Annotated in this window: 126 protein-coding genes, 1 tRNA gene and 2 riboswitches (2 of these 129 cut by a window edge); of the genes, 57 read left to right on the top strand and 70 right to left on the bottom strand. The window is 55.6% G+C overall.

Translation table 11 applies throughout. The features are described 5' to 3' along the window. Positions 1-527: the 5' portion of a protein-methionine-sulfoxide reductase catalytic subunit MsrP gene (msrP, locus tag L1065_RS06595; protein WP_237094675.1), read on the bottom strand. It extends 379 nt beyond the left edge of the window; the window shows 527 of its 906 coding nt (coding positions 1-527); its start codon is at positions 525-527; its stop codon lies off the left edge, out of view. A 98-nt stretch (positions 528-625) separates the two neighbouring features. Continuing rightward, positions 626-2,101, bottom strand: a complete 1,476-nt coding sequence (locus tag L1065_RS06600) for an FMN-binding glutamate synthase family protein (protein WP_237095173.1) — start codon at positions 2,099-2,101, stop codon at positions 626-628. Between the two features lie 244 nt (positions 2,102-2,345). Here L1065_RS06600 and L1065_RS06605 point away from each other — a divergent pair, with 244 nt between their 5' ends. After that, positions 2,346-2,831 (top strand): fasciclin domain-containing protein, encoded by a 486-nt coding sequence (locus L1065_RS06605; RefSeq protein ID WP_237094676.1) that lies wholly within the window; start codon positions 2,346-2,348, stop codon positions 2,829-2,831. Between the two features lie 203 nt (positions 2,832-3,034). On the opposite strand, the gene clpB is transcribed toward L1065_RS06605, so the two are convergent. Next, positions 3,035-5,650, bottom strand: a complete 2,616-nt coding sequence (gene clpB / locus L1065_RS06610; RefSeq protein ID WP_237094677.1) for an ATP-dependent chaperone ClpB — start codon at positions 5,648-5,650, stop codon at positions 3,035-3,037. Between the two features lie 210 nt (positions 5,651-5,860). Here clpB and L1065_RS06615 point away from each other — a divergent pair, with 210 nt between their 5' ends. Beyond that, positions 5,861-6,181 carry a hypothetical protein gene (locus L1065_RS06615; protein WP_237094678.1) on the top strand — a complete coding sequence of 107 codons (321 nt, stop codon included), beginning with the start codon at positions 5,861-5,863 and terminating at the stop codon, positions 6,179-6,181. 27 nt (positions 6,182-6,208) lie between these two features. Here L1065_RS06615 and L1065_RS06620 read toward each other — a convergent pair whose 3' ends face one another. After that, positions 6,209-6,427 (bottom strand): hypothetical protein, encoded by a 219-nt coding sequence (locus tag L1065_RS06620; protein ID WP_237094679.1) that lies wholly within the window; start codon positions 6,425-6,427, stop codon positions 6,209-6,211. Continuing rightward, positions 6,420-6,722, bottom strand: a complete 303-nt coding sequence (locus L1065_RS06625) for a hypothetical protein (protein ID WP_237094680.1) — start codon at positions 6,720-6,722, stop codon at positions 6,420-6,422. The genes L1065_RS06620 and L1065_RS06625 overlap by 8 nt, the downstream gene beginning before the upstream one ends. Positions 6,723-6,847: 125 nt before the next feature. Between L1065_RS06625 and pyrF the strand changes: the two genes are divergently transcribed. Next, entirely contained in the window at positions 6,848-7,537 is a 690-nt protein-coding gene (gene pyrF, locus L1065_RS06630; protein WP_237094681.1) for an orotidine-5'-phosphate decarboxylase, read from the top strand. A gap of 5 nt (positions 7,538-7,542) precedes the next feature. On the opposite strand, the gene L1065_RS06635 is transcribed toward pyrF, so the two are convergent. Genes L1065_RS06635 through L1065_RS06645 form a run of 3 tightly spaced genes read right to left on the bottom strand, consistent with a single transcriptional unit; the run spans position 7,543 to position 9,991 of the window. Continuing rightward, positions 7,543-7,812 (bottom strand): NfeD family protein, encoded by a 270-nt coding sequence (locus L1065_RS06635; protein ID WP_237094682.1) that lies wholly within the window; start codon positions 7,810-7,812, stop codon positions 7,543-7,545. Then, entirely contained in the window at positions 7,812-8,705 is an 894-nt protein-coding gene (locus L1065_RS06640; RefSeq protein WP_237094683.1) for an SPFH domain-containing protein, read from the bottom strand. Before L1065_RS06640 ends, L1065_RS06635 begins: the two co-directional genes overlap by 1 nt. A gap of 44 nt (positions 8,706-8,749) precedes the next feature. Further along, on the bottom strand, positions 8,750-9,991 hold the full coding sequence (locus tag L1065_RS06645; protein WP_237094684.1) for a D-amino acid dehydrogenase: 1,242 nt from the start codon (positions 9,989-9,991) through the stop codon (positions 8,750-8,752). A 39-nt stretch (positions 9,992-10,030) separates the two neighbouring features. Continuing rightward, positions 10,031-10,135, bottom strand: a riboswitch (glycine riboswitch). A 209-nt stretch (positions 10,136-10,344) separates the two neighbouring features. On the opposite strand from L1065_RS06645, the gene L1065_RS06650 reads away from it, so the two are divergent. Then, the gene (locus tag L1065_RS06650) at positions 10,345-11,601 is read left to right on the top strand and encodes a DNA polymerase IV (protein WP_237094685.1); all 1,257 of its coding nucleotides are present in this window, start codon (positions 10,345-10,347) and stop codon (positions 11,599-11,601) included. Positions 11,602-11,660: 59 nt separating this feature from the next. Here L1065_RS06650 and L1065_RS06655 read toward each other — a convergent pair whose 3' ends face one another. Continuing rightward, positions 11,661-12,971 carry an ammonium transporter gene (locus tag L1065_RS06655; RefSeq protein WP_237094686.1) on the bottom strand — a complete coding sequence of 437 codons (1,311 nt, stop codon included), beginning with the start codon at positions 12,969-12,971 and terminating at the stop codon, positions 11,661-11,663. A 28-nt stretch (positions 12,972-12,999) separates the two neighbouring features. Next, complete coding sequence (locus L1065_RS06660) at positions 13,000-13,338, bottom strand: P-II family nitrogen regulator (protein WP_237094687.1); 339 nt, start codon at positions 13,336-13,338, stop codon at positions 13,000-13,002. A 262-nt stretch (positions 13,339-13,600) separates the two neighbouring features. On the opposite strand from L1065_RS06660, the gene L1065_RS06665 reads away from it, so the two are divergent. Next, a complete protein-coding gene (locus L1065_RS06665) occupies positions 13,601-15,763 on the top strand; it encodes a transglycosylase domain-containing protein (RefSeq protein ID WP_237094688.1) in 2,163 nt (720 codons plus the stop codon). Here L1065_RS06665 and L1065_RS06670 read toward each other — a convergent pair whose 3' ends face one another. Together L1065_RS06670 and L1065_RS06675 are read right to left on the bottom strand one after the other, a co-directional pair. Next, entirely contained in the window at positions 15,764-16,357 is a 594-nt protein-coding gene (locus L1065_RS06670; protein ID WP_237094689.1) for a phospholipid-binding protein MlaC, read from the bottom strand. Continuing rightward, complete coding sequence (locus tag L1065_RS06675) at positions 16,341-17,033, bottom strand: MlaA family lipoprotein (RefSeq protein ID WP_237094690.1); 693 nt, start codon at positions 17,031-17,033, stop codon at positions 16,341-16,343. Before L1065_RS06675 ends, L1065_RS06670 begins: the two co-directional genes overlap by 17 nt. Before the next feature lie 174 nt (positions 17,034-17,207). Between L1065_RS06675 and L1065_RS06680 the strand changes: the two genes are divergently transcribed. From L1065_RS06680 to L1065_RS06705, 6 genes are read left to right on the top strand one after another with little or no spacing between them, the layout of a single operon-like run. Beyond that, the gene (locus L1065_RS06680; RefSeq protein WP_237094691.1) at positions 17,208-18,944 is read left to right on the top strand and encodes a type I secretion system permease/ATPase; all 1,737 of its coding nucleotides are present in this window, start codon (positions 17,208-17,210) and stop codon (positions 18,942-18,944) included. Continuing rightward, positions 18,941-20,242 (top strand): HlyD family type I secretion periplasmic adaptor subunit, encoded by a 1,302-nt coding sequence (locus L1065_RS06685; protein WP_237094692.1) that lies wholly within the window; start codon positions 18,941-18,943, stop codon positions 20,240-20,242. Before L1065_RS06680 ends, L1065_RS06685 begins: the two co-directional genes overlap by 4 nt. 57 nt (positions 20,243-20,299) lie before the next feature. Beyond that, a complete protein-coding gene (locus tag L1065_RS06690) occupies positions 20,300-20,761 on the top strand; it encodes a RidA family protein (protein WP_237094693.1) in 462 nt (153 codons plus the stop codon). A 26-nt stretch (positions 20,762-20,787) separates the two neighbouring features. Then, on the top strand, positions 20,788-21,513 hold the full coding sequence (locus L1065_RS06695; protein ID WP_237094694.1) for a glycerophosphodiester phosphodiesterase family protein: 726 nt from the start codon (positions 20,788-20,790) through the stop codon (positions 21,511-21,513). Between the two features lie 30 nt (positions 21,514-21,543). Further along, positions 21,544-22,746, top strand: coding sequence for a GNAT family N-acetyltransferase (locus tag L1065_RS06700; protein WP_237094695.1), 1,203 nt, complete (start codon positions 21,544-21,546; stop codon positions 22,744-22,746). Beyond that, on the top strand, positions 22,743-23,021 hold the full coding sequence (locus L1065_RS06705; RefSeq protein WP_237094696.1) for a 4a-hydroxytetrahydrobiopterin dehydratase: 279 nt from the start codon (positions 22,743-22,745) through the stop codon (positions 23,019-23,021). The genes L1065_RS06700 and L1065_RS06705 overlap by 4 nt, the downstream gene beginning before the upstream one ends. On the opposite strand, the gene L1065_RS06710 is transcribed toward L1065_RS06705, so the two are convergent. Beyond that, positions 23,018-23,506, bottom strand: coding sequence for a peroxiredoxin (locus tag L1065_RS06710; protein WP_237094697.1), 489 nt, complete (start codon positions 23,504-23,506; stop codon positions 23,018-23,020). The genes L1065_RS06705 and L1065_RS06710 overlap by 4 nt on opposite strands. A gap of 86 nt (positions 23,507-23,592) precedes the next feature. On the opposite strand from L1065_RS06710, the gene L1065_RS06715 reads away from it, so the two are divergent. Further along, entirely contained in the window at positions 23,593-24,798 is a 1,206-nt protein-coding gene (locus L1065_RS06715) for an NAD(P)/FAD-dependent oxidoreductase (protein ID WP_237094698.1), read from the top strand. After that, entirely contained in the window at positions 24,795-25,340 is a 546-nt protein-coding gene (gene rsmD, locus L1065_RS06720) for a 16S rRNA (guanine(966)-N(2))-methyltransferase RsmD (RefSeq protein ID WP_237094699.1), read from the top strand. The genes L1065_RS06715 and rsmD overlap by 4 nt, the downstream gene beginning before the upstream one ends. A 91-nt stretch (positions 25,341-25,431) precedes the next feature. Here rsmD and L1065_RS06725 read toward each other — a convergent pair whose 3' ends face one another. The 3 genes from L1065_RS06725 to sfsA all read right to left on the bottom strand — a co-directional run bounded on the left by L1065_RS06725 (position 25,432) and on the right by sfsA (position 28,159). Next, positions 25,432-26,478 (bottom strand): TRAP transporter substrate-binding protein, encoded by a 1,047-nt coding sequence (locus tag L1065_RS06725; RefSeq protein WP_237094700.1) that lies wholly within the window; start codon positions 26,476-26,478, stop codon positions 25,432-25,434. Positions 26,479-26,601: 123 nt separating this feature from the next. Next, positions 26,602-27,414, bottom strand: a complete 813-nt coding sequence (gene map, locus L1065_RS06730; RefSeq protein WP_237095174.1) for a type I methionyl aminopeptidase — start codon at positions 27,412-27,414, stop codon at positions 26,602-26,604. 37 nt (positions 27,415-27,451) lie between these two features. Further along, positions 27,452-28,159: a DNA/RNA nuclease SfsA gene (gene sfsA / locus L1065_RS06735; protein ID WP_237094701.1), complete on the bottom strand. Its 708-nt coding sequence runs from the start codon at positions 28,157-28,159 to the stop codon at positions 27,452-27,454. Positions 28,160-28,208: 49 nt separating this feature from the next. Between sfsA and L1065_RS06740 the strand changes: the two genes are divergently transcribed. Genes L1065_RS06740 through L1065_RS06755 form a run of 4 tightly spaced genes read left to right on the top strand, consistent with a single transcriptional unit; the run spans position 28,209 to position 31,113 of the window. Continuing rightward, positions 28,209-28,931, top strand: a complete 723-nt coding sequence (locus L1065_RS06740; protein ID WP_237094702.1) for a molybdopterin-binding protein — start codon at positions 28,209-28,211, stop codon at positions 28,929-28,931. Beyond that, positions 28,928-29,611, top strand: coding sequence for an N-acetyltransferase (locus L1065_RS06745; protein ID WP_237094703.1), 684 nt, complete (start codon positions 28,928-28,930; stop codon positions 29,609-29,611). Before L1065_RS06740 ends, L1065_RS06745 begins: the two co-directional genes overlap by 4 nt. Continuing rightward, the gene (locus tag L1065_RS06750) at positions 29,608-30,174 is read left to right on the top strand and encodes a peroxidase-related enzyme (protein ID WP_237094704.1); all 567 of its coding nucleotides are present in this window, start codon (positions 29,608-29,610) and stop codon (positions 30,172-30,174) included. The genes L1065_RS06745 and L1065_RS06750 overlap by 4 nt, the downstream gene beginning before the upstream one ends. 15 nt (positions 30,175-30,189) lie before the next feature. Next, positions 30,190-31,113, top strand: coding sequence for an OmpA family protein (locus L1065_RS06755; protein WP_237094705.1), 924 nt, complete (start codon positions 30,190-30,192; stop codon positions 31,111-31,113). Positions 31,114-31,167: 54 nt separating this feature from the next. On the opposite strand, the gene L1065_RS06760 is transcribed toward L1065_RS06755, so the two are convergent. The 6 genes from L1065_RS06760 to ilvD all read right to left on the bottom strand — a co-directional run bounded on the left by L1065_RS06760 (position 31,168) and on the right by ilvD (position 37,964). Further along, a complete protein-coding gene (locus L1065_RS06760; RefSeq protein ID WP_237094706.1) occupies positions 31,168-32,073 on the bottom strand; it encodes a LysR family transcriptional regulator in 906 nt (301 codons plus the stop codon). Between the two features lie 171 nt (positions 32,074-32,244). Further along, positions 32,245-34,269, bottom strand: a complete 2,025-nt coding sequence (locus L1065_RS06765; RefSeq protein ID WP_237094707.1) for an FAD-dependent oxidoreductase — start codon at positions 34,267-34,269, stop codon at positions 32,245-32,247. A 104-nt stretch (positions 34,270-34,373) separates the two neighbouring features. Then, positions 34,374-34,742: a hypothetical protein gene (locus L1065_RS06770; protein WP_237094708.1), complete on the bottom strand. Its 369-nt coding sequence runs from the start codon at positions 34,740-34,742 to the stop codon at positions 34,374-34,376. Positions 34,743-34,764: 22 nt separating this feature from the next. Continuing rightward, positions 34,765-35,538 carry a DUF6478 family protein gene (locus tag L1065_RS06775; RefSeq protein WP_237094709.1) on the bottom strand — a complete coding sequence of 258 codons (774 nt, stop codon included), beginning with the start codon at positions 35,536-35,538 and terminating at the stop codon, positions 34,765-34,767. Positions 35,539-35,593: 55 nt separating this feature from the next. After that, positions 35,594-36,256 carry a hypothetical protein gene (locus L1065_RS06780; RefSeq protein ID WP_237094710.1) on the bottom strand — a complete coding sequence of 221 codons (663 nt, stop codon included), beginning with the start codon at positions 36,254-36,256 and terminating at the stop codon, positions 35,594-35,596. Further along, entirely contained in the window at positions 36,237-37,964 is a 1,728-nt protein-coding gene (gene ilvD / locus L1065_RS06785) for a dihydroxy-acid dehydratase (RefSeq protein ID WP_237094711.1), read from the bottom strand. The genes L1065_RS06780 and ilvD overlap by 20 nt, the downstream gene beginning before the upstream one ends. Positions 37,965-38,074: 110 nt before the next feature. On the opposite strand from ilvD, the gene L1065_RS06790 reads away from it, so the two are divergent. The 5 genes from L1065_RS06790 (at position 38,075) to L1065_RS06810 (ending at position 42,759) form a co-directional block, all read left to right on the top strand. Next, positions 38,075-38,950 carry a CPBP family intramembrane glutamic endopeptidase gene (locus L1065_RS06790; protein ID WP_237094712.1) on the top strand — a complete coding sequence of 292 codons (876 nt, stop codon included), beginning with the start codon at positions 38,075-38,077 and terminating at the stop codon, positions 38,948-38,950. Positions 38,951-39,004: 54 nt separating this feature from the next. Then, the gene (gene accD, locus L1065_RS06795; RefSeq protein WP_237094713.1) at positions 39,005-39,916 is read left to right on the top strand and encodes an acetyl-CoA carboxylase, carboxyltransferase subunit beta; all 912 of its coding nucleotides are present in this window, start codon (positions 39,005-39,007) and stop codon (positions 39,914-39,916) included. A gap of 35 nt (positions 39,917-39,951) precedes the next feature. Continuing rightward, positions 39,952-41,187 carry a folylpolyglutamate synthase/dihydrofolate synthase family protein gene (locus L1065_RS06800; RefSeq protein WP_237094714.1) on the top strand — a complete coding sequence of 412 codons (1,236 nt, stop codon included), beginning with the start codon at positions 39,952-39,954 and terminating at the stop codon, positions 41,185-41,187. A gap of 154 nt (positions 41,188-41,341) precedes the next feature. Continuing rightward, positions 41,342-41,956: a rhodanese-like domain-containing protein gene (locus tag L1065_RS06805; RefSeq protein WP_237094715.1), complete on the top strand. Its 615-nt coding sequence runs from the start codon at positions 41,342-41,344 to the stop codon at positions 41,954-41,956. Beyond that, positions 41,953-42,759, top strand: a complete 807-nt coding sequence (locus L1065_RS06810; protein ID WP_237094716.1) for a LysM peptidoglycan-binding domain-containing protein — start codon at positions 41,953-41,955, stop codon at positions 42,757-42,759. Before L1065_RS06805 ends, L1065_RS06810 begins: the two co-directional genes overlap by 4 nt. A 55-nt stretch (positions 42,760-42,814) precedes the next feature. On the opposite strand, the gene zapE is transcribed toward L1065_RS06810, so the two are convergent. Continuing rightward, the gene (zapE, locus tag L1065_RS06815; protein WP_237094717.1) at positions 42,815-43,870 is read right to left on the bottom strand and encodes a cell division protein ZapE; all 1,056 of its coding nucleotides are present in this window, start codon (positions 43,868-43,870) and stop codon (positions 42,815-42,817) included. Between the two features lie 57 nt (positions 43,871-43,927). On the opposite strand from zapE, the gene L1065_RS06820 reads away from it, so the two are divergent. The 3 genes from L1065_RS06820 to L1065_RS06830 all read left to right on the top strand — a co-directional run bounded on the left by L1065_RS06820 (position 43,928) and on the right by L1065_RS06830 (position 46,129). Then, complete coding sequence (locus L1065_RS06820) at positions 43,928-44,182, top strand: DUF5665 domain-containing protein (protein WP_237094718.1); 255 nt, start codon at positions 43,928-43,930, stop codon at positions 44,180-44,182. Positions 44,183-44,250: 68 nt separating this feature from the next. After that, positions 44,251-45,495 carry an MFS transporter gene (locus tag L1065_RS06825; protein ID WP_237094719.1) on the top strand — a complete coding sequence of 415 codons (1,245 nt, stop codon included), beginning with the start codon at positions 44,251-44,253 and terminating at the stop codon, positions 45,493-45,495. 4 nt (positions 45,496-45,499) lie between these two features. Further along, on the top strand, positions 45,500-46,129 hold the full coding sequence (locus L1065_RS06830; RefSeq protein ID WP_237094720.1) for a hypothetical protein: 630 nt from the start codon (positions 45,500-45,502) through the stop codon (positions 46,127-46,129). Here L1065_RS06830 and L1065_RS06835 read toward each other — a convergent pair. The 6 genes from L1065_RS06835 to L1065_RS06860 are packed head-to-tail and all read right to left on the bottom strand — an operon-like array spanning position 46,084 to position 50,776. Further along, positions 46,084-47,043, bottom strand: a complete 960-nt coding sequence (locus tag L1065_RS06835) for an alpha/beta fold hydrolase (RefSeq protein ID WP_237094721.1) — start codon at positions 47,041-47,043, stop codon at positions 46,084-46,086. The two genes, L1065_RS06830 and L1065_RS06835, sit on opposite strands and share 46 nt — an antisense overlap. A 3-nt stretch (positions 47,044-47,046) precedes the next feature. Then, the gene (locus tag L1065_RS06840) at positions 47,047-47,940 is read right to left on the bottom strand and encodes an ornithine cyclodeaminase family protein (RefSeq protein ID WP_237094722.1); all 894 of its coding nucleotides are present in this window, start codon (positions 47,938-47,940) and stop codon (positions 47,047-47,049) included. A gap of 1 nt (position 47,941) precedes the next feature. Further along, entirely contained in the window at positions 47,942-48,562 is a 621-nt protein-coding gene (locus tag L1065_RS06845; RefSeq protein ID WP_237094723.1) for an HAD family phosphatase, read from the bottom strand. After that, on the bottom strand, positions 48,559-49,011 hold the full coding sequence (locus L1065_RS06850; RefSeq protein WP_237094724.1) for a YaiI/YqxD family protein: 453 nt from the start codon (positions 49,009-49,011) through the stop codon (positions 48,559-48,561). Before L1065_RS06850 ends, L1065_RS06845 begins: the two co-directional genes overlap by 4 nt. Beyond that, positions 49,008-49,829: an S-formylglutathione hydrolase gene (gene fghA, locus L1065_RS06855; protein WP_237094725.1), complete on the bottom strand. Its 822-nt coding sequence runs from the start codon at positions 49,827-49,829 to the stop codon at positions 49,008-49,010. Before fghA ends, L1065_RS06850 begins: the two co-directional genes overlap by 4 nt. Then, on the bottom strand, positions 49,829-50,776 hold the full coding sequence (locus L1065_RS06860; protein ID WP_237094726.1) for an AEC family transporter: 948 nt from the start codon (positions 50,774-50,776) through the stop codon (positions 49,829-49,831). The genes fghA and L1065_RS06860 overlap by 1 nt, the downstream gene beginning before the upstream one ends. A gap of 172 nt (positions 50,777-50,948) precedes the next feature. Between L1065_RS06860 and L1065_RS06865 the strand changes: the two genes are divergently transcribed. Both L1065_RS06865 and L1065_RS06870 read left to right on the top strand, forming a co-directional pair. After that, positions 50,949-51,224, top strand: coding sequence for a hypothetical protein (locus tag L1065_RS06865; RefSeq protein ID WP_237094727.1), 276 nt, complete (start codon positions 50,949-50,951; stop codon positions 51,222-51,224). A gap of 103 nt (positions 51,225-51,327) precedes the next feature. Beyond that, complete coding sequence (locus tag L1065_RS06870; protein ID WP_237094728.1) at positions 51,328-51,945, top strand: TetR/AcrR family transcriptional regulator; 618 nt, start codon at positions 51,328-51,330, stop codon at positions 51,943-51,945. Here L1065_RS06870 and L1065_RS06875 read toward each other — a convergent pair. Further along, on the bottom strand, positions 51,942-53,054 hold the full coding sequence (locus L1065_RS06875) for an S-(hydroxymethyl)glutathione dehydrogenase/class III alcohol dehydrogenase (RefSeq protein WP_237094729.1): 1,113 nt from the start codon (positions 53,052-53,054) through the stop codon (positions 51,942-51,944). The two genes, L1065_RS06870 and L1065_RS06875, sit on opposite strands and share 4 nt — an antisense overlap. A 70-nt stretch (positions 53,055-53,124) precedes the next feature. Here L1065_RS06875 and L1065_RS06880 point away from each other — a divergent pair, with 70 nt between their 5' ends. From L1065_RS06880 to L1065_RS06885, 3 genes are all read left to right on the top strand, one after another. Next, complete coding sequence (locus L1065_RS06880) at positions 53,125-53,433, top strand: I78 family peptidase inhibitor (protein ID WP_237094730.1); 309 nt, start codon at positions 53,125-53,127, stop codon at positions 53,431-53,433. Positions 53,434-53,673: 240 nt separating this feature from the next. Next, positions 53,674-53,808: an I78 family peptidase inhibitor gene (locus L1065_RS15820; RefSeq protein ID WP_255766188.1), complete on the top strand. Its 135-nt coding sequence runs from the start codon at positions 53,674-53,676 to the stop codon at positions 53,806-53,808. 188 nt (positions 53,809-53,996) lie between these two features. Continuing rightward, the gene (locus L1065_RS06885; RefSeq protein ID WP_237094731.1) at positions 53,997-54,332 is read left to right on the top strand and encodes a DUF2794 domain-containing protein; all 336 of its coding nucleotides are present in this window, start codon (positions 53,997-53,999) and stop codon (positions 54,330-54,332) included. Here the strand turns inward: L1065_RS06885 and L1065_RS06890 are convergent. From L1065_RS06890 to L1065_RS06900, 3 genes are all read right to left on the bottom strand, one after another. After that, the gene (locus tag L1065_RS06890; protein ID WP_237094732.1) at positions 54,329-55,114 is read right to left on the bottom strand and encodes a C40 family peptidase; all 786 of its coding nucleotides are present in this window, start codon (positions 55,112-55,114) and stop codon (positions 54,329-54,331) included. The genes L1065_RS06885 and L1065_RS06890 overlap by 4 nt on opposite strands. After that, positions 55,111-56,493, bottom strand: coding sequence for a M17 family metallopeptidase (locus L1065_RS06895; RefSeq protein ID WP_237094733.1), 1,383 nt, complete (start codon positions 56,491-56,493; stop codon positions 55,111-55,113). The genes L1065_RS06890 and L1065_RS06895 overlap by 4 nt, the downstream gene beginning before the upstream one ends. A gap of 68 nt (positions 56,494-56,561) precedes the next feature. Then, entirely contained in the window at positions 56,562-56,900 is a 339-nt protein-coding gene (locus tag L1065_RS06900; protein ID WP_237094734.1) for a hypothetical protein, read from the bottom strand. 195 nt (positions 56,901-57,095) lie between these two features. On the opposite strand from L1065_RS06900, the gene L1065_RS06905 reads away from it, so the two are divergent. The 4 genes from L1065_RS06905 to L1065_RS06920 are packed head-to-tail and all read left to right on the top strand — an operon-like array spanning position 57,096 to position 59,276. Further along, positions 57,096-57,764, top strand: coding sequence for a carbonic anhydrase (locus L1065_RS06905; protein ID WP_237094735.1), 669 nt, complete (start codon positions 57,096-57,098; stop codon positions 57,762-57,764). Between the two features lie 49 nt (positions 57,765-57,813). Then, entirely contained in the window at positions 57,814-58,791 is a 978-nt protein-coding gene (locus tag L1065_RS06910; protein WP_237094736.1) for a sodium-dependent bicarbonate transport family permease, read from the top strand. Positions 58,792-58,795: 4 nt separating this feature from the next. Further along, the gene (locus L1065_RS06915; protein WP_237094737.1) at positions 58,796-59,104 is read left to right on the top strand and encodes a transcriptional regulator; all 309 of its coding nucleotides are present in this window, start codon (positions 58,796-58,798) and stop codon (positions 59,102-59,104) included. A gap of 4 nt (positions 59,105-59,108) precedes the next feature. Then, positions 59,109-59,276, top strand: a complete 168-nt coding sequence (locus L1065_RS06920; RefSeq protein ID WP_237094738.1) for a hypothetical protein — start codon at positions 59,109-59,111, stop codon at positions 59,274-59,276. A 53-nt stretch (positions 59,277-59,329) separates the two neighbouring features. On the opposite strand, the gene L1065_RS06925 is transcribed toward L1065_RS06920, so the two are convergent. Both L1065_RS06925 and L1065_RS15825 read right to left on the bottom strand, forming a co-directional pair. Next, positions 59,330-60,352, bottom strand: coding sequence for an aspartate-semialdehyde dehydrogenase (locus L1065_RS06925; protein WP_237094739.1), 1,023 nt, complete (start codon positions 60,350-60,352; stop codon positions 59,330-59,332). Between the two features lie 212 nt (positions 60,353-60,564). Beyond that, the gene (locus tag L1065_RS15825; RefSeq protein ID WP_255766194.1) at positions 60,565-60,696 is read right to left on the bottom strand and encodes a hypothetical protein; all 132 of its coding nucleotides are present in this window, start codon (positions 60,694-60,696) and stop codon (positions 60,565-60,567) included. Between the two features lie 3 nt (positions 60,697-60,699). Here L1065_RS15825 and L1065_RS06930 point away from each other — a divergent pair, with 3 nt between their 5' ends. Then, positions 60,700-61,992 carry a DEAD/DEAH box helicase gene (locus L1065_RS06930; RefSeq protein WP_237094740.1) on the top strand — a complete coding sequence of 431 codons (1,293 nt, stop codon included), beginning with the start codon at positions 60,700-60,702 and terminating at the stop codon, positions 61,990-61,992. Between the two features lie 267 nt (positions 61,993-62,259). On the opposite strand, the gene L1065_RS06935 is transcribed toward L1065_RS06930, so the two are convergent. The 3 genes from L1065_RS06935 to L1065_RS06945 are packed head-to-tail and all read right to left on the bottom strand — an operon-like array spanning position 62,260 to position 65,040. Beyond that, positions 62,260-62,676 carry a hypothetical protein gene (locus tag L1065_RS06935; protein WP_237094741.1) on the bottom strand — a complete coding sequence of 139 codons (417 nt, stop codon included), beginning with the start codon at positions 62,674-62,676 and terminating at the stop codon, positions 62,260-62,262. Between the two features lie 6 nt (positions 62,677-62,682). Continuing rightward, positions 62,683-63,534 (bottom strand): universal stress protein, encoded by an 852-nt coding sequence (locus tag L1065_RS06940; RefSeq protein WP_237094742.1) that lies wholly within the window; start codon positions 63,532-63,534, stop codon positions 62,683-62,685. 3 nt (positions 63,535-63,537) lie between these two features. Then, a complete protein-coding gene (locus tag L1065_RS06945) occupies positions 63,538-65,040 on the bottom strand; it encodes a SulP family inorganic anion transporter (protein ID WP_237094743.1) in 1,503 nt (500 codons plus the stop codon). A 117-nt stretch (positions 65,041-65,157) separates the two neighbouring features. On the opposite strand from L1065_RS06945, the gene L1065_RS06950 reads away from it, so the two are divergent. Further along, positions 65,158-65,874 (top strand): hypothetical protein, encoded by a 717-nt coding sequence (locus L1065_RS06950; RefSeq protein WP_237094744.1) that lies wholly within the window; start codon positions 65,158-65,160, stop codon positions 65,872-65,874. 3 nt (positions 65,875-65,877) lie between these two features. Next, positions 65,878-66,096 (top strand): hypothetical protein, encoded by a 219-nt coding sequence (locus L1065_RS06955; protein WP_237094745.1) that lies wholly within the window; start codon positions 65,878-65,880, stop codon positions 66,094-66,096. Here L1065_RS06955 and L1065_RS06960 read toward each other — a convergent pair. Continuing rightward, positions 66,074-67,237, bottom strand: coding sequence for an MFS transporter (locus tag L1065_RS06960; protein WP_237094746.1), 1,164 nt, complete (start codon positions 67,235-67,237; stop codon positions 66,074-66,076). The two genes, L1065_RS06955 and L1065_RS06960, sit on opposite strands and share 23 nt — an antisense overlap. Before the next feature lie 101 nt (positions 67,238-67,338). Here L1065_RS06960 and L1065_RS06965 point away from each other — a divergent pair, with 101 nt between their 5' ends. Next, the gene (locus tag L1065_RS06965; RefSeq protein ID WP_237094747.1) at positions 67,339-68,556 is read left to right on the top strand and encodes a Coenzyme F420 hydrogenase/dehydrogenase, beta subunit C-terminal domain; all 1,218 of its coding nucleotides are present in this window, start codon (positions 67,339-67,341) and stop codon (positions 68,554-68,556) included. Here the strand turns inward: L1065_RS06965 and L1065_RS06970 are convergent. The 9 genes from L1065_RS06970 to L1065_RS07010 form a co-directional block, all read right to left on the bottom strand. Further along, positions 68,544-69,410 (bottom strand): amidohydrolase, encoded by an 867-nt coding sequence (locus tag L1065_RS06970; protein ID WP_237094748.1) that lies wholly within the window; start codon positions 69,408-69,410, stop codon positions 68,544-68,546. The genes L1065_RS06965 and L1065_RS06970 overlap by 13 nt on opposite strands. A gap of 34 nt (positions 69,411-69,444) precedes the next feature. Beyond that, a complete protein-coding gene (locus tag L1065_RS06975; RefSeq protein WP_237094749.1) occupies positions 69,445-70,437 on the bottom strand; it encodes a DMT family transporter in 993 nt (330 codons plus the stop codon). A 95-nt stretch (positions 70,438-70,532) separates the two neighbouring features. Further along, a complete protein-coding gene (gene leuB / locus L1065_RS06980) occupies positions 70,533-71,639 on the bottom strand; it encodes a 3-isopropylmalate dehydrogenase (protein ID WP_237094750.1) in 1,107 nt (368 codons plus the stop codon). A gap of 137 nt (positions 71,640-71,776) precedes the next feature. Beyond that, entirely contained in the window at positions 71,777-72,769 is a 993-nt protein-coding gene (locus L1065_RS06985; protein WP_237094751.1) for an endonuclease/exonuclease/phosphatase family protein, read from the bottom strand. Positions 72,770-72,780: 11 nt separating this feature from the next. Next, positions 72,781-73,629, bottom strand: a complete 849-nt coding sequence (locus tag L1065_RS06990; RefSeq protein WP_237094752.1) for a hypothetical protein — start codon at positions 73,627-73,629, stop codon at positions 72,781-72,783. Positions 73,630-74,062: 433 nt separating this feature from the next. Further along, complete coding sequence (gene leuD / locus L1065_RS06995) at positions 74,063-74,668, bottom strand: 3-isopropylmalate dehydratase small subunit (RefSeq protein ID WP_237094753.1); 606 nt, start codon at positions 74,666-74,668, stop codon at positions 74,063-74,065. Continuing rightward, positions 74,668-75,147 carry a hypothetical protein gene (locus L1065_RS07000; protein ID WP_237094754.1) on the bottom strand — a complete coding sequence of 160 codons (480 nt, stop codon included), beginning with the start codon at positions 75,145-75,147 and terminating at the stop codon, positions 74,668-74,670. The genes leuD and L1065_RS07000 overlap by 1 nt, the downstream gene beginning before the upstream one ends. Continuing rightward, entirely contained in the window at positions 75,147-76,550 is a 1,404-nt protein-coding gene (gene leuC, locus L1065_RS07005) for a 3-isopropylmalate dehydratase large subunit (RefSeq protein ID WP_237094755.1), read from the bottom strand. Before leuC ends, L1065_RS07000 begins: the two co-directional genes overlap by 1 nt. A 56-nt stretch (positions 76,551-76,606) precedes the next feature. After that, positions 76,607-76,696 carry an isopropylmalate isomerase gene (locus L1065_RS07010; RefSeq protein ID WP_237094756.1) on the bottom strand — a complete coding sequence of 30 codons (90 nt, stop codon included), beginning with the start codon at positions 76,694-76,696 and terminating at the stop codon, positions 76,607-76,609. A gap of 199 nt (positions 76,697-76,895) precedes the next feature. Here L1065_RS07010 and L1065_RS07015 point away from each other — a divergent pair, with 199 nt between their 5' ends. Continuing rightward, positions 76,896-78,203 (top strand): mechanosensitive ion channel family protein, encoded by a 1,308-nt coding sequence (locus tag L1065_RS07015; RefSeq protein ID WP_237095175.1) that lies wholly within the window; start codon positions 76,896-76,898, stop codon positions 78,201-78,203. A gap of 3 nt (positions 78,204-78,206) precedes the next feature. On the opposite strand, the gene L1065_RS07020 is transcribed toward L1065_RS07015, so the two are convergent. Continuing rightward, entirely contained in the window at positions 78,207-78,407 is a 201-nt protein-coding gene (locus L1065_RS07020) for a helix-turn-helix transcriptional regulator (RefSeq protein ID WP_237094757.1), read from the bottom strand. After that, the gene (locus L1065_RS07025) at positions 78,407-78,934 is read right to left on the bottom strand and encodes a hypothetical protein (RefSeq protein WP_237094758.1); all 528 of its coding nucleotides are present in this window, start codon (positions 78,932-78,934) and stop codon (positions 78,407-78,409) included. The genes L1065_RS07020 and L1065_RS07025 overlap by 1 nt, the downstream gene beginning before the upstream one ends. A 76-nt stretch (positions 78,935-79,010) precedes the next feature. Between L1065_RS07025 and L1065_RS07030 the strand changes: the two genes are divergently transcribed. The 4 genes from L1065_RS07030 (at position 79,011) to L1065_RS07045 (ending at position 81,074) form a co-directional block, all read left to right on the top strand. After that, positions 79,011-79,580 carry a hypothetical protein gene (locus tag L1065_RS07030; RefSeq protein ID WP_237094759.1) on the top strand — a complete coding sequence of 190 codons (570 nt, stop codon included), beginning with the start codon at positions 79,011-79,013 and terminating at the stop codon, positions 79,578-79,580. A gap of 70 nt (positions 79,581-79,650) precedes the next feature. Further along, positions 79,651-80,118, top strand: a complete 468-nt coding sequence (rsfS, locus tag L1065_RS07035; RefSeq protein WP_237094760.1) for a ribosome silencing factor — start codon at positions 79,651-79,653, stop codon at positions 80,116-80,118. A 7-nt stretch (positions 80,119-80,125) separates the two neighbouring features. Continuing rightward, positions 80,126-80,593, top strand: coding sequence for a 23S rRNA (pseudouridine(1915)-N(3))-methyltransferase RlmH (gene rlmH, locus L1065_RS07040; RefSeq protein ID WP_237095176.1), 468 nt, complete (start codon positions 80,126-80,128; stop codon positions 80,591-80,593). 202 nt (positions 80,594-80,795) lie between these two features. Next, entirely contained in the window at positions 80,796-81,074 is a 279-nt protein-coding gene (locus L1065_RS07045) for a helix-turn-helix transcriptional regulator (protein WP_237094761.1), read from the top strand. Between the two features lie 19 nt (positions 81,075-81,093). On the opposite strand, the gene L1065_RS07050 is transcribed toward L1065_RS07045, so the two are convergent. Continuing rightward, positions 81,094-82,449 carry a DUF6161 domain-containing protein gene (locus L1065_RS07050; RefSeq protein WP_237094762.1) on the bottom strand — a complete coding sequence of 452 codons (1,356 nt, stop codon included), beginning with the start codon at positions 82,447-82,449 and terminating at the stop codon, positions 81,094-81,096. Between the two features lie 69 nt (positions 82,450-82,518). Then, positions 82,519-83,505, bottom strand: a complete 987-nt coding sequence (locus L1065_RS07055) for an asparaginase (protein ID WP_239029998.1) — start codon at positions 83,503-83,505, stop codon at positions 82,519-82,521. Between the two features lie 178 nt (positions 83,506-83,683). Between L1065_RS07055 and L1065_RS07060 the strand changes: the two genes are divergently transcribed. Beyond that, a complete protein-coding gene (locus L1065_RS07060) occupies positions 83,684-84,208 on the top strand; it encodes a hypothetical protein (RefSeq protein WP_237094763.1) in 525 nt (174 codons plus the stop codon). Between the two features lie 58 nt (positions 84,209-84,266). Here the strand turns inward: L1065_RS07060 and L1065_RS07065 are convergent, their stop codons facing one another. After that, positions 84,267-85,184, bottom strand: a complete 918-nt coding sequence (locus L1065_RS07065) for an NAD(P)-dependent oxidoreductase (RefSeq protein WP_237094764.1) — start codon at positions 85,182-85,184, stop codon at positions 84,267-84,269. Between the two features lie 69 nt (positions 85,185-85,253). On the opposite strand from L1065_RS07065, the gene rlmN reads away from it, so the two are divergent. Then, positions 85,254-86,426 carry a 23S rRNA (adenine(2503)-C(2))-methyltransferase RlmN gene (gene rlmN, locus L1065_RS07070; RefSeq protein WP_237094765.1) on the top strand — a complete coding sequence of 391 codons (1,173 nt, stop codon included), beginning with the start codon at positions 85,254-85,256 and terminating at the stop codon, positions 86,424-86,426. A 57-nt stretch (positions 86,427-86,483) separates the two neighbouring features. After that, positions 86,484-86,726, top strand: a complete 243-nt coding sequence (locus L1065_RS07075; protein ID WP_237094766.1) for a hypothetical protein — start codon at positions 86,484-86,486, stop codon at positions 86,724-86,726. On the opposite strand, the gene L1065_RS07080 is transcribed toward L1065_RS07075, so the two are convergent. From L1065_RS07080 to L1065_RS07095, 4 genes are all read right to left on the bottom strand, one after another. After that, positions 86,727-87,791, bottom strand: a complete 1,065-nt coding sequence (locus tag L1065_RS07080) for a nucleoside 2-deoxyribosyltransferase (RefSeq protein WP_237094767.1) — start codon at positions 87,789-87,791, stop codon at positions 86,727-86,729. Continuing rightward, a complete protein-coding gene (locus L1065_RS07085) occupies positions 87,788-88,192 on the bottom strand; it encodes a hypothetical protein (RefSeq protein WP_237094768.1) in 405 nt (134 codons plus the stop codon). The genes L1065_RS07080 and L1065_RS07085 overlap by 4 nt, the downstream gene beginning before the upstream one ends. Continuing rightward, positions 88,182-88,673, bottom strand: coding sequence for a hypothetical protein (locus L1065_RS07090; RefSeq protein WP_237094769.1), 492 nt, complete (start codon positions 88,671-88,673; stop codon positions 88,182-88,184). Before L1065_RS07090 ends, L1065_RS07085 begins: the two co-directional genes overlap by 11 nt. Positions 88,674-88,714: 41 nt before the next feature. Beyond that, positions 88,715-88,790: transfer RNA gene (locus L1065_RS07095), tRNA-Lys, on the bottom strand. Positions 88,791-88,887: 97 nt separating this feature from the next. Here L1065_RS07095 and dapF point away from each other — a divergent pair. From dapF to L1065_RS07130, 7 genes are all read left to right on the top strand, one after another. Beyond that, on the top strand, positions 88,888-89,709 hold the full coding sequence (dapF, locus tag L1065_RS07100; RefSeq protein WP_237094770.1) for a diaminopimelate epimerase: 822 nt from the start codon (positions 88,888-88,890) through the stop codon (positions 89,707-89,709). After that, positions 89,706-90,959, top strand: a complete 1,254-nt coding sequence (gene mtaB / locus L1065_RS07105) for a tRNA (N(6)-L-threonylcarbamoyladenosine(37)-C(2))-methylthiotransferase MtaB (RefSeq protein WP_237094771.1) — start codon at positions 89,706-89,708, stop codon at positions 90,957-90,959. Before dapF ends, mtaB begins: the two co-directional genes overlap by 4 nt. Beyond that, positions 90,956-91,579: a glutathione S-transferase gene (locus tag L1065_RS07110; RefSeq protein ID WP_237094772.1), complete on the top strand. Its 624-nt coding sequence runs from the start codon at positions 90,956-90,958 to the stop codon at positions 91,577-91,579. The genes mtaB and L1065_RS07110 overlap by 4 nt, the downstream gene beginning before the upstream one ends. Before the next feature lie 41 nt (positions 91,580-91,620). After that, positions 91,621-92,226: a glutathione S-transferase gene (locus tag L1065_RS07115; protein WP_237094773.1), complete on the top strand. Its 606-nt coding sequence runs from the start codon at positions 91,621-91,623 to the stop codon at positions 92,224-92,226. Positions 92,227-92,426: 200 nt separating this feature from the next. Beyond that, entirely contained in the window at positions 92,427-92,990 is a 564-nt protein-coding gene (gene petA / locus L1065_RS07120; RefSeq protein ID WP_237094774.1) for a ubiquinol-cytochrome c reductase iron-sulfur subunit, read from the top strand. A gap of 12 nt (positions 92,991-93,002) precedes the next feature. Beyond that, positions 93,003-94,343 carry a cytochrome b N-terminal domain-containing protein gene (locus L1065_RS07125; RefSeq protein WP_237094775.1) on the top strand — a complete coding sequence of 447 codons (1,341 nt, stop codon included), beginning with the start codon at positions 93,003-93,005 and terminating at the stop codon, positions 94,341-94,343. A gap of 14 nt (positions 94,344-94,357) precedes the next feature. Then, entirely contained in the window at positions 94,358-95,149 is a 792-nt protein-coding gene (locus L1065_RS07130; protein ID WP_237094776.1) for a cytochrome c1, read from the top strand. Between the two features lie 54 nt (positions 95,150-95,203). Here L1065_RS07130 and L1065_RS07135 read toward each other — a convergent pair whose 3' ends face one another. The 3 genes from L1065_RS07135 to L1065_RS07145 are packed head-to-tail and all read right to left on the bottom strand — an operon-like array spanning position 95,204 to position 98,401. After that, positions 95,204-95,896, bottom strand: coding sequence for an ATP-binding cassette domain-containing protein (locus L1065_RS07135; protein WP_237094777.1), 693 nt, complete (start codon positions 95,894-95,896; stop codon positions 95,204-95,206). Continuing rightward, a complete protein-coding gene (locus tag L1065_RS07140; protein WP_370641148.1) occupies positions 95,889-97,421 on the bottom strand; it encodes a thiamine/thiamine pyrophosphate ABC transporter permease ThiP in 1,533 nt (510 codons plus the stop codon). The genes L1065_RS07135 and L1065_RS07140 overlap by 8 nt, the downstream gene beginning before the upstream one ends. Then, positions 97,421-98,401: a thiamine ABC transporter substrate binding subunit gene (locus L1065_RS07145; protein ID WP_237094779.1), complete on the bottom strand. Its 981-nt coding sequence runs from the start codon at positions 98,399-98,401 to the stop codon at positions 97,421-97,423. The genes L1065_RS07140 and L1065_RS07145 overlap by 1 nt, the downstream gene beginning before the upstream one ends. Before the next feature lie 43 nt (positions 98,402-98,444). Further along, positions 98,445-98,546: riboswitch (TPP riboswitch) on the bottom strand. A gap of 90 nt (positions 98,547-98,636) precedes the next feature. Between L1065_RS07145 and aroC the strand changes: the two genes are divergently transcribed. Next, positions 98,637-99,740, top strand: coding sequence for a chorismate synthase (gene aroC, locus L1065_RS07150; RefSeq protein WP_237094780.1), 1,104 nt, complete (start codon positions 98,637-98,639; stop codon positions 99,738-99,740). Positions 99,741-99,748: 8 nt separating this feature from the next. Here the strand turns inward: aroC and L1065_RS07155 are convergent, their stop codons facing one another. From L1065_RS07155 to L1065_RS07170, 4 genes are all read right to left on the bottom strand, one after another. Then, positions 99,749-100,150 carry a thioredoxin family protein gene (locus L1065_RS07155; protein WP_237094781.1) on the bottom strand — a complete coding sequence of 134 codons (402 nt, stop codon included), beginning with the start codon at positions 100,148-100,150 and terminating at the stop codon, positions 99,749-99,751. A gap of 32 nt (positions 100,151-100,182) precedes the next feature. Further along, the gene (locus L1065_RS07160) at positions 100,183-101,064 is read right to left on the bottom strand and encodes a DMT family transporter (protein WP_237095178.1); all 882 of its coding nucleotides are present in this window, start codon (positions 101,062-101,064) and stop codon (positions 100,183-100,185) included. Positions 101,065-101,127: 63 nt separating this feature from the next. After that, a complete protein-coding gene (locus L1065_RS07165) occupies positions 101,128-101,415 on the bottom strand; it encodes an HU family DNA-binding protein (RefSeq protein ID WP_237094782.1) in 288 nt (95 codons plus the stop codon). A 124-nt stretch (positions 101,416-101,539) separates the two neighbouring features. Next, positions 101,540-103,024 (bottom strand): AMP nucleosidase, encoded by a 1,485-nt coding sequence (locus L1065_RS07170; protein WP_237094783.1) that lies wholly within the window; start codon positions 103,022-103,024, stop codon positions 101,540-101,542. A 150-nt stretch (positions 103,025-103,174) separates the two neighbouring features. On the opposite strand from L1065_RS07170, the gene L1065_RS07175 reads away from it, so the two are divergent. Next, the gene (locus L1065_RS07175) at positions 103,175-103,930 is read left to right on the top strand and encodes a class II aldolase and adducin N-terminal domain-containing protein (protein WP_237094784.1); all 756 of its coding nucleotides are present in this window, start codon (positions 103,175-103,177) and stop codon (positions 103,928-103,930) included. Between the two features lie 40 nt (positions 103,931-103,970). Then, positions 103,971-104,825, top strand: a complete 855-nt coding sequence (locus L1065_RS07180; RefSeq protein ID WP_237095179.1) for an SDR family oxidoreductase — start codon at positions 103,971-103,973, stop codon at positions 104,823-104,825. Here the strand turns inward: L1065_RS07180 and L1065_RS07185 are convergent. Then, positions 104,791-105,450, bottom strand: coding sequence for an androgen-induced gene 1 family protein (locus L1065_RS07185; protein ID WP_237094785.1), 660 nt, complete (start codon positions 105,448-105,450; stop codon positions 104,791-104,793). The genes L1065_RS07180 and L1065_RS07185 overlap by 35 nt on opposite strands. A 91-nt stretch (positions 105,451-105,541) precedes the next feature. Between L1065_RS07185 and L1065_RS07190 the strand changes: the two genes are divergently transcribed. Beyond that, complete coding sequence (locus L1065_RS07190) at positions 105,542-106,306, top strand: ion transporter (protein ID WP_237094786.1); 765 nt, start codon at positions 105,542-105,544, stop codon at positions 106,304-106,306. Here the strand turns inward: L1065_RS07190 and dxs are convergent. The 5 genes in view from dxs to L1065_RS07215 are tightly spaced (at most 22 nt apart) and all read right to left on the bottom strand, a layout consistent with a single transcriptional unit that may run on beyond the window. Then, a complete protein-coding gene (gene dxs, locus L1065_RS07195) occupies positions 106,303-108,231 on the bottom strand; it encodes a 1-deoxy-D-xylulose-5-phosphate synthase (protein WP_237094787.1) in 1,929 nt (642 codons plus the stop codon). The genes L1065_RS07190 and dxs overlap by 4 nt on opposite strands. Positions 108,232-108,245: 14 nt before the next feature. Then, positions 108,246-109,109 (bottom strand): polyprenyl synthetase family protein, encoded by an 864-nt coding sequence (locus L1065_RS07200; RefSeq protein ID WP_237094788.1) that lies wholly within the window; start codon positions 109,107-109,109, stop codon positions 108,246-108,248. Positions 109,110-109,111: 2 nt separating this feature from the next. Continuing rightward, positions 109,112-109,354, bottom strand: a complete 243-nt coding sequence (locus tag L1065_RS07205; protein WP_237094789.1) for an exodeoxyribonuclease VII small subunit — start codon at positions 109,352-109,354, stop codon at positions 109,112-109,114. After that, positions 109,351-110,277 carry a histone deacetylase family protein gene (locus L1065_RS07210; protein WP_237094790.1) on the bottom strand — a complete coding sequence of 309 codons (927 nt, stop codon included), beginning with the start codon at positions 110,275-110,277 and terminating at the stop codon, positions 109,351-109,353. The genes L1065_RS07205 and L1065_RS07210 overlap by 4 nt, the downstream gene beginning before the upstream one ends. A 22-nt stretch (positions 110,278-110,299) precedes the next feature. Next, positions 110,300-110,650, bottom strand: the final stretch of a protein-coding gene (locus L1065_RS07215; RefSeq protein WP_237095180.1) for a response regulator. Its footprint extends 363 nt past the window's final position; 351 of the gene's 714 nt are visible here — the last part of the coding sequence; its start codon lies off the right edge, out of view; it ends in the stop codon at positions 110,300-110,302.

Below are 110,650 nucleotides of genomic sequence, written 5' to 3' on the forward strand. Positions count from 1 at the left end.
CCCTCTCGATAGGGCCATGCGAGCGTCGGGCGTCGCTGGCCGCGCATTTCCTCTGGGCGCACCAGTGTTTCAAACGCTACATATTTGGCCTCTGGCTTAACGCCAACCTTTTGCAAAAGATCAGCAAGCTCGAAACCGTTCCATGGGATATTCATGGCCCATGCCTCTACACAGCGGAAACGGTAAAGACGGTCCTCGATTGTCATACCGTCCAGCACCTCCTCAAAAGAGTAATCGCCGGGATTGTCCACGAGCCCATCAATTTTGATAGACCACGGTTGCGTGGTCAGTTCGTGGGCATATTTTTTTGGATCATCCTTGGCCGTGCCAAACTCATAAAAGTTGTTGTAGCTGGTGATGTCTTCAAAGCTGTTGGGAACCAGCGTTTCATCCATGGCCCGCGCACTGCCCGCAAAACCCGCAGATGCCAAACCCGCAACACCCGCCATCAACTGACGCCGATTTAGAAAAGCCGCCTTGGGCGTTGCATCCGCTTGGGTAAGATCATTGGTCCAACGATGAGCCATGTGGCACTCCTTATATACACATTAATCTTTACCTACGTATCGCGGCCTCGCAGGCATAGCCCCCTCACGTGATGGTTATCGGTTGCAACACAGATCCGCTATTCGACGGGATAAAGCTCATTAAGGGCTTGGCTTCGTCCGTCGGGCCGGACGATCCGCACATGGCGTCTGCGCATCAGGCGGGGTTCGGCCACACCCACCGAATGGGCAATCGTCTCCAATTCCTTGATGATGCTCCGCGCATATTTAGCCACCTTCTTATACTTGTCTTCCACCACCAGCCCTTTTTGAAAGCGTGGGTCATGGGTCGTGATCCCGGTGGGGCAGGTATTCTTGTTGCACTTGAGCGACTGGATACAACCAAGCGCAAACATGAACCCCCGCGCTGACGTCACAAAGTCAGCACCCGCCGCCATGGCCCAGGCAATATCCCCAGGGTTTACCAGTTTGCCGCTGGCGATAATGCGGATGCGATCTTTCAGGCCAGCTTTGTCGCGCATGGCCGATAGTTGGGGAAGCGCCTCGCGCACGGGCATGCCCACCAAATCCATCAAGGGCATTGGCGCGGCACCTGTTCCGCCTTCACCGCCATCAATGGTGATGAAGTCAGGTGCGGTGTCTTTGCCCCTCTTCTTTATACAGTCGAAAAAATCGCCGATTTCACCTGTCCCGCCCATAACGGTCTTTATGCCTACGGGTTTGCCCGTGACCTCGCGAATGTGGTTGATCATATCCAGCAACTGGTTCCAGTCGTTCACCTCGGCGTGACGGTTTGGGCTGATGCTGTCCGTGCCTTCTTCGATGCCGCGAATTTTTGCAATCTCGGCATTGATCTTGGCCGCAGGAAGGATCCCACCCTTCCCAGGCTTTGCGCCTTGTGCCAGCTTGATCTCAAACATCCGAACGGTTTCATGGCTGGCGACCTCGCGCAGCTTTTCATCTGACAGCGCGCCGTCTTTCGTGCGCACACCGTATTTTGCGGTTCCAATTTGGAAAACAATATCAGCCCCGCCTTCGATATGTTGGGGGGCAAGCCCCCCTTCTCCTGTGTTCATCCAAATGCCCGCTTCTTTTGCACCTTTGGACAAGGCCAGAACCGCAGGTTTGGAAATCGCTCCGTAACTCATGCCAGAGATATTGAAGATCGAGGTCGCGACAAACGGAACACGCGCCTGCGCCCCAATCACCATCGGCTCGCTGCTGGCAAATTGATCATCCACAGGTGGAAAAGCGGCATTTGCGAAAATCGGTGTCCCCACAACATTCAAATCGCGGGTAGATCCAAATGCAATTGTGTTCCCCTTCCCTTCGCCCGCATGTTTTATCCAATCGCGCTGTGCGCGGTTGAACGGTAACTCTTCGCGGTCCATCGCAAAGAAATACTGACGAAAGAATTCTCCCAATGTGCTGAACAAATAGCGGAAACGGCCAATCACAGGATAGTTTCGCCGAATGGCGTCTTCGGTTTGTGACCGATCAATCACAAACAGGACCAGAGCCGCTGCCAGAAGAACCCCCAGAACGAACACCAGTAAAAGTGCGAGAAACTGTAGCGCATATCCCGCAAAGCCCATGAGTTCGACCATTCCAAATATCTCCTAAATGCTGGCGTCATCATTGACCGAACGCCTCATGCGATCAAATGGCTTTAACAAGTTTGTGAGTGGAATGTGAAAAGAGCGCGAGCTTGGGCTCACGCTTCTATATTTCAAGGGCCTGTTTTGGCAGATCGGCGAAATCCCCCCTCTGGAAATCAAATCAGGCTTTCTACCTCTTAACCAATGCCAATCACGGCAGACCCCTTGAAGGAGATGATTTATGCTGCGCAAAACACTTATTGCACTGACTGCCACAGCCGCTCTGGCAACAACTGCCTATGCAGGCGGAATGAAAAAAGACATCGTCGACACCGCTGCCGGCGCAGGCTCGTTTGAGACACTTCTTGCCGCTGCAACCGCGGCTGGTCTGGTCGACACCTTGAAAGGCGATGGTCCTTTCACAGTTTTCGCACCAACAGATGAAGCCTTCGCAGCGCTGCCAGCAGGCACAGTGGAAGATCTGTTGAAGCCAGAAAACAAAGACCAACTGGTTGCAGTGCTGACATACCACGTTGTGCCCGGCAAAGTGATGTCGACAGATCTGCAAGACGACATGGAAGCGACCACCGTTAACGGCGCAGACGTAACCATTGATCTGGACAACGGCGTGATGGTCGAGACTGCAAATGTTGTGACCGCTGATATCGAAGCCAGCAACGGCGTGATCCACGTAATCGATGGCGTGATCCTGCCACCCTCCAGCTAAAGCAATCATTCAACGGATTTACCGTTGGGTGTTTCATGATAGCGAAGGCCTCTGCTTAGATGCAGGGGCCTTTTTCGCATCACACTCTAATCACGTTGGTTCGGAGTTCTTCATTTGGGATTACTTCAGCGCGACAGGCGAGTGTGTCCTCTCCTCTAGCGGAAAAAGCCCCCACCTTTCGGTAGGGGCTTGGACTGATTTTATTAGTGCACCACAGCTTCATCCGGGGGCAGCTTGCGAGATGAGCTCACACGATCGCCAACCAGCAGACCATCCGCGCCCGCAGAAACAACAATGGTGGCGCCATCCTCGACATCGCCTGCCAAGATCATTTCAGCCAACTGGTCTTGCAGCGCACGCTGGATCACCCGTTTCAATGGACGCGCGCCAAAGACAGGATCGTAACCTTCATCTGCCAACCATGTCTTGGCGGCCTCATCAAGTTGCAGATCAATCTTGCGGCCCGCAAGACGCTTGCGCAGGCGTGCCAATTGAATATCGACAATGCCGCCCATGTCTTCACGCCCAAGGCGGTCGAAGATCACGGTTTCATCCAGACGGTTCAAGAACTCTGGACGGAAGTGCGCTCGCACAGCATCCATCACATCACGCTTGGCGTCACTGGGATCAGCACCATCCGGCAGCATGCTAAGAGATTGCGCACCAAGGTTGGACGTCAAAATGATCAGCGTCTGCTTGAAGTCGACCGTGCGCCCCTGCCCGTCGGTCAGTTGTCCATCATCCAACACCTGCAAAAGCACATTGAAAACATCAGAGTGGGCTTTTTCAACTTCATCAAAGAGAACAACCTGATAAGGACGACGGCGCACAGCTTCTGTCAAAACGCCCCCTTCATCATAGCCGACATAGCCAGGAGGGGCGCCAATCAAACGTGCAACAGCATGTTTTTCCATGAATTCAGACATGTCGATACGCACCATCGCACTGTCGTCATCAAACAGGTATTCCGCCAAAGCCTTCGTCAGCTCTGTCTTGCCGACGCCTGTTGGCCCCAAAAACAGAAACGATCCAAGCGGACGGTTTTCATCATTCAAGCCTGCACGCGCACGCCGCACAGCATTTGCGACCGCCGTGACCGCTGTGCGCTGTCCGATAACCCGCTTGCCGATTTCATCTTCCATGCGCAGCAGCTTTTCACGCTCGCCTTCCAGCATTTTTGATGTGGGGATACCTGTCCATCGCTCGATGACTTGCGCAATTTGCTCAGGGCGCACCGCTTCTTCAACCATGACGTCGTTATCGCCATCTTCCGCGTCTGACAGCTTCTTTTCCAACTGCGGGATCACGCCATAAGACAGCTCGCCTGCTTTGGCCAAATTGCCTTCGCGTTTGGCGATGTCCAACTCGGCTCGCGCACGATCAAGTTGTTCTTTCAGGTCACGTGCACCCTCCAGCTTGTCACGTTCAGCTTGCCATTGGGCTGTCATCTCGGCGCTGCGTTCCTGCAGATCAGACAGTTCCTTTTCCAAGGCCTCAAGCCGATCTTTGCTGGCTTTGTCATCTTCCAGACGCAGGGCTTCGGCTTCAATCTGCTTTTGCAGAATTTCGCGGTCCAGCGCATCCAACGCTTCGGGCTTGCTATCAACTTCCATCCGCAAACGGCTGGCAGCCTCATCCATCAGATCGATTGCCTTATCTGGCAAAAACCGGTCCGTGATATAACGGTGCGAAAGGGTTGCAGCAGACACCAAAGCGCTGTCGGAGATACGCACGCCGTGATGAAGTTCATACTTCTCTTTGATACCGCGCAAAATGCTGATTGTGTCTTCAACGGTTGGTTCTTCCACCATCACAGGTTGGAACCGCCGCGCGAGAGCTGCATCCTTTTCGACATGCTTGCGATATTCATCAAGCGTGGTTGCACCCACACAGTGCAATTCACCACGTGCAAGCGCAGGCTTGAGAAGGTTAGAGGCATCCATCGCGCCATCAGCCTTACCTGCGCCAACAAGCGTGTGCATTTCATCAATAAACAAAATGATTTCGCCCGCCGCCGCCGTAACCTCGGTCAAGATGGCCTTCAGCCGCTCTTCAAACTCCCCTCGGTATTTCGCGCCAGCGATCAACGCGCCCATATCAAGGCTCATCAATCGTTTATTGCGCAAGGATTCAGGAACATCACCGTTCACGATCCGCAAGGCCAACCCTTCGGCGATGGCCGTTTTACCAACACCGGGTTCACCGATCAAAACAGGGTTGTTTTTGGTTCGGCGGCTCAGCACCTGCATCGTGCGGCGAATTTCTTCATCGCGTCCGATAATTGGATCGATTTTCCCCGCTTGTGCCGCTTCGGTCAGATCCTGCGCATATTTCTTGAGCGCGTCGTACCCTTCCTCGGCGCTGGCGCTGTCGGCCGTGCGCCCCTTTCGAATATCGTTAATTGCGCCATTCAAACTTTGGGCAGAGACATTTCCCTGATCCAAGGCAGTTTTCGCGCCTGACTTGACCATGCAAAGGGCCATCAAGACACGCTCAACGGGGACAAAGCTGTCGCCTGCCTTTTTCGCAAGGTTTTCAGCCTCAGCCAAAACCTTGGCCGTGGTATTGTCTAAATAAACCGACGCAGCATCGCCCGAGACTTTGGGGGCCTTGGCAAGCTGCGCATCAACCGCTTCCAACACCCGTTCGGGAGTCCCTCCGGCGCTTGCAATCAAATTGGATGCCAGACCCTGATCATCGTCCAATAGCGCTTTTAACAGATGATCTGGGGTAAGACGCTGGTGGCTTTCGCGAACAGCGATTGTTTGTGCCGCTTGGACGAACCCGCGCGCACGCTCTGTGAACTTTGCTAAGTCCATATCTTCTCTCCTTCTATAAGCGTCTTACTGAAAAACTTGCCCGCTTAGCGGCGCAAGATGGCGCAAGACCTTACTCAAGAAATGGGGAGCTTGCTGTCTGCCTTCAAGTGCGGCGCACACCTAAAAGTGAGCTATACTTGATTACGTTCCCCTAAAATATGGAACTTCGTGTGCCCATCTTCGTTGTAATTGAAAGACGGAGGTGAGCAGATGCACCAGAAGATCACAACGAAAATCGCATTTTTGGAATTCAACGCAGAAAGCGGAATGTTCGACGCGCGCGTGAATGTCACTGATGGGAGCGATATTTTTACATACCCCATTGAGATTGCAGCGCCTATCACCAGCGATTTTCACCACATCACGTCGCTGGTAAACCAGAAGGCCGAAGCGTTGCACAAGAAAGGGGCATGGGACATTCGTTCAGAAATGAGGAAGCGCACAACTCGGCCGCTGGACGAAAGCCGTGTCGGCCAACATATCGCAGCGCTGACTGATCAGCTCTTCAATCGAATTCGTCAGGCCGCATAAAAAAGCCCGCTGAAAAGCGGGCTTTTTCTATTGCATAGATGTTGCCGTTTGCAAATCTGTTTCGCTAATTGGCATCGCCCCGCGTTCGGGAAACTCGTACGTAAACACGTTGTCAGGTGCTTCAACAGGGCCGCCAGTGCGCGTTTCACCTACAAAGTGCAGCATCGCTACAAATGCAATAAACGAAATTGGGATGAGTGTCGCAATAGCGATGCGCCCATAGGGTTGTCGTTTTTCTTTAGCCATCGTTCTGCATTGCCTCCGTATTGGTGGGTTCGGTAATCTGTGTCGCACTTGATGAATCGATGAAATCGTCGGTTTGGGTATCACCATCAAGGCCTTCAACGACCTCATCAACATATCCATCGGGGTCGCTGCCCGAACCAGCCAGCGAATTGGCCTCAGCTGGCTGATCTGTCGAAGTATTCGTCAACACAAGGGCCACTGCCAAACAGGCCAAGGCGACAGTTGCGGTCAGCATCAGATAACCAAACAAACTGTTACTTTTGCGTTTTGCACGATCAAATGGAGTCGTGGACATCGTAAAATCCCTTTCCAATTATTTGCTTCCCTCCTCAACGGTCCAATGACCACAATGTTCCAATTTGGTTGCGTCAGATCAGGTGTTGCGTCAAAGACGGGGCAACACAGGAAGGGGATGCAACCATGGCTGATGACCGTTTGATCGTGGCGCTTGACGTGCCGAACGCCCTGCAGGGCTTGCAGTTGGCAGACCAGCTTGGTGATGCAGTCTCGTTTTATAAAGTCGGGCTTGGCATGCTGACAGGCGGCGGGCTTGCACTGGCCAATGAGCTTAAACAAGAGCGCGGCAAACGTATTTTTCTAGATATGAAACTGTTTGACATCGGGGCCACCGTAGAGGCTGCCGTTCGTGGGTTGGCCCAGTTTGATCTGGATTTCCTGACCGTGCATGGTGATCCGCATGTGGTGCGGGCCGCAAAAGAAGGCGCGGCTGGCAAAGACCTCAAGATCCTCGCAGTGACGATCCTAACGTCTTTGGACCGCAGCGATCTTGATGCGGGCATGATCAAGGACGGGGATATTCCCGACTTGGTGGCCGAACGGGCTGGACGCGCATTCGAAGCAGGTGCTGATGGCGTCATTGCATCGCCGCAAGAAGCCAAACTGATCCGTGCCCTTCCTCAATCCACAGACCGTTTGATTGTAACACCTGGTGTGCGCCCAACAGGCGCGGCGCTTGGCGATCAAAAACGCGTGGCAACACCGCAAAGCGCAATTTCGGATGGTGCGGATCATATCGTCGTTGGCCGCCCGATTTGGCAAAATAGTGATCCGCGGGCCGCCGCCGAAGCTGTTATAGATGAACTGCCATAGCCGCTTTATTCGTTGATATCGTGATCAAAGGTCTGCACCTGACCTTTTTTCAACTTGAACGTATTGCGCAGCACGATCCATGCGACCAGTGACATCACGGCGAAGATCAGTAGCAACCAGAATATCGACAGCGGTTGTGCAAAAAAGACAACGGCACTGACAACCGCCGCCCCAAGAGCGAACCCGAGCAAGACAAAGCCCGGGGCAGCAACCTCAAGAATGGCGAGGATGAGGGCAAAAGCCGCCCATGCCCACCACGTGTTTACGATATCCATCAGCCGCGGCCTTTCAACAATTTGAACGCATCCCCGAATGCCTCAAGCGCTTGTGCAGGCACGACGATCGTATTGCTACCTTGTCCCGCACCCAAAGAATTGAGAGCCTCAACTTGTTTGAGCGCAACTTGATACTGTGCTGCTTCCAAGCCATGGGCGTTGATCGCATCTGCCACTGTCGATGTTGCATATGCTTCGGCGTCGGCCAGAACGCGGCGGGCTTCTGCATCCTTCTGCGCGGCGTAAAGCTCTGCATCTGCTGCCAGCTCAACCGAACGGCGTTCGCCTTCCGCACGGGTCACAGCGGCTCTGCGTTCGCGCTCGGCATTTAGCTGCTGAAGCATCGCATCCCGTGTTGCCTGATCCAGACCAACGTCGAGGATTTCAGCACGGGTAACTTCAATGCCCCAATCATCAACTGCGGTTTCCACAGCAATCTTGATCTGCTCAATGAGTTGCGCACGGTTCGACTGCACCTCATCCAATTCCATTTTACCGATGTTCGCGCGGACAATACCCGCGACTGTGGTTGCAATCGCCGCATCGACATCGCGGATACGATAAACTGTCTTTTCAGGCTGAAGGACACGGTAAAATACCGAAGTTTCAACTTGCAACAACACGTTGTCGCTTGTGATGGCGTCTTGGCTTGCGGTCGGCAACTGACGTTCCAACACCGATACTTTATGCGCGACCCGATCCAAAAAGGGCACGATGAAGTTGATGCCTGGCCCAAGAACCGATTTTAGCCGCCCGAAACGTTCGACCACATGCTTTTCCGATTGGGGCACAATCCGCACCCCAAGCAGAATACAAAGTATGATGAAACCCGCCAAAAGCAGGATAACGATGTTGCCGCCGATAAATTCAGCCAGAAGCGTTTCTATGTTCATGTGGTGCCCCTTTCAGAAGGTCTTGGCACTACATATAGCCAACTTCACGCTGTTTTGAAGGAAAACCCGCCGCTTGTACGGGGTTTTGAGTTTTGGAAGTGGCTTTGCACTTGTGTGGCGACCAAGCCCGCCGTTGCGGCGCTGAGTGTCCATCCCAAATGCCCGTGCCCAGTGTTATAGAAAACACCTTCTGCACGACCTGCGCCCACCTTGGGCATCATATTGGGCATCATCGGGCGTAGGCCTGCCCAAGGCGTCACATTTTCGGTAGACACATCCGGAAAGTGCGTTTCCACCCACTTGGTCAGCGGTGCAATCCGATCTGCACGAATATCACGGTTATAGCCATTGAACTCGGCCGTTCCCGCAACCCGAAAGCGGCCCTTGCCCAAACGCGACGTCACGATCTTTGCGTCATCATCCAAAAGGGAAACCTGCGGCGCGCCAGATAGGCTGACACTGTCGGCCATATTGACCGTGATGGAATAGCCTTTGACCGGATAGATATTCACGCGATCCCCAAGCTTGCGCGCAAGAGAGCGACTGCCAACGCCCGCACAAACGACCGCACCGTCAAAACGGGCCCCATTTACTGTCGTCACCCCGTTTTTGGAATGCAGCTGTGAAATTTCTTGCCCCATCTGAAACTGGACGCCTTGCGCACTCAGCCACTGGGCAAGCTCGAAGGTGAATTTGTGAATGTCGCCCGTGCTGTCGCTTTCGGTCCAAAATCCACCAACAAGGTCACCCCGCAATGTGGGCGCCTTTTGCCGAACCTCATCGACAGACAATTCACGCCGATCGACACCGCCTTGTCTGAGAAGCTCAGTGACGTTGCGGGCATGGTCGAGATCTTTTTGCTTTTTATAAAAGTGCAAGATGCCCGCTGGCGACCAATCGAAATTGAGCCCCGCAATCTGCGCCATCTCGGTCATGCCTTTGCGGGACTGGACAGCCAATGCAGCCGTCGCAATCGTATTGGATTGATACTTTGGAATATTGGCAAGAAATTCGGCCATCCAGCTGAGTTTATGCCAACTTGGACGCGGATTGACGAGCAAGGGCGCATCATGGCGCGCCATCCATTTTATGCCCTTTAAAACAGTAGCAACTGTATTCCAAACTTCTGCGTTACTGGCTGAAAGCTGGCCGCCATTTGCAAAACTTGTCTCCATGGCCGCATACCGATTGCGATCATAGACCACCACTTCAAAACCACGCTGATGTAACTCAAAAGCAGTTGTGACGCCCGTTATACCTGCACCGATGACAGCAATTCGTTTCATACTTAGACACTCCGTCAGAACAACTGGCGTTTCGCCAGCATCCCCCGCTCCGTTCCCTTTACCTGAGCGATGCACGCCGCCTATGCAGACAACGCTTGCGCCTTCGGTGCGCTGCTTTCGCAACGTCTCTCCAGAGTGTGACAGCCATGCCAGTCCATTGTGCCTGAGAGGTGTCCGGGGGACCGTTTCTCCTTCGGCGGCGATAGTCGCTCTCTCCCGGCAGGGCTGTTTCCTATTGGAAACATAGCTAAGACGGGGCGCGATGTATAATCACTTTTGTGCAATATGATTATTACGTTTGGTGATCGTTCAGCAGAATTTGCGCAGATCGGAATGTCAGCATATGAACCCCTATGCAAAGTTTTTGTAGAGACTGCCTGACTATACCCGACGCGGTGCCTTCGCGATGCCCTGCGTGTGGCAGCCCTCGGATGATCTCTCACCCAGAACTGTTTGATTTATCGATTGCCCACATGGATTGTGATGCGTTCTATGCAAGCGTCGAAAAACGCGACAATCCCGATTTGGCAGATAAACCTGTGATCATCGGCGGGGGACGACGCGGTGTTGTCAGCACCGCTTGCTACATTGCACGCATCCGAGGCGTTAAGTCTGCAATGCCAATGTTTCAGGCGCTTAAACTCTGTCCGGATGCCGTGGTGGTGAAAGGCCGCATGGATGTCTATGTCGAGGTTTCGCGTCAGGTTCGCGCCTTGATGGAAGAACTGACCCCTGACATCGAACCGCTGTCTCTTGATGAAGCTTTCATGGATTTGCGTGGGACCGCCACCTTACACGGGCAGCCGCCCGCCGTTATGCTTGCAAGACTGGTCAAACGCATGCGCGACGAAGTCGGGATCACAGGTTCAATCGGTCTGTCCCACAATAAATTCCTCGCTAAGGTCGCATCTGATTTGGACAAACCACGTGGTTTTTCCGTCATTGGAAAAGACGAAACACCTGCGTTTTTGGCCGGTAAGCCCGTGCGCATGATTTGGGGGGTCGGCCCTGCTGCGCAGGCCAGTCTGGACAAGGCTGGTATTCACACCTTTACCGATCTTTTGCGGTGGGATGAGGCAGACCTGACCGCACGCTTTGGCAGCATGGGGACCCGTCTATGGCATTTGGCACGCGGCCAGGACTATCGCCGCGTATCGGCCAACGCGCCCGTGAAATCGATAAGCAAGGAAACAACCTTTGGCGAAGATACATCTAATGCCGAAATCCTTGACGGCCATATCTGGCGATTGTCCGAACAAGTGAGCGCACGCGCCAAAGCAAAGGATTTGGCAGGTCGGGTGGTAATGCTGAAACTTAAAACACATGATTTCAAAACACTCAGCAAACGCGTGACGCTAACGGACCCAACGCAAATTGCCGATCGTATCTACCGCACTGCATCTGATCTGTTCGCGCAGGCACACAGCGACGGCCCGTTCAGACTGATCGGCGTTGGCCTTTCGCATCTTACGGCAGGGAACACCGCCGACACCTCTGGCGATCTTCTGGATCCGAATGCCCGCAAACGCGCCGCAGCAGAGCGTGCAGCTGATGAAATACGCGCCAAGTTTGGATCAGATGCCATCGTCAAGGGACGCGCACTGCGCTAAACGAAAAAACCCGGGCGCGAACGCCCGGGTCAAGTGCACCCTCTAGAGGCTAAGGGAGGTTAGCCTTTTGAGAACTCCGGGTAGGCTTCCATGCCAAGCTCCGAAACATCGAGACCGTTGATCTCTGCTTCTTCGCTTACGCGGATGCCCATTGTGCCTTTCAAGACGACCCACAGGATCAGCGACGCTACGAAGGTGAAGACACCGTAGGCAACTATACCTGTCAGCTGTGTGACAATGCTTGCATCCGAGTTGTAGAAGACAACTGCGATTGTGCCCCAGATACCTGCAATGAGGTGGACAGGGATTGCACCAACAACATCGTCAATCTTGAATTTGTCGAGCATTGGCACGGCGAACACAACGATCACACCACCAACGGCACCGATCCAAAGCGCACCGAAGAGCGATGGCGCAAGAGGTTCGGCAGTGATCGACACCAGACCAGCCAAAGCGCCGTTTAGCACCATCGTCAGATCAGGTTTCTTATACATGATTTGTGTCAGGATGAGCGCAGTTACCGCACCAGCCGACGCGGCCATGTTCGTGTTTGCAAAGATGCGGCCAACGTCTGTGATGTCGCCCACTGTGCCAGCCGCCAGTTGCGAGCCGCCGTTAAAGCCGAACCAACCGAGCCACAGGATAAATGTGCCGAGTGTCGCCAGCGCAAGGTTCGAACCTGGCATTGGGTTTACGCGACCATCTTTGTATTTGCCGATACGTGGCCCAAGGATAATGGCACCAGCCAAAGCAGCCCAACCGCCGACGGAGTGAACAACTGTCGAACCAGCAAAGTCCGAAAAGCCCATTTCCGACAAGAAGCCACCGCCCCACTGCCACGAACCCGAGATTGGGTACATGATACCGGTCAGAACGACCACGAAGATCAGGAATGGCCATAGTTTGATACGCTCGGCCAACGCGCCCGATACGATCGAAGCGGTCGCGGCAACAAACATCAACTGGAAGAAGAAGTCAGACGCTACCGAAGCATAATCCAACGCTGCATCTGTCGCACTCAGGCCCACCGGCTCAAGCACAGTTGGGACGAAGTTGAACGCCAGATAGCCGTTGAAGTCGCCAGGGTACATCAGGTTGAAGCCCACCAGCCAATACATAATGCCTGCAATCGAAAACAGTGCCATGTTTTTAATCAGTTGCATGGCGACGTTTTTACCGCGGACCAGGCCCGCTTCGAGCATCGCAAAGCCCGCAGCCATCCAGAACACCAGAAAGCCGCCCACAAGGAACAGCAATGTGGTCATAATATATGGGCCGATTTCATCAAAGCCCGGTGCGTCTTGTGCAAGTGCAACTGTCGGCAAAGCCGTCAGTGCCGCAACAAGAGGAAGTGATTTCATAAGTTTCATCGTTTTCATGGTCCCTAGCAACAGCGCCTTACAGCGCGTCATCATTGGTTTCGCCTGTGCGGACGCGCAGCGCGCTATCCAAGTCCAGAACGAAGATCTTGCCGTCACCGATTTTGTCGGTCTTGGCAGTGCTTGCGATTGTTTCAACAACCTGATCAGCCATTGAGGCCTTCACGGCGACTTCAAGCTTCACCTTCGGCACAAAGTTCACGGCGTATTCAGCGCCACGGTAGATTTCTGTATGACCCGACTGCGAGCCGAAGCCCTTAATCTCGGTCACCATCATGCCGCTCACACCGATGGCGGTCAGTGCTTCACGGACCTCCTCCAGTTTGAACGGTTTGATTGCTGCAATGATCAGTTTCACGTTTGTCCCCTTGTTTTGGCAAAACGACGACCCCGAGCGGGGCCTCACGAACGCAATCGAACGCGCAGAGGGGGTAGCTTCAAGAAAATGGCGTAAAGATAGGCAAAGCAGCATCCACTGACTGCCTAAAAAATGAACATTTAATCACGTTCGATTATTTTTTGTGCATTTTGCGAAGCTGCGATGCAGAATCATTCCTCTAACACTCGCAAGCGATTCACGATATGATCAGGCAACAAAGCCCACAAAAGCGGCAGAGCAGATGAGCAAACACCCTTCCAAACGCGCCCCATTGGTCGCGGACAAACGCTATTCGAAACCCAAAGCCCAGAAACCTGCGGCAAAACGCAAACCTGCGCGCAAACCAAAAGCACCCAAACGGTCACGCGGACCTATCGGATGGCTGATCGCACTTGTGCGTTGGATCGCATGGAGCATTTGGGCCCTCACTTGGCGTGCCAGTGCTGTGGTTGCGTTGATTGTCTTGGGTGGAGCGATCTACTTTGCCGCGACCCTACCCCCCATGACCGAGCTGGTAGACGGGCGCGCCCGCGGCTCTGTCACGCTATCTGATCGTGACGGGCGCACCTTTGCTTGGCGTGGCGACCAATTCGGCGGGATGGTTACGGCTGCGTCGGTCTCACCGCACCTGAAAAACGCAGTCGTCGCCACCGAAGACAAACGTTTTTATCGCCATTTGGGTATCTCGCCCCGCGGCGTAGCATCCGCCGTTCGCATTAACCTGCGCGAAGGACGCGGCCCTCTGTCTGGCAACGGTGGCTCAACGATTACGCAGCAAACCGCCAAACTGCTTTGCCTCGGGGTGCCCTATGATCAGACGATTTGGGACAGCGAACGCGCCTATGAACAAGATTGCCGCCGCACGACACTTTGGCGCAAAGTCAAAGAAGCCGTCTATTCACTTGGGATGGAGCTGAAATACTCCAAAGATGAGATCCTGACGGTCTATCTCAATAGGGCCTATCTGGGCGCCGGTAGCCGCGGGTTTGAAGCAGCAGCACAGCGATACTTCAACAAATCAGCCACCGATGTCGGCCCCGCAGAAGCGGCGATGCTGGCTGGATTGTTGAAGGCACCATCAACGCTTGCGCCTACAAACAACCTGCAAAGATCGCAAAACCGTGCCAACCTTGTGATCGGCCTTATGGAAGACCAAGGGTATCTCACTGCCGCACAGGCTGAGGCGGCCCGCACAAATCCTGCAGGTCTATCACCGGCAGCCAAACGTAAGGCAGGCGGGTATTTTGCGGATTGGGTCATGGACAGCGGGCCAGAGTTTTTCACCCGAAACACAACCGAAGATGTGTTGATCCGCACGACGCTTGACCAAAGTATGCAAAAAGCAGCCGAAGACGCCTTGCAATTTGTGTTTGAAACGAAGGTGCGCGAAGGATCAAAGGCACAAGCTGCCATCATTGTCATGTCGGCCGATGGCGCGGTGCGCGCAATGGTCGGAGGACGCAGCACCGATGGCACGGGCGCTTTTAACCGCGCGACGCAGGCCAAGCGGCAATCAGGATCAACCTTTAAACCTTTCGTCTATGCTACGGCGTTGGAACTGGGGTATATGCCCAATGATCGGGTGGAAGATGCGCCGTTGTGCATTACAACACCTGGGTCAGGTGAATGGTGTCCGAAAAACTACAAAGATGAGTTCCGCGGCTCGGTTACTCTGACAGAAGCCTTCAAAGACAGCCTCAACATCCCTGCTGTGAAAGTATCCGAAGGTGTGGGCCGTGATATGGTTCGGCGCATTGCTACGGATTTTGGTATCACCAGCGATCTCGCTGCCGGCCCCGCCCTCGCCCTTGGTGCGTCCGAAAGCACGTTGATCGAAATGACAGGTGCCTATGCGGGTATCTTGAACGGCGGCTCTGCCGTCACGCCTTACGGTCTTGTCGAACTGCGCATTCAGGGAGACAGTGAGCCCCTGATGGAAGCTGTCGGCGGTATTGGTGACCGGGTCATCGCCCCAGAGGCCGCCGCCGCGTTGACTTACATGATGTATGAAACCGTTGAAAACGGCACCGGCCGACGCGCCAAGCTGGACGGACGCGAGGTCGCAGGCAAAACCGGCACAACGCAGGCCGCCCGCGATGCATGGTTCATCGGGTTTTCAGGTGACTATGTTGCTGGTGTGTGGATGGGATACGATGACAATACGCCGTTGCGCGGCGTTACAGGCAGCGGTTTGCCCGCTGACATTTGGCGCGAAACGATGATGCGCGTGCACCAAGGTGTGCCGCCAACACCACTTCCCATGATCCGCCCGCGCGCGGCTGAGCCAGCGCCTGCCCCGCAACCTCAGCAAAATCTTGAAGACTTGGTGGAAGACGCGGGCAACACCGCCGAGAGGATATTGATCGATGTTCTGACCAATATCCTGCGCGGCGGTAATAATTGATCACAGGGTCGGCAAATCGCGAATAAGCTGGTCAAGGTTGCCCTTGCGACGATCAAGCAGCGCGCCGATTTCCGTGCGTTCAAGACGTGCAAGGCTGTTGCCCTCAATCAGCATGTCACGAAAACGGCCATTGTCTGCAACACGGAACGTCACATCGAACGGGCGTTGGCCTTTCAAGATGGCAAGGCTTTTCACCTCGGTAAACGACTTGCTTTTGGAAGCCGATTGCACCTCGATTTGTCCGCCTTGGAACTCGCGGAAGCGGCGGCCATATTTCTTTGCCATGTAACTTGCGAACGCCTTGGAATACGCCCGCAGCTGACCTGCCGATGCGCTGCGTGCATCTGCCCCTAGTGCGAACCGTGCAATCGCATCAACATCTGCATACTTGCCAAAAATCCGTTCAAAGTCGCGGATCATAGCACCTTCGGATTTCCCCGAGTTGATCACCTTGTTGATGTCACCAACCAAGCGGCCAACAAGTTCTTCGGCCTGCGCTGCCGAAAGGGCCATGGCAGGACTTGCAGCTACAAAACCAGCAGCCGCTGCCATCGCCAATACGGAACGGCGGGAGTATTTAGTCGAAAAGAGCATCATAGGACTCCTCATTTTGTGTTTCGCCAGATTCACCCAGATCAAACCTGCGCGATTCCAAATAGATTAAGCGGCCCTGAGCGTAGCTATCGGCACTTTCGTACAGAATAGAATCGATCGTGTCGCCAAACGCATAGCGATCCCCCAAACGCGCCGCGACGCCCGATACAGGCGGCGCAAGATTTTCGGGATCACCCAGTTCATAACTCAGTGGGTTCGTGAAAAGATCCACAATGCGCCCTGCAGTGTCGCGTTGGGTCGATGGCCCCAAAAAGGGCAATTCGATATATGCGCCCTCAGGCGCGCCCCAAACAGCGAGGGTTTCGCCAAAATCCGCACGCTCCGCAGGCAGCCCCATGTCCGTTGCGGGGTCCAGAAAACCACCCAATCCAAGGGTTGAATTAAAGGCAAACCGGAAAAAGTTGCGGCCCGCGCCTTCGGCATCACCTTGCAAAATCGCGTTCACAAACTGCCCTGGAAGGGACAGGTTGGACGAAAAATTGCTGACCCCGTTTTTGATACGGTCAGGCACGGCGATACCATAGCCATTCGAAACAGGCTTAACCAAATTGCGGTCCAAACCCTTGTTAAACGCATGGATTTTGCGATTTGTTTTTTCAAACGGATCATGGACGGCCACAGGTTCGCTTGGCACGGAACATGCGCTCAAAGTCACAGAAGCCGCAAAAATTACGACCGGTGCGGAAAAAGTTCGTTTCATAAAGCGCGATAGCATAATGGACTCACGTTAAGTAAGCTTTTTGACATAATTGATTAACTGCAGATTCCCATACCTTTTGCATGCGCGGCAAGAAATTGTGATATATCCGCGACAAGACCCGAGGGCACAATGAGTTCACGAAAAAAAGACCGAGGCCGCGAAGAATTGCGCAGCGCACGCCGTGCTAGCCGCGGGCTTTTCTGGGCCGTTGGATTATTCAGTTTGTTTGCCAATCTACTTATGCTGACCGGTCCTATCTTTATGCTGCAGGTCTATGATCGAGTTTTAGGGAGCAGATCAGAAGAAACACTGATCGCTCTCGCGCTTTTGGTGACCTTTTTATACGGCATTATGGGTATCCTTGATTTCGCTCGAGGCCGTATCATGGCGCGTGTCGGCGCACGCTTTCAAGCAAGGCTGGATCGACGGGTGTTTTCGGCCGTTTTGCGCCGCTCGTCCGTTGGAATGGCTGACGGCACCTCAAGTTCAGGCCTGCAAGATCTTGAGTCCATTCAGCGCCTTATGGCCTCTCCTGTCCTTCTTGCCCTGTTTGATCTGCCATGGACGCCGATTTTCTTGATCGGCATTGCGGTTTTCCACCCTTGGCTTGGCGGTTTGGCCGTTGCAGGCGGGTTGATCCTGATCGTGGTTACACTGATCAACCAACGGTTTTCACAGCGCCCAATGACACAGGCCGCGGGATCGGGGATCTATTCAAATATCATGTCCGAGCAGCTTCGGTCCGAAGCAGAAATGGTTCATTCCCTTGGCATGCGCGAATCTGCTTTTGACCGGTGGGGCCTTGCCCGTGACGCATCGCTCAAGGCGACGATGAGTGCGAGCGATATTACAGGCACGTTTTCATCGATTACCAAAACATTCCGTTTGTTTCTGCAATCGGCCATGTTGGGTCTTGGGGCCTATCTGGTTTTGCAAGATCAGATCACACCTGGTGCGATGATTGCCGCATCAATCTTGATGGGTCGCGCGTTGGCCCCGATCGAACAGAGCATTGGCAATTGGGCGTTGGTTCAGCGGGCACGCATGGGATGGAACAATCTTGCCGACTTGTTGACGGAAATTCCCAAAGACGGTGATGTCACCGAATTGCCGCGCCCCAAAGCCAAGCTGGATGTGCATCAGGTAACCGTTGTGCCACCTGGCGAACAACAAGCCGCGTTGCGCATGGTCAGCTTTGCTCTCAATCCGGGTCAGGCCGTTGGGGTCATCGGTCCGTCTGGTGCTGGTAAATCCACTCTGGCACGCGCTTTGACAGGGGTTTGGCGGGCACAAGGTGGTCGGATCCGACTGGATGGCGCTACATTGGAGCAATATGCGCCTGACGTGTTGGGCCGCTATATTGGGTATCTGCCGCAGCGGGTGCAGTTATTTGATGGCACCATCAAAGAAAACATCGCACGACTGGATAAAAACCCCGACGATGCGGCCGTGATTGAAGCAGCCAAGAAGGCCGGCGCACACGAGATGATCAAGCTTTTGCCCGAAGGTTATGACACCCGCGTAAGTGCGACATCGGGCAAGCTGTCAGGCGGGCAGATGCAACGGATCGGGCTGGCCCGCGCGCTTTACGGCGACCCTGTCCTTTTGATCCTGGACGAGCCGAATTCGAACCTTGATAACGAAGGCAGCCAGGCCTTGAACGAGGCTATTCGCGCCCACAAGGCCGCCGAAGGCGCGGTCATGATCATGGCACACAGACCAGCCGCCATTGCCGAATGTGATCTGTTGCTCATGCTGGACAGTGGTGTGCGCCGCGCATTTGGCCCCAAAGAGCAGGTTTTGCGAGAGGTCACAAAAAACGCACAGCAAATCCAAGGCGGCAAACCCGCAGGTGGCGTGACATGACACAAGACAATTGGAGCGCACGGCGTCCTTTGCTGATCGGTTTTTTTGCCCTGCTTGTCCTTTTGGGTGGGTTTGGCAGTTGGTCGGTCCTGTCAACAATTTCAGGGGCAATTATTGCCAGTGGCCAGATTGAGGTCGACCGCAACCGCCAAATCGTTCAGCACCCCGATGGTGGTGTCGTTGCAGAAATTCTGGTGGATGATGGTGACTTCGTCGAGATTGGTGAAACGCTTATCAAACTGGATGACGAACGGATCGCGTCTGATCTCTCGATAGCAGAGAGTCAGCTGTTTGAGGTTCTGGCACGCAAAGCGCGGCTGACCGCCGAACGCGACGATCTTGGCGCCATCGCGTTTTCAACCGACCTTCTCAACGCAGCGCCGTCCAACCCTGACGTTCAAAACCTTCTCGACGGTCAGACGCGTCTTTTTCAAGCACGCAAAGACACCGCGTCCAGCCAAGTCGAACAACTGGAGAAACGCAAATCCCAGATTGCCAGCCAGGTGGAAGGCGTTGAAGCGCAGCAGGCGTCTTTGACCGAACAGCTCGCCTTGATCCAACAAGAGCTTGATAACCAACTCAACCTTTTGGAACGCGGCCTGACCCAAGCGGGCCGCGTGCTTGAATTGCAGCGTAATGTCGCCTCCCTCACCGGTCGGGTTGGAGAGCTTGTCGCGTCCAAGGCGCAAGCCGAAGGGCGGATAACGGAAATTGACCTGAACATTCTCAGCCAAGCGACCGCGCGGCGCGAGGATGCGATCACACAGCTGCGCGATATCGAATTCCGCGAGGTCGAACTGCGCGAACAAACCCGCAGCTTGCGTCAACGACTGGCGCGGTTGGATATCAAAGCCCCTGTTTCGGGTATCGTTTACAATCTGCGCATCACGACCCCCCAATCGGTTGTTCGCCCTGCCGACGCGTTGCTGTTTTTGGTGCCACAGGACCGCCCGCTTATCATTGCCGCCCAAATTGATCCTGTGCACATTGATCAAGTGTTTGAAGGACAGGAAGTAACCTTGCGGTTCTCAGCACTCGACAACCGCACTACGCCCGAATTGAAGGGCACAGTTTCACAAATCTCGGCCGATGCGTTGCAGAATGAAACCACACAGGCGCAGTTTTACCGTGCCGAGGTGCAGCTTTCGGAAGGCGAGCAAGCCCGATTGCCCGAAGGCACGGCTCTGATACCAGGGATGCCTGTTGAAACCTTTATTCGGACGGATGATCGGACGCCTTTGGCCTATCTGATCAAGCCCTTCACCGACTACTTCAACAAAGCATTCCGCGAAAGCTGATTGCCCCTTTTGATCTTGGTGGTTAGCGTTCGTTCGAAACCAGAATGGAGCGACCTGATGAGCATGATCGAAGCGAACCTCAAAGACCTTGGCGTGACACTGGCAGATGCGCCAGCACCTGCGGCCAACTATGTGCCCTTTGTTCAAGTCGGAGATCTGGTTTTCGTTTCAGGCCAAATCAGCCAAAACAAAGACGGCTTGATCACCGGAAAAATTGGTGCCGATATGACCGTCGAAGATGGTGCTGCGGCAGCGCGGACATGTGCAATTGCCCTCTTGAGCCAAGTAAAAGCCGCATGTGACGGCGATTTGGATCGATTGGTGCGCGTTGTAAAGCTGACTGGTTTTGTAAACTCGACACCTGATTTCACCGATCAGCCCAAAGTCATAAATGGATGCTCGGATTTTCTGGTTGAGGCGCTTGGAGATATGGGTCGGCATTCGCGCAGTGCCGTATCGGCAGGCGCTTTGCCGTTGAATGTTGCGGTAGAAATCGAAGGCATTTTTCAGATCAAATGATCCCGCTGCCAACCGCTTTGCTTAACATGCCCATCGCGCATCGCGCCTTGCATGACATAACCGACGGACGCCCTGAAAACAGCCGCGCGGCAATTCGTGCGGCAATCGAACATGGGTACGGCATCGAAATCGACTTGCAGCTTAGCAAAGACGGTCAAGCAATGGTCTTTCATGATTACGATTTGGCGCGTCTTTCGGCAGGCGAGGGGCCGATCCAACAACAGACACGCGCACAACTTGGCGCGACACAGCTCAAGGGTGGCAACGAAACAATCCCGTCTTTGATCGACGCGCTTGAAATCATTGAAGGACAAGTGCCCCTTTTGATCGAATTGAAAGATCAAGATGGCGCAATGGGCGAAGATGGTGGTGTGCTGGAAAAGGCCGTTTGTGCCACTTTGCGGGACTACGATGGACCAACAGCGCTGATGTCGTTCAATCCTTATAGTGTGGCCCGCTGCGCAGAACTGGCGCCGAATATTCCCCGTGGCTTGGTCACTTGTGATTACACAGCCGAAGATTGGCCGACACTGTCAGCAACCACGCGCAACAAACTGGCACGCATCCCTGATTTCGACCGTGTCGGTGCATCTTTTATCAGCCATGACCGCAAGACCTTGGACCTGCCGCAAGTGGCGGCCATCAAAGATGCAGGCCACCCCGTTCTGACATGGACGATCAGATCGCCAGCGCAAGAACACAAAGCACGGCAGGTTGCAGATAATATCACCTTTGAAGGCTACCTTGCTTGACGCTGCCAAAGGCGGCCCCACGTAAGGCGCATGGAAGGTGATTTGCCAGAGAACGAAGTTCAAGTTGAGGTCGGGATGCATCCGACGATCGATTCAATCGGTCAAACCGCTTGGGACGCTTGCGCCTGCCCAGAGGCTGGCAATGGACGGCCCAACGATCCCTTCACAACCTACCGCTTTTTGAAGGCGCTTGAGGCCAGTGGGTCTGTCGGCACTGGCACGGGCTGGCACCCGCATTATCTCAGCGTGACACAAGGCGACGAGGTGATTGGCGTAGCGCCGATGTATGCCAAAACCCATAGTCAGGGCGAATACATATTCGATCACAACTGGGCGCATGGGTATGAACGCGCTGGTGGCCGTTATTATCCAAAACTTCAGGTCGCTGTCCCGCATACGCCAGCAACGGGGCGTCGGTTCCTTGTCAAACCCGAACAGGCCGCAACTGCACAATCAGCCCTTGTGCAAGGCGCAGTGCATGTCGCAACGGAAAACAATTTTAGCAGCATCCACATCACCTTTTGCACCCAATCAGAACGCGACGCAGGTGAGGCGATGGGGCTTATGCCGCGTGCCAGCCAACAGTTTCATTGGTTCAATGACAGCTACACAGATTTCGACGGCTTTCTGGAGAGCCTCTCCAGCCGCAAGCGCAAAAACATCCGCAAAGAACGGAAGCGCGCACAGGAATTTGGTGGCACCATCCACGCGCTAACGGGTGATGACATAAAGCCTGAACACTGGGATGCGTTCTGGGTTTTCTATCAAGACACCGGTGCACGAAAATGGGGCACCCCTTACCTGACGCGGGCATTCTTTGATGAAGCGCAAGCAAGGCTGCGGGATGACATGCTTTTGGTTCTTGCCGAACGTGATGGACAATATGTGGCGGGCGCACTGAACTTCATAGGGCGTGATGTTCTTTACGGGCGGTATTGGGGCTGTATCGAAGACCATCCCTGTCTCCACTTCGAGCTTTGCTATTATCAAGCCATCGATTTTGCCATCGCGCATGGTCTTTCACGCGTGGAAGCTGGCGCACAAGGCTCACACAAACTGGCGCGTGGATATATGCCGGTAACAACGCACAGCCTGCATTGGATCGGCGATGAGAGCTTCGCTCGTGCGATTGCAGATTATCTGGATGCAGAACGCGCAGCCGTTGATGAAGATATCGAAATCATGACGGCCTACGGACCGTTCAAAAAAGAAAACATAGAGGAACAGGAATGACTGATAAAATAAGCCCTGCCGATTTGGATGCGCTTTTGGAAAATGGATGGTCCAAGACCGACGATCGTGACGCGCTCACCAAGACATTTAAATTCGAAAATTTTGTTGAAGCCTGGGGATGGATGAGCCGCGCTGCGATCCATGCCGAAAAGCTGAACCACCACCCAGAGTGGTCAAATGTGTACAACCGCGTAGAAGTTGTTTTGACAACCCACGACACGGGCGGATTGTCAGAGCTGGACGCTAAACTGGCCCAGAAAATGGACGCACTCTAGATCACGCCAAGCAAACCTTCGCCTGCTGAAATTTCGCATTCGCCTGGGCTTTCTTCGAGGTTCAGAACACTTACTTTGCCGTTTTCGACCAGCATCGCATACCGCTTTGAACGCGCCATCAAACCGACTGGAGGCGCGTCAAAATTCATTCCGATCGCTGTGGTAAAGGCGCTTTCGGCATCAGCCAGCATCGTAATTCCCGCATCAGCCGCGCCAGTGCTTTCGCCCCAGGCTTTCATCACAAACGGGTCGTTGACCGATACGCAGATGATTTCATCAACGCCTTTGGCGGAAAACTGATCTTTTGTGCGCATGAAACTTGGCACATGTGCCGAATGACACGTCGGTGTGAACGCGCCCGGAACTGCAAAGATCACCGTTTTACGGTTCTTCGTCAGATCAGCCAACTGAACTTGTTCGGGGCCATCCGCGCCAATGCGGGTCAGGGTTGCATCGGGTAGCGTATCGCCAACTGAAATCGTCATAGGTGTCTCTCTTCGCTGATTGCGTTTCCGTATCCAGCAGATATAGGCTGCAATTCAGGGTTCGGCCACAAACGAAAGCAAGATTAATGAGCCATATCGTCGTTATCGGTGCCGGCCAGGCGGGCGCATCTCTCGTTGCGAAACTGCGCACCGAAGGCTTTGACGGACAGGTCACATTGATTGGTGCAGAAACCGTTCCGCCGTATCAACGTCCCCCTCTTTCAAAGGCCTATCTGCTTGGTGATATGAGTGAGGAACGTCTCTATCTGCGGCCCGAACACTTCTATGAGGATCAAAGGATTGATCTGAAGCTGGCAAGTCATGTGGAGCGCATTGACCCGGAAAAAAAGGCAATCCACTTGGCGGATGAGGTCATCACATATGACCAGCTCGCTTTGACAACAGGATCAACCCCCCGCAAGTTGCCGGCCAGTATCGGGGGGGATTTGGGCAATGTCTTTACGGTCCGCGATCTGGCAGACGTCGACAAGATGGCACCGCATGTAAAAACAGGAAAATCGGTCCTTATTGTCGGCGGCGGATATATCGGTCTCGAAGCGGCGGCCGTATGTGCGCAAAAAGGGTTGAATGCCACGCTTGTTGAAATGGCGGACCGTATTTTGCAGCGTGTGGCCAGTGCCCAGACATCTGACTACTTCCGCTCACTCCACACTGCCCATGGCGTTAACATTCAAGAAGGTGTGGGCCTGTCCCGATTGGAAGGGGATAGCCATGTCAGCAGTGCGCAACTCTCTGATGGATCGCGGATAGATGTTGATTTCGTCATCGTTGGCGCCGGCATCACGCCCTGTGATAGGCTGGCCGCAGATGCGGGATTGGCAATCGAAAACGGCATTAAAACCGATCAATTTGGCCGCACATCAGATGCAAGTATCTGGGCCGCAGGAGATTGCGCCAGCTTTCCATGGCGAGGCGAACAGATGCGCCTTGAAAGCGTGCAAAACGCGATTGATCAGGCCGAATTGGTTGCGCGGAATATGCGCGGGGCCGCAGAAGCATATGATCCCAAACCGTGGTTTTGGTCGGATCAATACGATGTGAAACTCCAAATTGCTGGCCTGAATGCGGGGTTCAACCACGTGGTGATCCGCAATGCACCAGATGGGTTGAGCCATTGGTACTATAAAGGCGACAAACTTCTGGCTGTTGATGCAATGAATGATCCGCGCGCCTTTATGGTCGCCAAGCGCCTTTTGGAAGCTAAAAAATCACCTGACCCTGACGTGGTCGGTGATCCATCACGCGACCTTAAAATGCTTCTGCGCGCGTGAGGATCATCGCGGGGGCACATCGCGGCCTTGCACTTGCCGCGGTCGGTAAGGGGGACGCGGCCAAACACTTGCGGCCCACCACGGACCGCGTGCGTGAAACCCTGTTTAACATCCTGAACAACTACATTTATTTCGATGAACAGACGGTGCTGGATCTTTTTGCAGGCACCGGGGCACTTGGGCTTGAGGCGGCAAGTCGCGGCGCGACCCATTGCACCTTTGTGGACGATGGGCGCGTGGCGTTGCGCCTCTTGGCCGAAAATATCGCGAAATGCCAGATTGATGCTGACGTGATCAAACGGGATGCTACACGTGCCGACTATCCAAGCAACAGTCGGTTTTCTCTCGTGTTTATGGATCCACCCTATGGCAAAGACCTAGGGCAAAAGGCGCTGGCCAACGCTTTAAACCATCTTACTGATGATGCGCTGGTCGTTTGGGAAGAAAACGCGCCAATGCAGGCTCCCGTTGGTTTTGAGCAACTGGATCAGCGCAGATTTGGTGACACGTGGATCACCATTTTGCGCAGGCAAGTGACCTGAAAAAAGACAAGGGACGCCTCGGGGAAGGCGTCCCTCTTTCATGGTGCAAGTGTCACTGGGTAAGGGCAGATGCACCAATCCGATCAGAGCTTCAGTTGCTGGATCCGATACCGATCGTCTGCTCCACAGCGGCACGCGCATCATCGATCAGTTGTTGCCCGTTCAGTCCCTTACCATCGGCCTCGACAATCCATTCGGCAATAACATCATCGCCAAGCGCTTGGATGCGTGCTGTTTCTTCGGGCGATAGAACCGCAATTTCGTTGCCATCTTCGATCATTAAATCGCGGCCATCCACATCGCCTGTGTCATGCGCACGACCTGCCCATGCGCTTGCCATTGCACCCGAGTTGGCATCAATCACAGCTTTAAGATCGTCGGGAAGGCTGTTGTATTTCGCTTTGTTCATCGCCCAAACGAAGAACAAATTATAAAGCGCCTTGTCACCTGAAACATCGGTATGACTGTCCGTCAGTTCATTGAGTTTCAGACTTGGCGACATTTCCCACGTGATTACACCACCGTCCAAAACACCCTTTGACAGAGCTTCTGGAAAGGCAGGTACCGGCATGCCAACAGGGACAGCCCCCATTTTGTTCAACAACATCGTTGCGGGACGCGAAGGACCGCGCAAACGCAAGCCATCAAAATCCTCAAGCATTTGCGGCGCGCTGCCTTTGGCATGCACAATACCCGGGCCATGCATATGCGTGGCGATGACGTGAACATCGCGGAAGTCATCCATCAGATGCTTTTCAGTGAAAATCCAGGCTGCTGCGCTGGCCTCTTCACCGGATTTGGTGGTCATGAACGGCATCTCCATCGCTTCAACTTCGGGGAAACGACCAGGTTGATAACCTGGGATCACCCATCCACCATCCACAACGCCATCGCGGATCAGATCGTATTGACTTGGCGCTTTGCCACCCAATTGCATAAAGGGATAAAGCTCCACTTTGATACGACCATCGCTGTCGGCTTCGATTTTATCTGCCCAAGGCTGCATGAAATGCTTTGGGTTGGCCGATTTTGGTGAGACAAAATGCTGGAACCGCAAGGTAACCTCTTGCGCAAAACCAGTGGTTGCCATCATGCCAAGTGCGGCGGCGAGGGCTGCGGATTTTATCAGACGATTCATCGCGCGACCTCCCTTTCTCAAAGTGTGACGTCCAATAGGACAGTGAGACTTACTTAAGTTACTTGCGAGCCATTCTCAAGTATCGCTAGCGGGGAAACGAACTGTCGAGTTCCCCGAATGTGTCTAGGCGGTATATGTCGGGTGGAACAAGCCTTTTGGCGACAAAGTGAAGATGTCTGCGCCGTCCGAGGTCACACCGATTGAATGCTCGAACTGCGCAGACAGAGATTTATCCCGCGTCACCGCCGTCCAGTCATCCGCCAAAATTTTGGTTTCCGGCCGCCCTAAATTCACCATCGGTTCGATCGTAAAGAACATGCCTTCTTCAAGTGTGGGTCCAGACCCTTCGCGTCCATAGTGCAAGACATTTGGCGGCGCGTGGAACACTTGGCCCAAACCATGCCCGCAAAAGTCCCGCACAACCGACATGCGCTGACTTTCGACATATGACTGGATTGCATGCCCAATATCCCCGAACGTATTGCCAGGTTTCACCTGCTCGATCCCAAGCATCAGCGCGTCATGGGTGACTTGGATCAAGCGTTCGCTTTTGCGCGACAGCTTGCCTGCGACATACATCCGACTGGTATCGCCAAACCACCCATCGACGATGACTGTGACATCAATGTTCAGGATATCCCCGTCTTTCAGACGTTTGTCGCCCGGGATACCGTGGCAGACCACATGGTTTACGCTGATGCAGCTGGCGTGTTGATACCCTCGGTAGCCAATCGTGGCAGAAGTGGCGCCGGCATCCTCAACCATCTGCGTAATGATGCGGTCAATCTCTCCTGTAGATTGGCCAACAAACACATGATCAACCATTGCATCCAAGATCTCGGCAGCCAGTTGGCCTGCTTTGTGCATGCCAACGTGATCCGCAGCGTCATAAATGCGAATTCCGTCTTTGGTCACACGCGATTTGCTTTTGTCCATCATGTTCGTGTCTCGGCCTTGTCTACTTTAGGCTTAGTTAGGTCGCCTTATCAGGAATGTCGATGGCAAGCCGTCGGCCAAGTGTGACACCTTCGGGCGTGATGATCGTGTTATAGCACAAGATCTCAACCCCCGCCTGGACCGCAGATTGCAAAGCTGCTGCATATTTGAGATCAATATCCTGCGCGATAGACACCCTGTCGCAATCCGTGCGGGACACCAGATAGAACTGCACCGCACGATCCCCCCGCAAGGCCACAGATGACAGCTCCCCAAGATGTTTGGCGCCTCGCGCGGTGACGCTATCTGGAAATTCGGCCAAGCCGCTTGTGCGCATAAGCGTGACGGATTTCACCTCAACAAAACAAGGTGTCGCGCCATCTAAAAGGAAATCAATGCGGCTGTTCTGCCCGTATCTCTGTTCTGGACGAATGGCCTGATAGCCACAAAGCTCGGGAATTGAACCTGCTATCAAGGCCTCGCCGACAACCCGATTGGCGACAGAGGTGTCGATGCACGTAAATCCCGCTTGCTCTACCAAACGCCAGCCAAATTTAAGCTTCTTTTTCGGGTCCGTGTTCGGCTCTAGCCAAACTTTTGTGCCCTCCTCCTTCAGCCCCATCATTGATCCAGGGTTTGGGCAATGGGCTGTCACCTCTTGACCGTCCTGCAATCGAACATCCGCCAAAAAGCGTTTGTAGCGACGGATAAGGGTTGCAGGGATGAGATCAGTTTGAAAGCGCATGCCCCCTGCCCTATAGCCTAAGATAACAGATGTTAAGGGAGCCCATCAGATGCCTAATCCAACTGCCGCCATGCTTGTGATCGGCGATGAAATTCTTTCGGGCCGCACCCGCGACGCCAATATGCACTACCTCGCTGGCGAACTGACGAAAGTGGGCATCACACTGGGCGAGGTGCGTATCGTCAGCGATGACGCAGATGCGATTGTTGGGGCCGTCAAAAGCCTCTCGGATCGTTTTGACACCGTGTTCACAAGTGGTGGGATTGGCCCAACGCATGACGATATTACCGCCGATTGCATTGCACGGGCCTTTGGTGCGTCGATTGACGTACGTGATGACGCGCGGGCGTTACTTGCAGCACATTACAAACGCGCGGGCTCCGAGTTAAATGAGGCGCGGTTGCGCATGGCCCGCATCCCTGACGGCGCAAAACTCATCGACAATCCAGTCAGCGTGGCTCCAGGCTTCACACTTGAAAACGTGCATGTCATGGCGGGTGTCCCAAGTGTGTTCCAAGCGATGGTCGCAAGCGTTCTGCCAACGTTGACAGGCGGCGCGCCGCTCTTGTCTCAAAGCCTTCGCATCAACCGCGGCGAAGGGGATATCGCAGGGCCACTGGCCGCTTTGGCGCAACGCTACACCGAGCTGTCAATTGGATCGTACCCTTTCCAAAAAGATGGGGCCTTTGGGGCAAATATCGTGATCCGCGGGACCGATGGTGCACAAATTGATGCCGCCATGACAGAACTTGCCGCTCTTTTTCCTGAATGACGCCGGAACGCCTGTATCAAGCGATTGACGCCACTTGGCCTGCCGCAAAAATTTGGCGGGACGGTCCATGGACCCACCGCGATGGCGCGGGCGGTGGCAGCCGTGTTTCAGCCACAACGCTGGATGGTCCGTTCGACCAATTACCCGACCGACCGCTTTTTATGGTGAAAAGCGGCCAAGACATGCTTGATCAGCATCTCGACGCTGCAGGTTATCTGATCAAAGATCCCGTAACGCTCTACAGCTGTCCCATTGATACATTCGCCCAAGAACCACCTGCTGTTTCTACGTTTGCAATTTGGGAACCCCTGGCAATCATGCGCGAGATAAGGGCAGCGGGCGGAATAGGGCCTGAACGTCTTGCAATCATGCACCGCGCGCACCATCCCAAAACAGCCATTCTTGGCAGGCTTGCGGGAAAACCTGCCGCGACCGCATTTGTGGCGATAGATGGTGATCTGGCGATGCTGCATGCTTTGGAAGTCGCAGCGCCCCATCGGCGCGGCGGTATGGGGCGCTATATGATGCAGCGCGCAGCGATATGGGCCAAATTCAGTGGCGCCAAACATATCGCGGTTCTTGTCACAAAAGAGAACATGGGGGCCAATAGGCTTTATCAATCGCTTGGAATGATGCCCACCGCCTCGTATCATTACCGCATAAAGGGAGAGATCATATGACCAAAGAGCCAACCGCACTTGACCTGCCGATGGTTGATCAACTGCCCGACGATATCCAGAAGTATTTCGATGTCTGCCAAGACAAACTGGGGATGATACCGAATGTGTTGCAGGCCTACGCATTCGATATTGAAAAACTGCGCGCGTTTACCGGCATGTATAATGATCTGATGCTGGCAGAGAGCGGACTGAGTAAATTGGAACGCGAAATGATTGCAGTGGTCGTGTCATCGATTAACAAATGTTTTTATTGCCTGACCGCACATGGGGCTGCGGTGCGCCAGCTGTCGGGCGATCCCGCTTTGGGCGAGATGATGGTGATGAATTGGCGCGCAGCCGATTTGGACGCACGCCAGACCGCCATGCTCGGGTTTGCGGAAAAAGTGACAAAAGCAAGCGCTGAAATTACCGAAGACGACCGGAACGCGCTGCGCGGCGTTGGGTTTGGTGAGCGCGATATCTGGGACATCGCGGCTGTCGTAGGTTTCTTCAATATGTCCAACAGGATGGCCAGCGCCGTCGATATGCGCCCTAATCCTGAATATCATGCCCAAGCCCGATAAAGCGACACACGCGTGATGGTTCGCCGGTTTCTTCCACTGTTGGTTTTTGCTGCCTCGGCAAGCTATGGCGCAGTATTGGACCTGCCAAGCAACGCAGCCCAAACCCGCGAAGAAAAAAGTGGCGCGGCGGAACTGAACGTGCCAACGGCGCCATTCAACAATGGCAAAGTCCCCGGTGTGACATTTGAAGGGCAACTGACGACACAGGCATGGCGGATTGATGCAGCGGGGATCACGTCGCTTCAGTTGCTTGATCCGCTTCGCACTCAGCTTCTGGACGCGGGGTTTGAGATCACTTTTGAATGTCGGGACACAGAATGCGGCGGCTTTGATTTTCGCTTTGCGCTCGATCTTTTGCCCGCACCAGACATGTTCGTCAGTCTGGGTGATTTCTACTTTCTATCCGCAACAAAAGAAGACGAAGCGGTCACCCTTTTGACAAGCCGTTCAAGCACTTCTGGCTATTTGCAGATTTCACACATCAGTCCCGATGGTGCGACACCTTTTGTAGATAGCGATGCCGCGCCAGCACGACAAATCGCCGTAAGTAACAGCACAACCGATGATATTATCGCAAGCCTTGAGGCAAAGGGATTTGCTATTCTTGGCGACCTGACGTTTGAAACAGGCTCGTCCAATCTTGGCGAGATTGAATTCCCCTCACTTCAAATTTTGGCAGAGTATTTGCTGAGCAATCCAAACAGACGCGTTGGTTTGGTCGGTCATACCGATAGCGAGGGATCGCTAGACGGAAATATCGCGCTGTCGAAAAGACGGGCAAGCGCGGTGCTCGAAAGACTGGTGAGCCGCTACAACATCCCACGCGCGCAATTAGAAGCAGAAGGCATGGGATACCTTAGTCCGATCGCCAGCAATTTGACCGAAGAAGGACGACAACAAAACCGTCGTGTAGAAGTGATTATCACCTCCACAAACTGACAAACAAAAAGGGCACCACAGATACTCTGGGCGCCCTTTTTGAATTCTAACAAGTTACCACTGATCGGGGCCCTTATCTGCAAAAGTGTGCGCCAGAAAGTCAATGAAAGCGCGGACCTTGGGCTGCGTGAAGCGGCCAGGGGGATAGACCGCATAGATGCCTTGGGTTTCCAGCGGCAAATCAGGGATCGCTTCTTCAACAAGCCCTTGTGCTTCGGCTTCCGCGTAAAGGAAGCTTGGCAAATACGCGATGCCCAAACCGCTGATCGCGGCGTTCAACAACGACTGGCCATCATTTACTGTCAACCAACCCGCAGTGCGCACTTGACGCTTCTCACCTGACGGCGCAGTCAATTTCCAGACATTGCCCGATGACTGGTTCGAATAATGCAGCAGCTTATGCTCGTTCAGGTCATCGATCTTTTGGGGACGGCCGTGTTTTTCAAAATACTCTGGCGACGCAATCATCCGTTTGGTTGTTTCGGTCAACTTTCTGGCACGCAGGGTGCTGTCTTCAAGTTCACCGATGCGAACCGCCATGTCGAAACCTTCGGAAATCAGCTCAACATAGCGATTGTTGAGCACCATATTCACGGTGATATCCGGAAATTCAGCCAAAAAGTCGCCCAGTACAGGCGAGAGATGATTTACACCGAAATCTGTCGCAACACTGATCCGCAGCAGGCCAGATGGCGCGCTTTGCATGGATGTCACTAGAGCATCTGCCTCACCTGCATCGTTCAATACGCGCCGCGCACGATCATAGTAGGCCAAGCCAATCTCAGTGGGGCTCACCCGGCGTGTGGTTCGGTTCAAAAGCCGCGCACCAAGGCGGGCCTCCAAGGACGATACGTGCTTTGAAACGGCAGATTTTGAAATCCCCATCTTTTTAGCAGCATCTGTAAATCCACCTTGATCCACAACAGTGGCGAAGGCTTGCATTTCGGTCAGGCGGTCCATTGATCTACCTCTGGGCTCATTTGCGTCGAGGATCATCTATGGGGGGGAATTCGGGCGCAAACGGGGCAGCATCCCGACAATAGCAGGGTTTTACTGGGAACGTTTCGGGGCAGGAAACAGATGAACAGTCTGCGCCAACTGTTTCCGCGCCATCCGTTTACGGGGTATTCGTCAAAGGGCAGCAGCCAACCGTGTGCCCTGATCAATCGCACGTTTGGCATCCAGTTCGGCCGCGACATCGGCACCGCCAATGACATGCGGCTTCATTCCTTTGGCTTCCAAAGCATCTGCCAAAGACCGCTCAGACAGCTGCCCTGCGCACAAAACAATCGTGTCCGCTTTGATCAAAGTGGGATTATCCCGTGCCTCCCCATAACTGACATGCAGCCCTTCGGCGTCGATACGTTCGTAGTTTACGCCACCGATCATTTTGACATCTTTCATCTTCAGAGACGCGCGGTGAATCCATCCGGTTGTCTTACCCAGGCCTTTTCCAAGCTTCTGTGCTTTGCGCTGCAAGAGTGTCACGTCGCGGATGGGGGCCTCAGGCTTGGGGCCTTGCGCACGCAAACCGCCGGGTTCGTGTGCAGGATCACCCACGCCCCATTCTTCCAGCCACTCATCCAGATCTTCTGTCGGACTATCACCTGTGACAAGGGTTTCGGCCACGTCAAAACCAATGCCGCCCGCACCGATGATCGCAACGCGCTTGCCAACATCGACCCCGCCCCGCAAGACATCGATATACGACACGACATGTGGCTGATCCTGACCTTCAATTTCTGGATCACGCGGAATGACACCGGTTGCAATGATCACTTCGTCAAACTTGGCCAGTGCGCCCGCAGTCGCTTCGGTTTCAAGCTGCACATCAACACCAACATGTTCCAGCATCGTGCGATACCAATCGACCAACCCCCAAAACTCTTCTTTGCCGGGGACTTGTTTGGCCATGTTAAGCTGGCCGCCGACTTCCGATGCGCGATCAATCAACGTTACCTTGTGGCCGCGTTGCGCCGCGGTCATCGCGGTCGACATCCCCGCGGGACCAGCCCCCACCACCGCGATCGTCTTAACTGTCGCGGCAGGTTCCACCACCAATTCCGTCTCATAACAGGCGCGTGGGTTGACAAGGCACGAACTGATTTTGCCGCTAAAGGTATGGTCCAGACACGCCTGATTGCAGGCAATACAGGGCGCGATATGCGCAGACTGACCATCCTTGGCCTTTTTCACAAATTGGCTGTCGGCCAAAAAGGGGCGCGCCATGCTGACCATATCAGCACAGCCTTCAGCCAAAACCTGCTCTCCGACCTCGGGGGTGTTGATGCGGTTCGACGTAATAACGGGGATCCCCACATGACCCATCAGCTTTTTGGTGACCCATGCAAAAGCAGCGCGTGGCACAGATGTGGCAATCGTAGGGATCCGCGCTTCGTGCCAGCCTATCCCTGTGTTTATGATTGTCGCCCCTGCATCCTCAACAGCTTTGGCCAGTTGCAAAACCTCCTCGAAGGTCGAGCCATTTGGCACCAGATCAATCATCGACAAACGGTAAATCAAAATGAAATTGGGGCCTACCGCCTCGCGCGTGCGGCGCACCACCTCAACGGGTAAGCGCATGCGGTTTTCATACGATCCACCCCAACGGTCGGTGCGTTTATTGGTATGGGTCACCAGAAATTGGTTCAGGAAATATCCTTCCGACCCCATGATTTCGACACCATCATATCCCGCCTTTTGTGCATTCACTGCAGACTGCACAATATCGCTGATCTGCTTTTCGATTCCCGCCTCATCCAATTCCTTGGGAGGGAAAGGCGAGATAGGCGACTTAATGGCCGACGCGCTTACACATTCAGGGCCATAGGCATAGCGCCCCGCATGCAATATCTGCATCGCAATTTTTCCACCTGCTTCGTGCACGCGGTCTGTAACAGTTTGGTGGTTGGCAATATCGTCGTCATTAAACAAACCGGCAGCACCGGGGAAAACGCCGCCTTCACGGTTTGGGGCCATGCCACCTGTCACCATCAGGGCCACGTCACCACGGGCGCGTTCGGCATAAAATTCCGCAACGCGGTTCCAGTCCTTTGTCTCTTCTAACCCTGTGTGCATCGATCCCATCAGAACGCGGTTTTTGAGCGTCGTGAACCCAAGGTCAAGCGGAGCTAAAAGATGTGGATAGGATGTCATGGTCGTCTCCCTTTAGGTTACAGGAAACATATCCGCGCGCGCCGCAAAGTCATGCCAAACGCCGCGTCAAACATTGATAGTGAGCCAAAAACGACAAACTGGTTTCAGGTCGTTTCAACGCAATGACGGCGGAAGGCGCGTTTGAGCATATCAAGCTCGGAGCGCAGCAACGACATCTCACCGCGGATATCGTCTTTCAGATCATCGCCAGCCATCGATGTAATCACTTCAAGGGTCTCACCCGTGGCGGTCGCAGATATCAGGGCCGTGTGAACCCCGTCCGACAGCATTTCGATTGGCAAAGGCACCCGCAAGGTAAACCTGCCGGCAATATCCGTTTGGCCGATCTCTACGCCCTCAATCGGCTTTTCTAGAAACGTAACGACGACTTCAGGCAATCCATCGGCAACGTCGAGCAAACCTTCCCAAACTCCAGATTGAAGGCGGGTTTTGGTCACTTGGATCTCGCTCATGATATGACCTTTCCTGACATTACTAGAATTCTGCCCGCGGTTGGCGGCTGAAGGTAAGATCGCGCAAAACAATCTGATTCATCTCCGGGCCTTCAAAAATCAAATCGACCCACATACGTTCAACACGCTTTTCGTTGATCTTGGTGTAGGCCAGATCGAATTCTACCATCACCTCGTCTTGGCCCAGTGGCAACTCACGCACGATTTGGTCTGTGTTTGGCCCGTGCTTCACATTCAAACGCACAAAAATTTCGAGCGGCTTTTCGGTCTCGACAACTGCATCCATACGCACAAGATGGCGCTTCTTGAGACCTTGGACCGACTCGTGCGGCAAATCCAAAACCACCGATAGAAACGATCCATCAAAGCGAAACACATCCATGCGCACACCAAACGGCGCAAGATCACTTTGGCGTTGATTGCGCAGTTGGCGCAATGTCATCTCTGAAATATCGCAATCATGGAAAATCGTTGCCTGCGATCCAAACCCCGTTTTGTTTTGTACCGCCGCAATGCCGTTTGGGCTCAACGGTCCACGCCAGGCTTCGGGGCGCCATGCCCAATCGCTGTCGTGGGGCACTTGCATGGCATTGGAATCCTGAAGCGGAAGCGCCAGACGGCTGTCCGCTACAAAGGCCAACTCATCCAGATAGCGCTTTAATTCGCGTGCCCGCGCGCGTTGTTTGCGCAAGCGCGACAAAGGCGCCGATTGCGCACGGCTGGCCGCAGCACGCCAGCGGCGCAACACGCGCCGATGCAAAAAGCGCTCTAGTGGTTTGACGGTAAGCCTGCTCATTGGAACCCGAGTCGGTGTTTGAATGTTTCTTATACGGAAACAATAAACAAATTCACTACCTTAGCGAGCCTAGGAGCCCCTTTTTTCCCGTTTGGGCATCATTTTGCGAATTTGCTGCACGCAGTTGGGTCAGATACGTTCTCAAAATCTTCAGCCCGTCTTGCTCGCTCACCTGATTTTTGCCGTATCCACCCGACGTGATTGTAACGGCCCTGCCCTCGATCACGGTCACAGCACGCCAATGGGTTTGATAGCCACGCCCAAAGGGGGTCGCGCTTGTATCTTGCACACGCACGAAAAACGTATCGGGTTGGGGCCATGTTCCAAGCACAGTCACCGTCTGGGGAACGCCTGTGCGACTGATAAGCGCTTTCGCATCGTCACTTTTGAAGAACGCATCCAGCTCTTCTGGGCTACCCAAACCATCGCCAGACACGCGACCACCAATGGAAGTCGTCAAAACGGCAATAGGCTCGGGCCAATCAAAACCGTCGCGCCCCAATGATCGACACGGCAAGATGACAGTGCCGTCCGAAGAACTGCTTTCATGATCAACGCAAAAGCCGATAGGCGCACGGATCTGCAAGCCCCCCACAACTGTTTCCGTCAGCGATATTTTTGCGTCACCTTTTTGTTGCGCAACGGGAAGCGTATCGCACCCCGCGACTGCAACCAGACACGCAAGTCCCGCAAGACCCTTAGAGGTCCATGTAAACATGGCGTTCTTTCTTCGCTCCAGGGTGGGTCACGGCACCAAGCCGTGTAGATCCGACAAGCTGCGCGTATTTGTAAAGCGCACCGCTGGCGTAAATCGTTTCCCTGGCGCCCTTCCAGTCGGCTTTGCGCGCGTCCAGTTCCTCGTCGGTCAGGTCTACCGACAATTCACCGGTAATGGCGTTGATGGTAATGACGTCACCGTCTTTCAGCATCCCGATGGGGCCACCGTGCGCGGCCTCGGGTCCAACGTGTCCAACACAGAAACCCCGTGTCGCACCTGAAAAACGGCCATCTGTGATAAGCGCAACTTTCTTACCCATACCCTGGCCCGATAGCGCCGCGGTTGTGGCAAGCATTTCGCGCATACCCGGACCGCCAGCAGGACCCTCATTACGAATAACAAGGACTTCACCCTCTTCATATTGGCGCTGTTTTACGGCCTCAAAAGCATCTTCTTCACACTCAAAGACGCGGGCTGGCCCTGTGAACGATTGTTCCTGCGTATTCATGCCGGCCACTTTTACAATCGCGCCTTCTGGCGCCAAGTTGCCTTTTAGACCAACAACACCACCCGTTTTCGTCAGTGGGGCGTCGATGGGGTAGATCACTTTCCCATCCGCTTCGAGGCTTACTTTGTCCAGTTCTTCACCAATGGAATATCCAGTGACAGTCATGCAGTCCTCATGGACCAGACCTGCTTTGCGCAGCTCTTTCATCACGACAGGAACGCCACCCGCTTCATAAAGATCTTTGGCAACATATTGGCCGCCAGGCTTCAGATCGACAAAATAAGGCGTGTCGCGGAAAATCTCGCAGACGTCATCAAGATCAAAGTCGATGCCAGCTTCATGCGCAATCGCGGGCAAGTGCAGCCCCGCGTTGGTTGACCCGCCCGTGCAAGCCACAACGCGTGCCGCGTTTTGAAGGCTCTCCAACGTAACGATGTCACGTGCGCGGATGTTTTTTTCGATCAGGCGCATCACCGCTTCACCCGATGCCACACCGTATTGATCACGGCTTTCGTAGGGCGCAGGCGCACCCGCAGAATTGGGCAGAGCAAGACCAATCGCTTCAGAAACACACGCCATCGTGTTGGCCGTAAACTGGCCGCCACAAGCACCGGCCGAAGGACAGGCGACGCGCTCAAGCGTGCGCAGGGCTTCGTCACTCATATTGCCCGCTTGGTGCTGACCAACCGCTTCAAACACATCCTGAACCGTCACGTCCTTGCCATCCAAGCGGCCCGGCAAAATCGATCCACCGTAGATGAAAACGGAAGGCGTATTCAAACGCACCATCGCCATCATCATACCCGGAAGGGATTTGTCGCAACCGGCAAGGCCGACAATCGCATCATAGCAGTGTCCACGCATCGTCAGCTCGACGGTATCAGCAATCGCTTCACGCGATGCCAAAGACGAGCGCATCCCCTCGTGGCCCATAGCAATACCGTCGGTCACGGTGATCGTCGTAAATTCACGCGGTGTGCCTTTGGCCGATTTGACGCCCAGTTTCACCGCCTGCGCCTGACGATTCAGCGAGATGTTGCACGGCGCAGCTTCGTTCCAGCAGGTCGCGACACCAACCAAAGGCTGTGCGATTTCTTCTTCCGTCAGGCCCATAGCGTAGTAATACGAACGGTGCGGCGCGCGCGAAGGACCCTCGGTCACATGGCGGCTTGGTAGCTTTGACTTATCGACCTTCGACATTTGGCTGGAACTCCCTCAAATTTGCTTGGCAACGGGATAAGCCAGCATATGGCTCTATACAAGCATGATTGCCGCTTGAGACTTCGCGCTGTGCAGTCCAATGTCGTGCCATGTCCTACAATGATCACCACTATCTTATCGATCCAGCCCGCCCGCGATCCGAAATCTGGCGCACGGTCCTGGGCAGTGGCCTGATCCTTGGGGTTTACATGGGGCTGCTTGTTGGCTTGTTTTTCGTTTTGGAAAGCACCTTCGGCATTGATTTTGTGGTGTCGCTGTTCGACGGGGCGACCCCGGCCGCGATGGCAAGCCTGCTTGCAACATTCCTGTTCATGACATTCGGCGTCTGGTGCGCGATGCGCCTTTTGCACAAGCGCGCGTTTGCAAGCCTTCTGGGGCCTCAGGAATGGCTTGTCCCGCAATTTGGGCGCGCAATGGTCGCTTTAATCGCACTTACCATCGTATCGCTTTTGATACCGACAGGTGATCTGATGGACGATCTGTCGCTCAATATGCCCGTTGGCCGTTGGTTGATGTTCCTGCTGCCCGCCTTGGTCTTGGTTTTCATCCAGATTAGCGCAGAGGAATTTGTATTTCGTGGCTATCTGCAAAGCCAACTTGCCGCGCGGTTCAACTCGCCCTTTGTCTGGATGCTGATCCCGTCATTGCTGTTCGGTGTGCTGCACCACAGCCCAAGTGAATACGGAAGCAACGCGATATTTATCACGCTCTGGGCCGTGATTTTTGGCGCACTTGCCGCCGATCTGACAGCGCGGTCCGGCACGCTTGGCCCTGCACTGGCGCTGCATTTTGCCAACAACGTATCGGCCATGCTTTTCGTTGGTGTGGACGGAACGCTGTCGGGTTTTGCGCTCTACACGCTTCCTATTGATCCAAGCGATCCTGACTTACTGCCACTCATCTGGATCGATCTGGTAGCCATGTTCGTAGCTTGGCTGGCCGTGCGCGTTGCCATACGTCGCTGATTGCAATTCGCGTCACACACACTTATTTGGACCTAACGTTAGCAGGGAAAACCCATGAACTGGATTTCAAACTACGTCCGTCCGACGATCAATTCGATCTTCTCGCGCCGTGAAGTGCCCGAGAACCTTTGGCACAAATGCGATGAATGCGGCACCATGCTGTTTCACCGTGAATTGTCGGACAACCTGAACGTATGCACACAGTGTAATCATCACATGGGAATCACCCCGCGTGATCGGTTCAAAGCCCTGTTTGATGGTGGCATCTTTGTCGAGGTTGATGTCCCTGAACCCGTGGCCGACCCTTTGCACTTCAAAGACCAAAAACGCTACGCCGACCGTATGAAGGCCGCAACGAAAGCAACTGGCGAAAAAGAAGCCATGTTGGTGGTCGAAGGCGAAATGGGCCGCACACCGATTGTTGCTGCCTGTCAGGACTTCTCGTTCATGGCGGGATCGATGGGCATGTATGTCGGCAATGCCATCATTGCGGCAGCGGAACGCGCTGTTGAATTGAAGCGCCCGCTCATTTTGTTTTCCGCCGCCGGCGGTGCACGGATGCAGGAAGGTATTCTTTCGTTGATGCAAATGCCGCGCACGACAGTCGCGCTGCAAATGCTCAAGGAAGAGGGTCTGCCTTATATTGTTGTGCTGACCCACCCCACCACAGGCGGTGTCACAGCCAGCTACGCCATGCTTGGCGATGTCCATATTGCCGAACCAAACGCGCTGATCTGTTTTGCAGGTCCGCGCGTGATCGAACAAACAATCCGCGAAAAGCTTCCCGAAGGATTTCAACGCGCTGAGTATCTGCTGGAACACGGGATGTTGGACCGCGTGACATCACGCACGCAGATGAAAGAAGAATTGATCTCGATCACGCGGATGCTTATGCGCCAGGAAGCTCCCGTCAAAGGTGATTTGCCTGCGCCTGACGCACCTGTAGAACAGACCAAAGAGACGTGAGCCCGAACACCTCGGACGTCATTCTGCAAAGGATGATGGCGCTTCACCCAAAAATCATTGACCTGACGCTGGATCGTGTTTGGCGCTTGCTTGGCGCACTTGATAACCCGCAAGACCGCCTGCCCCCCGTGATCCATATCGCGGGCACCAACGGGAAAGGCTCAACCCAAGCGATGATCCGCGCAGGTCTTGAAGGGGCGGGCAAGTCGGTTCACGCCTACACAAGCCCCCACCTTGCACGGTTCCACGAACGCATCCGCCTTGCAGGAGAGTTGATTTCCGAAGCCGATCTGACGGAAATACTGGATGTCTGTTACGCCGCCAATGATGGCGAAAACATAACATACTTTGAGATTACGACCGTCGCAGCCCTGCTTGCCTTTGCACGCACATCCGCAGATTTCACCTTGCTGGAAGTCGGACTTGGCGGCCGTCTTGATGCCACCAATGTCGTGTCCGACCCCGCCGTTACAATCATCACGCCGGTCGATCTGGACCATCAGCAATTCCTTGGCGATACGATCGAACAGATCGCTGGCGAAAAGGCGGGCATCATCAAGCGCGGCATCCCGGTGATCGTCGGCCCGCAACATGATGCAGCGCTAGAGGTGATCGAACGCCGCGCCGAAACACTGGGCGCCCCCGTTTTCGCCCACGGCCAGCACTGGCATGTTTGGCAAGAACGGGACCGACTGGTGTTCCAGGATGAAAATGGCCTGCTCGATTTGCCTCTGCCCGCGCTGCAAGGCGCCCACCAAGTGCAGAATGCAGGCGCGGCGCTGATGGCTTTGCGCCATCTGGGCTTTGATGAAGCGGCCTGCGCCGCCGCAATGGAAAACGTCAGCTGGCCTGCGCGCATGCAAAGGCTGCGCCACGGCCCTTTGGTTGAGGCCGCTGGCGAGGCCGAGGTTTGGCTGGACGGGGGTCATAACCCCGCAGCAGGCAGGGCGCTGGCCGCTTTGATCAAAAAACTCCCTGCACGGCCAACGCACCTCATTTGCGGAATGCTCAACACCAAAGACATCGCTGGCTTCATGGCGCCTCTGGCAGAGGTTGCGGATACACTCACAGCCATTACCATCCCCGACGAGGTGAACACCCTACCCGCAGGGGAAACCGCAAAAGCCGCACAAAGTGTCGGCCTTCACAGCACGACCGCCCGCTCGGCACAGGATGCTTTGCGCGCTATCACCGCAAAAACTCCCACGGCCCGGGTCTTAATCTGCGGGTCTCTCTACCTTGCTGGTGCAATTTTACGCGAAAACGGCTGAACCGTCGTTTTTTCCCAGAAAAACGAATCGGTGATTCGAAAACCCTTTGACGAGCGATTCGTTCTGCCTCTATATGTTGTGCCAGTTGCAAATTTTGCGAGGACTGCCATCCAAGCGAACCATATCTGGTATTTGCGAACTGGGGGACGGTATTATGAAACGCAGCCTTTATTTTGGGGCATCTGTGATTGCGGTCAGCGGGACGGCACTATTTGCTCAGGCGCAAGCTGATCAAACTTCTTTTAATTTTAATGGTCAGGATTTTACGATCACGCGTGCGGCGCAAGTGAACCTGGAAGCGGTTGCCCGTTTCAGCGCCCCCGATCTCAGCTGCGAAGGCAAATGCCTTAGCCCGATGGTGGCCGCCGACGGCGTAGATACAATCGGCGAACTGGATGTCATGACCTTTATGACCCAAGCCGTTGCGAACGGCTCTGGCTTGATTGTTGACGCACGTCTGCCTGAGAACCGTTCAATCGGGTTTATTCCAGCATCTGTTAACGTGCCTTTGCCAACGATGGAGGCGGAAAACCCCTTCCGCCAGGACATTCTGCTTGCATTGGGCGCTCGCGCTCTGGGCGATACCCTGAACTTTTCGGACGCAATGGACCTCGTTGTTTTTGATGCAGGCCCTGGCACCACCGATGCACAACGCATGATCAACAATTTGCTCGATGCGGGCTACCCCGCTGAAAAGATTAAATATTACCGCGGCGGCATGCAGGTTTGGACTGCGCTTGGCCTGACAACTCAGGAACAACCGTCATGACAACCGCGAATAAACCAGCCGCGCCGAACTATTTGCCAATGCTGCTGGCTATTGGGGCATTTTCCTTCGTTGTGGGTGGCGCTGTGACCTACCAGATCGTCAAACTGACAGGCGGCCAAACGGCGCCGCTGGCCGAAACATCTATGCCCGAGACCGCCAGTCCCGAAGTGACACGCGCAGAAGCCCCTACGACCGATGTATCGTCGCTGATCAATGGGCTGGACCTGCAATCTGCCGCAACAGCCTTGATCGTTGTAGAAGACAAGCCCGCATTCAAGCCGCCTCAACCCGAAACTATTCTTGAGCAGAGCTCATTGACCGCTCTTAAACAGGGGGTTCTGTCGGGCGTGCTTGAAGTGGGCACAACAGACGATGACCGGCTTGCGCTGACATCGACAGACGGCAGTTTCGATATGGAAAATGCGAAATCCCTGATCGCGCAGGCTGCATCGAACGGGGCGCTCACCGTGCCTGAAGGGCTTGATACGGAAGCAGGCGATCTGGATAGAAACACATTGCTGCTGGCCGTGGTGCAACAGTCCCTTGAAGCAGGCAACAAACGCGAACAAGACGCCGCGCGAAACCTGCGCGAACAGGCATTCAAATCTTCAATCGCACAAACCACCGCAATCAACGGCGCGCGCTACTACACGGTCAAACCAGGCGATAGCCTCGCCTATATTTCACTTCAGTTTTACGGAAGCCCCTCTGCATACATAGAGATTTTCCAAGCAAATAGGGACACGCTTACGTCACCCGATCAGATTTTTATCGGGCAAAAGCTTCTTATCCCATCGGTATAATAAAACAGGCAAACTATAAGCCATCGAGCAAAACTTAAGGGGTCCTTCGGGACCCCTACTTTTTTGCCCAGTCCTCTGCTTGCATTTCGCGCAGGCGGCTGGCGGTGCGCTCAAACTCAAAGGTTCCCTCGCCTTCAAGATAAAGCATCTCGGGGCTGGCCGCGGCAGAACAGATCAGGCGAATTTGCGCCTCATAAAGCGCGTCAATCAACGTCACAAAGCGTTTCGCTTCATTGAAATTGCTGCGCCCGAGGCTCGGGATATCTTCTAGCACCAACACCTTGACCGTTTCAGCCAAGGCAAGATAATCCGCCGCCCCCAAGGGTTTGCCACACAGGTCATAAAACGATGCCCGTGCCACCCCATTGTGAAAGGCAGGGATCACCACATCGCGCCCCTTGACCCGCAGCATGAGCGGCGCGCCCTGCCCATGCGTGAAATCGGTCCAGACGTCGTCAATCTGGCGGCGGGCTTGCGCATTGATCGGGGTAAAATACGTTGGCGATCCTGCAATGCGGTCTTGGCGGTAGTCTTTGGGCGACACCAGTTCATGGACCACCATCCGCTCTTTGATCATTTCAATAAACGGAACAAACAAATCGCGGTTCAAGCCGTCCTTATAAAGGTCATCTGGCACACGGTTCGATGTCGTAACCACGACAATGCCGGCTGCAAACAACTTCTCGAACAGACGCCCGACAATCATGGCATCCGTGATATCGGTGATCTGCATCTCGTCAAAAGCAAGGCAGCGCACATCGGCGATAACTGCATCTGCAACAGGGGTAATCGCGTCATCCACACCTTGCTGGCGGGCGTCGTGCATTGCCGCGTGTATCTCTTGCATAAAGGCATGGAAATGCACGCGGCGAACAGGCACCTGCAAATGGGCAACGAACATATCCATCAACATGGATTTGCCCCGTCCAACCCCGCCCCAAAGATAGAGACCTTTTATGGGGTCAGGCGCTTTGCGAAAAAACCCTTTTTTGGCAGGCTGCGCCAAACCGTCCGCGATGCGATCAAACTCGGGCATCACCCGTTCTTGCGCAGGATCCGCATGCAAAATGCCCGACGCGACCTGATCATGATATGTTTGTGCCAAACTCATATCTTCGACTAGCCCGACACGTTTGCAATTTCCAGAGGCACGCCGCAATCTGACGCTATGGATAAAGATTTAGAGAAACTAAGCGCAGAGCTTGAGAAACTGAACCAGCATCGTTTTGTAACGGTGCATAATTCGATCCTCCGCTTGCTTGCCTTCCAATTTGCGCGTGGTCTGTTTTTCGGACTTGGCTCAGTGCTTGGGGCGACGGTTGTTGTCTCGGTCCTTGTGTATTTGCTCAGTCAGATTGATTTCATTCCCGTCTTGGGCGATCTGGCGCAACAACTGATCGACCAGATACAGCAACCCGAATAAGCACCGCTTCACTGGATCATCAAAACTCCTGAATTGACGAACGTGGCGACCCATATCAATGTCGCCGCATGGATCAATCCCGCGCCCCCCTTGTGACGCCTGTTCTGGTAGCAGGTTGCATTATCATCATGGTCAGCTTCGCTGTGCGGGCCAGCTTTGGCGTCTTTCAAATTCCTATCGCCGAAGAATTCGGATGGCTGCGCACCGAATTCAGCCTCGCCATCGCCATCCAGAACCTTGCATGGGGTATCGGCCAGCCGATTTTTGGTGCCATCGCAGAAAAGCTGACAGACCGAAAAGCCATCATTTTAGGCGCTTTTATTTATGCAGCAGGCCTGTTGCTGTCTGCCAATTCCGTAACCCCGCTGGAACACCAAGCCTATGCCTGGCTCGTCGGTTTTGGCATCGCCGGCACAGGCTTTGGCGTAATCCTGGCCGTTGTGGGGCGCGCCGCCAGTGATGACAACAGATCAATGGCGCTTGCGATTGCAACGGCGGCAGGTAGCGCAGGCCAAATCTTTGGCGCGCCTCTGGCAGAATACCTTTTGACGATGATGTCCTGGCAGATGGTATTTGTTGTTTTTGCGGGGCTTGTCTTGGCCACGCTGGCCTGCCTGCCCATGATGAAAAGCCCCGAACCTGTATCGAAGGCAGAGCTGGAAGAGTCGATGGGCCAGATCCTCGGCAAAGCCTTTCGTGACCCTAGCTATACGCTGATTTTCCTTGGCTTCTTTTCTTGCGGGTATCAACTGGCTTTCATTACCGCACATTTCCCCGCCATGATCACCGAGATGTGTGGCCCGATTGTTGCAGGCAGTATGCTGCACAACATGGGCATCACCTCTACCTCTGCTCTGGGTGCGATTGCCATTTCGCTGATCGGTGCCGCAAATATCGCAGGAACGCTTTTGGCGGGATGGGCTGGCAAACGGTATTCCAAGAAATACCTGCTGGCAGGGATTTACACAGGCCGCACCATTGCTGCTGCCCTGTTCATAATATTCCCGATCACACCCACAACTGTGATCATATTCTCTGTTGTCATGGGGTCTCTTTGGCTGGCCACTGTGCCGCTGACCAGTGGCTTGGTCGCGCATATCTACGGGCTGCGCTATATGGGAACACTCTATGGCATCGTGTTTTTCAGCCATCAAATGGGCAGCTTTATTGGCGTATGGCTTGGCGGAGCGCTTTATGATGTCTACGGTGACTACAACCTTGTCTGGTGGGTCGGTGTCGGCGTTGGTGCATTCAGTGCGATTGTCCATCTTCCCATCAAGGAACGCCCGCTGCCGAAACAACAAATGGCCTGACCCAATGCGCTTTTTCCCCTTGCTTTTACTTCCTTTGGTGCTGGCGTGCCAACCGGCGCAAAGCCCCAAAACAAACGATGCAAAGGCCCAAAGAGACGCAGAACGCGTTGTCAGGCTGGTCGCCGCCGATCCGCTGTTGGGCAATGTCCCGCAGATTTGCCCCATCGCGGTCTATGACAAAAAGCCAAGCCTTGGCGCGTCGGGAACAGATTGCACAACCAACCCCAAGCTGTGTCTGGAGCAGTGCAATCTCGGCGACGACAACGCCTGCTTTGACGTGGCACAAGTGATCGAAAATGGTGGCCTAACCGGAGACGGCGAGCGGACCTACTCCCTTTATATCGCGGGATGTGCCCTTGGCGATGCAAACGCCTGCGTGAATGCAGGTGCCACCGTCAAGAACGGCTCTTGGGCCAACCAAGCGCCCAAAGCGGCTGCATCCGCCAAATGCCAATTCCAGACCTACCGGCGCATGTGTGATGATGGGGCGGCTTGGGGGTGCTATATGGTTGCCGCTGAATATCTGCGCACAGACGGGTTTGTCGCGCAAAGCGACGCGAAATACGAAGCTGCACTGCGCCGCGCTTGTCAGATTTCATCAACCTCGGGCGCGTGTTCGGACCGCTTCCGCTGAGAACGCGTAATAACATCATGCACCATCTGCGCCACTTCCTGCGCGTGGGTGTGTGGCAGGTTGTGACTGGCAAGCTCAACCATCTCTTGCGTGGCCTCGCGGTTGATCTGGGCCAGCCGTCCCATGGCCTGCAATGGAATGACCGTGTCCAGCTCTGCCCAAAGCGCACCCACAGGAACCCCGCGTTTTTGAAGCTGTCGGTGCGCCTCGCTTTGATCGCGCGTCAGCATATGCCGCTGCGCTGAAAGAACGGCGTCGCAAAACCCACGCCGCGTCAGCTCAACCGCCTTGGCCTTTTGAATACCGCTCACCTGCCCGTCGGATTGTTCTGCCAACGCGCGGCGCATGCGGGTCTCAAAGGTCAGCCGCATCAACCAATCCCCCAAAATCGGTGTGCGCGTGATAAAGGCTTCGAACGTGCTGGCGACATAGCCCAATCCCGCAGGACACAGCAGAACCACGGCCCGTGCACGCGATGGGTATTTAGCGGCAAAATCGACAGCAATCATGCCCCCCAAGGAGTAGCCCAGAAGGACAACAGGTGTACGGATTTCAAGCGCCTCAAGAAGGCCATGCAACTGCGTGACAAAAAACGTTTCATCCTGTGCACCACTTGCACGGTCCGAAAGGCCCCGCCCGAACAAATCATAACTCAGAACACAATAGCCCGCGCGGGTCAGAAGCGGTGTTATCGCGCTCCAGATATAACTTGGCGTGGTCAAACCGTGGATCGCCACGATGACAGGCCCACCTGTTGGCCCGTCCAAACGATAATGCGTGACACCTTTGGCCAGCTTTACAAACTGGCCTGCGCTCATTGTGTCTGCACGCAGTTTGTCATCAACGCGGGTGCGACGCAGCTCTAACCCAAACGGCACACCCAACAGAACCAAAAAAGCAATAAACCAACCCATGCGCTATGCGCTCCACGCATCCAGAATGTAGCGGCTTGTCATCAGGTCCAGATGGGCGCCACCACCGTTCTTGAACAGCGTGATCTCGTCCTCGCTGTTGCGCTTGAAATGCGGCAGATCATAATAATCCGCGATCAAATCGGCCCGTTGCAGGGTGCCTTGTTCAAGCGGGATATTAATCTCGCCGATATGCCCAATGGTCGTATCAAAGCTGTCTACAAAGACACGCGCGCGCACAAGCGCTGCATCGTTCGCTTCGCGCATGTCGGGGCGGTAGGCGCCGATCAAATCAATATGCTGCCCTTCTTTGAACCACGCCCCATCCAAAAGAGGCTCTGTGCGCATCGTGGCACTTGTCACAATATCGGCACGGCCAACGGCCTGCTTAAGATCATCCACCACTTCGGTATTGGCAAACTGCTGTGCCAGCGCTTCGGCACGCGCCGTAGTGCGGTTCCATATCAAAAACCGCGCCTTGGGAAACAATGCGCCATACGCCTCGCGCACCCCCTTTGCGACGGTGCCAGCGCCAACAATCAGAATTGTATCGCTATCGGGTCGCGCCAACAGGCGTGCGGCCAACAGGCTGTCACCGCAGGTTTTCCACTTGGTCACCAGATGAAAATCGATGATCGCCTCAAGCGTGCCATCAGTGTCGGAATACAGGTTCACGCCCCCATTCACCGAAGGCGTGGCCGACGGGAAAATCGTCGCTGTTTTGACAAGCGACCCCATCCCGTCGATCCATGCAGCACGACTAAGCAGCGTGTCATCGCCGCGATATAAAAACGTATCGCCAATCTCTGCTTTTGGCCGCGCATGCCCCGCCGACAAGGCATCTGTCAGCGATAGCCAATCCAGCTTTTCTTCCGCTTCAAACGGGATCATCTGCACCATGTCAGGCGGCCTCCTCAGCCGTCAGCAGACCTTCGCCCACAAGACGGGCCGCCCATCCATCAGGGCCGTCAAACAGATGTGTTTGCCACCCGCGTGCTTTGGCAACGGCGATATTGTCATGCCGGTCGTCGGTAAACAAAAGCCGCTCTGGCGCAACATCGCAGTCATCTTCAAGCATCTGATAAATCTGTGCATCCGGTTTGATGCATTTCATATGACCACTCACATATTGTCGGTCAAAGTTCTGCAAAAACGGATAATGGGTGCTGGCATAGGCAAAGCTTTCGACACCGAAATTCGTAAGCGAGAACACAGGCACACCTTTGTTGCGCAGCGCAGTCTGCAGCCGCACAGAGCGATCAATCACAGGGGCCGCCATCTCAATCCAACGGTCATGCCAAATGCGGATTTCGTCGCGCCAATCGGGGTATTTTTCGGCCTCGGCGTAGATGACATCGCGAAACCCCTCGCCCCGATCAACGCGGTCGTTCATACCGTGCAAATCCACCTCGGCAAACATTGCCTTGCGCCGCTCGGGGCCGATCACGGCGTCAAAAAACCGTTCTGGTTGCCATTCTATCAAGACATTTCCGATGTCGAAAACAACTGCATCCACACTCATGTCACATCTCCTTTGGCGGCACGCACGGCCCGTTCCAACCCGTCAAGAAAACGGGAACGATCCGCCTTTGAAAACGGCTTTCCACCCCCTTGCCGAAAGGGATCAGCCGCCCGCAAGTCGCTCATCAAATCGCGCGTGGCCAAGACCTGACCAATGTTGCGCGTATCCAGAACCTCGCCATTGTGTTTGATCACCCGCGCCCCTGCTTCAACGCATTTGGCCGCCAAAGGGATATCGCCCGTAACCACCACATCTCCCTTTGTCGCGCGATCCGCGATCCACATATCCGCCACATCGGGGCCATCGGGCACAATGACATTTTCAACCAACGGGTTTTGTGAAGGGCGCAAGCCACCGTTACTGACAATATACATTCGCAAACTGTGACGCGTGCCAACGCGCTCAACCTCGGCCTTCACCGGGCAGGCATCTGCATCTACATAGATCACGCCAGCAATGCCTCGGCATGAAATGCGATGTGATCTTCCATAAAGCTTGCGACAAAATAGTAGGAGTGGTCATATCCCTTCTGCATCCGGAACACCCCGTCCTGACGGCGTTCTGCCATGGCGTGGGCCAAGCTTTCGGGCTGCAGCAGATTAAGAAACTGATCCGATGCGCCCTGATCGATCAGCACAGGTCCATCAAAACCCACACCCTGCATCAAAAGCGTGCCGTCATGGGCGTCCCAATCGGCATCACCCAGATAGGCAGACAACTGCTTTTTGCCCCAGTCACTTGCAGTCGGATGGGCAATGGGCGCAAAGGCGGAAATGCTGCGAAAGCGCTCTGGCAAGGTCATGCCAATGGTCAGGGCACCATGCCCCCCCATCGAATGGCCTGTGATGGCTTGGCGTTCCATATCCAGCGGGAATTCCGCAAGAGCCGCTGGCAGATCACGCGTAATATAGTCCCACATTTTGAAATGCGTGTTCCAAGGCGCTTGGGTTGCATTCACGTAAAAGCCCGCGCCTTTGCCAAGATCATAGGCATCATCGTCAGGCACATCTTCGCCGCGTGGACTGGTGTCTGGAAACACCAGCGCAATGCCCGCTTCCGCCGCCCACCGTTGGGCCCCCGACTTTTCCATCGCGTTGGCATGGGTGCAGGTCAGGCCGGACAGATAGGTCAAGACAGGCACAGAGCCATATTGCGCCTCTTCGGGCAAAAACAGCCCGAATGTCATATCACATCCACAGGCATCAGAGGCATGTGTGTAAACACCTTGGGTGCCATCAAAGGCGCGGTTTTCGGAAACGGTTTTCATCATGATAATCCTTGTAAAAGGTGTGCGGTGACCCAAGCAATCACAAGCGAAACCGTCAAGACCGATACGGCGGTTGAGATCAGAATCGAAGCCGACACACGCGCAGGCGCCACGCCGTAGTGTTGTGCAAGAATATAGACGTTGCCCGCCACAGGCAGCGCAGCGCAGGCAATCATCACTGCCGCAGGATAGGGATCAACGGGGAACAAGACCAAACATCCGATTGCGACAGCCGCGGGGTGCAAGACCAGTTTGCAAAACGAAAGCCAGCCAGCCACGCTGATCTTCTCGGCGGATTTATCGGCAAGCGAAGCGCCGATGGCAAACAAGGCCCCAGGCGTCGCAGCACCCCCCAAAATCGTGACAAATTCATTCACAGGGCCAGGAAGGGGCACGCCCGTAGACGACCAGATCAATCCCAGACTGATCGAAACGATCATGGGGTTCTTCAACAGCCCAAGCCCGACGGTTCCCAAAATTCCCAAGCTCATCCGCCCGTCGCGCGACCCCGTGATCAAAATCACGATCAAAGACCCAAAGACGATTAAATCCACTGCCAGCACAAGCATCACAGGGCCAATCGCTTCCGCTCCAAGCAACAAAACAAGCATCGGGATACCCAAAAATCCCACATTCCCAATGACAGCGCATTGCGCTTCGACCGCCGATTCCTCAACACCACGCCACCGAAACAGGCCCACCATCGTCGCCAAAAGATAGACAACCATTGTCCCCCACAGGTACGCGCCGATGAAGGGCCAATCTATGATATCAGCCAAAGACAGGTTCGCCGAAAACCGGAAAAGCATCGCCGACAGCGCAAAGTAGAACACGAATTTTGTAAGATATGCTGTGGCTTCCGCGGAAAAGAACTGCCGCTTTGCCGCCGCATAGCCCAAAGCGATGATCGCAAAAAACGGTAAGGTTTTCAGGAAAATATCCAACATATGCGCGGGCTTATCACGACAAAGGCGCGTGGCACAGACTCAAAAACCGTCCTCTCGAAGCTGTAAATGGCAAAAATGAACAAAGCGGTTCACTTTGGGCTTGATATCTAAACCGTACTGTTTAGTTATGGATCATCTAAACAATTCAGTTCACTTACAAAAGGAAGATATGATGAACTCCCGCATCCTCCTCACCGCGCTTTCAGCCGCTGTTGTCGTCACCACTGCACCCGCCATCGCAGGCTCAAGCCTCAATACCGGCTTCGCGCAGGTGCCATCGAACTACGCAGTTACGATCAGCGAAAAAACGGCCCCGACCTTCAGCACGAAAAACATTGAGGCAAGCTGCACCCAGATGGAAAAAGCCTTGTCTCTTCGTGCTGAACAATGCGGCACCTATTCCAAAACCGAATTGGCCCGCATGACGGTTCAGCAAAACCAGGACTAATTCCGCAATCCCCCCAGAGGGCTGCCCCAAGGGTGGCCCTCGCTTTCTATTGTGAAAAATGAACGGTTCTGTTTATATTCAAAAGCGTAGGGTTGGGGGCATCATGAACATAGAAGCACCGTCGGTCAAAAAAGGACGCAAGCACGATCAGGTCATCGAAGGTGCCACGCGCGTCTTTTTGCGTGATGGATTTGAAGGTGCAAGCGTCGATGATATCGCACGCGAAGCCCAAGTGTCCAAAGCCACACTCTATAGCTATTTTGCCGACAAACGCGTTTTGTTCATGGAAGTCGCCCAGAACGAATGTCGTCGCATCGCGGCCGATACACTCGACTCCATCGATATGTCGGCCCCGCCGCGCGACGTCCTGCTGACCGCCTGCAAAACCATGATGCGGTTTTTCTACTCCGATTTTGGCCTCGCGATGTTCCGTATCGCTGTGGCAGAATCCACGCGCTTTCCCGAATTGGGCCGTCAGTTTTATTGCAATGGTCCGCTCGACGGCCACGAAAAGATCGTGTTCTACCTGCGCCACGCCGTGGACAAAGGTGATCTTGTGATTGGCGATATTGAACTCGCGGCTTTCCAACTGCCCCAACTGTGCCAAGCCGAATTGCATGAAAAGCTTTTGTTTGGCCTGCAAGACAGCGTCAGCGAAGATCAGATCGACCGCATTGCGAACGGCGCAGTCGATCTGTTTCTGGCGCGTTACGGCGCTTAATACACGACAACCGAACGAATGGATTTGCCCTGATGCATCAGGTCGAACCCGTGGTTGATGTCATCCAAACCCATTGTATGCGTGATCATCGGATCAATCTCGATCTTACCGTCCATATACCAATCGACGATCTGTGGCACATCCGTGCGTCCGCGCGCGCCACCAAAGGCCGTGCCACGCCATGATCGCCCCGTCACCAGTTGAAATGGCCGCGTGCTTATCTCGGCACCTGCAGGGGCCACACCGATGATGATGCTTTCCCCCCACCCCTTATGCGCACTTTCCAACGCAGTGCGCATTACATCCACATTGCCCGTGGCGTCAAAGGTGTAATCCGCACCGCCCTTGGTCAGGTTCACAAGGTAGGCCACCAGATCGCCATCCACCTCGGCGGGGTTCACAAAATCGGTCATCCCAAAACGCGTGGCCATGTCCACTTTGCTCGGGTTGATATCGACACCCACAATCTGATCTGCACCTGCAAGCCGCAGCCCCTGAATCACGTTCAGCCCGATCCCTCCAAGACCAAACACAATCGCGCGGCTGCCGATTTCGGCTTTGGCGGTATTGATCACCGCCCCGATGCCCGTGGTCACACCGCAACCGATGTAGCAAATCTTGTCAAACGGCGCATCTTCACGGACCTTGGCCAAGGCAATCTCGGGCAAAACCGTATGATTGGCAAAGGTCGAACATCCCATGTAATGCAGGATGGGGTCACCATCGAGCGTGGTAAAACGGCTGGTCCCGTCTGGCATCAATCCCTGACCCTGGGTGCTGCGAATGGACTGACACAGGTTCGTTTTGGGGTTCAGACAATACTCACACTCGCGACATTCAGGCGTATAAAGCGGGATCACGTGATCGCCTTTTTTCAGGCTGGTGACGCCTTCGCCCACGTCAACAACCACCCCCGCGCCTTCATGCCCCAGGATGGCCGGAAACAGCCCTTCGGGATCCGCACCCGACAGGGTAAATTCATCTGTATGGCAAATGCCGGTCGCCTTGATCTCGACCATCACCTCGCCGGCACGCGGGCCATCAAGGTTCACGTCCATAATTTCCAGTGGCTTGCCCGCTTGCGTGGCAACGGCGGCACGTGTGCGCATGATAAACTCCTCCCAATCGCTCGTACTACACTAGGGTCAGGCAAAGCGTCGATGCAACTTGCAAATAGATATGCAGCGCACCAAGATCGCAGGCATGAAATTATATGCCCCGTTCCTGTGCCTCGCCCTCGCAACAGGCTGCGCCACATTGCCTGATGCACCCGCACCCGCGCCAACACTGCCCCTGCAAGACACGTGCAACGCCCAAAGGCTTGCACCGTTCGTTGGCCAGCCACTCAAGACGACCCAAACCACCCTTATGTTGCAACCCGTCCGCGTGATCCGCCCCAATCAACCGGTCACGGCAGATTTGCTTCCATCCCGCTTGAATATCATTGTCACCGAAAGCGATGTCATTGCGCGGCTTTCCTGCGGATAGCGGATAACACGCCCCGCGCCTTGCGTTTTGCGGCAGAAATCGGAACACTCTGGCATGTTCAAAATCTTATCCCTAGCTTTGCTCGTCCCCTTTTGCCTGGCATGCGCACCTATCGCGCCTGACGACACCGCCGTGTCCCAAGCACACCTGCCCATGTCATCACCGCAGCCGCAACCCGCTGTCGAAGATAGCTGTGATCCCGCGCAATGGGCCGGATTTATTGGCAGTTCCGTCGAAAAAATGAGACCCGCTTTAGAAGGCCGCAACGCCCGCATTCTAAGCCTGCGCAGCATCCGCACGATGGATTACCTACCCAGCCGCATAAATGTGGATATCGACAATGCAGGCAACGTTCTTGGGATATGGTGCGGCTAAGGTAAGGCGAAGCAAACGCATCCCCGACAGAACGGACTGGGTGGGGGCTATAAAACCGCCCCGTCGGGAACTAGCGTTTACTTCGCCATGCGGCGTAAGTGACAGATCGCCATGACAGATTCGGGGACACACTGGGGCATTTTCGCGGCATTCTTGATTTTTGGGAGGATTGCAGCAAGTGTGGGGGTATGAATGCACCCATTCCCTTCCCCGCTCATCAATCACAACAGGTGATGTTTCATCGCACCGAACTCACGATGATCCTGTCGCTCTATGGGCGAATGGTGGCCGCAGGCGAATGGCGCGACTACGGAATATCTGCGCTTAAGGATGTTGCCGTTTTTTCCGTGTTCAAACGGACCGCAGAACAACCGCTCTATCGCATCGAAAAGCGCCCCAAACTCAGACTGAAACAAGGCATGTATTCGGTCATCGGCATGGACGGTCAAATCCTCAAGCGCGGTCACGACCTAAAACCTGTCCTCGGTGTTCTTGAACGCAAACTGATACGCGCGGTCGACTAGCCCAATCGCTTGCGCGCGGTCACGGCCCCGCCGCCTTGGGCCTCTATTCTGACAATGGCATTTGCAATTGGTTCATAGCTGACCGCCATGTGATGCGCATTCGCATGGATCAGCGTTTCGGCATCAACCATCATGCCAACGTGGCCTTTCCAGAACATCACATCGCCACGCTGTAACGCAGCCTCTTGGGACAAAGCCACCCCAAGCTGCCCTTCCTGCAAATCACTATCGCCCGGGCATGAAATATCGCAGGCCACAAGCGCCGCTTGAACCAAGCCAGAACAATCGATCCCAAAGACCGAATTCCCCCCCCAAAGATACGGCGTCCCGAAATGTAATTGCGCAACTGTGGCGGGGTCGGAAAACGGTTTGTTCAAGGGCCGCAAATGCTTTTTCGGAACAAACCCCTGTGGCGTCTCGTAAAACGCTTTGCGCTCGTCCAGCACCGTCAGCTTGGCCCCAAACCCAAGGCTCATCACCTCGCGCGATTTGAAATCTTCCAATCCATAGGCATGTGTCGCACGGCTTGCCACCATGTGCGTGGGGGCCGCCGCATCCTCCAGCACATCTGATCGTACAAAACCGCAGTATCCATCTTTTTGCGCCTGCACATAGGTCATACCCTGCACGGTCTGATACGGCGTTACGCTTTCCCCCATCTGCAACTGGCGGTCCCGCGGCCCATCCGCCGCGCGCAAAAGATCCGCAACAGGCACCATCACCCGACGCGGCGCCCCGGCAGGTTGCGTGGCATGAACGGGCGAAATACGCGCGTCGGTCATAGCTTCAGAACATCTGGCAAGGCTTCAAGGATCGCCCGCGCGGCTTGGCCCACCCCTCCCTTGGGACGCGCGGGGGCGGCCGCAGGCTGCCAGCCGTAGATATCAAAATGCGCATAGGGTGTTTGCTCTACGAAGCGGCGCAAGAACAAAGCCGCCGTGATGCACCCTGCAAAGCCGCCTTTGGGCGCATTGTCCAAATCCGCAATACCCGGTTCAATCATCGCCTCATAAGGGTCCCAGAAGGGTAGCTCCCACAGCGGATCAGCCACCTTCCGGCCTGCCGCTTTCAACGCGGCCACCGTGGCATCATCGGGCGCAAAGAACGGCGCAAGATCTGGCCCGACAGCGACACGCGCAGCACCTGTCAGCGTCGCCATAGAGATAATCAGATCAGGCTTGTCTTCGTCGGCATAGGCCAACGCATCGGCCAGAACCAGCCGCCCTTCCGCGTCGGTGTTGTTGATCTCGACCGTCAAACCCTTGCGGCTGGTCAAAATATCCTGCGGACGAAACGCATTGCCGCTGATGGCATTTTCAACGGCAGGGATCAGCACGCGCAGTTGCATCTTCATCCCAAGTTCCATGATCATATGCGCAAGGCCCAGAACGGTGGCAGATCCACCCATATCCTTTTTCATAAGCCCCATCGATGCCGCAGGCTTGATGTTCAACCCACCGGTATCAAAGCACACGCCCTTGCCCACCAGCGTCAGTTTGGGGCCCGCATCGCCCCACCGCAAATCAATCAAACGCGGCGCTGTTGCGCTGGCGCGGCCCACGGCATGGATCATCGGAAAGTTCTGTTCAATCAAACCATAGCCCGTGATCACCTCGACCGATGCGCCATGCTGTTCGGCCAGATCACGCGCCGCGGCTTCCAGCTCGGGCGGCCCCATGTCAGCTGTGGGAGTGTTGATCAAATCACGTGTCAGTGCCTCGCCCGCCGCGATTGTTTCAATGCGTTTTGCATCCACCCCGTCTGGCGCAATAAGGGCCGCGCGGGGCTCGCTTTGGGCGGCATAGCGATCAAAGCGATAACGCCCCAACAACCACCCCAATGCAAATTCATCTGCCTGCGCAGGCGCCAAATCACTGACCAAGCGATAAGTCCCCGCTGGCAAGACCGCTGGCAAATTTCCCGAAACAAAGCGCTGACGCGCGCGGTCTTTTTCACCACCTGCACCGACCAGGGCCAACTTAGGTGTGCCATCAGGGCCTGCCATGGTCAGTGTTTGCCCAAAGCCGGCCGAAAACCCGTTGGCCTGCGCCCATGTGGCAACGTCATCCCCTTGATTGCCAAGCCAGGCTTCCAGATCATCTGGGGCAATCACATGCAAATCAATTGCGGGATCAGCGGGATCAGCAAATTCCAGGGGCATCGATGCGGTCCTTCTCAAAGTCGCGGGTCACGCCACCCTAGCTGTCGTTGCGCCAACTGCAAGCCGCGCTAGACAGGAACCTCCGCACTGTCCCAAATGCTGTCCAATGATGCCTCGCCCACGCGCAACAACCTTGCAAATGTCGCGCCCATCGCGGCCTCGTCGCGCCGCGCATATGTCTCGCCAAAGTCAGCCGCCACGCGTGACAATTTGTGCATTCCCACTTGCTCGGCAATCGCAATCAGGCTGCGCGCCGTTTTGGCCAAAGCCTCATGCTCATTGGCGCGGAAATGCGCCTCCATCCTGTTGATACGCGCAGAGATTTCTTCAAGCGCGCGGCACACCACACCCTCGGCCCCGTTATCGCCCAACTGAACATAAAGCTCTGCCAAACGATCACGGTCCAACCCAGCATTTTCAACGTGTCTCAATACAACAACCTGTTCCACCATCTTCCCCACTATGTTCACACGCCCCCACGTGCGTCCCTTGGGATGACAGCAAATGGTATCCAAATCCTTTCGCACGCTTTGCAAAAATCACTCGAAATTCACTCAAATTCAGCCTATTGCGGGGAAACGCTGATCCCAAGGAGGCCGCAGATGCCCTTGTCCAAACCGCTCCCTCAATACCTTGTGCAGCGATATGTCGGTTGGAAAGCCACCACGTATGCCGACAACGAAGTCTGGCATCGCAGGCTTGCCGAACTGGGTCAGCATCCCCGCGCTATGGTGATTTCATGTTGTGACAGTCGTGTGCAGGTCACTGATTTGTTTGGCGCAGATCCCGGCGAATTTTTCATTCACCGCAATATCGCCAATCTGGTGCCGCCTTACGAACCTGATGGCGATCACCATGGCACGTCAGCGGCTGTTGAATACGCTGTGTCCGAACTCAAAGTCGCGCATCTGATTGTTGTGGGCCATTCCAACTGTGGCGGGGTATCTGGCTGCGCGGCCATGTGCGAAGGCCATGCGCCCAAGCTGGAAGAAAAAGAAAGCTTCGTAGGCCGTTGGCTGGATATTCTGCGCCCGGGCTATGAGGCCGTGAAAGACATCAAAGACGACAAGGAACGCACCCGCGCCTTGGAAAAGAAAGCCGTTGAGGTCAGCCTCGAAAACCTCCAGCAATTTCCATTTATCCTCGAAGCGGCAAAGGGCGGCGGTCTAAGCCTGCATGGGCTGTGGATTGATATTGCAGAAGGCCGGTTGGAAACGTTCATCCCCGGCGAAGGGTTTGTGCAAGTCGGGCCAAACAAATTGCATACCTGATCGCTGGCGCTTACACGCACGGGCAAAGACGCAACATCGAGGGCTTATCATGGACGGAATTCTGGCTCTGGCTGCCAACAACCTGCTATCGCCAATCATTTTGTCGTTTGCCTTGGGGCTCTTTGCCGCCCTTGCCCGATCCGAGCTGACAATCCCCGAGGCCGTTGCGAAAGGCCTGTCCATCTATCTTCTGTTCGCCATCGGTTTCAAAGGCGGTGTTGCCGTTTCAGACAACGGGCTGGACGCAAAACTCATCTGGACCCTTGTTGCAGGCGGCGTCCTGTCTTTCGTGTTGCCGCTTATTGCATTTTTATTGCTCAGGATCCTGTCGCGCCTTGATGCGGTCAACGCCGCCGCCGTCGCAGCGCACTACGGCTCGATCAGCATTGTCACCTTTGTTGCAGGCACCTCTGTCCTGCAAAGCTCGGGCATTGCCTCAGAAGGCTATATGGTGGCCGTTGCCGCCGTGATGGAAGCGCCGGCCATCCTCTCTGCTCTGTGGCTTATCAGCCGCGGGTCTGACGGCGGGCGCATGGACGCAGGACTGTGGCGCGAAATCCTTTTGAACGGTTCGATCGTCTTGCTGGTTGGATCGTTCCTGATCGGTGCGGCGACAGGACAAAAGGGACTGAGCGAAATTGGCCCCTTCATCGTGGCCCCGTTTAAGGGCGTGTTGTGTCTGTTCCTGTTGGATATGGGGCTGGTGGCAGGGCGCGGCCTGCGCAATGCGCGCGGCACGATCACCATCGGCCTTTTGGCATTCGGCATCCTGATGCCACTGATTTCGAGCATGATTGGTCTGGTCGCGGGACTGATCCTTGGCCTGTCACTTGGCGGTGTGGTTCTGCTTATGGTGCTGTCGGCATCGGCCAGCTATATCGCCGTGCCAGCTGCGATGCGCGTCGCCGTTCCCGAAGCCGACCCGGCGGTCTACCTGACGCTCTCGCTTGGCGTGACTTTCCCCTTCAACTTGACCCTTGGCATTCCGCTTTATCTTGCGGTGGCCAGCACCTTTATCGGAGGATAGCCCAATGGAAACCCACAAGGCCAAACGGGTCGCAATCATCATCGAAGCCCCCATGGAGCGCCGCCTGACAGACGCGCTGGCCGCCGCTGGTGTCACAGGTTTTTCCATCCTGCCCGTTCTGGGCGGGTCGGGCAAATCGGGCCAGTGGTCGCGCGAAGGCCAGTTGGGGCGCTCTGGCATGATGCAGGTGGTTTGCATCATACGCCCCGAACGTCTGGATGATTTGCTGCAAGCTGCGTTCAAAGTGGTTGAGCGGCATATGGGCGTTGTCACCGTCAGCGACTGCGAAGTCCTGCGCGCGGAACGGTTCTAAGCGGATGCTCAGCAATATCGTTCTGGCGGTCGCCCTCGTTCTTGGCGCCATGGCGGCATGGACCCGCTTTGGCCCTAGCGCCACATTCCTCGGCTGGACGGCAGATCGCTTTTTGTTCGCAGCCCTGTTTGTCGGCGGTCTTGGCATCGTCATGAAAGGCGGCGGGGTCTAACGAAAAAAGGCGACCCTATCAAAGGCCGCCTTCTATTCGCTATCCTTGCCCGTTTAGGCTTTCTTAAGGACCTCACGGCCCAGAAGCTCTGCAATTTGCACCGCGTTCAGGGCAGCCCCTTTGCGCAGGTTGTCGGACACGCACCACAAGTTCAGGCCGTTCTCAATCGTCACGTCCTGACGCACGCGGCTGATGAACGTCGCAAAGTCGCCCGCACATTCCACAGGCGTCACATAGCCGCCAGGTTCACGCTTATCGATCACCATGATACCAGGGGCCTCGCGCAGGATGTCACGCGCTTCATCTTCATCAAGGAAATCCTCAAATTCGATGTTGATCGCTTCCGAGTGGCCAACAAACACAGGCACGCGCACGCAGGTCGCGGTGACCTTGATCGCAGGGTCGACGATCTTTTTCGTTTCGGCGACCATCTTCCATTCTTCTTTGGTGTCACCGCTGTCCATGAACACATCAATCTGCGGGATCACGTTGAAGGCAATCTGCTTTTGGAACGCCTCTGGCGGCACGTCCTTTGTGGGGTTGTAGACGGCTTTGGTCTGTTCCCACAGCTCGTCCATCCCATTTTTACCCGCACCTGATACGGACTGATATGTGCTGACCACAACACGTTTGATCTTGGCGCGGTCATGCAACGGCTTGAGGGCTACAACCATCTGCGCGGTAGAACAGTTGGGGTTGGCGATAATGTTCTTGTTTTTGTAGTCGTGGATCGCCTGTGGGTTCACCTCGGGCACGATTAGCGGGATCTGCTCATCATAGCGGTAAAGCGACGAGTTATCGATGACCACGCAGCCCGCTTTGGCGGCTTTGGGCGCATGCACCTTGGTGGCTTCGGACCCGACAGCAAACAGCGCCATGTCCCAACCCGTAAAGTCGAACGTCTCAAGATCCTGCGTCTTCAACGTCTTGTCGCCAAAGCTTACTTCCGTCCCGAGCGAACGGCGGCTGGCAAGCACGGCGATCTTCTCGATTGGGAACTGACGCTCCTCAAGGATGTTCAGCATTTCGCGGCCCACGTTACCAGTGGCGCCTACGACGACGACATTATAACCCATCTTTCATGTTCTCCTAAATCTGCCCGCATCTGGGGCTGCGGCGCACTTACAAGGGAATCGGCCCCATGAAAAGGGACCAACCGCCGCATTGCAGCACCAAAGATTGACTTGTGGCGCAATCTCCTCCATATGCACATCAACCGCTGATGGTCTGCCGCGTGAGCAGGAGGGTGCAATCACCCGACATCAGTGCCTATCCCAGAGTTCCCAATTCACGCGGGGTGTTCGAGAGCATTCGTTCGGCAGGCTTGCATCCGCACGTCTGTCAGAAACAGAATGCCAACCGCGTTGCTGACCCCGCCAAAGATGTGCGGGGCACCATCGTTGATATGTGAAAGGGTCATTTCTTGACCGAATTTAATATGTTGGGGCTAAACCCCAAGCTGATGCAAAACATCAAAAAAGCGGGCTACGATCAGGCCACGCCAATCCAGGCCCAAGCCATTCCACTGGTGCTGCAGGGCATCGACGTGATGGGTCTGGCCCAAACGGGCACAGGCAAAACGGCCGCCTTCGGCCTGCCTATGGCAGAACTGCTGATGGAACAGACGGGCAAACCCGCACCCAAAACCGTCAAGGCGCTGATCCTTGCCCCGACCCGCGAGTTGGTGAACCAGATCTGCGACAACCTGAAGGTCTATGTCGCTGGCACGCCGCTCAAGGTGCATTCGGTTGTCGGTGGCCAGTCCATCAACCGCCAAATCGCCCTTCTGGGCCGTGGGTCCGACATTCTTGTGGCCACCCCGGGCCGTCTGATGGATCTGGTCGACCGCAAGGCTGTGTTCCTTGATACCGCCAAAATGCTGGTGCTGGACGAGGCCGATCAGATGCTCGACATGGGCTTCATCCATGCGCTGCGCAAAATCGCACCTTTGCTTGGCACGCCCCGCCAGACCATGCTGTTTTCGGCCACGATGTCCAAACAGATGGAAGAACTCGCTGGCGCGTTCCTCAACACCCCCAAGCGCATCCAGGTCAGCGCACCCGGCAAAGCCGCCGATAAAATCGAACAATGCCTCTATTGGGTGCAGGGTCCGGCAAAAGCGGACAAGCTGGTTGAATTGCTTGGCAATACCGAAGGCGCACAAAGCATCGTCTTTGGCCGTACCAAACACGGCTGCGAAAAGCTGATGAAGCATCTGTGTGCCAAAGGTTTTGCCGCCGTTTCAATCCACGGCAACAAAAGCCAGAACCAACGTGACCGCGCGCTGAAAGCCTTCAAAACAGGTGAAGCCACTGTGATGGTCGCCACCGATGTGGCCGCACGCGGCATCGACATCCCTGATGTGAAATACGTTTATAACTACGAGCTGCCAGAAGTGCCTGAAAACTACGTGCACCGTATCGGTCGGACCGCGCGTGCCGGTGCTGATGGACAGGCCGTAGCCTTCGTATCAGGGCAGGAAATCGGCTATCTGCGGGCGATCCAGAAGGTGATGAAATTCACCATCCCTGTTGCAGGCGGCACCGAGCCGATGGAAGAAGACCCACCCAAGCGCGGTGGCGGCGGTGGTCGTCGCGGCGGCGGGGGCAAGCCCCGTGCGCACAAAGGCGGTGGCTATCACCGCGCGAAAACAGCGGCTGGCGGCAAGCCGGGCAACGGCGGAAAACCCCGTCGTCGGCGCAAGCCCGCGGCGTAAGGCGTAAGGTGGAGCCAGCTCCACCTTACCCCACCGCACGGTGGTATCAGGTTTTGTTAACCCTTTCGCGGCATTCTAGCGGCAAGGACGTCCCCGCATGGGCCTGACACCCCCATGCCCCAAAACGCAAACTCCAACTGGATCAATGCCCCATTAAAGCCCGGGCGTTGGCTTGCACCTCTTGGCGGCGCCGCCACCTTTAACGGCCCCACCCACCTAAACCATAGCGAGACACCAAATCAGCCGATCACCCAAGGGTGCCATCGGCTAGCGGTGCAGCACACCACGCCTGAGCATCACAGCAAGCCAAGCGGCCAATACACCGTCCATCCCAAGACAGATCGGCCCCCACCAATGGGGCGCGGGATTGGACTCAAAGACGTGATAGGTCACATCAAAAATCAGATGCAGCACAAGCGCCGCAACCACCCACCACAATGTCGTGGCATATCCCAAAAACGCCATGCCGATGAAAAGCGTTGCAACGCTGGCGTTAAAGACGAACCCCATCGCATGGGTCCCATCCACAGCAAAGACGACATAGAACAAAGCGATGGCGATCATTGTCACCACCCAAGCACCGCGGCTGCGTGTCAGCCCCGCGGCGTGACCGGCAGCAAGGAACACAGCGGCCAAAACCGCGCCCAAAAGCGCAATAGCGAGGTAAGGTGGAATAAAGTCCACCTTACTTTACCGGAACAACAAAAGCGGCACCTGACACGAGCGGATCATCTGCGTCGTGGTCGATCCGATGATCAGGCTACGAATACGGCTGTGCCCGTAAGCGCCCATCACAAGCATATCTGCCGCCCCGTCCCCGATCCGATCCGCAATCGCGTTTTCGGCTTGGCCCTCGGCGATCTCGGTGGTCACGGTCAGGCCTGCGCCCTTCAACATTGCGGCCGCCCCATCCAGCTTTTGGCGCACCTCCGCAGTGTCAGTTCCGGCCGTGACGACCTTGGCCTCAAGGCCCTTGAACAGCTTGGCACGCGCCACATGGTCAACTGCACGCAAGGATGACTTGCCACCATCAAAGGCGATCAGAAAATCCTCAATGGGCTGATAGGCACGGCTGGTCACAAGGATCGGCTTGGTGCAACTGCGCACCACGCGCTCAAGGTTTGATCCCAGATGCATCGTGGCAAAATCCGCGGCCTCGCCACGTTTGCCCACGATCACCAACTCTGCGTCCTCGGCCAACTTGCCAAGCTCCTGCACCAGATCACCCTGGCGCAACACCGTAGACACGCTCACGCCCTTTTCTGCAATCCGCGCCTCGGCGTCTTCCAGAATAGCGCGCCCGCGTTTGTGGTTCAGCTTGGCGCGTTCTTCGTCCAGTGCGCTCAGCTCTTCCATCAACTTGGACCGTGCACCAAGACCGATGTTGCCAGACAGATCCGCCTTGGCCTCGCGCCGTCCGATCACATGGGCCACAACCACATGGCCGCCGATCTTTTCTGCCACCCATGCCGCATGATCACACACGCTTTCCGAATAGACAGAGCCATCGACCAGCGCGACAATTTTCTCAAGTTCAGCCATAGCTTAGTGTCCCATCAAATCATCAAGGGCACCCGGCTTGTCGGCCACACCCAGTTTATCCACGATCGTCTCTGACGCCTCGTTCATGCCAATCACATCAACCTCGGCCCCGTCCCTGCGGAATTTGAGCACAACCATGTCCAGCGCAGCAACCGAAGAAATATCCCAGATATGCGCGCGGCTGACGTCGATGGTCACGCGCTCAAGCGCCTCGTTGAAATCAAACGACTTGGTAAATTGATCAGACGAGGCAAAGAACAACTGGCCTTCAACCGTATAAGTGCGGTGCTGGCCGTTCTGCGACAGGTCAGACCGCACGCGGAAAATCTGCGCAATCTTGCCCGCAAAGAAGATGCCCGACAACAGCACACCTGTCAGAACTCCGATCGCAAGGTTGTGGGTATAGACTGTCACAAACACCGTCGCCAGCATGACGATGCTGGAGGATGTCGGATGCTCGCGCAGATCTTTGAGCGAGGACCAGCTGAATGTCCCGATGCTGACCATGATCATAATCGCCACCAGCGCAGGCATCGGAATCTGGCTGACCAGATCACCCAGAACCACGATCAGAAACAAGAGGAACACACCCGCCGCAAAACACGACAGACGCCCGCGCCCCCCTGATTTAACGTTGATCATCGACTGACCGATCATAGCACAGCCTGCCATACCGCCGATGAAACCTGTCGCGGTGTTGGCCAGACCCTGACCGATGCATTCGATGTTCTTGTCGCTTGTCGTATCCGTCAGATCATCGACCAGCGAGGCTGTCATCAGGCTTTCCAGCAGACCCACCACAGCAATCGCCATCGCGGTGGGGAAGATAATCTGCAACGTCTCGAACGTCAGCGGAATATCGGGGATCAGGAAAATAGGCAGCGTATCAGGCAAAGCGCCCATGTCGCCAACCGTGCGCACATCCAGCCCCATGAACATGGCCAGCGACGTCAGCACAACGATTGTGACCAGCGGCGACGGGATCGCCGTGGTGATGTAGGGAAACAGATAAATGATCGCCAAACCCGCCGCGACCATCACAAAGGTCAGCGTGGTCACGCCGTCGGTCGCGGGGTTCAACTCGGGCAGTTGCGCCAGAAAGATCAGGATCGCCAACGCGTTCACAAATCCCGTCATCACCGATTTGGACACAAAGCGCATTACGCTGCCCAGTTTCAGCACGCCTGCCCCGATCTGCAACAAACCCGCCAAAACGGTGGTGGCCAGCAAATACTCAAGCCCGTGATCCTTGACCAAGGTCACCATCAGCACCGCTGTTGCCGCCGTCGCCGCACTGATCATACCGGGGCGCCCGCCTGTGATGGCCGTGATCACCGCAATGCTGAACGACGCATAAAGCCCCACTTTTGGATCGACGCCTGCGATAATCGAAAAGGCAATCGCCTCTGGGATAAGCGCCAAGGCCACAACAAGCCCCGCCAACAAATCGTTGCGGATATTGCCAAGCCAATCTTGGCGCAGGTTCAAAAGATAGTAAGCCAGCATCGCGCGGTTCCTCTGATCGGATAAGGCGCGATGTAACGGCATGGGCCGGATGGCGCTACCCCCTTAATCCGCCCCGCGTCAATTTACGGGGGGCGTTGTGAATGATAACTTGGTCCCATGACACCCGATGATTGGCCATCGCTGCGCCCTCACCTTGATCTTGCAAACACGCTTTTCCCCACGCGCGGCACGGCGTTGGTCGGCACATGGTTCGACCAGCAAGTCGCGCGCATCACGGACCCCGATTTCGCTCGGCTTTTCTCGGATCATATCGAATGGGATGGCGTGGTACCGTCTGACTATAACCACCGTCACATTCGCAGCGCCGAAGGCGATCTGATCGGTGGCATCCGCTTTTTTGGCGGTGATCTGACCCGCCCCTTCGTCGAGGTCATTGCCCACAGCTTTGACGACCTGACAGCAATGGCCCGAACCGTCAGCGCCGAATGGGCCGTGTTCAACCCCCGTGATCTGCGCCTTCTGGTGACGCCCGAAACACCGCTGCCCGAAACCGCGCGGATCGACCAACACATCTTTGCAGGTCACCGCGATGATCTTCCGAACGGCGAACAGAAGGCCACGCTCCGCCGTTTCAAAGACGTTGATGCCGCGATCAAAATGGTCCGCGACCGCTATGCCGATCTGGACCACGATATGCCTGCCCTCGTGCAAGACATTCGTGCCGCATCAGACGACCAGTTGCGCGAATGGCGCAAAGACAAAACGCTCATGTCCATCATGAACCCCAATGACCCGCCTTACAGAACAACCGACAAAACCATCGTCGGCCTGATCGCAGTTTCACGCGGAACCATCGCTTGGCTGGAAGGCTAAGAGGTGGACGAGGTTGTTATCGCATCGGCGCATGCAGGCAACGGTTACAGCGCCGCCGCCCAACGCGCCTTTGGCGGCCTGCCGTCCCGTGACCCCCGCGCCCTTTTGATGGGCACGATTAATGCCAAAAACATACCGTCGATCCGCAGCGCCCAAAACGCAGGGCGCAAGAACGTGCTGAACTATGTGTTCATACCGCTCAGTCCATCCGATCCTGACTGAAGGCATAAATCGTCACACCGATTGCTACCGCAACCGCGAACATCCAGAACAGCGCGGAATAGGCAGGCGCACCGCTTGGGGCCGCCTCGTAAACCCGCCCTGTCGCCATCTGGAACAACCCCACACCGCCGATGCCAAAGAGGTTCATCAAGGTCACGCCCCGCCCTGTCAGATGTTCGGGAAAAAAGCTGCGGGCATGCGCGATGACCACGGGAAACGACGCGCCCAAAAATCCGATCGCTGCGAACAGCGCAATCGCTGCCACCACGCCCGGGTCAGGGTTCAGCGCAAAGACCAGACAGGCCAAGCCACCCAAAGCATTGCCGCCAAACACCACCCATTTGCGCGTTTTGAAAATGCGGTCAGACGGGCCATAAGCGAAATTCCCAAGCACCATGGCAAGCCCCATCACAAGGGTCGCCGTGCCAATGAGCGCGGGGGTAGCTGCGTAAACATCCGTAAAATATGGCCCCACCCAAAGCCCCCGCAGCCCCGCCGACGGCGCATAATTTACAAACATCAGCGGAAAGATGAACCACAGCGCAGGGATTTTCAGCAAGGTCAGCACCGACCCTTGGGGGCGCGTTTCCGGGCGTTTCGGGTCACGGATCAAAAAGAACAAGGCCACCGCCGTCAGCCCTGTGATGGCACCGAGGCCCGCCAGCGTCTCGCGCCAGCCAAAGGCCTTAACCGCCCATGTCGTGGGCGCTGCACTGGCCAGATTGCCAAGCGATCCGATGCCAATGACCATGCCTGCCAATGTGGCAAACACCGCTGCGGAATACTCCTTGGCAAAGATATAATAGCTGGCCATCAGCACGGGGCTGCACCCTATGCCGATCAGAACCATCGCCAGTTTGACCTCGGTCACCGAAGTGGCAAAGGCGAATACAAAAGCCCCTACCGCGCCGACCAGCAGCAGCGACGACGCCGTGCGCCGCGGCCCAATGACATCCAGCGCCCACCCCACAGGGATTTGCATGCATGCAAAGGTCAAAAACCAAAGGCCCGAAGCAGCAGCCAGATCATCGGGTGTGGCCCCGATATCACGGCCCAAAACCCCCGTTAGAACCGCCAGAAACGCGCGGTAGAACTGCGACAGCACATAGGCAAAGATCAGCGCGGCAATGCCTGCTTTCATGGTGGGGCCTCCTCCCAAAGACGCCCCAGTGCGTCGCATGCGCCGTCCCCGTGCGCAAGTGTCAACTTGTGCTGACACCTTGGCTATGGTCAGCTACGAACATGAAAGATATGGCCCCCTATTTCGCCCCGACACCTGCCCCCGCCGCCAAGCGCGGCCTGTGCACCGATTGCGGGCTTTCGCGCACCAAAGACGCCGCCAAATGCGGCATGGCCTGCCAATTCATCAAGCCCGATTACCCCGCCATGGAACAGCAGGTCCAAGGCCGTGTGCGCGGCAGTGGGGACGAGCTGTTTTTTGGCCCCATGAAGGCGATGTATCGCGCGGCCCTGAACGAACCGCTTGAAGGCGCGCAATGGACGGGCCTGACCACGCGGCTGGCGCAAAAGATGCTGGAAACGGACAAGGTGGATGCCGTGCTTTGCATGGCACCTGACCCCGACGACGTGTGGAAACCGATGCCTGTCATCGTCACTGACCCGTCCGGAATGGCGCATGTGCGCGGGATGCGCATGGGATACGCGCCGCTTTTGTCACTGCTAGAACCTGCGGCGGCAGCGGGACACAAACGACTGGCCGTGATTGGCATCCCCTGTCAGATTTACGCGCTGCGCCGCATCGAACAAGACCTCGGCTTTGACAGCATCACCGTCATCGGCACACCGTGCAGCGACAATACCACCACCGCGAATTTCCACGATTTTCTGGCGCGGCTTTCTGACAAGCCCGAGACGATCACCTATCTGGAATTTCGCGCCGATTACCATGTGGAACTGCGGTTCGCGGACGGCCGCCAGCAACTGATCCCTTTCCTCAAGCTGCCGCTGTCGGACCTTGCGCCCGACTTCTTCCCGCTGACCTGCCGCACCTGTGTGGATTACACCAATGTGCTGGCCGATATCACCGTGGGCTACATGGGCGGCACGGGCGAACAATGGGTGATCGTGCGCAATGATCGCGGGGCCGCCGCGCTGGCCGATCTGGGTGACGAGGTCCGCCTGTCTGCCCCCGCCGACAGAGGTAAACGCGCAGGCGCGGTGAAGGGATTTCTGGAAAACACCAAACGCGCGGCAGGCGGTTTGCCCTTGCGCAAAATGCCCGATTGGGTGCGCCCGATTGTGGCGTGGTTGATGCCTAAAGTGGGGCCGAAGGGATTAGAGTTCGCGCGCGCGCGGGTCGAGATGAAGGCCGTAGAAACGGTCGTGCATCTGCGCCGCGAGGAACCTGCCAAACTCAAGAACATGGTGCCAGATCACGTTTGGGATATCGCCGCACCCTATGATCTGACCCCTGAAGAGGGCGAACGTCAGAACCCGTAAAGCCGCGCAGGGGTGCCAACCAGAATACGGCGTCGGGTGTCTGCATCTGTCACCGTTTCCAGAAAATGGTTCAGCAGCACACCTGCGTCTGGCATGCCCGCATCCGCCAGCATGATATGCGGCCAGTCACTACCCCAAAGGCACGCATCGGGATTGGCAGATGCAAGCGTTTCGATGAAACGCGTGGCCGCGTCATAGGGTGCATCGCACAACCGATAGGGCGCCGATAGTTTCACATGCGCCGCACCTTCACTGACCAATTGGCGCAGCACCTCAAAGCCAGCCTCTTGCACGCCAAGCGACAGATCGGGCCAGCCGATGTGATCAAAGACCACGGGCACGGGCATGGCACGCACATCATCGGCCAGTTCGGCCATATGTTTGTGCGTGTTCATCAGCATTTGCACATGCATCCCGCGCTCGGCCAGCATTGGCGCAAGCCGTTTGACGCCATCCCACGTCAGGACACCCCCATGCACATAATTCAGCCGCACACCCATGATGCCAGCCGCGCGCAGATCGTCCAGATCAGCCTCGGTGCCATCATCTGTCACCAGCCCGATGCCGCGTGCGCAACCGCCCAAAGCCGCGACAGCCGCCTTTGTCACGTCGTTGCGCGCGCCATACAAAATGGAGTGGACGACCACCACGCGATCCAGCCCGAAGGTCTGCATATGCGTGCGGTAGCGCGCCACATAGTCGGCCAGGCTGCCATCGGCAGGGTCCTCGACGCGGCCGTCCCATAACGGGAAATCATCGGCCACCAGATGAATGTGCGCATCGCACGCCCCTGCAGGCAGGCGCGTTGCAACAGCCGTTGGCACGTCGATCGGTGGGGGGGCTTTGGGCAACATCTGGTGGACTGTCCTGCGTTATCGGTGGGGGCGCTTACTCATCTGCTGATGGTATCTTGTGACCTTTGTCATCAATCAAACCACGTTCACGCAAGATGGGCGAGACGCGCATCGCGGTTCCGGTTTCCGGGCGCGAGCGTGTGCGCAGAACGGGCGTTGTCTCGGAGGCATCTTTCGTGCCTTCCCGCAACACAATGTAGACGCCGCTGAGAATGATCACCCCCGCCCCAATCAGGGTGAACTGATCGGGGTATTCATCAAAAAGCAACACACCAAACAGCGTGGCCCAGATGATCTGGGAATACTGCATCGGCGCCACGATCGAGGCATCGCCATCGCGATAGGCGCGGATCAGGCACAGACCTGCAAGATTAACCAAAATGGCCATGATCATTGTGCCTGCCAGATCATCCAGCGGCATAGGCACATAGATGAAGGGCAGTGCAATGGCCATCAACACAAAGTTCGCCATCATCGGATAGAGCAGCAAAACCACGGGGCGCTCATCCTTGCCGATCTTGCGCACGATGACAGAGGCCAAAGCCCCACCAAACGCGCCCATCAAAGCCGCAAGATGCCCAAGTCCAAGCTGCGTGCCGCCCGGGCGTAAAACAATCATCACGCCGATCAGGCCGACCAACACGGCAAGCCAACGCCGCCAGCCCACAGTCTCGCCCAGAATGGGGATCGACAAAATGGTAATCAACAACGGGCTGGCAAAGATAATTGCGTAGGTTTGCGTCAGTGGCAAAATGGAGAAGGCAAAGAAAATACTGATCCCCGTCAGCACGGCCGCCGCCGTGCGCAGGGCTGTCCACCACGGGTGACGGGGGATCAATGTATCGGGCGCGCTTTCCCGCATCAGCATCAACAGCACCATCGGAAAGCCGAACAGAACGCTGAAAAACAGGATTTGAAACGGCTGATAGCTGCCGCCCAGAAACTTCACGATCACATCATGCGCAGAGAAAATCGCAAAAGCCAGAAGCGCGAAAAGCGAGGCGATGGCGTTGTTTGATTTCAGCATTGGCGTGTCCGTTTGCGCTAACTTCTCCCCCCGCCTAAAGCAAAAGCCCGCCTCCAATCAAGGGGCGGGCTTTGTTGTTTGGCTGTTCAGCTTGGTTAAAGCGAGGCGTCCAGCGCGGCCAAAATCGCATCACCCATTTCAGTGGTGCTGATTGGCTTGCCGCCTTCTGGCCCCATCAAATCGCCTGTGCGTGCGCCGCCCGACAGCACTTTTTCGATGGCTGTTTCAAGGCGGGTTGCATCCTCGCCCTGGTCAAAAGAATAGCGCAGCGCCATGGCAAACGACAGGATACAGGCGATCGGGTTGGCCTTGCCCTGACCCGAAATATCGGGGGCCGAACCGTGCACCGGCTCGTACAGCGCTTTGGGACGACCGTTTTCGCCAACCGCGCCAAGCGACGCAGAGGGCAACATGCCAAGCGAGCCTGTCAGCATCGCGGCGCAATCGGACAAGATATCGCCAAACAGGTTATCCGTCAGAATGACGTCAAACTGTTTGGGCGCGCGCACCAGCTGCATTGCGCCGTTGTCGGCATACATATGGCTCAGCTCAACATCGGCATAGTCGGCCTTATGGACCGCAGTGACCACCTCGCGCCACAAAATGCCGCTTTCCATCACGTTGGCTTTCTCCATCGAACAGACCTTGTTGCCGCGGCGGCGGGCCAGTTCAAACGCAGAGCGCGCAACGCGGTCAATCTCGGCCTCGGTATAGCGTTGGGTGTTGATGCCGACGCGCTGGCCATCTTCTTCGAAAATGCCGCGCGGCTCACCGAAATATGAGCCACTGGTCAATTCCCGGACGATCATGATGTCCAGACCTGCCACGATATCGCGCTTGAGGCTTGAGAAATCGGCCAGCGCGTCAAAGCACTGCGCAGGACGCAGGTTCGAAAACAGATCCATCTCTTTGCGCAGACGCAGCAACCCGCGTTCGGGCTTGACCGAAAAATCGAGATCGTCATACGCAGGCCCGCCAACAGCCCCGAGCAAAACCGCATCAGCCGCCATGGCTTTGGCCATCGTGTCGTCATGCAGCGGGGTGCCATGTTTGTCGTATGCCGCACCGCCCACCAGATCGTTTTCTACGTCAAAGGCCAGACCGCGTTTGTCACCAAACCACGCGATGACACGTTCGACCTGCGCCATGACTTCGGGGCCAATACCGTCACCGGCGAGGATCAAGAGAGTGGGGTTTGACATGGCAGTTTCCTTTGCAAATTTGCTTTGCGTGGGGCCTACCGCCTTGGGCCAAAGGGGTCAAGGATGGCCCTTGGATATGACGCGCGTGGCCAAGCTGCGTCGCGTTGCAAATGGGTTGGTGCACATCGGTTGTCTGCTTAGGACGGGCCGGCCAGCAGCAGATCGACCCAGAGCAAACCATGCCTGCCCGTGCTGACATCATCCAAGGGGGCGGGCCAAAGGATGCCTGCGTCTGTCACGGAGATCTGCGCAGCGGGCAAAAGGTAGCTTAGGCGCAAGGGGCCTGCGTTCTCGAAACGCGCGGTTGCCTGCGCGGGGGTGGGGTCTTGCAGGCGCGGGTCTTGCAACAGCGATGTGATAGAGGCACGCCGCCCATCACCGCGATCGGGATCAAGATTGGCGATGCCCGCAATCACAAAGGCGCCTTGCGGCGGTTCGCCGATCTGCCCATCCAGCACCAACTGCCACATCCTGATTTCATCGGCATTGCGGCGTCCATTTTGATCTTCGGGACCATCAAAAAGAGGCGGTGTTGCATGAAAGGCCATGACCGAAATGCGCTGCCCCTGCGGACCGACCAGTGGCACAATCCAATGCGCGGTAGAGGACAAGCGGTGCATCTGCTGCACCTCAAACGAGGGGAAGGGTTGCCCGTCATCATAAACAGGAAGCAGGGGGTCGGGGATATCGCGCCAAAGGATATCCGATAGGTCCTGCACCCTATCGCGCGCAATCTGCCAGCGCGACAGGATCGCCATAGCGCCATGCCCCGCAAAACGCCCATACCCCATGCCATCGCGTGGTTCGCCCAAACGTCCGTTACCGTCCATATCAAGGCCAGTGGGTTGGCCCGCGTTCGGCCTGAGTGCGAAGGTATGAGGATAGGCGCCTGCACCCAAAGCGGCGTTTAGCGCACCAAGGGTTTCGCCGCGCAGATCGAAATCAATACCTTGCAGCACAACAACATCGGCATCTGCGGCCAAAATGGTTTGTAAGCGGCTTTGTACGTCCTCGGTTTCTTTGAGGATATCGCGCAAAAGCAGGCCAGGGCCGCGCGCCTGAAGCTCTGTCTGGTAGGTGGCGATGCGGAGAGTTTCGGCTGTGCTGTTCGCAACGGACGCGACCAGCACGGCCAGGCAGACTAGACAGCCAACAAGCTGTCGTCGCCATCTTTGTCGGCTTGCGCATAGTCGCGGCGGCGTTTGGAGGCCACCATCTGTGCCACACGGCCCATTGCGATGCCGCGCATAAACAGACTTGCTGGTAGAAACGCCCATGCTGCCATCGTCCAAATCAAGGTTTGTGGGTTTGCCATCGACAAGGGATCCACAAGATCCGACGCCAGCTTGACCACCGCTGGAATGATAAATGGCAACAGAAATCCTAAGATAATGTTAAAACGCGCATCATTGTTCAGACGCGTGACCACATCACCACCAGCGGTAGGGTCAAACATTGGCAGATTGATCCAGACGTTGAAGTTACCCGAATTGCGCGGCCAGCGGTTGATGCGCAACGCCAGCAGGAACAACGCCAGCGACAACAAGGATGTCAGATAGCTGATGCCCGCCGCTGTGCGCACGGAATCGACCAAGGCAGGATCGCTGCCTTCCGGCATCATCAAGACCACCAGACGCACGGGCGAATACGGGAAATCGATGGAATGCCCAATGAGACTGCCGATGGCGGTTACAAAATTGGTGAGTGTTGTCGGCTCGTAATGGCCCTTTGCAATGATGCTGAGCGTCGCCACCGTGAAAAACAACGACACAAAGCGCACGCGGTTAAATGGCGGCGCAAAACGGAATTCCACAAGGCTTGGATACTGAGAGGCGTATTCGAAAATGGTCAGGATGGCCGCAGCTACGGCGACGAAGGCCACAATTTCGGTGCCCCCAACCACTGCCCCTGGCAGAATGATGGATGGAAGGCTCACCAATAGGATCACCAGAAATGCGCGCGCAATCGCGCCTGTCAGACGGGAAATCACTGCCCTATACCCTCAAAATGGTCGGTCGCGATACGATGCCGCGTCCTTGTTGCCATTTGATGTCCACCGATTGTGGTGAACTGCCTCATTATTGCCTTAATCATGCCCACATTACCTTCGCTTCGCAAGCCTTTGATTCACCTAACTTTATTATTAGGGCCGTTTGAGGGCGCGGATGGTGCAGGAATGCATCGGGCCTGTGACAGCATGATGGCAAAACACAAGCCATTGTGGTTGCCCGCCAGTGAACCACAACGATGGCCTGAAAAATCGTTAACGGATTGGCATCATTCGGCAGCCTTAAGGCGAGTGAACAGCGTTTCGATTCCCTCTATACACACTAAAACGCCCGCAAGTGACGTTGCGGGCGCTGCTTATGTCTTACCAACGAACGGGATTGTTGACCCCTATGGCGCAATCCCTTTGGGGGGTGTTAGACCCAAGGGCGCGATTGGGCCGCTGTTGCCTCAAAGCTGTCGATGCTTGCGGCTTTTTCCATCGTCAAACCGATGTCATCAAGACCGTTGAGCAGGCAGTGCTTTTTGTGGGCATCAACCTCAAAGCTGATTTGCCCCCCATCTGGACCCGTGATTGTCTGGCCTTCCAGATCCACGCTGATCACGGCGTTTGCGCCACGTTCGGCATCGTCCATCAGTTTGGCATGCTCTTCGGGGGTCACGACAATCGGCAGGATGCCGTTCTTGAAGCAGTTGTTGTAAAAGATGTCGGCAAAGCTGGTCGAGATCACACAGCGAATACCAAAATCGAGCAAAGCCCAAGGCGCGTGTTCACGCGAGGAGCCACAGCCAAAGTTGTCACCGGCCACGAGGATTTGCGCATCGCGGTATTGCGGCTGGTTGAGAACAAAATCCTCAATCTCGTTTCCCTGACGGTCATAACGCATCTCGTCAAAGAGGTTCACGCCAAGGCCAGAGCGCTTGATGGTTTTCAGAAAAACCTTGGGGATAATCATATCGGTATCAATGTTGACCAGCGGCATGGGCGCGGCGGTCGCGGAGAGTTTGGTGAATTTTTCCATCAGGAGTATCCTTTGAGAAGGACCGCACAGCGTGGGTGCGGTGTCATGCCCTGCGCACGGCAAGAGGCATAGAGATGTTGAAGAAAGGGGCGCAGATCCGCATAGGGCTGCTGCGCCCGAGGAGCTGTTTGGCGAGATGATGTGCGATGCTGCGCGGGGCGTCCAACAGGACCAGCGGGGCGTTGCCAGATATTGCTGCGGGCCCAACGGCCTGCTTGTGTGGTGCCTTGCAAGGGCCCTACGACGCCGCGTTTGGACAAATCCGTCATCAAGACTTCGGCCTGATCCAGATCAAGACCCAAGCGTTTGGCCAAGGTGAAAACCGAAAAGGTCACATCCGTCTTGGCATGAAAGATCGCCGCATGCAGCGCAGACAGCGGATAGACCGCCTTGCGCGCCGCACCCCAAGACACGGACGGCATGACAGGCGCGGCCAAGGCCCCGCCGATCATTGCCAGAAATCCGCGCCGCGTGGTCATTACATCAGCTCCCGCACGTCTGTCAGCTTGCCTGTCACAGCGGCCGCCGCGGCCATTGCGGGCGACACAAGGTGCGTGCGGCCTTTATAGCCTTGGCGTCCTTCAAAATTGCGGTTCGAGGTTGATGCACAACGCTCGCCCTCGGCCAGTTGATCGGGGTTCATCGCCAGACACATCGAACAGCCCGCCATGCGCCATTCAAAGCCCGCCTCCTTGAAGATATCGGCCAGACCTTCTTCTTCGGCCTGCGCACGCACAAGGCCAGAGCCTGGCACAACCATCGCACGTTTCACGGCGACTTTCTTGCCTTTCAGGATTTCGGCGGCAGCACGCAAATCTTCGATCCGGCCATTCGTGCATGAGCCGATAAAGACCGTATCAATTTCGATGTCCGTCAGCTTTTGACCCGCTTGCAGACCCATATAGTCGATCGAGCGTTGCGCCGCGTCGACCTTGCCGCCTTCAAAGCTGTCAGGCGAGGGCACGGCCGCGGTGATGGGAAGCACGTCTTCGGGCGATGTGCCCCATGTGACGACAGGGGCGATGTCTTCGCCCTTGATGGTGATCACCTTGTCCCACTGCGCGTCATCGTCGGAATAGAGGGTTTTCCACCATTCCATCGCGGCTTCCCATTGGGCGCCCTTTGGCGCGTGGGGGCGGCCTTTGCAGTATTCAAATGTTGTCTCATCAGGGGCAATAAGACCTGCGCGCGCGCCGCCTTCGATGGCCATATTGCAAACGGTCATGCGGCCTTCCATCGACAGATCGCGGATCGCTTCACCGCAATATTCGATCACATAGCCTGTGCCGCCGGCGGTGCCTGTTTCACCAATGACGGACAGGGTGATGTCCTTGGCTGTCACACCTGGGCGCAGTTTGCCTGTGATCTCGACCTTCATGTTCTTGGATTTCTTCTGGATCAGCGTTTGCGTGGCCAGAACGTGTTCAACCTCGGATGTGCCGATGCCGTGGGCCAGCGCGCCGAAAGCGCCATGCGTTGCGGTATGGCTGTCGCCGCACACAACCGTCATGCCCGGAAGCGTCCAGCCTTGTTCGGGGCCAACGATATGCACGATGCCCTGACGAACGTCGGACACAGGATAATAGTGAATGCCAAAGTCCTTGGCGTTCTTGTCCAGCGCCGCAACCTGAATACGGCTGTCTTCGGTCATGGTTTCCGCGTTGGCGCGGTCCAGCGTGGTGGGCACGTTGTGGTCTGGCACCGCGATGGTCTTTTCAGGCGCACGGACCTTACGGCCCGTCATGCGCAGACCTTCAAACGCCTGCGGGCTTGTGACCTCGTGCACCAAGTGGCGATCGATATAAAGAAGGCAGGTGCCATCTTCGGCTTCATGGGCCACATGCGCGTCCCAGATTTTATCATAGAGTGTTTTGGGGGACATATCGGTCCTCTCCCGTTCATTTGATGTGGAATAAAGATAGGGCGTGACGGTCGCGATTACGACAGTCGGGCCAGCACGGTCATGGACGCGCCGTAAAAGCGTTCGCGCAGACGCGCGCGGTCATCCATATGAAAAAGCTGTGTCATGGCCTGCCAGATACACCCTGCAACGGATTCTCGCAAGCGATGGGTTGCGGGCTGCGCGGGTGTGGCGCAAAGTGCAACCATGGCAGGGCACCACAATAATAACGTATCTACAGGCAGCGCAGCGGTTGATCAGGCCATGGGCCGCCCTGTTCCCTTGCCCGACACGCCAGAGCCTGTGCCCCCCAGTGGGTTTGAGGTGATGATGGAAACGGCCCAAACACTGTTTCGCCAAGCCGAGATTTTTGCCCAAGGACTGCTGCGTCCCTCCTCACTGATCCAGATTGGAGTTTTGATTGCCGTTTTCATCGCGGCGCATTTGGCCGCGCGGGTGGTTCGGCCCCGGTTTGAAGACTGGCTGCGCAGCCGCGAAGGCATGCAGAAATGGCAGCTGCGCTGGCTGATCGTGGTGCGCAACAGACTGCGCGGCATTCTGTTTATTCCGATCTGTTGGGCAGCTGTGCTTGCGATGCAGGAACTCTATCGCTTTCCATCGCGGTATTATCTGCTGGTCATTGCGGCCAACCTTGCGATGGCGTGGGTCATCGTCGCCTTTGCCACACGGTTGATCCACAACAATACGCTGCGCCGTTTTGTGAATTGGGCTGCTTGGATCTGGATCACCCTGCGCATCGTCGGGCTGAACGATGATACGCAACGTGTGCTGGAAAGTGCGCAGCTTGGCATCGGCGAAAGCACGATCACGGCTTGGCAGATTGTGCAGGCCATCGGGCTTTTGGCTGTTCTGTTCTTCGGGGCACGTTTCCTGACGCGCAGCACAGCAACGCGGATACAGCGCAATGAAGAAATGTCGCCGTCGATGCGGGTTCTGGCCGTTAAGGCGATGCAACTTCTGCTTTATGGTGCGGCCTTTTTCATCGGGCTGCGGGCCGTTGGCATTGATCTGACCGGTCTTGCCTTCCTGTCTGGTGCGATTGGTCTGGGCCTTGGCTTTGGTTTGCAAAAGGTCGTGTCGAACCTTGTGTCGGGTGTGATCATTCTGCTGGATAAATCCATCAAACCCGGCGATGTGATCAGCCTTGGCGATACCTTTGGATGGATCAATTCGCTTGGGGCGCGATACGTCAGTGTCGTTACACGAAACGGCAAAGAATACCTGATCCCGAACGAGGACCTGATCACAGGTCAGGTGGTGAATTGGTCCCATTCAAATGATTTTGTCCGCCTTGATATCTATTTTGGCACGGCCTACGCCGATGACCCACACAGGGTGCGCGCGTTGGCGATCGAAGCCGCGCAGAGTGTTGACCGCGTGCTGTCTGACCCGCGCAAGCCCGTGTGCCATATCGTCGGGTTTGGCGACAGTTCTGTCGATTACATCCTGCGGTTCTGGATCTCGGACCCTACGGGCGGGCTGACAAATGTGCGCGGCGCCGTGTTCCTTGCGCTTTGGGACAGCTTTCAGGAAAACGACATCTCTATTCCCTTCCCGCAGCGTGAGGTCAAAATGGTGGAAGGCTCGCAACTGGCCACCAAAGCGCTGGATTAGAGCCTATTCCACCTCAAGAATATCGCCCGGCTGGCAGTCAAGCACCTCACAAATCTTGGCCAAGGTTTCGAAGCGAATACCTTTGACCTTACCTGATTTCAGCAGGCTGACATTCTGTTCGGTGATACCGATTTTTTCGGCGAGGATGCGCGACTTCATTTTGCGCCGCGCCAGCATGACATCCAGCCTGACCACGATCTGCATCAGATAAATCCCTTGTTTTCAGACGCGGCTGCCACGCCTTCGCGCAGGGCATGACCCACAAGTGCCAAGACACCCGAAACCAGCAAAAAGCCCACCTCTTCGGAACTGACGGATAACGACACCTGCCCTGTTTCAGGCTTTGAAATCCAGATGAACCATAAGTCTGACAGCGGTCCAAAAGCGATTTTGGCGAGGGCCAGATAGATCAGCGCATGGCCCAGTTTTTGCACGGCACGCACGGTTGTCTGGGTCAGAAATGTGCCTTCGGCAAAGCAGCGCACCAATGCATATAACCGCCAGAGCGCAAGAAACCCCACGGCGGACAAGGCGGTGCCAAGCGCAATGAAGCCCCACAGAAATGTCAGTGAATAGGGACCGGTCCATCCGCGGTCGGGCAGATCGGGAACCACATTGCGCGGATCAAAATACACCCACATCAGGCACCCCGCCAAACCAATGGCCAAAGCCAGCACCGTGACTTGAAGAATTTGCGACAGCCGCTGAACGGAATGTGCAGATAAGGGCATGACAAAACCTCTCTTTTCAGAATCATTTTTTAATGTAATACAGTAAATAATTATTACGTCAAATAGGAGATTTCATATGACACACCCATTCAGGCGCATCGCATATACGGGCGCTTTGCTGGTGTTGGGCGCCTGCACATCGGTTGTTCCAAGCACCGCGGCAAAACTGGGCATGGTCCATCCGATGACCGCGGATCCCGCAAACTTCGCTGTACGGCTTGAACTGCCGCCACGCGCCGGTGTCATGCCGAACAGCGCGGTTTTGGCCTTAACCTCGGCCCGCTCGGACACCGGGCAATCCATTGAGCGCGCCTACACGCTGCACGAAAGCCCAACCTTGGACGGCGCGCGCATTTACAAGATTTCACGCTCGGACATCGAAGATATGCGCAAAACACAAGCGACCGTCCAACAGTGGGAGGCCGAAAACCCATCTGCGAACAAAGGCAGTCTTTCAGTGGCTTTACAGGGGTGCATCATTGGTGAAGGGCCACAGGCAGATGATACCGTAGATGTGTCGTTGCAGATTGAACCAGACGGCAGGTTCTTACCCCTGATCCGGAACGCCAAATGGCGCACGGTTGTGGCACAAACAAAGCTTGGAACGCCCGAACAATGCCCCGCACCAGCACAAGTTGACCGATAGGCGTGGCGGAAGGGTGACAGGTTGAGACAGCGTTGTTGAGATTTGGGGAGGGCAATGTTACCTTTGGGATATGCCCAGTGCCGGGGCTTTGTCGGCATGTATAAAGGAGGACAATGCGCTGTCTCTTTCAACCGATGCGGGCAACACGCCTGCACCTTCGAGCGCCGCAATGAGTGGCACATCGGACATGACCAAAAGCGAAGCCCTTTTGGCGACCATCCTGAAATCGCTAGACGACGACAAGGCCGAGGACATCGTGCAGGTGGACCTGCGCGGCAAATCCGAAATGGGTGACTTTATGGTCATCTGTTCGGGCCGTTCATCGCGCCAAGTGGCAGCGATTTCCGAAAAGCTGGTGGACCGCGTCAAGCATGAGCATGGCCGCCTGAGCAAGCTGGAAGGCAAAGCCGCAGGCGACTGGGTGCTGATCGACACAGGCGATGTGATCGTGCATGTGTTCCGCCCCGAAGTGCGCGAATTCTATCAGCTTGAAAAGATGTGGCTGAGCCCTGCCGAACAGGCAGAACGCGCCGAATAAGCCGTTGATACGGCTACATTTATGCGTTGTGGGCCGCTTGCGGGCTGGCCCTGAACGCGACCTGATTTCCGACTATACCGACCGCTATGAAAAGACGGGCCGCAGCCTTGGGTTGGGCCCGCTTTGTGTGGTGGAAGTGGATGCAAAAGGGGCCGGCCAACAGGCCGAACACGCCCTTTTGACGCGGGCCATTCCCAAGGGCGCAACCGTTGTCGTGATGGATGAGCGGGGCAAGGTCATGCCCTCGCCCGTCTTTGCGCAGCGTCTTGGAGACTGGCGCGATCAGGGGGTGTCTGACCTGGCTTTTGTGATCGGCGGGGCGGATGGCGTACTGCCTGAAATGCGGGCGGCGGCGGATTTGAAACTGTCGTTCGGCGCGATGGTCTGGCCCCATATGCTGGCGCGTGTGATGCTGTGCGAACAGATTTACCGCGCTGCATCCATCCTTGCGGGATCGCCCTATCACCGCGCGTAACCACTGCCGCGAATCCCCCCAAATGGCCCGTCATCCGATGTATGGCCTAGCGTCTGCTCACGGTATGGCAGAGCGTATGACAACAAAAACAGTCAGGTATTCGGCGGACATACGCGACTTTATTTAAGAAAGAATGAAGAGGCTGACCCGCGGCTTTGTGCAACGCCTAGATCACTGTGCGGGATGATGGTAAGCAGAGTGCATGGAAAATTCAGTTCAGATTCATGGCGATCGCCTCAAAGCCATCCGCAAGGGGCGCAAAATTGGCCGACCGAAACTTGCAAAACGCGTTGGCCTGACCGAGCGCAAGCTGACCGCCCTTGAGACCCAGACATTGGCGGCCCTTCCAATGGCCACAGTCACGAAGCTGGCCGATGCATTGCAAGTGCCCGAACCGACGCTGACAGGCGACCTACCGGTATCACAAGACGATCTGACCCCCGCCGCCAAGCCCACCTGCACCAGCGGGTGCTGCGGCTGAAGTAATTTTCTGAGAACCGTCAATTTCGACCAAGTTGTTTTGCCAGGATTGCGGCTGCAGATATATCGATGCCTTGTTCATCGTCGCGGATAATTCCGTCTTGGGTCGGCCTGAACAAGGAGGCCAAGACAATCGCTTCGTTGTCAGCGCCAACGTCCTCGTCTTGTTTGAGCGCAAGGAAGGTCTCTGCGAACGCTTTCTTTTCGCTTGCATCAAGCGCGAGGTGACGTTCGCTGAGATACACTTTGTATTGCAGACGGATGGTCCAAAGAAGCAATGAAAAAATGGTCAGAATGCCTGCGATCGTCAGGGGACCTTTTGCAGAAAATTCGCGTGTACAATCCGCGGAACCTTCTGGAAAGCAAACAATAGTAAAGAAGCTTTCTGCAATGTAGTCGCCAAATTCAAAAGGAATGGCAGCCCCTATAGTGACCGCGAAAACCGTCAAGACAAAGAAACAGAATAGCGCAATCCGAGAATTGCATTTGTGAGCTCGTTCCCGATCACTCCAAAGTCTCACGGGCGCTTTCAACCTGAGTTGCGTGTAGAAAAGCTCTTTCAATTCCTCAAACTCGGCTTGCCGTTTTGCTTGCTTTTCCTTGTTCACCGTATCAATTGCGTTCAACCGCTTTTCGGCCTTCGCAAAGCGATCATCGACTTCGGACTGCAGATTGGACACATAGTCAGAGTTTTGGGTGCGGCGGTGTTTTTCCCGACGCACCAGAATATCTTGGACCCGATCGAAATTATTGTTCCACGCGTCAAGTGTTGCGCCTGCTTCGGCTTCCAGATTTTGTGTGCTGCCTTGGGCCTTTTTTATTTCCGCGGCCAGACCTTCCAGATGGGTTTCCGCCATACGGTGTGTTGCCGCGATTTTTTGTGATGACGCTTTGCTATACGGCAAGGCCGCGCAGGCACGCGCCGCTAGGATAAGTTGTTCGCCGCGTGAGACCTCCTCTGCACCACGGTTTGAACGCACCTCAGCTTTCCAGTGCGTAGTCAGAAACCACGCCATAACAGCGATGGCTTCATCGGCCTGATTGTTTGTAAGTAGGCCCAATATCAGTTGACCTTCGAGGGAGGTCGATGGAGGCGGCAAAAATGTCAGGCCTTGTCGCCATAATGAGTCCCAACGGAATTCTTGGCCGTCGATTTGCCCGATGATCCGAGGGAAAACGTCTGCCAAAAACGAAAGTTCATACTGACCAGACCCATAGGTACTCAGCTTTAGATTGTTGTATTTCTCAAAATCCAAAGATGTCAGCGCCTGCCAGCTTTGCTGCTCTTCTAGCAGGTATTTTTTTGCTGATGCCAGATTTGCAAATTCTGGAGTCGGGTAATTATTCTCGTACGGGATTGAATACTGTTCGGTCATCTTGCCGTCCATAGGTGAGCATTTCTATGCACTACTTATGGTTGATTGCTTTGTGGTTTGAAAGCCAAACTACCCCACAAACCCCGCGGCTGTTTTCGAGGTGCCCACGACTGTGCCGCGCCAGTTTGTCATGTCGCCGCCCAAGCGTTTCAGGGCGGCGGGGTGGTTGGCGTCGAGCGCGCCCAGATGGATGAGCAGAGCGGTGATGGCGGCCTCGGCGCCGCGGGTGCCGCCGTCGATCACCTTGAGCGCGATGCCTTTGCGTTGCTCTGGCAGGATGGCGACGAACACGGCTTCGGCCCCTGTTTTGATCGCGACCTTGCCGCCCATGGCGCGCATCAGTTCGGTGCAGGCGCGGGTTTCGCCAGCGACAAGTTCGGGGAAGGTCATCATGGCTTCGCGCAGTTTGACCATGGCGTTGCTGCGTGTGCTGGTGTCATTGGCCACGGCAAAGGACGACATCGCGCGGGCCAGCCCGTGGACGGTGGTGGCAAAGTTGGGCGCGCTGCATCCGTCGATGCCGTAGGTGGGGCTGGTTTCTTCGGTCACTTCTTCGAAGGCCTGTTTGCAGGCCTGTTGCACGGGGTGGTCCAGAAGCTCGTAATCGGCGCCACCGCCCAGATGTTTGTTGAGCGTCAGGAAGCCCGCATGTTTGCCAGAGCAGTTGTTGTGGATTTGGCATGGGCTTTCGTCGGACTTGTGAAGGCGTTTCAATTCCGGTTCGTCCGCAGGGGTCTGGACACCGCAGCGCAAGTCGCTTTCGGCCAGCCCCAGATCCGACAGCCACCCAGCAACGCGGTTGGTGTGGATCGCGGCCCCTTGGTGCGAGGCACATGACAGCGCCAGTTGTTCGGTGGTCAGATGCGCCCCTGCCCCGCTTTCCAAGAGCGGCAGGGCCTGCACCATTTTGCACGACGAGCGCGGGAAGATCACGGCCGACGGATCGCCCCAGGCGGCTTCGATATCGCCGTTTTCATCGCAGATCACAGCATGGCCCAGATGCAGGCTTTCCAACAGATCGTTGCGCCAGAGTTCAATCAGGGGGGCTGCTGTCATGATTGTGAGACCTTTTGAGGCGGTTTTCCGCGTAAATGAGGGGTCAAAGGGCTTTTCCCGTTGACCCGATTCAGGCTAATGTCCACCCATCGAGATGAAAAGTGGCTTTCTTGAAACGACCCGATACAACAGGGCGCGAGGGGCCGACAGAGGCAAGGACAGCTTGGAGGCTGTAAATATGATTTCAAAACTGACCACAGGTCTGGCAGCGTTGGCCATGATGACGGGCGCGGCATTTGCGCAGCAACAGTCGACCAACCAAGTTGCGGCCAAGACCGACTGGAGCGTTTTCGTTGAAAGCAACCCGACAGAATGTTGGGCGGTAAGCGCCCCAAAGGAAACAGTGAACACCCGCGACGGGCGGGTTGTGGCCGTGCGCCGCGGCGATATTTTGCTGTTCACCTTCTATCGTCCCGGCGCGAATGTGCGCGGGCAGTTGACCTTTACGGGCGGCTATCCCTTTGCCAGCGGATCGACGGTGAACATGAACATCGGTGGCAATGAATATGAGCTGTTCACCGATGGGGAATGGGCGTGGCCTGCCACCCCTGATGATGATGCCAAGATTGTGGCGGCGATGAAGCGTGGTGCTTCGGCGGTGCTGACGGCGCGGTCGGGCCGCGGGACGGTCACCAAAGATACCTTCAGCCTGCTAGGATATACTGCGGCGGTCGATGATGCCGCCAAGCGGTGTTCGGGCTGATAAGGCCGACAGTTGGATTTGCGAACCCCGCCCCCACCATGTGAGGGCGGGTTTTTCTTTAGCCGAACTGTTGCAAGCGTTTGAAGAGCGATGAGGTATCCCACCGCCCGCCGCCCATTTTCTGAACATCTTTATAGAATTGATCGACAAGGGCGGTGACGGGCAGGCTTGCGCCGTTTTCTTCGGCGGTGGACAGGCAGATATCGAGATCCTTGCGCACCCAATCGACCGCAAAGCCGTGATCATACTCATCGGCCAGCATGGTTTTGTGACGGTTGACCATTTGCCAGCTTCCCGCGGCGCCTTGGCTGATCACCTCGACCACGGCTTCGCCATCAAGGCCTGCCTTATCTGCAAAGTGCAACGCTTCGGACAGGCCTTGCAGCAGGCCCACGATGGCGATTTGGTTGCACATTTTGGTCATCTGGCCAGCGCCGCTTTCGCCCAGGCGGCGGCACAGCTTGGCATAGGTGTTCATCACGGGTTCTGCTGTGTCATAGGCGGCCTGATCGCCGCCACACATGATGGACAGCTGCGCGTTTTCGGCGCCTGCCTGACCGCCTGATATGGGTGCGTCGACAAAGTTGAAGCCGCCGTCTTTAGCCGCCGCATAAAGCTCGGCCGTGACTTTGGCCGATACGGTGGTGTGGTCCACGAATATCGCGCCGTCTTTCATCGCTGCAAACGCGCCATCCGCGCCTGTGCAGACCATGCGCAGATCGTCATCGTTGCCCACGCAGGCCATAACCATATCCGCACCATCGGCGGCTGCGGCAGGGGTTTTTCCCAGTGCGCCACCGTGTTCGGCCACCCAAGCGTCGGCCTTGGACGTGGTGCGATTGTAGACGGTGACGTCATGTCCTGCCTTTTGCAGATGCCCTGCCATCGGGTAGCCCATGACACCCAAGCCTAGAAATGCGATTTTCATATGTCCGTCCCTCATGTTGCTTTGCGCAAAGAGGTAGTGCAGTGCCATGGCTTTTGCAATTTGCGCAGAATCCCATATATGACGGGCTTCAACCCGCGAACCGATAAGAGGCACGCCATGGCCGATGCTCCGATTACCCAAGATGTGATGACGATCCCGCGCAAGCTGCCTGATGGGCCGCAAAACCTTGTGGGGCTGACCCGCGCGGCGATGCGCGATGCGCTGATTGCAGCGGGCACGCCTGAAAAGCAGGCGAAGATGCGTGTGGGGCAAATCTGGCAATGGATTTACCAATGGGGCGTGCGCGATTTCGAGGCGATGACAAATCTGTCGAAAGCCTATCGCGCAGAACTGGCCGAAAAATTTGTGATCGAGGTGCCAGAGGTGGTGACGCGGCAAGTCAGCACTGATGGCACGCGCAAGTATCTAGTGCGGATTGCAGGCGGCCATGAGGTTGAGGTGGTGTATATCCCCGAAACGGATCGGGGCACCTTGTGCATTTCCAGCCAAGTGGGCTGCACGCTGACCTGTTCGTTTTGTCATACTGGCACCCAAAAGCTGGTGCGCAACCTGACGCCCGCCGAGATTATCGGGCAGGTCATGGTTGCGCGGGATGATCTGGGCGAATGGCCCGAACAAGGCGCGCCCAAAAATGAGGTGCGGCTGCTGTCGAACATCGTGCTGATGGGCATGGGCGAGCCGCTGTATAATTTTGAAGGCGTGCGCGATGCGATGAAGATCGCGATGGACCCCGAGGGGATTCAACTGTCACGCCGCCGCATTACCCTGTCGACCAGCGGTGTGGTGCCAGAGATTGCCCGCACGGCCCAGGAAATCGGATGCCAGTTGGCGGTGTCTTTCCATGCCACCACGGATGAGGTGCGCGACAAGCTGGTGCCGATCAACAAACGCTGGAATATCGAAGCGCTGCTGGATGCGCTGCGTGCTTATCCCAAGGCCAGCAATTCAGAGCGGATCACCTTTGAATATGTGATGTTGAAGGGTGTGAACGATACCGACGAGGACGCGCGGCGGCTGGTGAAGCTGATCGAGGGCATCCCCGCCAAAATCAACCTGATCCCGTTTAACGAATGGCCCGGCGCGCCCTATGAGCGATCATCGAACAACCGCATCCGCGCCTTTGCCGATATTATTTACAAGGCAGGCTATGCCACGCCGATCCGCACCCCGCGTGGCGAGGACATCATGGCGGCTTGTGGACAGTTGAAATCGGCCACCGAACGCGCACGCAAATCGCGCAAGCAGATCGAGGCGGAGTTGGGCCGCTGAATTAACCCTTTCTTAAGCAATTCGTCTGATAACGTTTTCAACCAAGGGTAGAAGGCGATGACGATGATTGATGCTGTGGAGTTGGTAACAAAGAAGGGTAGCCCGAATTTGGCATCAGCATTGAATGCTTCCGAACATACAACTGATCACGGAACAATTCTTGTTCTCAATCAGCCCGAATTAATTGACGATGTTATATCAAAAATAACGTCACTGGGTCTGGTCACCGCAGGCACTTCACAAAGGTCATATGGCCTCAACGGGGGCACATATTCTATCCTATGTGTGGCCAACCCGTAATCAATCAAACGGGTACTTTACGTTCAATCGATCTGCAAATTCTTGGATCGTGATGAACTTGATTTGCCTTGCAAAAAGTGTCTTGCTGTTTGACGCGATTTCATCTTCAAGCACTTCTCTAAAAAACCTAACCAGACGGGATGCAACCCTCTTACGTGTAAGCTCTATCTTCTCACCGCTGACATTCGATCTGGTTCGGGACCGCCCTTTCGCCACACGCACCAACCGCGGTGATTCATCAAGCGCACCAACGGTACGCGGATAGTCATAGATTACACCATCAATGAAAAGTCCCGAAACTTTGCGTTCTTTGCCTGCAACGTCGATATCCCACTTTTCTTCTTTGAGCTTCTCACCACGGTTCCATTCTCGCGTAATTCGACCGATATCAGCCATGTCACCGTTGATATCGAAGTCCTCTGACGGCTCAATAATTGCAAATTCCTTAATGTTTAACTCCGGATATTTGTTTTTCACACCACCAGATGTATCAGCGATAGCGCGCACCATGTTCGTAAAATAACCACGTGCAATTGTTGCGGCACCTGCGGCTTCTACCAAAGGCGCGGAATAGAATTTGCTAATCGGGTTTTGTGTGAAATCCTGATCGTCATTCTCATTCAAAAAATCCGTAAACGCTTGGTCTAGTGCCGTTCGGACCTGCTCTTTCGAAAAGTCATCTAGACCAAAAATCTTAGATCCTTGCAGATAAAACGGAATGCCTTCTTCGCGCTGCTTTTCCAAATCGAGGATAATCACAGGTGTGCCAAGAGCGTGAAAATAGGCCAATTCATACATCACACTTGGCGAACGGCCAGAGATATCAGCGATACCAATATCTGCACCATCGATCTGATTGAACACATACTCGATGATGTCAGAAGACCCTCTTAGCGGCGAATATACGTCAACGATTTGACGTTCATCAAACATCTGAGGAAGTAATTCATTGGCCACCTCTTCGATGACAGTCATGTGTTGCGATGTTGGCGTACCGGGTTCGCCCGGATTGTCCTTCCCCTTGCCCATTGGGCCGATAATGAAGACTTGAAAAGGATCGCTCACGACCAAAACCCCCAATTCGTCCAGATAAGATACGCTGTCGCCAACCCACCTAAGGTAATCGGAACTGCTTTTTCCAAGCGGGTTAAGCCGAATAGCTTTCCTGTTTTTGGAGTTAAGCCCCATTCCTTGGTGAAAGGGGCAAATTCAAGCTGCTTTTCCAGCTCGACTATGACTTCGAACTTAATGCGCGCCAGTTGCCTATACTTCCAGATTGTTGCGAACCATATCAGGGAGATGAAGACCACCATTGAGGCCGCGAGCCACAACGGAAAACTCTCAAAAGACGAGCTTGCAGTGACAATGGCTAAACTGAGAGACAGATACGCTTGATTGGCGGTTTGCCTTTTGCCCTCGGAAAGCATCGCTGCATCGACGTAGGTCTCATAAATGTCAGTTAGCATCGTTCTCCCAACCAATTCTGAATTCACTATTATATTTGCCATTCACTTGGAAAAGTCTGTCTTCAGCAACACACATCCGCATCCCCTTGCAAAATCTGTTCATGTGTCTTTGTATCTCGTCATGGATGTCTCGCGCGCGCTTAAAGCTGACGTTGGGTTTGCTAGATGCAATGTTTTCAAACCGCACTAGCATGTTGGGATGAGGAAACATGGTGTTCAAAGATATCGCGTTGAATGCATTCTGTGCCTGCACATCCGTTGATAATCCGAGGAAGTCTTCGATAACGAGATTTGTTACTTCATCGAACGGACGTCGCAGGCGTATCATGGCCTTCTTATCGTTCACGCCTAAAAGCATGAGCGCGGCCTGATCATATCGCTTTTTAAACCTAATCGTCTTATGGCCTTCACACATGCCATTATTTGTTAACTTTTTGTTAACCTTTCGCAAGCGGCTATAGGCTATGACACATTCGGCCACTGCTCTCACAAAAAAGATGCATAAATTTTTTAGGAAAAAAGTGGTGAGCCCTGCAGGGTTCGAACCTGCGACCTACTGATTAAAAGTCAGCCGCTCTACCAACTGAGCTAAGGGCCCTCACAGGAGGGCTACTTAGAAAGAGTGGCGGCATGGGTCAACCCCATAAAGTGAGAATCTCTTTCCCTTTAACGGAACAAGGCTTATATCGCCGCTCATGGCACAGACGCGCGACCAGATCGGCCTTCCATTCATGAAAATGCATGGGGCGGGCAACGACTTTGTGGTGATTGATTCCCGCAATGATGGCCCAGATGTGTCTGCTGCCCTGGTCGCCGCCCTTGCCGATCGCCATCGCGGTGTGGGGTTTGACCAGCTGGCGGTGATCAGCGGCGCGATGCATCTGACGTTTTATAATTCCGATGGGTCCACCTCGGGGGCCTGTGGCAATGCCACGCGCTGCATTGCCGACCGCGAGATGCGGTTGCGCGGCGTAGATGCCTTGGAGCTGACGACCGACCGCGGCACGCTTTATGCCCATATGGTTGATGATATGCCGTGGATCAATATGGGTGCGCCGCAATTGGACTGGCAGGACATTCCGTTGGCCGAGGCGATGGACACGTTGGAGTTGCCCATAGAGGGCAGCCCCGTGGCCACGGGCATGGGCAATCCGCATTGCACGTTTTTCGTGGATGATGCGGAGGCGATCCCATTGGCGCAATTTGGGCCGCGCTATGAGCATCATCCGCTTTATCCCGAGCGCACGAATGTGCAGGTGGCGCATGTGGTTGGCCCAGATCATCTGCGCATGCGGGTGTGGGAGCGCGGTGCAGGGATAACTTTGGCCTCTGGATCGTCGTCTTGTGCGACAGCGGTGGCGGCCCACAGGCGCGGCATGACAGGACGCCGCGTGCGCATTGATCTGGATGGCGGAGTGTTGCACGTGGATTGGCGCGACGATGGTGTCTGGATGACAGGCCCGACCGCCCATGTGTTTGACGGCGTGCTAACTGCCGACTGGTTGGCCACAATATGAGCTCGCCTGTTTTCAGCAACCACGGCTGTCGGTTGAACGCCTATGAGACCGAGGCGATGAAAGAGCTTGCCCAAGGGGCAGGCCTGCAAAACGCGGTGGTGGTGAACACCTGCGCGGTCACAAGCGAGGCCGTGCGCAAAGCCAAGAAAGACATTCGCAAGCTGCGCCGCGAGAACCCTGATGCGCGTGTGATCGTGACGGGATGTGCGGCCCAGACCGACCCTGACACTTTTGCGCAGATGGCCGAGGTGGACGCGGTTGTTGGCAACACCGAAAAGATGCAGGCCGATACGTGGCAGGGTCTGGCGGCTGATTTCATTGGTGAGACAGAGACGGTTCAGGTCGATGACATCATGTCGGTCACAGAAACGGCAGGCCATCTGATTGATGGCTTTGGCACGCGCAGCCGCGCCTATGTGCAGGTGCAAAACGGCTGCGATCATCGCTGCACGTTCTGCATTATCCCCTATGGTCGGGGCAATTCGCGGTCTGTGCCTGCGGGTGTGGTCGTGGACCAGATCAAACGGCTGGTGCAGCGCGGCTATAACGAGGTTGTGTTGACGGGTGTTGATCTGACCTCGTGGGGGGCTGATCTGCCGTTAGAGCCGAAACTGGGCGATCTGGTCATGCGGATCCTTAAACTGGTGCCTGATCTGCCGCGCCTGCGCATTTCGTCGATTGATAGCATCGAGGTGGACCCTGCCTTGATGGAAGCGATTGCGACGCAGCCACGGCTGATGCCGCATCTGCATCTGAGCTTGCAAGCGGGCGATGACATGATCCTCAAGCGGATGAAGCGGCGGCACTTGCGCGATGATGCGATTGCCTTTTGCACCGAAGCCAAACGCCTGCGCCCCGAGATGACCTTTGGCGCCGATATTATTGCAGGCTTTCCGACCGAGACCGAGGCGATGTTTGCCAATTCGCTGAAGCTGGTTGAAGACTGCGATCTGACGTGGCTGCATGTGTTTCCCTATTCGCCGCGCCCCGGCACGCCTGCGGCCAAGATGCCCGCGGTGGACGGGCGCGCGATCAAAGACCGCGCGGCGCGGTTGCGCCAGGCAGGGGCCGATCAGGTGGGCCGGCATCTGGCAGCCCAGATCGGCGCGACCCATGATGTTTTGCTGGAAAACCCGCGTATGGGGCGGACGGCGCAATTTGCCGAAGTGCATTTTGACAGCGATCAGCCAGAGGGGCAGATCATCCGCACGGCCATCAAAGGCGCAACAGACACGCATCTGGTGGCATGACGGCGATCCTGTATTCCTTTCGCCGGTGTCCTTATGCGATGCGCGCGCGGCTGGCGTTGGTCTTGGCCGAGCAGCAGGTCGGACTGCGCGAAGTTGTGTTGCGCGACAAGCCTGCGCATATGATTGAAGTTTCCCCCAAAGCGACCGTCCCGGTGCTGATCGCAGGCGATCAGGTAATCGACGAAAGCCTTGATGTGATGCTGTGGGCACTTGGGCAGAATGACCCGCATGGCCTGCTGGATATGCCCGATGAGGGGCATGCCTTGATCGCGCAAAACGACGGGCCGTTTAAGGCCGCATTGGACCGCACGAAATACGGCACGCGCTATCCCGATTGTGACCCTATGGAGGAACGCGCAAAGGCCAAGGCGATCCTGATGACGCTGGAGCCGCGTCTGGCAGGTGGTTGGTTGTTTGGCGATGCACCCAAGCTGGCCGATTACGCGATCTTGCCGTTCATCCGCCAATTCGCAAACAGCGACCGCGCATGGTTTGATGCGCAGGACTGGCCGCATTTGCGTGCATGGCTGGACCATTTTTTGGACAGCGCGTTGTTTGATGGGATTATGCGCAAATACCCCAAATGGGAGGACGGGACGCCAGAGGTGCCCTTCCCTTGAAGCGCAAATGATGGTCTGACTGGTGGCAGGAGGATTTCATCATGCAATTGCTCGGCTCACCCGCTTCGCCGTTTGTTCGCAAGGTCAGAGTTGTCATTCTGGAGACGGATCAGACCGCTGAGATCGAAGAGGTGGATGTATCCACCACGCCTGTGAATTCGGCGACAGAAGTGATTGCCGCCAATCCGACGGGGAAAATTCCTGCGTTGATCCGCCCTGATCGTCCTGCGATTTACGACAGCCGCGTGATTTGCCAGTTTCTGAATGATCGCGCCAAGGCCGATCTGTACCCAGATGCCCGCAAGTGGGACACGCTGACATTGGAAGCCACGGCAGATGCAATCATGGAAGCCGCGGTTTTGATGGTTTACGAAAAACGCGTGCGTCCTGAAAACGAGCAATCCCCTGCGTGGATTGAGGCGCAATGGGGCAAGGTGCAGCGTGCTTTGGACGCGGTAAACACACGGTGGATGAGCCATTTGGCCGGACCGATGGACGCGGCGCATATCGCAATGGGGTGCGCGCTTGGCTATTTGGACTTTCGCCATGAGGGCCGTGGATGGCGGTCAGGCGTTGATGGCCTTGCGGATTGGTATGAGGCGTTTTCGGTGCGCGATAGTATGCAGAAAACGGCCCCAACAGCCTGATTTTAACGCGAAGTTTACCGTTTTTGATGAATAAACTGCGACAATAAGGTGCAGTTTGCACTGCGTCGGTTTGAACGCTGGACCTGACGCCGCCACCGCACTAAATACCGCGATGATATTGGCCGTGGGATTCCCGTGGCCCTTCAACTATTGGCCCCACGCTTAGGGGTTTCGTCATAGGGAAAAGGAGATCACACGCCGTGTCTCAAGCAGAGAATACTCAAGGCACCCGTCGCGACTTTATCTACTACGCGACCGCTGGTGCAGGTGCCGTTGTAACTGGTGCCGCTGTTTGGCCGCTGGTCAACCAGATGAACCCAAGCGCCGATGTTCTGGCGTTGGCTTCGATCCGCGTTGATGTATCAGCCGTTGAACCGGGCACTCAAATCACCGTTCTTTGGCAAGGTAAGCCAGTGTTCATCCGTCGCCGTACGGAAGCAGAGATCACTGAAGCCCGCGCCGTAGAGGTCAGCGAACTTGTTGACCCACTGGCCGACAACGCGAACCTTGCTGACGGTGCAGATGCATCCGATGAAAACCGCGCGCTGGACGAAAACGGTGAGTGGTTGGTGATGATGGGCGTTTGTACGCACCTTGGCTGTGTGCCACTGGGCGACGGCGCTGGCGATTTCAACGGCTGGTTCTGTCCATGCCACGGGTCGCACTACGACACATCGGGCCGTATCCGCAAAGGTCCGGCACCGCGGAACCTGCCAGTGCCAACGGCAGCTTTCGTTGACGATTCAACAATTCAACTCGGTTAAGGGAGACTACACATGGCTGGAATTCCGCACGACCACTACGAACCAAAGTCAAACGGCGAGAAATGGCTGCACAAGCGCCTGCCTGTCGTAGGGCTTTTGTATGATACATTGATGATCCCCACTCCGAAGAACCTGAACTGGATGTGGATCTGGGGCATCGTTCTGACATTTACACTGGCGCTGCAAATCATCACTGGCGTTGTTCTGGTGATGCATTACACCCCGCATGTTGATCTGGCGTTCGCCTCGGTCGAGCACATCATGCGCGACGTCAACGGCGGTGCGATGATCCGCTATTTCCACATGAATGGTGCTTCGCTGTTCTTTGTGGCTGTTTATGCCCACATTTTCCGTGGTCTTTACTATGGCTCTTACAAGGCGCCACGTGAGGTTACATGGATCATCGGCATGTTGATCTATCTGCTGATGATGGGCACAGCCTTTATGGGTTATGTTCTGCCCTGGGGTCAGATGTCGTTCCACGGCACAGCGGTTATCACCGGCCTTTTCGGTGCGATCCCGTTTGTGGGTGACGCGCTGCAAACATGGTTGCTTGGTGCCTCGGCTGTTGGTCAGCCTGCGCTGAACCGCTTCTTCTCGCTGCACTATCTGCTGCCGTTTGTGATTGCGGGTCTTGTGATCGTCCACATCTGGGCTTTCCACACGACAGGCAACAACAACCCAACAGGTGTTGAAGTGCGCCGCACAAGCAAAGAAGAAGCTGCACGTGACACGCTTCCGTTCTGGCCATATTTCGTGATCAAAGATCTGTTCGCTCTGGCGATCATCTTGGTCGTGTTCGTGGCGATCGTTGGCTTTATGCCGAACTACCTGGGCCACCCCGATAACTACATCGAGGCGAACCCGCTGGCGACACCATCGCACATCGTGCCCGAATGGTACTTCTTGCCCTTCTACGCCATCCTGCGCGCCTTCGATAACGAAGTGTGGCTGGTGATTGCGGTTGAGTGGCTGTCGTTTGGTATCATCGACGCCAAGTTCTTCGGCGTGTTGGCCATGTTTGGCGCGATTGCGGTGATGGCATTGGCCCCATGGCTTGACACATCGTCGGTGCGCTCGGGTCGTTACCGCCCCATGTTCAAATGGTGGTTCGCGCTGCTGGTTGTCGACTTCATCGTTCTGATGTGGGTTGGCGCAATGCCAGCCGAAGGGATCTACCCCTACATCGCGCTGATCGCATCGGTCTACTGGTTTGCATACTTCCTGGTGATCCTGCCGCTTCTGGGCATCATCGAGAAGCCGCTGACACCACCAGCGACCATCGAAGAAGACTTTAACGCTCACTACCCCAAAGCCGCAAAAGGCGACGCTGTCGCCACACCGGCTGAGTGAGAAAGGACCTAATAATGTTCAAGAAACTCGCTCTTTCGGCTGTTGTTGCGCTTGGCCTTGGCACCTCTGGTGCCATGGCTGCGGGCAGCTACGACACACATATCGAGGACTTTGCATTCTCGTTCGAAGGCCCATTCGGGACATTCGACCAGATGCAGCTTCAGCGCGGTCTGCAGGTCTACACCGAGATCTGCAGTGCGTGTCACGGCATGAAATTCGTATCGTTCCGTAACCTGTCTGATGAAGGTGGCCCCGCGCTGCCAGAAGATCAGGTTCGGGCCTATGCCGAAAACTTCGAAGTCTTTGATGCGGCGATCGACGATTTCCGCCCTGCAACACCTGCTGACAAATTCCCTGAGTCGGCCTTGGAAAACGCACCTGACCTGTCGCTGATGGCGAAAGCCCGTGCTGGTTTCCACGGTCCATATGGCACAGGCATCAGCCAGTTGGTCAACGGCATGGGTGGTGCGGAATACATCGCATCTTTGCTGTCAGGTTATACTGGTGAAGAAAAAGAAGAAGCCGGCACCATCCTTTACGAAAACACTGCCTTCCCAGGCGGCTGGATTTCGATGGCGCCACCGCTTTGGGGTGACGATGTTGAGTATGCCGATGGCCACTCGACAGAGCTGCACCACATCGCTCAGGACGTGGCCGCATTCATGATGTGGACCGCCGAACCCAAGATGATGGCCCGCAAGCAAGCTGGCTTCACTGGCGTTATCTTCCTGACGATCCTGTCTGTTCTTTTGTACCTGACGAACAAGCGCCTTTGGGCCGCTGCCAAGGGCAAAGACAACGGATAAGGCATCCGAAGCTTCAAAATATAAAACGCCCCACCGTTCGGTTGGGGCGTTTTTTTATGTTCCCAGATAGGCGCGCAGCCCGTCGGGCGGATTGTCCAAAAGATCTTGGGTATCACATGGGGCCGCAGCGCGACCGTTTTCGACCACGATTGTTTGATCGGCGATGGCGCGGGCATCTTCGGGCGCGTGCGTGATCATCAGAACAGTCGTGCCTTCTTGTGCGGCGACACCTGCAACCAGTGCCAGCATGTCTTGGCGAAGGGCCGGCCCAAGGGCAGCAAACGGTTCGTCCAGCAGCAGTAAGGGACGTCCACGCAAAAGCACCCGCGCAATGGCCACGCGGCTTTGTTGCCCGCCCGACAGCGCAGTTGGTTTTTTGTGTTCTTTGCCGCCCAACCCCACGCGGTGCAGAACCTGATCCACCCGCACCCAATCATCCCGAGACAGTCGCAGGTTCGCAGATAGGCCAAGGGCCACATTTTGCGCCGCGGTCAGATGCGGAAAAAGATTTCCGTCTTGGAAGAGAATACTCAAGGGGCGTTGGTCAGGCGCCAGATCGCTCAGGTCGGTTCCGTCCAGTCTGATCGCGCCAAGATGGTCCTGAAAACCGGCGATGGCGTTGATCAACGTGGATTTACCAGAGCCTGATGCGCCCATGACCGCCACACAGGCCCCTTTGGGAACACGCAGATCGGCCTGCAATCGAAATGTGCCAAGTTGAATGTCCACTCCATCAAGCTCAAGCATAGCGGCGTCCCCATTTGTCAAACAGCCAGAAGAGCCCAAAGCTTAGCCCAACCAGAAGTAGGGCCGCGGCCATCGCGCTGTCTTGGCGATAAGAGGACATAAGGCGGAACATTTCCATCGGAAGGGTTGCGCGCTGCGGGTCTGAAAACAGTGTAATCACCCCAAGATCCCCCATCGAAAGGGCCGCTGCAAGACCTGCCCCAAAGCCCAAGGCCGGGCGGATCCGCGGCACAAGCATCCACCGCAGTCGCGCCCATCCCAACAGCCCCAGACTGTCGGCAAGGCGGCCGTGATCACGTTCAGCCTGCTGCAGAGCGGGCAGGATCGAGCGCAGGATGAACGGCATGGCAACAGTGGCGTTCACCAGCCCTGTGACCCAAAGTGCAACCGATGTGGGGTTAACAAATGGAAAGACGATCAAAAACAGCCCCGTTCCCATGACAAGCGGCGAGGTCGCAAGGATCAAAAAGCCAAGCCCGTCAATCAGGGCCGCACCACGCCGCAACGACAGCGCAAAGAGGCACAGGGCCAGAGCCATCACCACACTTCCCAAAGCACTTGCAACCGCGATGACAAGCGACCGAATGGCGGCTGGCCAAACGGCGCCGTGCATATCGCCAAGGGCGCTGACGCCTTTGGCCAGCATCATCCCCAGAGGTATCAGCAAAAAGGCTGTGGCCAAAAAGATAGCAAGACCGTCAAAAGCGCCGATCCCTTTTGTATTCGACAAAACGGGCAGTGTTGTGTGCCCAACCCCGCTGCCTGCCGATTGGGGCAGCCGCGTTTGCAAGGCGATCACTGCAACAAAACCGCAAATGGCAAACTGCACCAAGGCCAGCAACGCGGCTTTTCCCAGATCAAAATCGAAGCGGAAGGCTTCGTAAATCGCAAGCTCAATGGTGGTGGCACGTGGCCCCCCGCCTATCAGAAGAATAACGGAAAAACTTGTCAGACAGATTGTGAAAATCGCAAGAAATATGCCCGGGGCGCGGTCCCTGAGCATGGGCCATTCGATGTGACGAAACGCAGCCATCCCACGCATCCCAAGGCTTTGCGCCAGCCGAACCCGCCCTTGGGGGATATCCTGCCAGCCTTGCAAAAGCAGCCGCGTGGCCAAGGGCAGGTTAAAATAGGCATGCGCCAGCAATATGCCCGTGAGTCCGTACACAGAAACAGGATCACCACCAAACCAGCCAACGGCGGTGTTAAGGAGCCCGCCACGCCCGAACACCGACAACAGGCCCAGAACAGCGACGATCACAGGCAGGATAAAAGGCGCGCCAAGCAGCGCGATCAAAAGCGCCTTACCCCTGAAAGATCGACGCATCAGGGCGCGTGCCACAGGTATCGCCAAAAGCACGCTTAATGCGCCACTAAGCGTGGCTTGCATCAACGTGAACCAAACAGTTGGCCAGAAATCGGAAGGCAGCCCCGACAGATCATCGGCCCGCAGCGCAACGGCAAGAAGCGTGCCGAAAATGAACAAAAGGAGCAGCGCAAGCACTGCCCCTCCCGCCCATTTCATCATTGGCGCAGGGCCGCGCGCCATTCTTCAAGTGCGCTGTCGCGCACTGCCGCTGCCTGGTCCTCGGAATAAAACAGCGTCTTTTCGGGGATGTTCAGCAGGCTGAATTTTTCAGGCAAGAGGCTGTCGTCCAGCTTGGCAGGGAAAGACCAGTTGCCCTCTGGGATAATTGTCTGGAATGCAGGCGATAGGATGAAGTCCATAAAGGCTTGCGTCAATTCGGGCTGGTCGGTGGTTTTGAGCTGGCCTGCCACCTCAACCATAAAATAGTGCCCTTCCTCAAAGATCGCGGCTGATTTGGTCAGATCGTCTTCGGCGATGATGTGATAGGCAGGTGAGGTGACATAGGACAACACCATATCCGCCTCTCCATCGGTGAAGAGACCGTAGCTTTCAGACCAGCCTTTTGTGACGGTCAGAATTTTGGGGGCCAATTGCTCCCATGCGTTTTGCGCATCATCGCCATAGACCTGTTTGACCCAGAGCATCAAAGCAAGACCGGAAATCGACGTGCGCGGATCCTGGATAACGATCTTCACGTCATCTGGCATGGCCAGCAACGCATCAAAGCTGGTGGGCGGCGTATCCAGTTTGGTGTTGTCATAGATAAACGCCGTCTGCCCCCAGTTGAACGGCAAGAACACATCATCGTTCCACGCGATTGGCATGGTCAGATCGCTGGTGTCTTGGCCGTGTGGCGCAAACAAATCGGTTTCGCGCGCCTTTTTGGTGACATCCGTGTTCAGACCAATCACAGCGTCCGCTTTGGTGCGTTCGCCTTCCAGCAACAGCCGTTGCAGGGGATCACCTGTCACAAATTGCAGATCGCAATCGCATGTGGCCTCAAACGCGGTTTCAATCGCAGGGCCAGGGCCCCATTCACTTCCGAAATAGTCGGGCGCATAAACGGTTAGAACGTCTTGGGCGGCAAGCGGTGTTGCAGCCAAGGTCAGTCCAACAGCAAGGGAAGTCAGTTTCATCGTCATCTCTCCATTTTGCCACGGGACGGATGGGGGATTAGGACGATGCGTCATAAACCTTCCCTCCGCCGGTGTGAGCCGGTTCAGGTTCAACGGGTCCGCGTATCGCGTCTCAGCCCTTGTCAGGACACCCCGAGGTCCCCCTTAGATATGTCGGCGTAAGCCTTGCGGCAAGTCGAAAGGTCTTGAGGGTCGCGCCCCTGCGCTTTAAGCCCATGCCAGAAGGAGACTGCGCATGAGCCTGAATAGCTTTGGACATTTGTTTCGTGTGACCACCTGGGGCGAAAGCCATGGGCCGGCCTTGGGCGCAACCGTCGATGGTTGCCCGCCACAAGTGCCAGTGGATGCAACGATGCTTCAGCATTGGCTCGACAAGCGCAAACCCGGCCAGAATAAGAACACGACACAGCGCAAGGAACCCGATGCGGTCGAAATTCTATCTGGTGTATTTGAAGGTCAGACAACGGGCACACCCATTCAGCTGATGATCCGCAATACCGACCAACGATCAAAAGACTATGGCGATATCGTTGAAAAATTCCGGCCCGGCCACGCCGATATCACCTATTGGCAGAAATACGGAATCCGCGATTACCGCGGCGGCGGACGTTCAAGTGCCCGTGAAACCGCATCGCGTGTTGCGGCGGGTGGCATTGCGCGTGAAGCGATCAAGGCGATGGCGCCTGATGTGCAGATCACGGGCTATATGGTGCAGATGGGCGAAAAGAAAATTGACCGCACCAAATTCGATTGGGACCAAATCGGCCAAAATGATTTCTGGTGCCCCGATGCTGATGCGGCAGTTGAATGGGAAAGCTATCTTGATTGGCTGCGCAAAGATGATCATAACAGTGTGGGCGCAGTGATCGAAGTGGTCGCACGCGGTGTGCCAGCAGGCATTGGCGCGCCTGTTTACGGCAAGTTAGACACTGATCTGGCCGCTGCGATGATGTCGATCAACGCTGTAAAAGGTGTGGAGATTGGCGAAGGCATGGCGGCCGCGGCCCTGACAGGACGTGATAACGCAGACGAGATTTTCATGGGGCCAAACGGCCCAGAATACTCAAGCAATCATGCGGGCGGTATTTTGGGAGGTATTTCGACTGGCCAAGACCTTGTGGTGCGCTTTGCTGTAAAGCCAACCTCCAGCATTTTGACGCCGCGCAAGACCATCACCAAATCAGGCACCGAGACCGAGATCATCACCAAAGGGCGCCATGACCCTTGTGTTGGTATCCGTGCTGTTCCTGTGGGCGAGGCCATGATGGCCTGTGTGGTGCTGGACCATATGCTTTTGCACCGTGGCCAGATCGGGGAAAACCGCGGCGCGATCGGTTAAAACAGTCTCTATTGCAGCGCAAGTTCCAGTAATTTGCGCACCTCGTCTTCTCGCATCACGGCCCCTTCGATGCGCCCCAACTCGCGCCGTCCGCGCAACAAAAGCAAGGTGGCATTCTGTTTGACACGGCGACGGTCAGCCATTTGCGAATTTCCAAAGGTATCGTAATCGACAACAATCGTTGTGATCGCTTCGCCGTAGGCAGGGTTTTCCGACGTCAGCTTTTCCAGTATTTCTGCGTGGCGGTCGCAGGCCAGACACCAATCGGTTCGGAACTTCAACAAAACGGTCTGGCCTTCGGACAGTTTATCACGGTCCAGACGGGGCACATATTCCAGCCCCGCTGCCGATGAAAGGGACCCCATGCAAACCAAAGCCGCAGCCAAACCTAAACCCAAACGTCGCATCATATACTCACCTTGTTGCCCCAACGTCATATGAATCAGTTCGCAGGGGATTTGGAAGCCTGTTTCGAGATTTGAACAGCAAAAATCCCAACTGCGATAATGATGACACCAACAATATCAAGCGCCCCGATCCGTTCGCCCAAAAACAGGGCAGCAATCACCACACCCAGAAAGGGATTGAGGAAATGAAACGTCGCAGCACGCACAGCCCCGATGCGCCGGACCAGAAGAAACCAGATCAATGTTGCAGCAAGGCCGGGGACCAATGTGGTATACACAAAAGCCAAGATCAGCTTGGTGTTCCAATTCACATCAAAAGTCTCAAAGACAAGCGCAGGGCCTGTAAGAACGGTTGCACCAATCAGCATCTGTAGGCCCACAATCATCAAGACCTGCCCGCCAGATGTAGCACCCCGCACAGAAAGGGTTGCGATGGTCAGCGAAAGGACACCCAAGACGCACAAGGCCAGCCCGAAAATATCCACGCCGGCCTGCAAACGTGAGCCCATAATAAGGGCAACACCGCCGATCCCCATGACCAATCCCGCAACGGCGGTGGCTTTCAGCCGCTCTTTAAAGACAAGCCAGCCGACCAAGGCCACAAGAAGTGGCATGGTCGATGCAATAATCGCGGCCAGAGACGCTTCGATGGTCTGCATCGCCACAAAGTTCAGACCCAGATAGAGCGCATTTTGGCAGACGCCAAAGATGACCGTGGCCCGCCATTGCGCAGGCGTCAGCCGCCACGACTGGCCCATCAGCCACGCGAGGATGACCGCAACCGCTCCCGAGATGAAGAACCGCAAGGCAAGCGCCATCAACGGCGGCGCATCGGCAACGATGATGCGCGCTGACGTGAACGCTGATGACCACATCAACGCAAAAGTCAGCCCCATCAAAAGCGCGCGAATATCCAATCCAACCCTCCACGAAAAAGGGCCGCCCATGGCGACCCTTTCCTAATCCGTCATGATCGCGGCTTAGCCGTTCACGCTGTCTTTCAGCGCTTTGGCGATTGTCATTTTGACAACTTTATCCGCGTCTTTTTTCAGCATTTCGCCAGTGGCAGGGTTACGCACCATACGCTCTGGACGTTCACGGCAATAAATTTTGCCAACGCCTGGAAGTGTGACCGCGCCGCCGCCTGACACTTCGCGCGTGATCAGCGATGTTACAGCGTCAAGTGCAGCGCCTGCTGCTTTCTTGTCTGTACCCATTTCTTCTGCCAGTGCTGCCACCAGCTGTGTCTTGGTCATTGGTTTGCCCATTTCAGGTCTCCTTGTTCGCGCCCGACAAATTGGGCCTCATGGACTGCATCTAACGGTATATTGTGTTTCCACACAACTATTTGTGGCCTTAAAAATAGGCAAAAACGCACTTTTTTCGGTGTTTTTACAGAAAAGCGGTCTCTTCAAAGCTGCGCAACTTGCGCGAGTGTATCCGCTCTAGTGGCATTTCACGCAAATGCTCCATCGCGCGAATACCAATCATAAGATGACGAGCCACTTGCGTTTTATAAAAATCTGACGCCATGCCTGGCAACTTCAGCTCGCCATGCAGCGGTTTGTCAGACACACAAAGCAAGGTCCCGTAAGGCACGCGAAAGCGGAAACCGTTGGCAGCAATCGTTGCGCTTTCCATATCAAGGGCGATGGCACGGCTTTGCGACAGACGCTGCACGGGGCCTTCTTGATCGCGCAATTCCCAGTTTCGGTTATCAAGGCTGGCCACAGTGCCCGTGCGCATGATGCGCTTGAGGTCATAGCCCTCCAGCTCTGTCACCTTTGCCACCGCGCTTTCCAACGCAATCTGGATCTCTGCAAGGGGCGGAATGGGCACCCAAACAGGCAGGTCGTCATCCAGCACTTTATCCTCGCGCAGGTAGGCGTGGGCCAAAACGAAATCACCCAATGCCTGACTGTTGCGCAGACCTGCACAATGCCCAACCATCAGCCAAGCATGGGGGCGCAGCACGGCAATATGATCGGTCGCTGTTTTTGCATTCGATGGGCCAACGCCGATATTGACCAATGTGATCCCCGCCCCGCCCGCGCGTTTGAGGTGATAGGTGGGCATTTGTGGCAGTTTTGCAGGCGGCGACATCGGCTGATCTGGATCGGTAATCACATCGTTTCCGGGGCCGACAAACGCGGTATAGCCACTGGTCTTATCTGCCAGCATCGCGCGGGCGTAGGCCTCAAATTCCTCGACATAGAATTGGTAATTGGTGAACAGAATGTAGTTCTGAAAATGCTCGGGTTCGGTCGCTGTGTAATGCGACAGTCTGGCCAAAGAGTAATCAACACGCTGCGCTGTAAAGGGTGCCAGCGGGCGCGAGCCGTCTTGAAAGGTAAAACCAAGCCCATTGACGATATCATCATTCGTGGTGGCCAAATCAGGCACATCAAACACGTCACGCAGGATGAACCCCATCGCACCTTCGTGCGGGACCGTCATCCCCCCACGGTTCGAGACCGCAAAGTGAACAGGCATCGGTGTTTGTGACACACCGACCTCAACACTGGTTTTGTGGTTTGTGATCAAAAGCCCGATTTGCTGCTCAAGATAATTGCGAAACAGATCAGGGCGCGTGATTGTGGCGGAATATCCCCCCGGCGCGGCCACATGGCCAAAAGCCAAGCGGCTGTCCACCTGCGCATAGCTGGAGGTCCGCAACCTGATTTCCGGATAAAATGCGCGATACCTGCAATCAGGGCGCGTCCCGTTCAGGCTGTCGGAAAAAGCATTACACAGAAAATCTGCGGCTTGGGCGAACAGATCGCATAAATACGTCACCGCCGCTTCGGGATCATCAAAACTTTGATGATTGGCCTGATCTGGTGATTTCACAGGAAGCCCACTTTGTATCACCGACATGTCGAACCCTCCCTTGCGTCGCACCGTGGCAAACAGCTTTTCCGAAAGTCAAAACCTGCGCAACCCACAAACGTTCCATCGTGTTGCGCAAAAAAGACTGGCAAAACACAGGGTGACACGACAGGTTTATGACCAAATCAGGAGGGTCAAATGAGCGTTACGCACATCAAGTCGAATATGGATCACTGGCAGGAACGGGTTGATCTGGCAGCTGCATTTCGATGGACAGCGCGGCTGAATATGCATGAATCCGTGGCCAATCATTTCAGCCTTGCCATCAATGATGACGGCACGCGGTTTTTGATGAACCCCAATCAAATGCATTTCAGCAGGATCAAAGCGAGCGATCTGATCGAAGTGGATGCAAATGATCCAGATACGTTGCAGGGACCCAACGCCCCGGACCCAACGGCTTGGGGGTTGCATGGGGGTTTGCATCGCCACTGCGCCCACGCGCGCTGCGCCATGCATGTGCATTCCATCCATGCGACCGTTCTTGCATCACTTGCTGATAGCCGCCTTCCCCCAATTGACCAAAACTGCGCCACCTTTTTCAATCGGTATGTGATCGATGAAAACTACGGCGGGCTTGCCTTCGAAGAGGAAGGAGAACGATGCGCCACGCTTTTCGATGACCCGAAGAAAAAGGTCATGATCATGGGCAACCACGGGGTGATGATCATTGGGGATACGGTCGCCGAAACCTTCAACCGTCTGTATTATTTTGAACGTGCGGCGGAAACCTACATTCGTGCCTTGCAGACAGGCCGACCCCTTCGCATCCTTCCCGACGATATTGCCGAAAAAACCGCGCAGGAGTTGGAAGGATACCCAGAACAAGATGAGCGGCATTTGAACGAATTGAAGCTGATCTTGGACGAAGAAGGCTCTAACTATGCTCGATAGCGCCCAATGCCTTGCTAATTCATCCTTCTGAAAAGGACGTATCGTGTCTGTATTGCTTTCTTTTGGTCATGGGTTTTCCGCCCGTGCGCTTACGCCTCTTCTGACGGGATGGACGATCTATGGCACAACGCGAACGACACAAAAGGCTCTAACCCTGCAAGAAACAGGGGTGACACCCGTTATATGGCCAGGGTCCGATGTATCTGATGCATTGGAACAGGCCACCCACATCCTTGTGTCAGCTGGCCCGTCTGACACGGGCGATCCCGTTCTGGCAGAGCTGCGTGATGCCATTGCTGCGCGTGCCACTTCACTGCAATGGGTCGGATATCTGTCCACAACGGGGGTTTACGGCGACCACCAAGGCGGTTGGGTGGATGAAGACACGCCACTGAGCCCTGCCACCAAACGCGGGCAACTGCGCGTGACAGCAGAGACAGATTGGCAAAGCATTCCCGACCTGCCCCTTCATATCTTCAGGCTCGCGGGCATTTATGGCCCGGGTCGCGGACCCTTTTCAAAAGTGCGCAATGGGACAGCGCGGCGGATCATCAAAAAAGGCCAAGTGTTCAGTCGGATTCATGTTGAAGACATCGCGCAAGTCCTCAAGGCCTCGATCGACAGGCCAAATCCTGGTGCCATTTATAACCTATGTGACGACGACCCTGCCCCGCCAGAAGATGTGATTGCTTACGCAGCCAAGCTGCTGGATATGCCAATTCCGCCTGCAATAGACTATGAAACGGCAGATATGACCCCTATGGCGCGCAGCTTTTATGCCGAGTCCAAAAAGGTTCGCAACGATCGTATCAAAAGCGAACTTGGGGTCACGCTGAAATATCCTGACTACAAAAGCGGTCTTAACGCTCTTTTGGCTGCGGAAAAATCCGCATGATCAACCGCCCGAACAATGTGAACACACACAATAGCACCAGCGCGATGCCAAGGTTAACGCCGTAAAACGCCAATCTGTCTGCCAGAACCAGATCATTCAGGAACGGATAGGGCAGGCCCGATGTCACAGACCCAATGGGGCTGTCGTTCATCGGCGCAACAAACAGCTCTCCCCATGCCAGATAGACACTAACAAGGCCCAAAAGCCAAAACATAGCAGGTTTCAGCCGCCGAAATGCCCGGTGCAAAAACAAAGCATCGATCCACTGCAACAACGGGCCAAGCGCATGCAGGTAGTATTCCTTCCACCAAACACCCAAAGCACCGTCGCGCGTGACCGATGACGGATCTTCGAAAAACAGCTTCCAATACAGAAAGACGACCATCGCGTTGATGACAGCCGTCATCGCAATAAACCCATCCCATCGACGATCGCTGCGCCCTTCCATCAGTGCAATCAACCGCGATGCGCAAAAGAACGAACACAACAAGGCCCAGATGGTCAAATAGCGAAACGGGCCCCCCGCGCCTGAATAGTCACTGGTTGTGACCATCCAGACCGCATAAAAAGCCGCCAGCAAAAACACGCACCAGCGGTAGAAAAAGAGCCCTTTTGATCGTGCCATTTGCCCGCGCCTTTTGTATTGAGCGCATAGATTGACCCCTTGTTTCGAAAGGGTCCAGCGCCATATGCGTTCTAAAGACAGGTAAAGCACAATGATCTCGACCCTCACCAACATTTTGGAACGCCCCGCGACGTCGCGGTTCATTATGGGTGTGATCATCTTCAATGCAATTTTGCTTGGGCTAGAGACCTCAGGGACCATCATGGCGCGATGGGGCACCATTATCCTGCTGCTCGACACAATATGCCTGAGCATCTTTGTCATCGAAATTGTTGCCAAATTAATCGTTTATCGTTTGTCCTTTTTCAAATCAGGATGGAATTGGTTCGACTTTGTCATCGTCGGCATCGCCCTGGTGCCTGCGGCGCAAGGCCTGAGTGTTCTGCGGGCCATGCGTGTGTTGCGCGTGTTGCGTATCATTACGGTCGCGCCAAGCCTGCGCCGCGTGGTCGACGGCTTTGTCACAGCCCTTCCCGGCATGGCCAGCGTGTTCCTGCTTATGGCGATTATCTTTTACATCGGGGGCGTCATGGCGACAAAATTGTTCGGCAGCGCATTTCCTGATTGGTTCGGCACACTTGGACTGTCGCTCTATTCCCTGTTCCAGATCATGACTCTTGAAAGCTGGTCTATGGGTATCGTGCGCCCCGTGATGGAAGTGTATCCCTATGCTTGGGCCTTCTTTGTGCCCTTCATCATGGTGACAACATTTGCGGTGGTAAACCTGATCGTCGGCCTGGTCGTAAATTCCATGCAAGACGCACATTCCGAAGAAAGCAACGCCCTTACAGACGCCTACCGCGACGAGGTGTTAGATCGCCTGAAAGCCATCGAACAGAGACTAAACCAGCGCTAAGCGCGTTTGCTGTCAAGTTTGGCCACGCCAAGCACGTCCAAGACCTTCGCTTCGATATCCGCGGCATTCAGACCTGCTTCGGCATACATATCTGACGGATTGGCATGGTCGATAAATGTATCGGGCAAAACCATCGAGCGGAATTTAAGCCCGGTATCAAACGCGCCTTCATCAGACAAAAGTTGCGCCACGTGGCTTCCAAACCCGCCAACGGCACCTTCTTCTATCGTGATCAACGCCTCATGATCTGCAGCAAGCGACAAGATCATCTCGCGGTCCAGCGGCTTGGCAAACCGTGCATCTGCAATGGTTGGCCTGATGCCTTTTGCGGCAAGCGCCTCGCATGCGGTCTCAACCTCTGACAACCGTGTGCCAAAGGACACAATCGCCACGCGCGCACCCTCTTGGGTGATACGTCCCTTACCGATCTCCAGAACCTCACCCCGTTCGGGCAATTCAACCCCGACCCCTTCGCCCCGCGGGAAACGGAACGCAATCGGACCATCATTATGGGCCGCAGCTGTCGCAACCATATGAACCAGTTCCGCTTCGTCGGCGGCGGCCATCACAACAAACCCTGGCAAATTGGCAAGGTAGGCAATATCGAACGCGCCCGCATGGGTCGCACCGTCCGCGCCAACCAGTCCTGCGCGGTCAATGGCAAAGCGCACAGGCAAACGCTGGACTGCAACGTCATGCACCACCTGATCATAGCCGCGTTGCAAGAAGGTGGAATAAATCGCGCAAAACGGCTTCATCCCGCCCGCGGCCAACCCCGCGGTAAAGGTGACACCATGTTGTTCCGCGATACCCACGTCAAAACAACGGCTCGGATAACGCTCTGCAAAAAGGTTCAATCCTGTGCCGTCGGGCATCGCAGCCGTCACCGCGCAAATCTTGGGATCATCCCCTGCCATCGCGGTCAACGTTTGCGCAAAAACCTTGGTGTAGCTTGGCGCATTGCTAGCGGCTTTTTTCTGCTCGCCTGTGACCACGTCAAACTTGGACACACCATGCCCTTTGTCACGGGCCGTTTCGGCAGGGGCATAGCCTTTGCCTTTTTTTGTGATGCAGTGAATGAGGATGGGACCGGTCGCACGCTCTTTGACAGTGCGCAGCACGGGCAACAGTTGCTCCATGTCATGCCCATCAATCGGCCCGACATAGCTGAACCCCAGTTGTTCAAACATCGTGCCGCCAACGGTCATATGTTTCAGCATGTCTTTTGCGCGCTTGGCCCCTTCACGAAACGGCTCTGGCAGCAGGCTTACGGCCCCTTTTGCGGCTGATTTGAATTCTTGAAACGGCGCACCTGCATAAAGCTGGCTGAGGTAGCTGGACAAGGCACCGACAGGCGGCGCAATCGACATCTCGTTATCATTCAGAATAACGATCAGTCGTTTTTTCAGGTGGCCGGCATTATTCATCGCCTCAAACGCCATGCCCGCCGACATCGATCCATCGCCGATCACGGCAATCCCGTCGCCATTGCCTTCAGGGCATGTTCCGCCCAGATCGCGCGCGACAGAAAACCCCAACGCAGCCGAAATCGAGGTAGAGCTGTGACCCGCCCCAAAACAATCATAGGGGCTTTCAGAGCGTTTTGCGAAACCACTTAGCCCGTCTTTCTGGCGAAGCGTGCGGATCCGGTCGCGCCGCCCCGTCAGAATTTTATGTGGATAGGTCTGATGGCTCACGTCCCAGACGATTTTATCCTTGGGCGCATCAAACACGGCATGCAACGCAACCGTCAGTTCAACAACACCAAGCCCCGCACCCAGATGACCGCCTGTGACAGACACTGCACTGATCGTTTCCTGACGCACTTCATCGGCCAGTTGGCGCAGCTGCGCGTCCGAAAAACCCTTGATATCTGCAGGAACAGTGACTGTATCCAGCAAAGGTGTGTGAGGTATGTCAGCCATCGCTTGGCCCTTTCTTAGTGACGACGTGCAACGACAAATTGCGCTGCGTCTTTCAAAAGCTCTGCGTCTTCGCTGTAGCCAGATAGCGCATCACAGGCCTGTGTCACCAGGTCTGCCGCGCGGCGTTTCGCCCCGTCTAGTCCCAAAAGGGAAACAAAAGTGGCTTTGCCCGCCTCGGCATCTTTGCCCACGGCTTTGCCGACGGTTTCTGCATCACCTTCTACATCCAGAACATCATCGGCGATTTGAAACGCCAGCCCCAGACAATCGCCGTATGTTTGCAGCGGTGTGGTATCGGCCTGCGCCATCCGTGCCCCCGCCATTGCAGACCATTCAATCAGCGCACCCGTCTTGCCCTTTTGAAGCGCTATGATCTGATCAAGCGTCAGCGCCACGCGGGCGGTCTCGGCGGCGATATCAGCAGCCTGTCCCCCGACCATGCCACGCACACCACTGGCCTGCGCCAGTGAAATCGTCAAATCAAGCCGCGCCTGATCCGTCACATCGGTTTGCGCGACCAATTCGAACGCAAGGGTTTGCAAAGCATCCCCTGCAAGCACCGCTGTCGCCTCATCCCACTTGCGATGCACCGTGGGCTGGCCGCGGCGCAGATCATCGTCATCCATGCAGGGCAAATCATCATGCACCAAGGAATAGGCATGCAGGCACTCAATCGCGGCAGCACTCTTTTCAGCAACGTTAGGGTCTATTTTGAACAGTTTGGCGCTTTCAATAGTCAAAAAGGCCCGCAACGCTTTGCCACCAGAAATGGCGTAAAGCATGGGTGCGGGAATGGGGCCGCCCACACCAGAAAGCGCGCTTGCGACAACACGTTCAGATCGAGCCGCCGCCGCGCCAAGCGCTGCCTCCAAATCCATCGTTAACCCGCGTCCAGCGGTGTGGTGCCTGTTGGCTCGCCCTCAGCTGACACCGTCAGCTTGGCAACCTTTTCTTCGGCATCTTTCAACTTCGCTTCGCAGTGTTTTTTCAACTCTGTTCCGCGTTCATACAGTTTGATTGAAGCATCAAGCTCCACCGATCCGCTATCAAGTTGCGAGACAACACGCTCCAACTCGGCAATCGCTTCTTCAAAGCTCATCTCGGTTACTGGTTTATCGGTCATTGGCCACGCTCCTTTAACACGCGCACATGGGCCGCCGTACTGGCGGCAAGGGCGTCCAAGTCATAGCCCCCTTCAAGGCTAGAGACCACCCGCCCATCACAAAAACGATCTGCCAGATCACAAAGCTGGTGCGTGACCCATTCAAAATCATCCTCGCGCAGCATCATGCCAGCCAAAGGATCGTTCATATGCGCGTCAAACCCTGCGGATATCAGCAAAAGCTCTGGCTTGAACCGTTCAATCATCGGAACAACCTGTGTTGTGATCGCCTCCCGAAACGCGCGTGATCCCGCACCACCCGGCAAGGGCACATTCAGCACATTGTTATGCGCACCCGTCTCGTGGGCGTGGCCCGTTCCGGGATAAAGCGGCATCTGATGGCTCGAACAAAACAGAATACGCGGGTCATCTTCGACCAAATCCTGTGTGCCGTTGCCGTGGTGGACATCAAAATCCACGATGGCGACACGGTCTAACCCGTGATGGTCCAACGCATGTTTCGCCCCAATCGCAACAGAGCCGAACAGACAAAAGCCCATCGGCGTTTCCCGTTCTGCGTGATGGCCAGGTGGTCTGACAGCAGCAAAAGCGTTTTGGACCTCTGCGCCCAACACCATATCCACCGCTTTGACATTGGCACCCGCAGCGCGCATCGCAGCACTCAGGCTACCCACTGACATATGCGTATCGGCGTCCAAGCTGCGCCAGCCGCTTTGGGGCGCTGCCGCACGGATCGCCTCTAGATGCGCCTTGGGATGGGCGCGCAGAAGATCATCTTCAGCAGCAAATGGGGCTGAAACAGAGACTAAATCCATCCCCTCAAGCGCCCCCATAACAGCATCCAGCCGCGCCACCTGTTCGGGGTGGCCAGGGGGCGTGACATGATCCAGACAGTCGGGGTGGGAAATCAAAGCAGTCGCCATGTCGGCCCTCACTCTACCAAGGTCAATCAGGCGCCAGCATATAGCCTGCGCCGCGCACTGTTTGCAGATAGCGCGGCTGTTTGGGATCATCTTCGATCTTGCGGCGCAGGCGCGTGATTTGGACATCTACGGCACGTTCCTGGGCCTTACCGCCGTCCTTGCCACTGTCGCGGCCCAGATCATCCACCAACTGCATACGGCTGATCGGCTCAGACGGCTTGGCACTAAAGATGCGCATAAGCTGAACTTCTGTGGCCGTCAGGCGCACCGGCTGATCGCCCCGCCACAGCTCAGATTTATCCATATCGTAGCGGCACGCACCCAAATGAAGCACCTTTGGCAGGCTATCGGCCGCATCATCCGTGGGCATACG

Origin of the sequence: Nereida sp. MMG025, from assembly GCF_021654165.1 — a bacterium.
GTDB lineage: Bacteria > Pseudomonadota > Alphaproteobacteria > Rhodobacterales > Rhodobacteraceae > Nereida.

Bases quoted from the DNA above. Each gene is read 5' to 3' on its own strand.
- L1065_RS06600 (WP_237095173.1), bottom strand. From the start codon at position 2,101: ATGGGCTTTGCGGGATATGCGCTACAGTTTCTCGCACTTTTACTGGTG.
- L1065_RS06605 (WP_237094676.1), top strand. From the start codon at position 2,346: ATGCTGCGCAAAACACTTATTGCACTGACTGCCACAGCCGCTCTGGCA.
- clpB (WP_237094677.1), bottom strand. From the start codon at position 5,650: ATGGACTTAGCAAAGTTCACAGAGCGTGCGCGCGGGTTCGTCCAAGCG.
- L1065_RS06615 (WP_237094678.1), top strand. From the start codon at position 5,861: ATGCACCAGAAGATCACAACGAAAATCGCATTTTTGGAATTCAACGCA.
- L1065_RS06620 (WP_237094679.1), bottom strand. From the start codon at position 6,427: ATGGCTAAAGAAAAACGACAACCCTATGGGCGCATCGCTATTGCGACA.
- L1065_RS06625 (WP_237094680.1), bottom strand. From the start codon at position 6,722: ATGTCCACGACTCCATTTGATCGTGCAAAACGCAAAAGTAACAGTTTG.
- pyrF (WP_237094681.1), top strand. From the start codon at position 6,848: ATGGCTGATGACCGTTTGATCGTGGCGCTTGACGTGCCGAACGCCCTG.
- L1065_RS06635 (WP_237094682.1), bottom strand. From the start codon at position 7,812: ATGGATATCGTAAACACGTGGTGGGCATGGGCGGCTTTTGCCCTCATC.
- L1065_RS06640 (WP_237094683.1), bottom strand. From the start codon at position 8,705: ATGAACATAGAAACGCTTCTGGCTGAATTTATCGGCGGCAACATCGTT.
- L1065_RS06645 (WP_237094684.1), bottom strand. From the start codon at position 9,991: ATGAAACGAATTGCTGTCATCGGTGCAGGTATAACGGGCGTCACAACT.
- L1065_RS06650 (WP_237094685.1), top strand. From the start codon at position 10,345: ATGCAAAGTTTTTGTAGAGACTGCCTGACTATACCCGACGCGGTGCCT.
- L1065_RS06655 (WP_237094686.1), bottom strand. From the start codon at position 12,971: ATGAAACTTATGAAATCACTTCCTCTTGTTGCGGCACTGACGGCTTTG.
- L1065_RS06665 (WP_237094688.1), top strand. From the start codon at position 13,601: ATGAGCAAACACCCTTCCAAACGCGCCCCATTGGTCGCGGACAAACGC.
- L1065_RS06670 (WP_237094689.1), bottom strand. From the start codon at position 16,357: ATGCTCTTTTCGACTAAATACTCCCGCCGTTCCGTATTGGCGATGGCA.
- L1065_RS06680 (WP_237094691.1), top strand. From the start codon at position 17,208: ATGAGTTCACGAAAAAAAGACCGAGGCCGCGAAGAATTGCGCAGCGCA.
- L1065_RS06685 (WP_237094692.1), top strand. From the start codon at position 18,941: ATGACACAAGACAATTGGAGCGCACGGCGTCCTTTGCTGATCGGTTTT.
- L1065_RS06690 (WP_237094693.1), top strand. From the start codon at position 20,300: ATGAGCATGATCGAAGCGAACCTCAAAGACCTTGGCGTGACACTGGCA.
- L1065_RS06695 (WP_237094694.1), top strand. From the start codon at position 20,788: ATGCCCATCGCGCATCGCGCCTTGCATGACATAACCGACGGACGCCCT.
- L1065_RS06700 (WP_237094695.1), top strand. From the start codon at position 21,544: ATGGAAGGTGATTTGCCAGAGAACGAAGTTCAAGTTGAGGTCGGGATG.
- L1065_RS06705 (WP_237094696.1), top strand. From the start codon at position 22,743: ATGACTGATAAAATAAGCCCTGCCGATTTGGATGCGCTTTTGGAAAAT.
- L1065_RS06710 (WP_237094697.1), bottom strand. From the start codon at position 23,506: ATGACGATTTCAGTTGGCGATACGCTACCCGATGCAACCCTGACCCGC.
- L1065_RS06715 (WP_237094698.1), top strand. From the start codon at position 23,593: ATGAGCCATATCGTCGTTATCGGTGCCGGCCAGGCGGGCGCATCTCTC.
- L1065_RS06725 (WP_237094700.1), bottom strand. From the start codon at position 26,478: ATGAATCGTCTGATAAAATCCGCAGCCCTCGCCGCCGCACTTGGCATG.
- map (WP_237095174.1), bottom strand. From the start codon at position 27,414: ATGGACAAAAGCAAATCGCGTGTGACCAAAGACGGAATTCGCATTTAT.
- sfsA (WP_237094701.1), bottom strand. From the start codon at position 28,159: ATGCGCTTTCAAACTGATCTCATCCCTGCAACCCTTATCCGTCGCTAC.
- L1065_RS06740 (WP_237094702.1), top strand. From the start codon at position 28,209: ATGCCTAATCCAACTGCCGCCATGCTTGTGATCGGCGATGAAATTCTT.
- L1065_RS06745 (WP_237094703.1), top strand. From the start codon at position 28,928: ATGACGCCGGAACGCCTGTATCAAGCGATTGACGCCACTTGGCCTGCC.
- L1065_RS06750 (WP_237094704.1), top strand. From the start codon at position 29,608: ATGACCAAAGAGCCAACCGCACTTGACCTGCCGATGGTTGATCAACTG.
- L1065_RS06755 (WP_237094705.1), top strand. From the start codon at position 30,190: ATGGTTCGCCGGTTTCTTCCACTGTTGGTTTTTGCTGCCTCGGCAAGC.
- L1065_RS06760 (WP_237094706.1), bottom strand. From the start codon at position 32,073: ATGGACCGCCTGACCGAAATGCAAGCCTTCGCCACTGTTGTGGATCAA.
- L1065_RS06765 (WP_237094707.1), bottom strand. From the start codon at position 34,269: ATGACATCCTATCCACATCTTTTAGCTCCGCTTGACCTTGGGTTCACG.
- L1065_RS06770 (WP_237094708.1), bottom strand. From the start codon at position 34,742: ATGAGCGAGATCCAAGTGACCAAAACCCGCCTTCAATCTGGAGTTTGG.
- L1065_RS06775 (WP_237094709.1), bottom strand. From the start codon at position 35,538: ATGAGCAGGCTTACCGTCAAACCACTAGAGCGCTTTTTGCATCGGCGC.
- L1065_RS06780 (WP_237094710.1), bottom strand. From the start codon at position 36,256: ATGTTTACATGGACCTCTAAGGGTCTTGCGGGACTTGCGTGTCTGGTT.
- ilvD (WP_237094711.1), bottom strand. From the start codon at position 37,964: ATGTCGAAGGTCGATAAGTCAAAGCTACCAAGCCGCCATGTGACCGAG.
- L1065_RS06790 (WP_237094712.1), top strand. From the start codon at position 38,075: ATGTCCTACAATGATCACCACTATCTTATCGATCCAGCCCGCCCGCGA.
- accD (WP_237094713.1), top strand. From the start codon at position 39,005: ATGAACTGGATTTCAAACTACGTCCGTCCGACGATCAATTCGATCTTC.
- L1065_RS06800 (WP_237094714.1), top strand. From the start codon at position 39,952: ATGGCGCTTCACCCAAAAATCATTGACCTGACGCTGGATCGTGTTTGG.
- L1065_RS06805 (WP_237094715.1), top strand. From the start codon at position 41,342: ATGAAACGCAGCCTTTATTTTGGGGCATCTGTGATTGCGGTCAGCGGG.
- L1065_RS06810 (WP_237094716.1), top strand. From the start codon at position 41,953: ATGACAACCGCGAATAAACCAGCCGCGCCGAACTATTTGCCAATGCTG.
- zapE (WP_237094717.1), bottom strand. From the start codon at position 43,870: ATGAGTTTGGCACAAACATATCATGATCAGGTCGCGTCGGGCATTTTG.
- L1065_RS06820 (WP_237094718.1), top strand. From the start codon at position 43,928: ATGGATAAAGATTTAGAGAAACTAAGCGCAGAGCTTGAGAAACTGAAC.
- L1065_RS06825 (WP_237094719.1), top strand. From the start codon at position 44,251: ATGGATCAATCCCGCGCCCCCCTTGTGACGCCTGTTCTGGTAGCAGGT.
- L1065_RS06830 (WP_237094720.1), top strand. From the start codon at position 45,500: ATGCGCTTTTTCCCCTTGCTTTTACTTCCTTTGGTGCTGGCGTGCCAA.
- L1065_RS06835 (WP_237094721.1), bottom strand. From the start codon at position 47,043: ATGGGTTGGTTTATTGCTTTTTTGGTTCTGTTGGGTGTGCCGTTTGGG.
- L1065_RS06840 (WP_237094722.1), bottom strand. From the start codon at position 47,940: ATGGTGCAGATGATCCCGTTTGAAGCGGAAGAAAAGCTGGATTGGCTA.
- L1065_RS06845 (WP_237094723.1), bottom strand. From the start codon at position 48,562: ATGAGTGTGGATGCAGTTGTTTTCGACATCGGAAATGTCTTGATAGAA.
- fghA (WP_237094725.1), bottom strand. From the start codon at position 49,829: ATGAAAACCGTTTCCGAAAACCGCGCCTTTGATGGCACCCAAGGTGTT.
- L1065_RS06860 (WP_237094726.1), bottom strand. From the start codon at position 50,776: ATGTTGGATATTTTCCTGAAAACCTTACCGTTTTTTGCGATCATCGCT.
- L1065_RS06865 (WP_237094727.1), top strand. From the start codon at position 50,949: ATGAACTCCCGCATCCTCCTCACCGCGCTTTCAGCCGCTGTTGTCGTC.
- L1065_RS06870 (WP_237094728.1), top strand. From the start codon at position 51,328: ATGAACATAGAAGCACCGTCGGTCAAAAAAGGACGCAAGCACGATCAG.
- L1065_RS06875 (WP_237094729.1), bottom strand. From the start codon at position 53,054: ATGCGCACACGTGCCGCCGTTGCCACGCAAGCGGGCAAGCCACTGGAA.
- L1065_RS06880 (WP_237094730.1), top strand. From the start codon at position 53,125: ATGCAGCGCACCAAGATCGCAGGCATGAAATTATATGCCCCGTTCCTG.
- L1065_RS15820 (WP_255766188.1), top strand. From the start codon at position 53,674: ATGAGACCCGCTTTAGAAGGCCGCAACGCCCGCATTCTAAGCCTGCGC.
- L1065_RS06885 (WP_237094731.1), top strand. From the start codon at position 53,997: ATGAATGCACCCATTCCCTTCCCCGCTCATCAATCACAACAGGTGATG.
- L1065_RS06890 (WP_237094732.1), bottom strand. From the start codon at position 55,114: ATGACCGACGCGCGTATTTCGCCCGTTCATGCCACGCAACCTGCCGGG.
- L1065_RS06895 (WP_237094733.1), bottom strand. From the start codon at position 56,493: ATGCCCCTGGAATTTGCTGATCCCGCTGATCCCGCAATTGATTTGCAT.
- L1065_RS06905 (WP_237094735.1), top strand. From the start codon at position 57,096: ATGCCCTTGTCCAAACCGCTCCCTCAATACCTTGTGCAGCGATATGTC.
- L1065_RS06910 (WP_237094736.1), top strand. From the start codon at position 57,814: ATGGACGGAATTCTGGCTCTGGCTGCCAACAACCTGCTATCGCCAATC.
- L1065_RS06915 (WP_237094737.1), top strand. From the start codon at position 58,796: ATGGAAACCCACAAGGCCAAACGGGTCGCAATCATCATCGAAGCCCCC.
- L1065_RS06920 (WP_237094738.1), top strand. From the start codon at position 59,109: ATGCTCAGCAATATCGTTCTGGCGGTCGCCCTCGTTCTTGGCGCCATG.
- L1065_RS06925 (WP_237094739.1), bottom strand. From the start codon at position 60,352: ATGGGTTATAATGTCGTCGTCGTAGGCGCCACTGGTAACGTGGGCCGC.
- L1065_RS15825 (WP_255766194.1), bottom strand. From the start codon at position 60,696: ATGACCCTTTCACATATCAACGATGGTGCCCCGCACATCTTTGGCGGG.
- L1065_RS06940 (WP_237094742.1), bottom strand. From the start codon at position 63,534: ATGGCTGAACTTGAGAAAATTGTCGCGCTGGTCGATGGCTCTGTCTAT.
- L1065_RS06945 (WP_237094743.1), bottom strand. From the start codon at position 65,040: ATGCTGGCTTACTATCTTTTGAACCTGCGCCAAGATTGGCTTGGCAAT.
- L1065_RS06950 (WP_237094744.1), top strand. From the start codon at position 65,158: ATGACACCCGATGATTGGCCATCGCTGCGCCCTCACCTTGATCTTGCA.
- L1065_RS06960 (WP_237094746.1), bottom strand. From the start codon at position 67,237: ATGAAAGCAGGCATTGCCGCGCTGATCTTTGCCTATGTGCTGTCGCAG.
- L1065_RS06965 (WP_237094747.1), top strand. From the start codon at position 67,339: ATGAAAGATATGGCCCCCTATTTCGCCCCGACACCTGCCCCCGCCGCC.
- L1065_RS06970 (WP_237094748.1), bottom strand. From the start codon at position 69,410: ATGTTGCCCAAAGCCCCCCCACCGATCGACGTGCCAACGGCTGTTGCA.
- L1065_RS06975 (WP_237094749.1), bottom strand. From the start codon at position 70,437: ATGCTGAAATCAAACAACGCCATCGCCTCGCTTTTCGCGCTTCTGGCT.
- leuB (WP_237094750.1), bottom strand. From the start codon at position 71,639: ATGTCAAACCCCACTCTCTTGATCCTCGCCGGTGACGGTATTGGCCCC.
- leuD (WP_237094753.1), bottom strand. From the start codon at position 74,668: ATGGAAAAATTCACCAAACTCTCCGCGACCGCCGCGCCCATGCCGCTG.
- L1065_RS07000 (WP_237094754.1), bottom strand. From the start codon at position 75,147: ATGACCACGCGGCGCGGATTTCTGGCAATGATCGGCGGGGCCTTGGCC.
- leuC (WP_237094755.1), bottom strand. From the start codon at position 76,550: ATGTCCCCCAAAACACTCTATGATAAAATCTGGGACGCGCATGTGGCC.
- L1065_RS07010 (WP_237094756.1), bottom strand. From the start codon at position 76,696: ATGACACAGCTTTTTCATATGGATGACCGCGCGCGTCTGCGCGAACGC.
- L1065_RS07015 (WP_237095175.1), top strand. From the start codon at position 76,896: ATGATGGAAACGGCCCAAACACTGTTTCGCCAAGCCGAGATTTTTGCC.
- L1065_RS07020 (WP_237094757.1), bottom strand. From the start codon at position 78,407: ATGCAGATCGTGGTCAGGCTGGATGTCATGCTGGCGCGGCGCAAAATG.
- L1065_RS07025 (WP_237094758.1), bottom strand. From the start codon at position 78,934: ATGCCCTTATCTGCACATTCCGTTCAGCGGCTGTCGCAAATTCTTCAA.
- L1065_RS07030 (WP_237094759.1), top strand. From the start codon at position 79,011: ATGACACACCCATTCAGGCGCATCGCATATACGGGCGCTTTGCTGGTG.
- rsfS (WP_237094760.1), top strand. From the start codon at position 79,651: ATGCCCAGTGCCGGGGCTTTGTCGGCATGTATAAAGGAGGACAATGCG.
- L1065_RS07045 (WP_237094761.1), top strand. From the start codon at position 80,796: ATGGAAAATTCAGTTCAGATTCATGGCGATCGCCTCAAAGCCATCCGC.
- L1065_RS07050 (WP_237094762.1), bottom strand. From the start codon at position 82,449: ATGACCGAACAGTATTCAATCCCGTACGAGAATAATTACCCGACTCCA.
- L1065_RS07055 (WP_239029998.1), bottom strand. From the start codon at position 83,505: ATGACAGCAGCCCCCCTGATTGAACTCTGGCGCAACGATCTGTTGGAA.
- L1065_RS07060 (WP_237094763.1), top strand. From the start codon at position 83,684: ATGATTTCAAAACTGACCACAGGTCTGGCAGCGTTGGCCATGATGACG.
- L1065_RS07065 (WP_237094764.1), bottom strand. From the start codon at position 85,184: ATGGCACTGCACTACCTCTTTGCGCAAAGCAACATGAGGGACGGACAT.
- rlmN (WP_237094765.1), top strand. From the start codon at position 85,254: ATGGCCGATGCTCCGATTACCCAAGATGTGATGACGATCCCGCGCAAG.
- L1065_RS07075 (WP_237094766.1), top strand. From the start codon at position 86,484: ATGACGATGATTGATGCTGTGGAGTTGGTAACAAAGAAGGGTAGCCCG.
- L1065_RS07085 (WP_237094768.1), bottom strand. From the start codon at position 88,192: ATGCTAACTGACATTTATGAGACCTACGTCGATGCAGCGATGCTTTCC.
- dapF (WP_237094770.1), top strand. From the start codon at position 88,888: ATGGCACAGACGCGCGACCAGATCGGCCTTCCATTCATGAAAATGCAT.
- mtaB (WP_237094771.1), top strand. From the start codon at position 89,706: ATGAGCTCGCCTGTTTTCAGCAACCACGGCTGTCGGTTGAACGCCTAT.
- L1065_RS07110 (WP_237094772.1), top strand. From the start codon at position 90,956: ATGACGGCGATCCTGTATTCCTTTCGCCGGTGTCCTTATGCGATGCGC.
- L1065_RS07115 (WP_237094773.1), top strand. From the start codon at position 91,621: ATGCAATTGCTCGGCTCACCCGCTTCGCCGTTTGTTCGCAAGGTCAGA.
- L1065_RS07125 (WP_237094775.1), top strand. From the start codon at position 93,003: ATGGCTGGAATTCCGCACGACCACTACGAACCAAAGTCAAACGGCGAG.
- L1065_RS07130 (WP_237094776.1), top strand. From the start codon at position 94,358: ATGTTCAAGAAACTCGCTCTTTCGGCTGTTGTTGCGCTTGGCCTTGGC.
- L1065_RS07135 (WP_237094777.1), bottom strand. From the start codon at position 95,896: ATGCTTGAGCTTGATGGAGTGGACATTCAACTTGGCACATTTCGATTG.
- L1065_RS07140 (WP_370641148.1), bottom strand. From the start codon at position 97,421: ATGAAATGGGCGGGAGGGGCAGTGCTTGCGCTGCTCCTTTTGTTCATT.
- L1065_RS07145 (WP_237094779.1), bottom strand. From the start codon at position 98,401: ATGAAACTGACTTCCCTTGCTGTTGGACTGACCTTGGCTGCAACACCG.
- aroC (WP_237094780.1), top strand. From the start codon at position 98,637: ATGAGCCTGAATAGCTTTGGACATTTGTTTCGTGTGACCACCTGGGGC.
- L1065_RS07155 (WP_237094781.1), bottom strand. From the start codon at position 100,150: ATGATGCGACGTTTGGGTTTAGGTTTGGCTGCGGCTTTGGTTTGCATG.
- L1065_RS07165 (WP_237094782.1), bottom strand. From the start codon at position 101,415: ATGGGCAAACCAATGACCAAGACACAGCTGGTGGCAGCACTGGCAGAA.
- L1065_RS07170 (WP_237094783.1), bottom strand. From the start codon at position 103,024: ATGTCGGTGATACAAAGTGGGCTTCCTGTGAAATCACCAGATCAGGCC.
- L1065_RS07175 (WP_237094784.1), top strand. From the start codon at position 103,175: ATGAGCGTTACGCACATCAAGTCGAATATGGATCACTGGCAGGAACGG.
- L1065_RS07185 (WP_237094785.1), bottom strand. From the start codon at position 105,450: ATGGCACGATCAAAAGGGCTCTTTTTCTACCGCTGGTGCGTGTTTTTG.
- L1065_RS07190 (WP_237094786.1), top strand. From the start codon at position 105,542: ATGATCTCGACCCTCACCAACATTTTGGAACGCCCCGCGACGTCGCGG.
- dxs (WP_237094787.1), bottom strand. From the start codon at position 108,231: ATGGCTGACATACCTCACACACCTTTGCTGGATACAGTCACTGTTCCT.
- L1065_RS07200 (WP_237094788.1), bottom strand. From the start codon at position 109,109: ATGGATTTGGAGGCAGCGCTTGGCGCGGCGGCGGCTCGATCTGAACGT.
- L1065_RS07205 (WP_237094789.1), bottom strand. From the start codon at position 109,354: ATGACCGATAAACCAGTAACCGAGATGAGCTTTGAAGAAGCGATTGCC.
- L1065_RS07210 (WP_237094790.1), bottom strand. From the start codon at position 110,277: ATGGCGACTGCTTTGATTTCCCACCCCGACTGTCTGGATCATGTCACG.